The organism is Streptomyces sp. CNP082 (assembly GCF_059570535.1).
On record NZ_JCANSZ010000012.1, the window covers coordinates 56142 to 160532 of the forward strand.

Consider the following 104391-nt stretch of genomic DNA (forward strand, 5'->3'; position numbering starts at 1 on the left):
CGCCGGCCGTTGACCAGCCGTTGGCCCGGATGTTAGACAGCGGTGTCGATATACGCAATGCACGTTGCGCAGTACGCAACCTACCTGCTGGAGGGCTTCATGGCGTCCCTCGCCGAGCTGGCGGACGAACGTATCGACCACCGCTTCAAGGGTCTGCCGCCCGACGCGGCCGGCCTGACCGCCGGCGAGCTGGCCGCCGAGCGCCGGTCGCTGTTCACCGGCGGCTTCACCACCCCGGTGCTCGCGCTCTCCGCCCCCGCGCTGGCGCACAACCTCGGCGCACTCGCCCGCTTCGCCACCGCCCACGGCCTGGCCTTCGCGCCGCACGGCAAGACGACGATGGCCCCGCAGCTCTTCGCCCGCCAGGTGGACCACGGCGCCTGGGGCATCACCGTCGCCGTCCCCCACCAGGCGCGGGTGGCGCGGACGTTCGGCGTCCGGCGGATCTTCCTCGCCAACGAGCTGGTCGACGCCGCCGCGCTGCGCTGGCTCGCCGCCGAGCTGGCCGCCGACCCGGACTTCCGGCTCGTCTGCTACGCCGACTCGGTGCGCGGCGTCGAGCTGATGGACGCGGCGCTGCGGGCGGCCGGGGCCACCCGCCCCGTGGAGGTCACCGTCGAGCTGGGCGCGGGCCCGAACGCGCGCACCGGGGCCCGTACGGAGGCCGAGTGCCGCGCGGTCGCCGACGCGGCGGCGCGGGCCGGGACGCTGCGGCTGGTCGGGGTCGCCGGGTACGAGGCGGAGGCGCCGGGCGCGGACGCCGCGGTGGTACGGGGCTGGATGCGGCGGCTGCTGGATCTCGCGGCGGAGTTCGACGCCGCGGGGCTCTTCGCCGACGCCGAGGAGATCGTGGTCAGCGCCGGGGGCAGCGCGTGGTTCGACGCCGTCGCCGACGGCTTCGCGGCGGCGCCCGAGCTGTCGCGGCCGATGCTCAAGCTGCTGCGCTCGGGGGCGTACATCAGCCACGACGACGGGCACTACCGCCGGGTGACGCCGTTCAACCGGGTGCCCGGCGAGGGGTCGCTGACGCCGGCGTTCCGGCTGTGGACGCAGGTGGTCTCGCGGCCGGAGCCGGGGCAGGCGTTCGTCAACGCCGGCAAGCGGGACGCCGCGTACGACCTGGACCTGCCGGTGCCGGTGGCGGTGCGGGGGCTCGACGCGGCCGGCGGGGCGGGCCCGGAGCGGGCGGCGACGGGGATCACGGTCCGCCAGCTCTCGGACCAGCACGCCTGGCTGGACGTGGCGGAGGGCGCGCAGTTGGAGGTCGGCGACTGGGTGGCGCTGGCGCTGTCGCACCCGTGCACGATCTTCGACAAGTGGCAGCTCATCCCGCTGGTCGAGGCGGACGGTACGGTCACGGAGTACGTACGGACCTTCTTCTGAGCGGACCTTCTCACCTGGCATCGGAGGCGGCTGGCATGGAGCTGGTGATCCGCGGCGCCCTCGTCGTCGACGGCTCGGGCGCGCCCGGCTACCGCGCCGACGTCGGGCTCGCCGGCGGCCGGATCGCGGCGATCGCGCCCCGGCTCACCGGCCGGACCGTACTCGACGCCGGCGGTCTCGTCCTCGCCCCCGGCTTCATCGACATGCACGCCCACTCCGACCTCGCCCTGCTGCGCGACCCCGCCCACACCGCCAAGGCCGCGCAGGGCGTGACGCTGGAGGTCATCGGCCAGGACGGGCTGTCGTACGCGCCCGTGGACGACCACGTCCTCGGCGAGCTGCGCCGCCAGATCGCCGGCTGGAACGGCGGCGGGCCCGGCGAGTCCGGCGACAACACCGTGGCCTTCGACTGGCGCACGGTCGGCGAGTACCTCGACCGCCTCGACCGCGGCCCCGACGGTGACGGGCTGGCCGTCAACGCCGCGTACCTCGTGCCGCAGGGCACGGTGCGGGCGCTGGCACTGGGCTGGGCGGACCGGCCGGCGACGGAGGCCGAGCTGGCGCACATGAAGCGGCTCGTCGCCGAGGGGCTCGAACAGGGCGCGGTCGGGATGTCGTCGGGGCTGACGTACACGCCGGGGATGTACGCGCCGACCGCCGAGCTGACGGAGCTGTGCCGCGTCGTCGCCGCGTACGGCGGCTACTACTGCCCGCACCACCGCTCGTACGGCGCCGGCGCGCTCGGCGCGTACGCCGAGATGCTCGGCCTGGCCCGGGACGCCGGCTGCGCGCTGCACCTCGCGCACGCCACCATGAACTTCGACGTCAACGCCGGCCGCGCCGCCGAGCTGACCGCCCTGCTGGACCGGGCGCTCGCCGAGGGCCTGGACGTCTCCCTGGACACGTACCCCTACCTGGCCGGCGCCACCACGCTGGCCGCGCTGCTGCCGAGCTGGGCGGCGGCCGGCGGCCCTGACGCGACGCTCGCGCGGCTGCGGGACGCGGACACGGCGGCGCGGATACGGCACACGCTGGACGTCGAGGGTTCCGACGGCTCGCACGGGGTGCCGATGGACTGGTCGACGATCGAGGTCTCGGGCGTGGGCGACCCGGCGCTCGCACACTGGATCGGTCGCCGGCTGCCGGACTTCGACGCCGCCCGCGGGCTGCTGCTCGACGACCGGCTGGCGACGACGATCCTGCAGCACGTCGGGCACGAGGAGAACGTCCGGGCGATCATGGCCCACCCCGCGCACACCGGCGGCAGCGACGGCATCCTGCACGGCGCGAAGCCGCACCCGCGGGCGTACGGCACCTTCCCGCACTACCTCGGGCGGTACGTGCGCGAGCTGGAGGTGCTGGGCCTGGAGGAGTGCGTCCACCACCTCACCGCCCGGCCCGCGGCCCGGCTGCGGCTGCCGGACCGGGGGCTGGTGCGGGAGGGCTACGTGGCGGACCTGGTGCTGTTCGACCCGGCGACGGTGGCGGCGGGGGCGACGTACGACGAGCCGCGGCGGGGTCCGGCGGGGGTGCCGTACGTGCTGGTGGGCGGGGAGTTCGTCATGCGGGAGGGGCGGCGGACGGGGGCGGTGCCGGGGCGGACGGTTCGGCGGCGCGGTTGAGGGCGATAGCTGCGATCTCCGAGACGTAGTTCAGCAGCGTGTCTTCGTTGTTGAAGATCGGGGCCCGCAACGCGGTCGCAGCGTCCAGGCGCTCGGGGGTAATCCGGCTGGAGAGAAAGACCGCGGGACCGTCGTACGTCCCGGAGGTACGCCAGTGCCGAAGGGCGTCGAGGCCGGCGGACTGGTCCGAGCCGCGGGTGATGTCGGAGATCAGCACCTCGAACCGGCCGACGGCCATCTCCCGCTCGGCCTCCTCCCGGTGGCGCACGACGGCGACCCTGGCGCCGAGGAGGCGCATGGTGCGAACGAGGTGCGTGTTGTTCTCAGGATGGTCGTCGACCCACAGGATCCGCATGCCCTCCAGCACCTGCGAGAACGACGGCGAGCCCGCTCCGGTGTCCCACGGGTGCGCCGGTGGGACGGAGCCGGAGTAGCCGGGCTGGGACGGGGCTGCAGGCAGGGACTGGCCCGGCAGGGACTGGATCGGCACCGGATACGGCTGCCCGCCCTGGGGCGGCGCGGAGGGCACCGGGAACGGCAGCTGCCGGCCGTAGGGCTCCTCGCTTCCGTACGGCGCCGAGCCCACCCCGTACGGGGCCGCCACCGGCGGCTCCGCGAAGGGCGGCCCCTCCGCCGCCGCCGGTGCCCCCTCGCGCAGCAGCACCAGCAGCCGCTCCGCGTCCGGCACCCGCAGCAACTCCTCCAGCAGGGACGTGAACCCCGGGTCGTCGGCGTGCTCGGGGAAGCCCACCGGCAGCCGCCGCTCCATCTGCGCCAGCGCCTGCGCGGCCTGCCCCGGCCCCGGCCCCGGCGCGGCCAGCTCGTACTGACCGAAGAACGCGCCGACCTCCTCCTCGGAGGCGGGCTCCCCCGAGGCCGGCGCCTCCGGCGACAGCAGCGTGCGGCGCACCCGGCGGTACATCGTGAACTCCTGCACCACGTCCTCGCCGGAGGCGCCCGAGGCGCCCGTCATCATCCGGTAGAACTCCGGATAGAAGTACTGCAGCAGCAGCGTCCTGATGACCGCCTCGGGCGGGAAACCGGACCACACCGGGTTCAGCGTGGCCTCCAGCACGAAGCCGTTCACCAGCCGCTTGATCCGCCGCGGATTCCGCCCCGACCGCTCCACCAGCAGCTTCTTCAGCTCCTCGTCGAGCAGGCCCGCGATGCCTGCGGTGCGCGCGCACCACTCGACGTAGCGGGCAACGCCCTCACTGTCCGCGACGGGGATGCGGTAGCTGGTCTGAAAAATCTTCTCCATGAACGCCGACCCGGCCGGCGACAGGTCGCGCAGCAGCCCGCTGGGGCCGAGCGCCGAGCGGTCGCAGCCGACGACGAAGACGAGGCCCGGCACGTCGAGGCAGACCTTCAGCGCCTCGCAGACGGCGAGGACCGTCTCCTCGGAGCAGCGGTCGAGGTCGTCGATGAAGACCACCAGCAGCCGCCGCGGCCGGTTCTCGGCCCACTCGCGGGCCATACGGTCGATCTCCTCGCGCATCCCGTTGCGCGCCTCGGGGCCCGCGTCCCAGCTCGTCCACAGCTCGTCGACAAGCCCCGCCGCGCCGAGCGCGCCGCCGAGCGCGGTGGTGACGGCACGTAAGCCGCGCGCCACCGTACGTCCCCGGGAGATCCGCGACAGCGCGCGCTTGAGGGTGCGCCGCTCGAAGCGGACGAGCACCGACTTGACCAGCCCTTCGAGGGCGTCGGCGCCGGTGGAGGTCCAGGCGTTGTACCAGACCGTCTCCACGTCGGGCACGGCCCGCAGCCTGGCGTCCACCAGCCGCATCAGGCTGGACTTGCCCATCCCCCAGCCGGCGTCGACGGCGAGGGTGAACGGCGTCGAGGCACGGGAGGCGTGCAGGAGCCGGGCGAGCATGGCCGCGGCCGGGCCGGTGCCGAGGACGTCGTCGCCGGGGGCGGCCACGGGCTCGTCGTTGACGAGCGCGAGGGTGCCGGGGCTCAGCGAGGCGAACGTCCGTGTGCCGGTGGGAGGTTGGGCCGCCATCCGGGCATTGTGGCAGGTACGGGCCGGGGCCGGAGGAGGGTCGGGCGTGTGACCGGGCTCGCACCGAGGGGGGCGGTTATCCGGAGGCGGTGCCCGGGGCCGGCCCGTACAGTGGCCGCATGCAGGTGATCCAGTCAACAAAGCTCGCCAACGTCTGCTACGACATCCGGGGTCCGGTGCTCGAGGAGGCGACGCGGCGCGAGGCTGCCGGTCACCAGATCCTCAAGCTCAACATCGGCAACCCGGCCCCGTTCGGCTTCGAGTGCCCGCCGGAGATCCTGGAGGACCTGCTCCGCACGGCCGGCGCGGCCCACGGGTACGGCGACTCCAAGGGCATCCTGCCCGCCCGCCGCGCCGTGATGCAGCACTACCAGACCAAGGGCATCGACCTCGGCGTCGAGGACGTCTTCCTCGGCAACGGCGTCTCCGAGCTGATCCAGATGTCCATGCAGGCCCTCCTCAACGACGGCGACGAGGTCCTGATCCCCGCCCCGGACTACCCGCTGTGGACGGCCTCGGTCTCCCTGGCCGGCGGCACGCCGGTGCACTACATGTGCGACGAGCAGGCCGACTGGATGCCCGACCTCGACGACATCGAGCGCCGCATCACCGACCGCACCCGCGCCCTGGTCGTCATCAACCCGAACAACCCCACCGGCGCCGTCTACGGCCCGGAGGTGATGCGCGGCCTGACCGACATCGCCCGCCGCCACGGCCTGGTGCTGTGCTCCGACGAGATCTACGACAAGATCCTCTACGACGACGCCGCCCACGCCCCCACCGCGACCTACGCCCCGGACCTGCTGGTCCTCACCTTCAACGGCCTCTCCAAGGCGTACCGCGTGGCCGGCTACCGCAGCGGCTGGCTGGCCGTCTGCGGCCCGAAGGAGGACGCCCGCAGCTATCTGGAGGGCCTGACGATCCTGGCGAACATGCGCCTGTGCGCGAACGTGCCCGCCCAGCACATCGTCGCCACCGCCCTCGGCGGCCGTCAGTCGATCAAGGACCTGATCCTCCCGGGCGGCCGTCTCCTCGTCCAGCGCGACACCGCCTACGAGATGCTCACCCAGATCCCGGGCGTCACCTGCGTCAAACCCAAGGGCGCCCTGTACGCCTTCCCCCGCCTGGACCCGAAGGTCCACAAGATCGAGGACGACGCCCGCTTCGTCCTCGACCTCCTCCGCGCGGAGAACATCCTCGTGGTCCAGGGCACCGGCTTCAACTGGCCCCGCCCGGACCACTTCCGCATCGTCACCCTCCTCGAAAAGGACGGCCTGGCGGACGCGATCACCCGCATCGGCACCTTCCTGGACGGCTACCGCCAGCGCTAGGTCCGCCGCACGCGCACAAGCCCCCGGACAGGACGGCGCCCGTCCGGCCTGCCGGGTGTTCTCATCCGACTCCGGATCCCGGCTCACGACGAGCCCCTTCGCGGCCGGTGCACTATCTTCCTTCCGGTCGTCCCAGGACGTGCGGTACCAGCCCTTGCAGGACTCCAGCAGGGCCGCCAGCGCGGCGCCGACCTGGCAGCCCACCGCCTCCGGGCCCCCGGGCTGCGACACCGTCCAGCGGGTACGCAGCCCTCCGCCTCTGCACGCCTTACGGCGCGTGATCGTGCTGATGATCTGCCCCTGCGGGTCCAGCACCAGGTACGTCGCACGGCCGCCCGGTGCCGACTGCGTGACCACGCGGGCCACCTGCCGGCCACGGTGCTCGTCGGCCCACAGCAGGAAGGAACGGGCCCCGGGTGAGCACCCCGATACCGGCGAGCATCAGCAGGCCGCCGATGCCGGCGAGCAGCGCCGGTCTTCTCCGTGACGTGACGGCTGGCAACGTGATTCCCCCGAGTCCGTGCGGCCACTGCCGTGATTCTTGCATGGACATGAACACGGATGGCCGAGGGAGGTGCTGTCCTCGTGCCGCTCTAGGCGACGTTCGTCCAGCCGGCCGTCAGACGGAACCCAGGTCCACGGTGACGGAGAAGGGCACGGCAGTCTTGATCGCGCCCGTGAACATCTCGCCGTCCCTGTATGCCTTGGTGGCAGGGTCGAGAACGTAGGTGTAGACGAGCGGAACGCCGGTAGCGGCCTGTTCGATGCGCCAGTAGAACGGGATCCCGGCCTTGGCGTACTGGTTCACCTTCACGATCCGGTCGGTGGTTTCGGAGCCAGGCGACACGACCTCGACGACCAGGAGCACATGCTCGGGGCGCGTGGGCGTGACGTCGATGGTTTCCGCCCGGTAGACGATCACATCCGGGCGGCGGTTGGTGAGCGGAACATCCTGCAGGCGCACGTCGAAGTCCGTGTCGGCGTTCCAGTCGGGGCCTGCGGCGGCGTCCAGGGCGTTGGCCAGGATCCGGGGCAGCCGGTTGTGCCGCTTGGACGCACTCGGGCTCACGACGACCATCCCGTCCACGATCTCGATGCCGGCACACTGCTCCTCGGACCAGGAGTCGTACTGCTCTGCGCTGATCTGCGTGTGCATCCACGCGGGGGCGACCATCTCCGCGCTCATGGCGTACCTCCCTCGATCGAGGATGACCGTCAGGTCCGGTGCTGCTCGGCCCAGCGTACTGTCCCTCCCGGTCAGGACGCTGAGTACGAGCAGAGCTGTGGCGGCGTGAGAGGCTGGTTCGCATGAACCGGTTGGCTGGTGCGACCTCGCCCTATCTGCTTCAGCACGCCGACAACCCCGTCGACTGGTGGCCCTGGAGCGACGAGGCGTTCGAGGAGGCGAAGGAGCGCGACGTACCCGTACTGTTGTCAGTCGGCTACGCCTCCTGCCACTGGTGCCACGTGATGGCCCGGGAGTCCTTCGCCGACGAGGCCACCGCCGCGGAGCTGAACGCGGGGTTCGTCAGCATCAAGGTCGACCGTGAGGAGCGGCCGGACGTCGACGCCGTGTACATGGAGGCGGTGCAGGCCGCCACCGGCCAGGGCGGGTGGCCGATGACGGTGTTCCTCACGCCCGACGCGGAGCCGTTCTACTTCGGGACGTACTTCCCGCCCCGGCCGCGGGGCGGGATGCCGTCGTTCCGGCAGGTGCTGCGCGGGGTCGCGGCGGCGTGGGCGGACCGGCGCGGGGAGGTCGCCGAGGTGGCGGCGCGGGTGGCGGCGGACCTCGCGGGGCGGACGTTGAGCGGTGCCGGGGACGGGGCGCCGGGGGCGGCGGAGCTGCACGCGGCGCTGCTGGAGCTGTCGAAGGAGTTCGACGCGGTACGGGGCGGGTTCGGCGGTGCGCCGAAGTTCCCGCCGGCGATGGTGCTGGAGTTCCTGCTGCGCCACCACGCCCGTACCGGCTCGGCGGCGGCGCTGGAGATGGTGCAGGCCACCTGCGAGGCGATGGCCCGCGGCGGGATCTACGACCAGCTCGGCGGCGGCTTCGCCCGCTACTCGGTGGACGCCGGGTGGGTCGTCCCGCACTTCGAGAAGATGCTCTACGACAACGCCCTGCTGGCCCGCGTCTACGCCCATCTGTGGCGCGCGACCGGCAGCGAGCAGGCGCGGCGGGTGGCGCTGGAGACCGCGGACTTCCTGGTGCGCGAACTGCGCACCGAGGAGGGCGGCTTCGCCTCCGCGCTCGACGCCGACAGCGACCGGCCGGACGGCGGCGGGCACGCCGAGGGCGCGTACTACGTGTGGACGCCCGGCGAGCTGCGCGACGTCCTCGGCGCGGACGACGCGGCGCTGGCCGGGGCGTACTACGGCGTGCCCGAGGCGCCGGAGGCGGCGACCTTCGAGGAGGGCGCCTCGGTGCTGCAACTGCCGGACACGGGGACGCCGTTCGACAGCGAGCTGATCGCCTCCGTACGGGAGCGGCTGACGGCGGCGCGGGCGGCACGGCCGCGGCCGTTCCGCGACGACAAGGTGGTCACCGCGTGGAACGGGCTGGCCATCGCCGCCCTCGCCGAGATCGGCGCGTACTTCGACCGGCCCGACCTCGTCGACGCCGCGACGGCCGCGGCGGACCTGCTGGTACGGGTGCACATGGCGGACGGCACCGGCGGGCCCGGCACGGCGGGGCGGCTGGTGCGCACCTCGCGCGGCGGGGTCGCCGGCGACAGCGCCGGGGTGCTGGAGGACTACGCCGACGTGGCGGAGGGCTTCCTCACGCTCACCGCCGTCACCGGCGAGGGCACGTGGCTGCACCTCGCCGGGCTGCTCCTCGGCACCGTCCTCGACCGGTTCCGGGGCGAGGGCGGCACGCTGTACGACACCGCCGACGACGCCGAACGGCTCATCCGGCGCCCCCAGGACCCGACGGACAACCCGACGCCGTCCGGCTGGACGGCGTCCGCCGCGGCGCTGCTGTCCTACGCCGCGTACACCGGCAGCGAACGGCACCGCGGGGCCGGCGAGCAGGCCCTCGGCATCGTGGCGCGGCTGGGCCCGCGGGCGCCCCGCTTCGTGGGCTGGGGTCTCGCGGCGGCGGAGGCGGCGCTGGACGGCCCCCGCGAGGTCGCCGTCGTCGGCCCCGAGGACGACCCCCGCCGCGCGGAACTCCACCGCACGGCCCTCCTGACCCCCGCCCCGGGCGCGGCGGTCGCGGTGGGCCCGCCGTCCGGTGCGCCTTCCGGTACGCCCCAGCCCGGCCCCGCGGTGTCCCGTGACCCGGACACCGTCCCCCTCCTCGCCGGCCGCCCCCTCGTCGACGGCGCCCCCGCCGCGTACGTCTGCCGCCACTTCGTCTGCGCCGCCCCGGTGACCCGGCCGGAAGAGCTGCGCGCCCGGATGACCCCTGCCGCACCCTCACCGGGCTGACGCGCCGTACGCGCCGTACGCCGTACGCACCGGATGCCGTCACGCGCCGGACGGAGTGCCCTCCCCCGACCCGCGACGTACGCCCGCGCCCCGCGCGACCGAAGCCGCCGGGAAGGCCGCCGTGCCGCTCATCGTGCCGTGCGGGGCGGAGGCGGAGGCGCCGCGGCCCGTCTTCCCCTCCTTCCAGGAGGGCTCGGGTCCGCCCTTCTCCTCCCGCCCGGCGTCGGGCAGGTGCACGGCGGTGACGACCGCGGTGAGCAGTGCGGCCATGCCGCACAGGAGCAGCGCCTGGCCCATGCCGTGCACGTACGCGGCGTCGGCCGACGCGGCGAGCCCGGGGTCGCCCAGCCGCTCGGCGACGGCGTGCGCCGCGGCCACGGACTCCCGCGCCTGCTCCGCCGCGGCCCCCGGCACCCCCTCGGCGTCCAGCCGGTCGGTGAACACCCCGTTCAGCAGGCTGCCCAGCAGGGCCACCCCGATGGCGCCGCCGACCTGCCGCACCGTGGTCAGCAGCCCCGTGCCGCGGCCCGCCCGGCTCGCGGGCAGCGCGCCGAGGGCGGCGTCCACGGTCGGCACGAGCGTGCACCCGAGGCCGAAGCCGGTGACCGTCAGCCACACCGCCGTGAAGCCGTACCCGCCGGTGACGTCCGTACGGCTGCCGAACAGCATCGCGAACGCGAAGACCGCCATCCCGGCGCTGACCACGACCTGCGAGCCGAACCGGGCCGTCAGCCGCGGCGCCGCCCGCGCCGTCACCAGCAGCCCCGCCGTCAGCGGCAGCAGCCGCAGCCCCGTGCCGAACGGGTCGTTGCCCAGGACCGCCTGCAGATACGGCGGCAGTACGAACAGCAGGCCCGCCGTGACGCAGGTGGCGAGCAGGGCCACGATCGCGTTCCACCGGAAGGCGCGGTTGCCGAGCAGTTCCAGGTCCAGCATCGGCCGGGCGGCGCGCCGTTCCCGCAGCACCAGCCGGCCGAGCAGCACCGCGGAGCCGGCCAGCGCCCCGGCCACCAGCGGATCGCCCCAGCCCCGCGTCGGCCCCTCGATGACGCCGAGGACCAGCGCGCCGAGCCCGAGGACGCTGAGCACCGTGCTGACCGGGTCGACGCGCGGCGCCGAGGGGTCGCGGGTCTCGGGGAGCAGCAGCAGCGCCGCCGCGATGCCGAGGGCCACCAGCGGGACGTTCAGCAGGAAGACGGCGCCCCACCAGAAGTGGTCGAGCAGCCAGCCGCCCAGCAGCGGCCCCGCCGGCATGCCGATCGCCATGCCGGCGGTCACCGCGCCGACGGCCTTCGCGCGCTCGCCGTCCGCGAAGAGCGCGGGGATGGCGGAGAGTGCCATCGGCATGATCAGCGCCCCGCCCAGGCCCATCACCGTACGCGCGGCGATCACCCCGGCCGGGCTGGCGGCGAACGGCCCGAGGAGGCTGCCGGCCAGGAAGATCACCAGCCCGGCCACCAGCATCCGGCGCCGCCCGAACCGGTCCCCGAGCAGCCCCGCGGGGAGCATGCAGGCGGCCAGGACCACCGCGTACGCATCCACGATCCACTGCAACTCGCCCGTGTCGGCGCCGATGTCCGCCGCCATGGCGGGCAGCGCGACATTGAGGATCGTCAGGTCGAACCCGAGCACGAGCACGGAGACGACGAGTCCGCCGAGAGCCCACCAACGCATCCTGGAGGCCACTTTCAAAAAGTAGCAACTTCCACAATTGCACGCCAGACCCGGGACGGCACCGCCGGCACCCTCCCGCGGGAAGCCGGGGAACCGCGGGCACGGCAAAGGTCCGGCCCGCACGATGACGTGCGGGCCGGACCCGGGAATCCGTGGGGAATGCCTCCGCGTGGCGCCGCGAGTACCCTGCCGCGGCGGACCGGGAGTCAGACGATGACCGGGTCGATCTCGAAGCTCTGCATCGGGCCGAAGACGATCGTCGTCTTGGGGCTGATCTCCGTGAACTGGTTGCCCGTGATGCGGTTGTTGATGTTGGGCTCGATCTCGACGTCGACGTCGGTCTTCTTCCAGGTCTTGTTGATCTTGTTGATCTCCTTGTGGCTCTTCTTGGTGATCTCCGTGTTGGACCACTTGGAGCAGCACGGCTTGACGGGCTTCGAGTGCGAGTTGGCCTGGGCCGAAGCCGCGCCGGCACCGGCGATGCCGACAACGAGGGCGGCGGTGGCGAGGGAGCGGGCGAGCGTACGGATGCGCATCTTCTGCCTCCACGAGGAATGGGGATGGTAGTACCCACCGATAACAGCACCCCCGCGGCATTCCGCCCGGGAAGGCAAGGAGCCGACACGGGCGGATCACCCGGACAGCCGGGCCGCGGGGTGCGCACACCCCGTACAGCTCAGCCGTGCTGGTACGCCACGAGCGAGATCCCCACGTAGTGGACGGCGAACGCCGCCAGCGTGAACGAGTGGAAGACCTCGTGGAAGCCGAACCAACGCGGCGACGGGTTCGGCCGCTTGATCCCGTAGATCACCCCGCCCGCGCTGTACAGCACGCCGCCGACGACCACCAGCACGAGCACCGCAATACCACCCGCGCGCATGAAGTCCGGCAGGAAGAACACCGCCGCCCAGCCCATCGCGATATAGCACGGCGTGTACAACCACCGCGGCGCGCCCACCCACAGCACGCGGAACGCGATCCCGGCGAGCGCCGCCGCCCAGATGAACCAGAGCAGCGCCTGCTGCCTGCCGCCCTCCAGCAGCAGGATCGTGAACGGCGTGTACGTGCCGGCGATGATCAGGAAGATGTTGGCGTGGTCGAGCCGGCGCAGCACGGCCCGGGCCCGCGGACCCCAGTCGCCGCGGTGGTAGAGCGCGCTGACGCCGAAGAGGAGACAGGCCGTCAACGTGTAGACGGCGCAGGCCAGACGGCCGCGCGGACTCTCGGCAAGCGCCGTCAGCAGCACCCCCGCGAACAGGGCCGCCGGGAACATCACCGCGTGCAGCCAGCCGCGCAGCCGCGGCTTGAGCGCGGCGGCTGCGGCACTCGCGACCCGCTGCAACTCTCCCTCGCCCGTCGCACTCATGCGCCCATGCTACCGACGCGTCCGTAGGTGACGGCCGCTGGAGTGGCGCTGTTCACGCGGAGATCGGCTGGACACGACGTCTGAGCTACATCATCATCAAACGAGCGCACAGCCGACACCGGATGGGCTCATATGAGCGGCCACCGGGTCGGCGCCCCCAAGGGGTAACGGTCTTGAAAACCAGATAGATGTGACATCAGAGAAGTAACATCCCAAAACCCTCGACATCTGGAGCAAGCAGCACTCATGGCCACCCCGACCAAGCACGAAGGGCTCCTCTCCTGGGTCCAGGAGATCGCCGACCTCACCCAGCCCGACGAGATCGTGTGGTGCGACGGCTCCCAGGCGGAGTACGACCGCCTGTGCGCCGAGCTCGTCGCCAAGGGCACGTTCACGAAGCTCGACCCCGTCAAGCGGCCCGGTTCGTACCACGCCGCGTCCGACCCGACCGACGTCGCGCGGGTCGAGGACCGTACGTTCATCTGCTCCGAGCAGGAGCAGGACGCCGGCCCGACCAACAACTGGATGGACCCCGCCGAGATGCGCGAGGTCTTCACCGGCGCCTCCGGCGAGGGCGGCATCTTCCGCGGCGCCATGCGCGGGCGCACCATGTACGTCGTCCCCTTCTGCATGGGCCCGCTGGGCTCCCCGCTCGCCGCGCTCGGCGTCGAGATCACCGACTCCGCCTACGTCGCCACCGCCATGCGCACCATGACCCGCATGGGCCGCCCGGTCCTCGACGAGCTGGGCGAGGACGGCTTCTTCGTCAGGGCCGTCCACTCCGTCGGCGCGCCCCTGGAGCCCGGGCAGCAGGACGTGCCCTGGCCGTGCAGCTCGACGAAGTACATCTCGCACTTCCCCGAGACCCGCGAGATCTGGTCGTACGGATCCGGCTACGGCGGCAACGCCCTGCTGGGCAAGAAGTGCTACGCCCTGCGCATCGCCTCCGTCATGGCGCGCGACGAGGGGTGGCTGGCCGAGCACATGCTCATCCTCAAGCTCACCCCGCCGCGCGGGGAATCGACGTACATCGCCGCCGCGTTCCCGTCGGCCTGCGGCAAGACCAACCTCGCGATGCTGGAGCCGACCGTCCGCGGCTGGACCGTGGAGACCGTCGGCGACGACATCGCCTGGATGCGCTTCGGCGACGACGGCCGGCTCTACGCAATCAACCCCGAGGCCGGCTTCTTCGGCGTCGCGCCCGGCACCGGCGAGCGCACCAACGCCAACGCCATGAAGACCCTGTGGGGCAACTCCGTCTTCACCAACGTCGCCCTCACCGACGACGGCGACGTGTGGTGGGAGGGCATGACCGAGGAGCCGCCGGCGCACCTCACCGACTGGCTCGGCAACGACTGGACCCCGCAGTCCGGCACCCCCGCCGCCCACCCCAACGCCCGCTTCACCGTGCCGGCCGCGCAGTGCCCGACGATCGCGCCGGAGTGGGAGGACCCCAGGGGCGTGCCCATCTCGGCCATCCTCTTCGGTGGCCGCCGCGCCACGGCGGTGCCGCTGGTGACCGAGTCGTTCGACTGGCAGCACGGCGTTTTCCTCGGCGCCAACGTCGCCTCCGAGAAGACCGCAGCCGCCGAGGGCAAGGTCGGCGAGCTGCGCCGCGACCCGTTCGCCATGCTGCCCTTCTGCGGCTACAACATGGGCGACTACTTCGGCCACTGGCTGAAGACCGGCGCCTCCGCGGACCCCGCGAAGCTGCCGAAGATCTACTACGTCAACTGGTTCCGCAAGGACGCGGACGGGTCCTTCGTCTGGCCCGGGTTCGGCGAGAACAGCCGGGTGCTGAAGTGGATCGTCGAACGGCTCAACGGCGAGGCCGAGGGCGTCGAGACCCCGATCGGGGTACTGCCCGCAAAGAGCGCGCTGGACGTCGACGGGCTCGAACTCACTGACGAGCAGCTCGACTTCCTGCTCTCCGTGGACCCCGAGGTCTGGCGTGAGGAGGCCGCGCTGATCCCCGCGCACCTCGACACCTTCGGCGACCACACTCCGAAGGAGCTGTGGGACGAGTACCGCGCGCTGGTCGCCCGCCTGGGCTGACCTGGTACGCAGCCGTCGGGGCCGGCGGGTACGACAACGGCGTCGTACCCGCCGGCCCGCCCTATTTCCCGTACCCCAATTCCGCTCAAGGACCGGATGCGCGGTGTTATCAGCTCTCCATTCACCACGTCATCCGGCCGAGTTATCCACAGGGGATGCCGAATGCCCGGGAAACGCGGAAGACTTGGCAGTGGAACTGCACGGGCGAGCGACGGGTATGGGAGGGGAGCACATGCCGGGCACAGCGTCCCGACTGCGCGACAAGCATCGGGGGGAGGCAGAGCTTCTTCTCAGCCGCGCGGTCGAAGAGGAAGTGCGCCGCTCCGGTGGCCGGACCGACGGCGAGGTGCTGCTCGGCCGGGCGCGCGCGGCGCTGGACGACATGGCGGAGCGCGCCGCCGAGGAGTACGGCGCGTATGTGCGGGCGCTGGACGAGGCCGCCGCCGGCGGGCGTTCGCTCGCCGAGCGCTTCACCGCGCAGTCGATCGGGCCCGCCGTGACCGCGACGCTCACCGCCGCCGCCGTCGCCCTGCTCGTCTCCGCCGAGGAGGGCCTGGGCTCCACGGCCGCGCTGTGGACCGGGGTGGCCGCGGGCCTCGCCGGGCTGACCGGGGGCCTGATCCAGATCGGCCTGGCCCACTGGCTCTCGGGCAACACCCGCTCGGGCGCCGCCCGGCAGCCCGGGGGGCCCGAGCAGCTCCGGCTGCAGTGGCTGACGGCGCTGGAGCTCCGCGGCGTACGGCCCTTCTTCGACCAGCAGCGGATGATCTCGGCCGCCACCACCCGCACGCGCAGCCGCCCCGAGCCCGCCGCCGCCCGCCCCGGGCGGACCGCAGCCCCCGGCGGGGGCACGGACCGCGAGCCCCAGGCCCGCCGGAACCGCAGCCAGGAGGCGCGGCAGCGGGCCACCCTGGAGCAGTCCTACCGCCAGTTGCCCGAGGCCTCCCGGGTCTACGTCGGCCGCAAGGCCCAGCTCACCCAGATCGCCGGGTGGGTGCAGCAGGGCCGCGCCAGCACCGAGACCAAGCCGACCGTGGTCATCCTGCACGGCCCGCCGGGCGCGGGGCGCACCACGCTCGCGGTCCGCGCCGCGCACCAGCTGCGCGAGCAGTTCCGCGCGGCCGTGGTGGTGGACCTGCGCGGGCAGAGCATGGGCGAGGACCCGCTGCCCACCCGGGACGCGCTGCTGCACCTGCTCAACCGGCTCGGCGCCCCGCGCGATCAGCTCATGTTCCGCGAACGCCCGGCGCACGACGCGCAGTTGCGCCGGCTCATCGAGCTGTACCACCAGCATCTGACGTCGCTGCCGGTGTCCATAGTGCTGGACGACGCGGTCGACGCCGAGCAGGTCCGGCTGCTGGTGCCGGAGCGCTCGGAGGGCCTGGTGCTGGTGACCTCGCGGGAGCGGCTGGAGCTGCCCCCCGACCTCGACGCCTGGGTGCACCACATGCCGGTCGAGGGCCTGGAGCCGACCGCCGCCGAGGAGTTGCTGAGCGCCATGGCCCAGCGGAAGGAGGGCTCGGAGCGCTCCGCGGAGCCGTACGACGCGCAGTCCACCGACCGCATCGGAATGCTCTGCGGCGGGCTGCCGCTGGCGCTGCGCATCGCCGGGTCGGCGCTGGACGGGCGCAGCCTGGCCGGGCTCGCCGAGGCGCTGGACGCCTACGGGCCGGTGGAGCCGGTGGAGCGCGCCCTGTGGCTGCGCTACGGCGACCTGGCGGAGCCGACCCGGGCGCTGCTGCGCCGGCTGTCGCTGGTCGGCCGGGCGAGCCTGGGGGCGGCGGCCTCCGCCGCGCTGCTCGATGTCGGCGAGGAGGAGGCCGGCAAGCGGCTGACGGCGCTGGCCCGTGCCGGGCTGGTGGAGCACGTGCGCGGCTCCCGCTTCCGGATGCACGACCTGGTGCGCCGCTTCGCGTACGCCCGGCTGCTCGACGAGGAGGACCCCGAGGTGCGCGCCGCCGCGCACGAGCGGCTGATCCGCAGCTACGCGGAGCTGGCCGACTCGGTGATCCGGCTGGTCGACGGGCGCACGTCCACGCGCGCCGACCGGTTCGGCTCGCACGGCTTCACCTCGCTGGACTCCGCGCTGCGCTGGCTGGACGACGAGCAGAGCTTCATCACGGCCGCCCTGCGGCACGCCGAGGGCGTCGACCAGGCCGCCGTGCTGCATCTGCTGGGTGCCCTCGCGGACTACTGCCTGCTGCGCGGCGACCTGTACCGCCTCGGCGAGCTCAACGAGCTGACCAAGGCCGCCGACCAGGGTCTGCTGATGCGCTCGGTGCAGTGGCGTACGGGCGTCGCCGCCCGGCAGCTCGGCGAGCTGGACAAGGCCCGCTCGACGCTGTCCTCCGTCGTCGATCTCTACCGCGAGGCGCAGCACTCCGCCGGCGCCGCCCGCGCCCTGCGCGACCTGGGCATCACCCTGCAGCAGCAGGGCAGCCTGCGCGAGGCCGAGGCGAAGCTGCGCGAGGCCCTGCAGATGCAGCAGGGCGAGAACATGCGCGGCGACCGCGCCTGGACCCTGCACGCGCTCGCGGCCGTGCTGCGCGACCGCGCGCAGTTGGGCGACGCGCTGGAGCTGCTGGACGAGGCGCTCGCGCTGCACCAGGAGAGCGAGAGCGTGCACGGCCAGGCGTGGGCGCACTTCCAGCTCGGCCAGGTGCAACTGCGGATGGGCGACGTACCGGGGGCGGAGGAGCGGCTGGAGCAGGCCCTGGAGCAGTACGCGCGCACCCGCGACGGCCGCGGCGAGGCGTGGGCGATGACGCAGCTTGCCCGCGCCCGGCTGGTCGCCGCCGACCCGGCCACGGCGGTGACGCAGCTCAAGGCGGCCCTCGCCCGGCACCGGGAGAACGACGACGCGCGCGGCGAGGCGTGGACGCTGTACTACCTGGGCCAGGCCCAGGAGGGCGCCGGCAAGCGGGAGTCGGCGGTCCGGGCGCTGGAGCGGTCCCGCTCGATGTTCAGCCGCATGCGGGACGTGTACGGGCTGGCCTGCGCGCGGCACCACTCCGCGCGGGTCACCCGCGACCTGCGCGCCGAGCAGACCGGCACCCTGCGCAACAGCGGCTTCGCCCGGCAGTTGCTGCAGGACGCCCGGCAGGACTTCCGCCGGGTGGGCGTGGCCCACGGCGAGGCGTGGTCGTGCATCGAGCTGGCGGTGATCGACGCGGGCAACGGCCGCGCGGGGCAGGCGCTGGAGCTGGTGGACACGGCGATCGACCTGTTCGGCGGCATAGGCGACCGGCGCGGGGCCACGTGGGCCCGGTTCCTGCGCTGCACGCTGCTGCCGTTCGCCTCGCCGGGCGGCTCGGTGGTGGGCGCGGCGGTGGCGCAGCAGGAGCTGTCAGAGCTGCTGGACGAGCTGCGTACGGCGACCACGGGCCGCCGCGGGGTCGTCGACCCGGCGCTGGAGGACTACGCGGAGACGTTCCAGCTCGTGCTGGAGCGCGGCGTGGAGCCCGAGACGGGCTGGCAGGCGTGGCGCCTGGGCATGGTCCCCAGCCGCCATGCCAGGGAGGTCATGGGCGTCCCCCTGGACGGCGCGGCGCCCACGGGAAACGGCGCCCTGACGGGCTAGCCGGCAGCCCACCGCGCCGGTACGGACCTGGTCCGTACCGGCCGCCCGGCCGCACCCGGGGGCAGGAGCGTACCCGTCGGCGGGGGCGGACCAGTCGGTTGGGCGTCGGCGGGGGCGTACCCGTCGGCTGGGCGTCGGCAGGGGCGTACCCGTCCGTTGGGCGTCGGCAGGGGCGTACCCGTCCGTTGGGCGTCGGCTGACGCCTACTCGGCGGCAGGGGCGTACCCGTCCGTTGGTCGTACCCGTCAGTGGGGTCCTGCTCGTCGGCCGGGGTCGTGCCCGGCCGCTGCCCGGCCGCTGCCGGCCGTCGTCAGCGGCGGCGGCCGACCGGCTGCCTGTCGGCCGCCGGCCTGTCCGCCGGGCTGTCCACGGGCGCCGGGGTGCGCGGTGACTCGCCGCGCGGGCTGTCGTCGCGCGGGGCCCCGCCGCGGGGCGCGCGGGGGGCGGACCCCCGCGGCGCATCGCCGCGGGGCGCGTCGTCACGCGGGTCGCCCCCGTCCCCCGGGCCCTGGTCTCCCGGGCCCTCGCCGTCCGGGCGCCTGCCGCCCGGCCCTGCGTCGCCGCGGTCGGTCTTCTCCTTGAAGTCGACCCGGCCCAGGTGCCGGTTCATGCTCTTCAGCAGGAACCACACCGCGGCGCCGAGAAGCGCGAAGACGATGAAGCCGAGGACGCCCGGCGTGACCTTGTTCTTGTCCAGCTCCTCGGCGAGCGGGACGAGGTCGGCAGCCAATGTGGTGTTCACACGGTCAATTGTCGCGGATGCCGGCGAAGAGGTCGTCCTCGGGGAGGGAAGTATCCACGAGCGACTTCGCCAGCTCGTACTCCTCGGTGGGCCAGACCTCCTGCTGGACCTCCATCGGGATCCTGAAGAACGGCCCGTCGGGGTCGATCTGCGTCGCGTGCGCCATCAGCGCCTTGTCGCGGATCCCGAAGAAGTCGGAGCACGGCACGTACGTCGTGATCGTGCGCTCCTTGCGCTCGAACTCCTTCCACCGCTCCAGCCACTCCCCGTACGGCGACTCCAGACCGCGCGAGAGCATCGCCTCGTGCAGCGCGACGGTCCGCGGGCGGTTGAAGCCCTGGTTGTAGTAGACCTTCAGCGGCTGCCAGGGCTCGCCCGCGTCCGGGTAGCGCGCGGGGTCGCCGGCGGCCGCGAAGGCGGCCATCGTGATCTTGTGGGTCATGATGTGGTCGGGGTGCGGGTACCCGCCGTTCTCGTCGTAGGTCGTGATGACCTGCGGCTTGAACTCGCGGATCAGCCGGACGAGCGGCTCCGCCGCCTCCTCGACCTCCTTGAGGGCGAAGCAGCCCTCGGGCAGCGGCGGCAGCGGGTCCCCCTCCGGCAGCCCGGAGTCGACGAACCCCAGCCACGCCTGCTTCACGCCGAGGATCTCCCGCGCCTCGGCCATCTCCTTGCGCCGTACTTCGTGCATGTTCTTCTCGATGAAGGCGTCGCCCTGGAGCTTCGGGTTCAGGATCGACCCCCGCTCGCCTCCCGTGCAAGTGGCGACCAGGACCTCCACCCCCTCCGAGACGTACTTGGCCATGGTGGCCGCACCCTTGCTCGACTCGTCGTCGGGGTGCGCGTGGACGGCCATCAGCCGCAGGTCATCGCTCACAGATTCAATCCTCGGTAACAGGTCGTCTAGGCCGGCTTCTATAGTGACTGAGAGGACTGACAATTCATTCCGCCGTCAGCCTCAGCCAGCCGATCCGCCGGGAGGGACGATCATGGCCGATGCGCCCCGAACGCTGCCCGAGGGCCGCTACGGCCGCTCGGCCGAGGCCCGTGCCGACCGGCGGCTGAAGATCCTCGGCGCCGTGCTCGGCACGGCCCTGCTCGGCTTCGTGGCCTGGGGCGCTGTCGACGCGACGGCCGGTTCGAAGGCGTCCGGGGAGCTGATCCGCTTCCAGGTGGTCTCCGACACCGAGGTCCAGGTCCACCTCGAGGTCCGCAAGAAGACCGACGTCGACGCCGTCTGCACGCTGCGTTCGCTGGCAGCGGACAAGTCCGAGGTCGGCGTCCGCGACGTACGCGTCGACGAGCCGAAGACCCGCGTCGACACCGTGGTGTCGATCCGGACCACCGAGCGGGGCACCAACGCCGAGCTCATCGGCTGCCAGGCGGCCGACGAGCGATAACATTCGCCGTCCCGCTGCCGGAATTGTTACGATCGTGGTTTCGCCCCACCCACGAAGGCGCAATTCTTCTGGGTAGGGCGATTGCTGCATCACAGACGCATGAGAAGTTCCCCCAGCACCAGAACCATCACCGACAAGGAGCACCTGTGACCCAGACCAGCGACAACGTCACCTGGCTGACCCAGGAGGCGTATGACCAGCTCAAGGCCGAGCTGGAGCACCTGTCGGGCACCGCACGCAGCGACATCGCCAAGAAGATCGAGGCGGCTCGCGAGGAGGGCGACCTGCGGGAGAACGGCGGGTATCACGCGGCCAAGGAGGAGCAGGGCAAGCAGGAGCTGCGTGTGCGCCAGCTCCAGCAACTGCTCGAGAACGCGAAGGTCGGCGAGGCGCCGCCGGACGACGGCGTCGTCGAGCCCGGGATGGTCGTCACGATCGCCTTCGACGGCGACGAGAGCGACACCCTCACCTTCCTGATGGCCTCCCGTGAGTACGCGAGCGGTGACGTCGAGACGTACTCGCCGCAGTCGCCGCTGGGCCGGGGAGTCAACGGCAAGAAGGTCGGCGAGGAGGCGAGCTACGAACTGCCGAACGGCAAGACGGCGATGGTGACGATCCTCAACGCCAAGCCCTACGCAGCCTGACCGCGCGTCGACGCAGCAGCCCATCGCGAAGCCCCCGGCGGGAACCGAGGTTCCCGCCGGGGGCTTCGACGTACGCCGCCGGGTGCGTTACCCGGCGGAGCCGGCGCACTACCCGGCGGAGTTGCGGTACTTCCGCACCGCCAGCGTGCGGAAGATCGCGATGATGACGACCGAGTAGATCAGCGAGGCCAGCACCGGGTGCTGCATCGGCCAGGCGTCGGACTGGACGACGCCCGGGTTCCCGAACAGCTCGCGGCACGCCTGCACGGTCGCGCTGAAGGGGTTCCAGTCGGCGATGTTCCCGAGCCAGGGCGTCATCCTGCTGGAGTCCACGAAGGCGTTCGAGACGAACGTCACCGGGAACAGCCAGACCAGCCCGCCGGACGTGGCCGCCTCGGGCGTACGCACCGACAGCCCGATGAGCGCGCCGACCCAGGTGAAGGCGTACCCGAGCAGGAGCAGCAGGCCGAACGCGGCCAGCGCCTTGGGCAGGCCCTCGTGGAACCGCCAGCTGACCAGCGCGGCGACGATGGCCAGCACCACCAGCGTCAGCGCCGTCTGCACCAGGTCGGCCAGGGTACGGCCGGTGAGGACCGCGCCGCGGGCCATCGGCAGCGACCGGAAGCGGTCGATGAGCCCCTTGTGCATGTCCTCCGCTATGCCGGCGCCGGCGCCGGCGGTGGCGAAGGTGACGGTCTGGGCGAAGATGCCGGCCATCAGGAACTCGCGGTAGACCTCGGAGTCCGTGGTGCCGCCGACGTTCATGGAGCCGCCGAACACGTACGAGAACAGCACCACGAACATGATCGGCTGGATCAGGCCGAAGATGACGACTTCCGGGATCCGGGACATGCGCAGCAGGTTGCGCTTGGCGACGACCAGCGAGTCGCGGGCGGACTGGCCGACGCTCCCGAAGGCGGGCGGCCCGGCGGGCGCGGGGCGCACCGGGGCGGTCGAGGCGGTCACTTGGCGGTCTCCTTCACGGCCTGGCCGGCGGACTCTCCGTCGCCGTCCTCGCTTGCGGTCCCGTTCCCGTTCCCGTTCTCGGCCTCGGCGGCGTGGCCGGTGAGCGAGATGAACACGTCGTCCAGCGTGGGGCGGCGCAGTCCGATGTCGTCGATGGCGATGCCGCGCTCGTCCAGGTCCCGGATGACGTCGGCGAGCAGCCGGGCGCCGCCGCTGACGGGCACGGTGAGCTTACGGGTGTGGTCCTCGACAGCGACCTCGCCGTGGCCGAGGGCGCCGAGCACCTCGCTGGCGGCGAAGATCTGGTCGCGCTGGTGCACGACGACCTCGACGCGCTCGCCGCCGGTCCTGGCCTTGAGCTCGTCGGAGGTGCCGCGCGCGATGACGCGGCCGTGGTCGATGACGCAGATGTCGTGGGCCAGGTGGTCGGCCTCTTCCAGGTACTGCGTGGTGAGCAGCAGCGTCGTGCCGCCCTTGACGAGTTCCTGGATGACGTCCCAGAGCTGCTGCCGGTTGCGCGGGTCGAGGCCGGTGGTCGGCTCGTCCATGAACATCACGGGCGGCTCGACGACGAGCGCGGCGGCCAGGTCGAGCCGCCGGCGCATGCCGCCGGAGTACGTCTTGGCGGTGCGGTCCGCGGCGTCGGCGAGGTTGAACCGCTCCAGCAGCACGGCGGCGCGTGCCTTCGCGTCGCGCGCACTCAACTGGTAGAGCTGGCCGACCATCTGGAGGTTCTCCCGGCCGGTCAGATACTCGTCGACCGCGGCGAACTGGCCGGACAGGCCGATGGACCTGCGCACCTCGTTGGGGTGCTTGAGGACGTCGATCCCCGCGACCTCGGCGCGGCCGGAGTCGGGCCGCAGCAGTGTGGTCAGCACGCGCACGGCGGTGGTCTTGCCGGCCCCGTTGGGGCCGAGCAGGCCGAGTACGGAGCCTTCGGGGACGTCGAGATCGACGCCGTCCAGTGCCCGCACATCGCCGAAGTGCTTGACCAGCCCTTCGGCGTGGATGGCGCCTGGCATAGAGATCTCCCCAGGTTGGATGGAAGTCGGTGGTGGACGGATGCGCTGGCGGCACTGCCCGGCAGATGCCGGGCACGAGCGGACGGTCGAGCAACAGCAGGAGAATAGAACACGCGATATATCGCGTCAAGTCGCGAGTGGCACAGTCGCGTGGGTGCGGTCGGATGGCGGGGTGTACGCGCGTGGTTGTGTACGGGCCGGACCCGCGGCGCCGCGGCGCGCGCCCGGTGCGTCGTGCGCGGGGGCGCTGCGTGGCGCGTGGTGCCCGTGGTGCGTGGTGCCCGCGGTGGGCACAGCGGGCGCGTCGTGCAGCGCACCGCACTCGTCGTGCGCGTCGTACTCGTCGTGCTTGTCGTGTATCAGGCAGTCACCGTGTACCCGGCTTTCCGGAGCGCCTCGAGCACCCGGTCGGTGTGCTCCCGCCCCTTCGTCTCAAGCTGCAGCTCGACTTCGGCCTCCGTGAGCCCCAGGTGCGGGTCCGTCCGCACATGGCTCACGTCGAGGACGTTAGCGTCCGCCTCTGACAACACCCCCAGGAGCGTCGCCAGCACCCCCGGCCGGTCCTTCACGCGCAGCCGCAGCGAGAGGTACCTCCCCGCCGCCGCCATGCCGTGCCGCAGAATGCGCTGGACGAGCAGCGGATCGACGTTCCCGCCGGAGAGCACCGCCACCACGGGGCCGCTTCCGAAGGCGCCCGGGTCGGACAGCAGCGCGGCGACCGGAGCCGCTCCGGCCGGCTCGACGACCAGCTTCGCCCGCTCAAGGCACAGCAGTACCGCGGCGGACAACGCGTCCTCGGAGACCGTACGCACCTCGTCCACGTACTCGCCAATGATTTTGAACGGGACGTCGCCGGGCTTGCCCACCTGGATGCCGTCCGCCATCGTCCCGAACGACTCCAGCGCCACCGGCCGCCCCGCCGCGAGCGACGGCGGATACGCCGCCGCGTCCTCGGCCTGCACCCCGACGATCCGCACGTCGGGCCGCACCGCCTTCACCGCCACCGCGATCCCGGCCGCCAGGCCGCCACCGCCGATCCCCACCACGATCGTCGACACCTCCGGGCACTGCTCCAGCACCTCGAGACCGACCGTGCCCTGGCCCGCCACCACATCGGGGTGGTCGAAGGGGTGGATGAGGACGGCACCCGTCGCCTCGGCGTACGACTCCGCCGCCTCCAGCGTCTCGTCGACGACCTGCCCGTGCAGCCGTACGTCCGCGCCGTAGTCCAGCGTCGCGGCCACCTTCGGCAGCGGGGCGCCGACCGGCATGAAGACCGTGGAGCGCACGCCCAGCAGCGACGCGGCCAGCGCCACGCCCTGCGCGTGGTTGCCGGCGCTGGCGGCGACCACGCCGCGGGCGCGCTGCTCCTCGCTCAGTCCGGCGATGCGCACGTATGCGCCGCGGAGTTTGAACGAACCGGTGCGCTGCAGGTTCTCGCATTTCAGGTGGACCGGCGCGCCCACCAGCCGGGAGAGGAACCTGCTGCCTTCCAGCGCGGTGACCCGCGAGATGCCGGCGAGGATGTCCTGTGCGTGGCGTACGTCGTCGAGACTGACGGCCCCGGCCGCGGCTGCGCTCATGGCCACAGTCTCGCACGCTGAGACGACGGCGGGTTTTCCACAGGGGGTTTTCCACAGGCGCTACGGCAAACGGCGGGGCGGCGTAATCTGTCGCTCAGTTCGAATGCGAGTGTCCATCCCCTGTCCAACGGACCGACCAATCCCCCTGTCCGCTGTCCCACCCCCCATTCCCTGACTCCCCTGACTCCCCTGATCCCCCTGACCCCCTGCCTCCACCTGCCATCCGCAGCCGTGTCCGCATCGGCGGCCAGATCCGCAGCCAGTGAACGTCCTCACGAAGTGAGCACCGTCCATGCCCTCGCCTCCTTCGCCCACCGACACCCCCGCAGTGCCCGACCTGCTGAACGACCTGCAGCATCAGTTGGCCGTCTTCGCCCGCCGAGCCGAGCAGACGCGCCTCGCCGGCACCGGGCAGGTGCGCAACTCGATGGACCGCGCCGCCTATCTGCTTCTCAACCGCCTTGAGCAGCACGGCCCCACGGGCGTCAAGGCCCTCGCCGCCGGCATGGGCATCGACTCCTCGACCGTGACCCGGCAGGTCGCGCCGCTCGTCGACGCCGGCCTGGTCAAGCGGGCCACACACCCCGAGGACGGCCGCGCCGTCGTGCTGGAGCTGACCCCGGTCGGCAGAGCGCGGCTGCACGAGGTGCAGGACTCGCGGCAGGAGCTGGTCGCCCGGCTGACCTCCGACTGGACACCGGCAGAGCGGTCCACGTTCTGCACCCTGCTCACCCGGTTCAACGCCTCGGTCTCGCAGGCCAACTCCGGGCAGCAGGACGGCCGGCAGCCCGGCGGGCTGGCCGGCGAGGGGGGCGGGGAAGGGGGCGGCCCGCGGGCCGGGGACGGCTAGCACGTCAGGTGGTTCCAGAGTCTTGACCCCGGCGCCCGCCTGCCGTCCTATTAGACCGAGGGCGGTGAAGGGAGGAGCGCTGTGCGTGAGCGGCGCTCGGCGCAACGGCGCCGCCGTGCCCTGGAGTTCGAGACCTTCTGCGCGGGCGCGGCCGGCCGGCTGCTGCATGTCGCCCAACTGCTCACCGCCGAGCCGCCGGACGCCGCCCCGCAGGCCGAACGGCTGCTGACCCGGGCCCTGGCCCGTACGTACGCGCACTGGGACCGGCTGCGCGGCGAGGATCCGTACGAGACGGCCCGGCGGCACCTCGTCTCCCGCTACGCACAGTCCGCCTGGCGCTACCGCCGCGCGTCCGGCGGCCTGCTCGACCGGCTGTCGCCGCAGGAGCGGCTGGTGCTCGTGCTGCGGATGGCCGAAGGCGTCGCCGAGGAGCAGACGGCAGCCGCACTCGGGCTGCCGCCCGAGCGGGTCCACCAGATACTGCTGCGGGCCAGCGCCGCCATGCTCAGCCGGCACACGCCGGCCCCGGAGCGTACGCGACGGGAGGTGGCGACGTCATGATCTCCATCACCGCCCGCAAGGAGCAGGCCGTACGCGAACTCCTCGACGGCCCGCACCCCGCCGTGCCGCCGCAGCTCGCGGACCTGGCAGCCGCGCGCGGCCGGCGGCTGCTGCGCCGCCGGACGCTGCTGCGGTCGGGGGTGTGGCTGCTGCTCGTCGCGGCGCTGGTGGCGCTGACGGTGTGGGCCGCGGTGAGCGGCGCGTGGGTGGACGACCCGGCGCAGACGACGCCGGACTTCGACGGCTGGTGAGACCGCCGGGCCGGCCCGCGGGCGGCACGGCCCCGCGGTCGGGACGGCCCGGCTCCTCCCGCGCCTCAGCCGCCCAGCGCCTGCGTGAGATCCGCCAGCAGGTCGTCCGCCGACTCGATCCCGACCGACAGCCGCACCAGGTCGTCCGGCACCTCCAGCGGCGACCCCGCCGCCGAGGCGTGCGTCATCCGCCCCGGGTGCTCGATCAGCGACTCGACCCCGCCCAGCGACTCCCCGAGGATGAACAGCCGCGCCCGGTTGCAGACCTCGACCGCCGCCTCCTCGCCGCCCTCGACGCGGAACGACACCATGCCGCCGAAGTCCCGCATCTGCTTCGCGGCCGTCTCGTGCCCGGGGTGCTCCGCCAGCCCCGGGTAGTACACGTGTGTCACCCGCGGGTGCCGCTCCAGCATGTGCGCGACGCGCGCCGCGTTGGCGCTGTGCCGGTCCATCCGTACCGCCAGCGTCTTGATGCCGCGCAGCACCAGCCAGGCGTCGAACGGCCCGGCCACCGCGCCCATCGCGTTCTGGTGGAACGCCAGTTGCTCGCCCAGCTCGCGGTCGGCCACGACGAGCGCGCCGCCGACGACGTCCGAGTGCCCGCCCATGTACTTCGTCGTGGAGTGCACGACGACGTCGGCGCCGAGCGCCAGCGGCTGCTGGAGGTAGGGGCTGGCGAAGGTGTTGTCGACGACGAGCAGCGCGCCGGCCTCGTGCGCGACGGCGGCGGAGGCGGCGATGTCGGTGATGCCGAGCAGCGGGTTGCTGGGCGTCTCCACCCACACCGCCTTCGTACGGTCGGTCAGCACGGCCCGTACCGCCGCCGGGTCGGCGGTGTGCGCGACCGAGAACTCCACTCCCCAGCGCGCCGCGACCTTCGCGAACAGCCGGAAGGAGCCGCCGTACGCGTCATCCGGGATGACCACGTGGTCGCCGGGGCTGAGCACGGTGCGCAGCAGGCAGTCCTCGGCGGCCAGGCCGGAGGCGTACGCGAGGCCGCGGGCCCCGCCCTCCAGCGCGGCGAGGTTCTGCTCCAGGGCGGTGCGGGTGGGGTTCGCGGAACGGCTGTACTCGTAGCCTTGACGCAGGCCCCCCACGCCGTCCTGCTTGTACGTGGACACCTGGTGAATCGGCGGTACGACCGCGCCCGTCGCCGGGTCGGGCTCCTGGCCCGCGTGGATGGCGACGGTCTCGAAGCTGGGCTGGCTCATGCGGCCCGAGGATAGGCCCTGGAGGGGGGCCGTTGCGCACGGCCGTCTGGTTTGCTGGAGGGGAGGACCCGTACGTGTACCAGCCCGGACCGCACCCTCTTTGAGAAGCCAGGACATATTAAATGGAACTGTTGTTCGCACTCCTCGCCATCGCCCTGATCGCGTGGGTCGCCGTGCCCCTGCTGCGGCGTGCCCGGGGCGGCCGGGAGGTGCTCCAGTCGAACGCGCGGGCCGTCGACCCGGCCGGCGGCTACGGCTTCACCCCCGTGGACGAGCTCGACGTCCGCCTCCCCGGCCCCGACCCGCAGCTCGCCGAGGTCCTGCAGGAGCTCCAGCAGGACCGGGACTGGCAGGCCGCCTCCCGGCTGCTCGCGCTCACCGACGACGAGTGGGAGCTGCGCTGGCAGCGGGTGCAGACCCTGGCGGGCGCGGCGGCCTTCGAGCTGGCGCAGGCCCCGGGCGAGGGCGGCGCGTGGCTGCGCACCTGGCGGGCGGAGCGGCCCAAGGACGTGGGCGGGGCCGAGGTGCACGCGGAGTTCCTGGTACGGCAGGCGTGGATGGCCGGGTCGGCGGCGGAGGACTTCCCGGTGATCCTGGAGGAGGCGAAGAAGGTCTGCGCGGAGGCGGCGATGCTGGCGCCGGGCAGCCCCATGCCGTACATCATCGAGCTGGCCATCGCCCGGGGCCTGCACTACCGCGAGGCGGACTTCGAGGAGCTGTGGCACACCGTCGAGCAGCGCGCGGGCGACCACATGGGCGCGCATCTGGCGGCGCTGCAGTACGCGTGCGAGAAGTGGCACGGCTCCAGGGAGGCGGCGTACGACTTCGCGCAGCGCGCGGCGGGCTCGGCGGGCCCGGGCACGCTGCTGCCGGCGCTGCCGCTGTTCGCGGTCTGGGAGCACCTCCCGGAGGCGAACCTGGTGCGCGGGCTGTACGAGGGCGAGGTCGTCAGGCAGGCGATCGAGGGCGCGCAGTACGCGGTGCACCACGCCCCGGCGGACCACCCGATGCTCCCGCACGTACGGCACCTGCTGGCGTGCTTCCTGGTGCGGGCGGAGCGGTACGAGGAGGCGCTGGAGCAGATGCGGCACGTGGACGGGTACGTGGGCGCGCTCCCGTGGTCGCTGAGCGAGCAGCCGGCGGCGGAGTACGCGGCGTACCGGGCGCTGGCGGTGGCGGGGTACGAGGGCGGCAGGGGTGCGGCGTTGAAGTGAGGACAGGAATGTCACAGGCCCGCGATACGTTCTTTCGGATGCGCAGCAGCACCAGCAGAGGAGGCCGGAGATGTTCCTGAACCGCCACAAGAACCAGCTCGTCACCAAGGACGAGGCCCTCCCCGGCCGCCCCGCGCCCGCGTACTCCGTCCCGGACCTGCACACGGTCCTGGGCACGCCCCTGCAGGGCCCGTACCCGGACGGCCTGGAGACCGCGGACTTCGCACTGGGCTGTTTCTGGGGCGCGGAGCGCCGCTTCTGGCAGACCCCGGGCGTGTGGACGACCCTCGTCGGCTACCAGGGCGGGCACACCACGCACCCGACATACGAGGAGGTCTGCACCGGCCGCACGGGCCACACGGAGGCCGTCCGCGTGGTGTACGACCCGGCGGTCGTGTCCTACGACGAGCTGCTCAAGCTCTTCTGGGAGTCCCACGACCCCACGCAGGGCTTCCGCCAGGGCAACGACATCGGCACGCAGTACCGCTCGGCGATCTACACCCACACCCCCGCCCAGAACACGGCGGCCACCGCCTCCCGCGCGTCGTACCAGCAGGTCCTCGCGGCCTCGGGCTACGGCGACATCACCACCGAAATCCTCCCGTCAGCCAGCCGCCCCTTCTACCCGGCGGAGGGCTACCACCAGCAGTACCTGTCAGACGCCAAGAACCCGAACGGCTACTGCGGCGTGGGCGGCACGGGGGTGTCCTGCCCCATCGGCATAGCCCCTGCGGGAAGCTGAGCTGCTCCTCCCTCACTCGTTCGAGCGGCGGTATCGGGCCTGGGCCCGATACCCTGCCGCGAGGGATCAGAATCGCGCCCATGGGAGCAGCAATGACCACCTCCACTGCCGGGCAGCCGCTCATCCCCCAGCCGCCCGCGACTGTCACCGCCCTGCGGCAAGCAGTCAGTCAGATCGCACCCGCGGCGTTGCCGGCCTTCACCCGCGAACTGGACCAGGCGGCAGACCAGGCCCGGCAGGGCTCCGAGCTGGGACCGCTCCAGCGGTTCATCGCCCAGTGGGCCGTCTACGTCCACATCCAGCGCCATCCCGACATGGCCGCACAGTTGCGCTACTGGGAGGACACCGCCCAAGGGAACGACATCGCCCAAGCCCGGCGAGCAGTCTCCGAGATCGGCAAGCTCCTGGACACGGCACACGCAGCCCTTGACATCCCGATCCAGTGAGCGCGGTGTGGCGTTGGGGGTACGACCCGGACCGCGTCCACGTAGCGGGCGGCATCCCGGCGCACGTCGTGGCAGAGGTGGAGCGCTTGGCCGGAGACCTGGTCGAGTTGGCCGACACGGGGGTCGACATCACCGAGTTGGGAAGCGGCCCCCGGCCAGGCAGCCTGCGGCGGATGGACGCGGCAGGCGGCTGGTTCTATTTTCTGCCGGTACCCCGAGATCACTTGGTCGCCGTTGTCCGTATCGTTCCCCCATTCGACGCCCTGTAGGGGCTACCGGCGCAGACTTCTCCAGCACAGGGATCACATGGCATGACGCACTCATCGGCACGGGGGTGTCCTGCCCCATCGGCACAGCCCCTGCGGGAAGCTGAGCTGCTCCTCCCTCACTCGTTCGAGCGGCGGTATCGGGCCTGGGCCCGATACCCCGCCTCGCTGCCGGCCTTCACCCGCGAACTGGACCAAGCGGCCGACCAGGCCCGGCAGGGGTCATAAGCGGGGCCGCCCCGGCGGTTCATCGCCCAGTGGGCCGTGTAGGTCCACATCCAGCATCTATCGCGACCTGGCGAAGGAGCTGCGCCGGTGGGAGGCGCCCGGGATCGAACGGGGGAGCCGCTCCTTGTCTCCGGGGAATGCACCCCAATGGCCCCAATCCTGACCCGCTGACGAGCACTTCACCAACACCTTGATTAGCGTTGCCGCTAGACGGAGGGTCCGTCATGAATGAACTCGGAGGAGATTCGTCACAACCAGAGTGAACATGACGAACTCTCCCGATATTGCCGCGGACCTTCGGATGCCTTTTCTTCTCTGTTCATTCTCATAAACACGGAGGCAGCCATGCGCTTCGCTCGCCGGCACTTCACATTCCTCGCTCTTTCGGTTGTCGGCGGCTCTGCCGGACTCGCTGTCCTCGTATCTGCGTCGGCCGATGCGGCACCGCAGAAGACGGCTGCGACCGCGGCAACCCACCCCGATGACGGCTCTTCGGCGAAAAGCCGCACCATCCGCGTGGAGGCCCGGCTGCAAGTCGGTGAAGAGCTGGATCTGGGTGCAACGGGCCGCAGCGTAGGCGACCAGTTCATCTTCAGCGGGAATCTGGTGTCGGCCGAGGGGACAGGAGAACGCCCTGTCGGGCGCTTCGGCGGGTTCTGCGTCATCACCGACCTCGAACGCAACGCGGGACAGTGTTCGTCAACCGCGGTGCTGCCGGAAGGACAGATCACCGTTCAGGGGGAGCAAGCCGGAATTCCGGCACCGAGCCCGGTCGTCAACGCGATCACCGGAGGCACCGGAGAGTTCCGTAAGGCGCGCGGCCAGGTGGCACAGCGGGTGTTGACGCCGTCAACCTGGAAACTCACATTCGAAGTTTCCGATGTTCAGGATCACCGGACCGGGGACGGTCACGATCCGTCCGAGGTGCCGATGCCTATGACTTCGCCCCTCCCCGGCAAATAGCTGCATCAGTCGGTATCGACGCCGCCGGGGATGCAGTGGCGAGAGCACCGGTTTCCACCCCCACCGCGGTATATCTGCCAACCGGTCGCGCGGTCCAAGAAGTCGGGGACAGAAGCAGCTGCGCGACCCGCACCCGTCACCACACATGGAGACGTCATGCTCAAGCACTCCCGCACACTCATCAGCTGGGGCGTCGCCCTGGCCACCGTCTCGGCCGCCACTGTCACGATCGGCGCAACCACCACCGGCGGCCCACCGGCCCCGCCGCCGGCCGACCGGCAAACCCATCAGACGGCCGGGCAGGGAAAGGAACCGCAGACCGAGCCCCTGGCGGCAGAGCAACGGCGGATCGCCACATCGGTCCTGGACCGGGACTTCAGGTTCACACTCACCGCTCTGAGGTCGCAGACCGATCCGCTTGCGGCATCCGTGCGCCTCCAGGTCTTCACCTTCCAGGACGGCGCCTGGAGAGAATCGGACCGTGCCCTGGTCGGCGAGGCGGACGCCTGGTTCTGGTTCCCGCTGACCGGCCGCCACGCGGTGTGCGAGTTCTCCACCGCAGGCACGGAGCCCGCACCGGTTGCCGTCAGCCTGCTGATCACGCCATCGATCGGCTGCTCACCGACCGAGAACTTCCAGATCGCGAACGGGCAGATCATCCCCGCCTGACAGCGGTCTCCTGCCCCCCGCCGGCGCCCACCGTGGCTGGACGACTTTCTGTCGGATGGTTCCCCCTGCCTGCTGCCGGTGGGCGCGCTGTCGTCGGTCGCCGGCACGCCCGGGGCGTCTGCACGCACCAGACCCGCAGTCGCGAATGGTTCAGCCCCAGCGGTCTTCGTTGATGAAACGGCTGAGGGCCCGCCAGGAGTTGGGGCCCATCACGCCGTCGATGGGTCCGGTGTAACAGCCCACCACCACCGCCCAGGTAGTCCAGCGGGTTGACGCGAGTGCCAGCAGGGGTGATCAGGTGCCAGTGGACGTGAGGTCCGGTGGAGTTCCCGGAGCCTGCCGCTCCGGCCGCACCGCCGGAGAGTCCGACGGTGCCGCCCTTGTGTCCGCCGATGCCGTTGTACGGGATGTTCCTGACGACGCCGGCGCCGGCGGCCGGGAGTCTGGTGCCGACGCTCATGGCGTAGTCGATTCCGCCCAGGGAGCCTCGGTCGATGTGGTCCTGCCAACTGCCGGTCATCGGGTAGCCGCTGAACGGGCAGCCCCGTTGGGCGGGGGTGACGCTGCCCAACGGGGCTCGGCCGGCCCGGGGGCGGGCTCATCGCGCCGGGCCGGAACACGCGGAATGCGTGTGGCGCTTCGGGGTCAGCCGAAGTTCACGTCGCTGCACATCAGGTATGCCTGGTCCAGGTGTGATGCCTGCCAGATCGTGAAGACGATGTGGTGTCCGGAGTAGCCGGACGTCTGGACGGGGAACGTGATGTCGTTCGCCGGCGGGTAGCTGCCGGTCTCGGTGATGAAGTCGAGGTCGTTCCAGCCGAGTTCCTGGGTCTTGGGGTCGAACCCCTGCTTGCTCACGTAGACCCGGAAGAAGTCGGCGCCGTGGGATGCCTGGTCGTACAGGTGGATCGAGAAGTTGTCGCTGACGTCAGTCGTCTTCCAGGCACCCGCCCGGTTCAGGCTCTCGAAGTTCGGGTGGTTGTTGCTGCAGAGCTTCCCGTTGGGGATCCGCGCCTCGAACTGGCCGCCGAGCCCGTCCTGGAGCATGCTCATCCAGTTCCACATGGTGTTGGGGTTGGCCTGGTACGCCTGCCAGCACATGGGGTCCTCTTGCGCCATGTCCGGGTTCAGGTGGTCGTCTCCCCACTCATCCCAGCAGTGATAGGCGCGGGTTGCCGGGTCGACGACGGTGCCGTGCGCCTGGGCGGGGCTGCTCCAGCCCAGGGCGGCGACGACCATCGCGACCAGCAGGACGACTGCCTGGAGAGGTCGGCGGGAGCGCCTGCCGGATGGGGTTGGCTTGTGCATGGGGGGTCTCCATTCCGGTTGAAGGACAGAGATGGGAGCGCTCCCACGATACCTCGCCTGAGTGAGATGTCCATGACGAAGACAGAAGCCGCGGCCCGCGGATCAGACGGCCGCGCCGGCTGCCGGACAGCGTCCGGAGGGGCCGGCAGAAGGCGGCGGTGTACGGTGCCGCGCCGCCGCCGGCGCACGCCCTACGTGCGGTCCGGCGGGAGGGGGCGGATTCCCTCCCGTACCGCTCGGTGGATCGTCCGGGACAGGCCGGCCGCGTCGTGGGTGAAGCCCGTGAGGAGGAGGCGTTTGCCGTTGCGGACCCTTATGCGGCAGTGGACGTCCCAGCCCATCGCCGCGCTGAGGGCGTTGTTCTGGCCGTTGTCGGAGACCTTGCGGATGCTCTCCCACGGGATCACCCGGGACTCCCCGGTCCTGCGGTAGACGAGGCCGCCCTCGCGGACCGTGTAGACCTCGCCGTGGCGGCTGGTGTAGCGCAGGCCGTTGGTGACGCCCGACCACAGGCACAGCAGCGCGACGCCCACCACCAGGCCGGCGAAGGTGCCGCTGGACGCCTCCTCGAAGGTCTGGATGACGACCGGGACGGCCACGGCCGCCGCGGCCACCCCGATCACTAACGAGATGATCCCGGTCCGCCCGTGGCGTCCCACGTCGGTCTGATGGCGCGCCACGAAGGCGCCGAGTTCCTGCTCGCCCGGCACGGCCATGAGTCTCCCCCCTCGATCCCCCATGTCGTGCGCAGCATTCTCGTGAGATACGGGACGTGCCACAACCCGGCCGGCGGCCCCGGGCGAGCGCCGCGTCAGGTGGTGGTGAGGAGTTCGAGGGTGTCGATGACCCGGTGGGAGAAGCCCCACTCGTTGTCGTACCAGGCGACTACCTTGATGTGGCGGCCGTCGACGCGGGTGAGGGCCGAGTCGAAGACGGCCGAGGCCGGGTTGCCGGTGATGTCGGAGGAGACGAGGGGGTCTTCGGTGTATTCGAGGACGCCGGCGAGGCGGCCTTCGGCCGCCGTGCGGTAGGCGGCGAGGACGTCCTCGCGGGTCACGTCGCGGGCGACCGTGGTGTTGAGTTCGACGAGCGAGCCGACCGGGACGGGTACGCGGATCGAGTCGCCGGACAGCTTGCCGTCCAGGCCGGGGAGTACGAGGCCGATGGCCTTGGCCGCGCCCGTGGTGGTGGGGGCGATGTTGACGGCGGCGGCGCGGGCGCGGCGGGCGTCGCGGTGGGGGCCGTCCTGCAGGTTCTGCTCCTGGGTGTAGGCGTGCACCGTGGTCATGAAGCCGTGCTCGATGCCGGCGAGTTCGTCCAGGACGGCGGCCAGCGGGGCGAGCGCGTTGGTGGTGCAGGAGGCGTTCGAGACGATGGTGTGGGCCTGCGGGTCGTACGCCTCGGTGTTCACGCCGGGGGCGAGGGTGACGTCCGCGCCGGCCGAGGGGGCGCTGACGAGGACCTTGCGCGCGCCCGCGTCCAGGTGTGCGCGGGCGGCGCTCGCCGCGGTGAAGCGGCCGGTGGCTTCGAGGACGACGTCCACCCCGAGTTCCTTCCACGGCAGCTTCGCCGGCTCCCGCTCGGCGAGCACCTTGATACGGCGGCCGTCCACGACGAGGGTGTCGCCGTCCGCCGTGACGGGGCGGCCGAGGCGGCCGGCGGTGGTGTCGTAGGCGAGGAGCCGCGCGAGGGCGGCCGGCTCGGCGAGGTCGTTGACGGCGACGACGTCGAGGCTGCTGTCGCGTTCCAGCAGCGCGCGCAGCACGTTGCGGCCGATGCGGCCGAATCCGTTGATGGCGATACGGGTCATGGCGTCCTGCCTTCCGGGTCCTGGGGTTTCGTGCCGCTTTCCGGTGCGTTACCAGCAGGTTCGCCCGTCGTACGGCCCGGTGACAGCGGCCTGAGTGCCACACTCCGCAAGGATCTCGCCAACGCCCGGGCGGACCGGCCCGCCCGCCTGTCCGCCTACTCGCCTCTCGCGAACGTGCGCCGGTACTCGCTCGGCGTCGTACCCAGGATCTGCTGGAAGTGCAGCCGCAGGTTCGCGCCCGTGCCGAGGCCGACGTGGTCCGCGATCTGCTCGACGCTCTGCTGCGAGCGCTCCAGCAGCTCGCGCGCCACGTCGATCCGCGCCCGCATGATCCACTGCATCGGCGTGTACCCCGTGTCGTCCACGAAGCGCCGCGAAAACGTGCGCGTCGACACGCCCGCGTGCCGGGCCAGCGCCTCCAGGGTCAGCGGCTCGCCGAGCCGGTGCAGCGCCCACTCCCGGGTCGCGGCGAACCGCTCGCCGAGCGGTTCCGGCACGCTGCGCGGCACGTACTGCGCCTGGCCGCCGCTGCGGTACGGGGCCGCCACCAGGCGCCGGGCGGCGTGGTTGGACGCGGCGACGCCGAGGTCGCCGCGCAGGATGTGCAGGCACAGGTCGATGCCGGAGGCGGCGCCCGCGGAGGTCAGGACGCTGCCCTCGTCGACGAAGAGCACGTTCTCGTCGACCCGTACGGCCGGATGCTTCGCAGCGAGCGCCCGCGTGTAGTGCCAGTGGGTGGTGGCGCGGCGGCCGTCGAGGAGGCCGGTGGCGGCGAGGGCGAAGGCGCCGGTGGAGATGGCGGCGAGGCGGGCGCCGCGGCGGTGGGCGGCGATCAGGGCCTCGGTGACGGCGGGCGGCGGGTCCTCGCGGTCCGGGAAGCGGTAGCCGGGTACGAAGACGATGTCGGCCCAGGTGAGCGCGGACAGGCCGTGGGCGACGTGGTACGAGAGCCCGTCGCCGCCGGCCACAAGACCCGGCGCGGCGCCGCACACGCGCACCTCGTACGGCATGCTCCGGCGGGTGCTGAACACCTGCGCGGGGATGCCGGCGTCGAGGGGTTTGGCGCCTTCGAGGACGAGGACGGCGGCGCGGCGGAGGCGGGAGGCGGACACGGGGACACGGTACGCAGGCCGGGGCCGGTGTGGTGCGCGGCGGGTTCCGGGGCGGGCTCTGCGCGGCGTCTCGGTCGCGCGGGAGGGCGCTGCTCCGGCCGCGCGCGAGGCGGCGTCTCAGTCGCGCGGGAAGTACGTGCCCGGCGGTGCCCCCACCGTGCGGTGGAACGCCGCCACGAACGCGCTCGGCGAGGCGTAGCCGACGTGGCGGGCCGCGGTGGCCACCGTCGCGCCGGAGGCGAGCAGCGGCAGCGATGCCTGGAGCCGCAGGTGCGTACGCCAGCGGCCGAACGGCAGGCCCGTCTCGGCGACGAACAGGCGCGCCAGCGTGCGGGGCGCCGCGCCGGCGTACGGGGACCACTGGGCGAGCGTACGGGCGTCGGCGGGGCTGGCGCGCAGCGCCTCGGCGACGGCGCGGGGGCGGGGGTCGCGGGGCATGGGCGCCAGGACGGCCGTCGCGGCGACGGGGGTGAGCTGGTCGAGGAGCACGGCCTCGGCGCGGGCGCGGGCGGGCGGGGCGGGGGCGTCGTCGGCGAGGTGGTCGAACAGGGCCCGCAGCAGCGGGGTCACCGCGACCACGGTCGGCTCCGGCCACCCCGGGGCGACGGCACCGGGGGCGACCGCGTCCGGCCCCGGCGCCGTCTCCGGCACAGGCACAGGCACAGGCACAGGCCCCGGCCCCGGCCCCGGCACCGGCACCGGCACCGGCACCGGCACCGGCTGCTGGACGTACAGCGCACGCGGCTCCGTCGTGCCCGCCGTGCCCGTGGCGTGCCTCAGCCCCGGTGGGATCCACAGCGCCGTCGTCGTCGGCAGCACCCAGGTGCGGTCCAGCGCCCGCACCATCAGCACCCCGCTCCGCGCCCACGCCAACTGCGGCTTCGGGTGGCGGTGCCGGCCGATCCACCCGCCGCCGCCCGCGGTCGCGAAGCCCGCCACGAGCACCGCCCCGCCCCCTCCCCCGCCCCCGGAGCCGGCGGCGGAAGCGCAGTCGGAGGGGGAAGCGGAACCGGAAGAGGAAGCCGGTGCGTGGCCGTTCAGCGACATGGCTGGCCAGACTAGCGCGGCGGCCACCGCCCTACCCCGCCCCTCGGCCCGGCGAAGCGGAAGCGCACGAACAGCCCGCCGCCGGGTAGGAATCGGGCATGCGCCCCGTGGACTACGACGACCGCCTCCACCGCTCCTACGCCGCCGGCCGCGCCCTCTCCGACGCCCAGCGCACCACCTGGGCCCGCGCCTTCGCCGCCCGCCTCCCCGCCGACCGGCCGCTGCGCGGGCTGGACCTCGGCTCCGGCACCGGCCGGTTCACGCCGCTGCTCGCCGCGGAGTTCGGCGGCCCGGTCACGGGCGTCGAGCCGTCGGTGCGGATGCGGGAGCAGGCGGTCGCGGACGCCGCGCACCCGCGGGTCACGTACGTCCAGGGGCGGGCGGAGGCGCTGCCGCTGCCGGACGAGTCGGTCGACTTCGCGCTGAGCTTCCTCGTGTGGCACCACGTACGGGACAAGCCCGCAGGCGCCCGTGAGCTGCACCGCGTCCTGCGGCCCGGCGGCACCCTGCTGCTGCGTACCGAACTCACCGACTCGCTGCCCGACTTGTGGTATCTCGACGCCTTCCCGCGCGGATACGACGTCCTCGCCGGGCTCTACGAGCCGCTGTCGGCGGTGCGCGGTACGTTCGAGGCGGCGGGGTGGGAGCTGGGGGCGGTGGGGGAGGTCGGGCTGCCGGCGCCCGGCACCTGGGCGCAGGCGCTGGCCCGGTTGCGTACCAGGGCGTTCTCCATCTTCGAGCACATGCCGGAGGCCGACATCGAGGCCGGCTTCGCCGAGCTGGAGCGCAGGGTGGCCGCGGCCCCGCAGGCGCCCGCGCCGGTGGCGCCCGGGACGGTGGTCACCTTCCGGCGCGCGTGAGGGCCCGCCGGGGAGCCCCGTTCACCAGACCCCCACCTCGCTGTTCGGCCTGATCTGCGCCACCACCGGCACCGCCTCGCCCACCGCCTCGACCGCCGCCGCCGTCCACGGCCCGGCCGCGGCGAGCACCACGTGCTCGATCCCGTACTTCGCGAACGACTCGCACCGCTCCGCCACCGAATCCGCCGGCTCCCCCGGCTCCATCCGGGTGGTGACCGTCTTCTCCACTTCCCAGTACGGCCGGCCCGCCGTCTCGCAGTGGTCCGCGAGCACGTCCAGCTCGCGGCGCAGCGTCTCGCCGCCGTCCGGTACGTCGAAGAAGTTGCACGCGTCCGCGTAGAGCGCCGCCAGCCGCAGCATCGGCCCGTCGCCGATGCCGCCGACGAGTACCGCCGGCCGCGGGCGCTGCACCGGCGGCGGGCTGCACACGGGGTAGTCCAGCGTGAAGTGCCGCCCGTCGAAGGCGCCGGTGTCGCCCGCCCACATCTGCTGCGCCAGCCGCAGCGTCTCCTCCATCCGCTCGACGCGCTCGACCGCGGGCGGCAGGGTCAGGCCCATGGCGTACGCCTCGTCCTCGCGGTAGCCGGCCCCGAGGCCGAGCCAGGCGCGTCCGCCGGAGAGCACGTCGAGGGTGGTGACGGCCTTGACGAGCAGGGCGGGCGGGCGGTAGGTGACGCCGGTGACCATGGTGCCGATACGGATGTTCTCGGTACGCGCGGCCAGGTACCCGAGCGTGGTGTACGCCTCCAGCACCGGCTCGTCCGGCGTGCACGTGGGGTCGGCCTGCAGCAGGTGATCACCGACCCAGACGGTGTCCACGCCCGCCTCGTCCGCCACGCCGACGACCTCGGCGAGCGCGGGCGCGAGGGCCGTGGGGCCGCCGGGCCAGGAGAAGCCGGTGACGTTGATGCTGATACGCATGGTGGGCGGCCTCCTCGTCGCTTCCCACCAGTCTGCCCGCGGCGGCGCGTGCCGGTCGTCCGTCCACAGGAGTCAACTTCCTTACTCCCAGGGGAGTAACGGGCGGTCAGACGGTCTTCCCGGGCGGCAGCGACCCGCCGTGGCGGGAGCCGGGACGGTACGCGGAAGGGGGCCGCGGCGACTGCGTACCGTGGTGCCATGAGCACTGCCAAGTTGACGCCCGCCCGGCGCCGGGCCGTGGCCGGGGCCGACGCCGCGACCGGGCTGGTGCGCGCGCGCGAGCGCGTGCTGGAGGGGCTGGTGGACGGCGGTTTCGCGGTACGGCATCCGCGCCCGCCGCACCGCCACTACCTCACCCCCGCCGGGCGCGAGCTGCGCGACCGGCTGCTGGCCGACGCCGCGGCCGAGCGCGCCGAAGCGGCCGGTGCCGAGGCGGCTGAGGCGGCCGGCGCGGAAGCGGCGGGCGGCCGGGGCCCGGCGGAGCCGGGCGTGTTCGCGGCCCGTACCGGCGGCGAGCCCGCCCCGCCCGACGCCGCCGCGCGCGCACGCGAGGTGCGCAGCGCCTGGGAGGGCCTCGCCGAGCTGCGCCGGATCACCAACGCCGACGGGGCCACCGGCGTGCCGTGCGCGTGGGAGCGTACGCACCTGGAGTCCGCCGTCGCCCTCGCGCTGGAAGCCGCCGGGCTGCCCCCGGCCGCCCCCGAGACCGGCGGCTACGTCGTCACCCCCGCCGAGCACCAGCCGGAGGCGGTACGGGTCGGCTGGCGGCCCGGGCCCGCGCTGCGGGAGCTGGTACGGGCGGCGGGGGCGCTGGAGGCCGGGGGGTGGCAGGTCTCCGAACACCCGGAGCGCGACGGCGGGATGTACCTGCTGGCGTCCCCGCGCCGCCGCTGACGGGCCCGTTCCGTACGCCGTCACCCCCCGCCGTACGCACCGGGCGCGCGGAGGCGCGTACGGGCACCGCCGCGCCCGTACACGCCCTCCCCCGGCACCCCCGCGGCCCTGGCCCAGCGGCCCAGCGGCCCTGCGGCGCTACGCCGCCTCCCGCTCGGTGACCTTCAGCCGGCCCTTCTTGATCACCGCCAGCCGCGGTGCCCGCCTGGCGATCGCGCTGTCGTGCGTGACCAGCACGTACGTCAACCCGAGGTCCTTCCACAGCCCTTCGAGCAGCGCCACGATGTCGTCCCGGGTGTCCTCGTCGAGGTTCCCGGTCGGCTCGTCGGCCAGCAGCACCTTCGGCTGCTTCACCAGCGCCCGCGCGATGGCCACGCGCTGCTGCTGGCCGCCGGACAGCTCGCCGGGCAGGTGCGTCCGCCGCTCGGCGAGCCCCACGGACTCCAGCGCCTCCGCCGCGCGCTTGGCGCGCTCGGTCGCCTTCACACCCAGCGGCACGAGCGCGGTCTCGACGTTCTCCTGGGCGCTGAGGGTGGGGATGAGGTTGAAGCTCTGGAAGACGAAGCCGATGGTCGCGGCCCGTACCCGCGTCAGCGCGGCCTCGCTGAGGCCGCCGAGGTCGGTGCCGTCGAGGCTGAGGGTGCCGGAGGTGGCGCGGTCGAGGCCACCGAGCAGTTGCAGCAGCGTCGACTTGCCGCCGCCGGTGGGGCCGCGGACGACGAGCTGGTCGCCGTCGGCGATGGTGAGGTCGACGCCGGCGAGGGCGTCGATGGCCTCCTTGCCGCGCTGGTAGCGCTTGGTGACGCGGGTGAGTTCGTACATCCTGTCAACTCCCGGGTGCCGCAGGTGAGGTGGTCGGAGGGGCTAGGAGGAACGGGCGAGGAGGAAGGGGCTATTCGACGCGCCGCAGCGCGTCCGCCGGCCGCAGCCGCGCCGCCCGCCAGCCGCCGAAGAGGCCGGCGATCAGCCCGCCCGCGACCGCGAGCGCGACGGCCAGCGCGATCACTGGCAGCGTCACGGGCGCCTGCAGCCCGACCTCCACGCTGGAGGTGGCGGCGTCCAGCATCTTCTGCGGCCCGCGCAGCACGGCGCCCTCGGGCGCCTCGGCGTTGGGGCCTACCGAGGCGTCGAGCGTCGGGGCGACGGCCGTGACGACGTACGCGCCGGCGACCCCGAGCGCGATGCCGAGCACGCCGCCGAGGATCCCGTTGACGAACGCCTCGCCTATCACCTGCCGGACGACGCGCCCGCTGCGCCAGCCGAGCGCCTTGAGCGTGCCGAACTCCCGCACCCGCCGGCCCACGGCCGACATGGTGAGCAGCCCGGCGAGCAGGAAGGCGGCGACCAGCACGACGACGGAGAGCCACTTGCCGATGCCGGTGGCGAGGTCGGAGGCGGTGGAGAGGTTGCCGGAGACCTGTTCGGCGAGGTCGGAGGCGGAGGTGACGCTGGCGCCGGCCACGTTCTCGTCGATGGCGTCCTTGACCGCGGGGATGTCCTCGGAGCTGTCGGCCTTGACGTAGATGGTGGAGACCTTGCCCGCCAGGTCGGCGTCGGACAGCTTCTGGGCCTGCTTCAGCGGGATATAGACGTTCGCGGTGGCGGCGCCGGTGTCGGCGGTGGCGATGCCGACGACCTCGAACTTCTCGCCCTTGATGGTGACGTCGTCGCCCACCTTGAGACCCTCGTCCTTGGCGTACGCGCTGTCGACGACGGCCTTGAGTGCGTCGGTGTCGTCCGCGCCGAAGGTCTCGCCGTCGCTGATCCTCGACGACGACAGCGGGCCGACGTCCTGCCGGGAGACGTCGAGGCCGGTGACGCTGAAGGAGTCGACGTCGATGTCGGCGCCGCCGCCCTCGATCCGCGGGCCGCCCCCGCCGCCCCCGCCGCCGCCCTGTTCGGGAACTGCCTGGTCGACGGGGCCGCCGCCCTCGATCCTCCCCTGCTGGAAGTCGCCCTTGAACTCGACGTCTTCGAGCGCCAGCGCGCCCACCGCCGCCTCGACGCCGTCCTGGGCCGCGACCTCGCCGACGACGGAGTCGTCGAGGTGCTGGAAGCCGCCGAGCGGCATCAGCCGGTCGTCGGACTTGGTGGCGTCCTCGCCGTCCTCGCCCGGCCCGATGCGGAAGCTCTGCGGGCCGGGGCCGCTCTCGTCCGCCTCCTTGCTGACGGTGAGGTCGGTGCCCACGCCGTAGAGGGAGTGCAGGACCTCGTCCTGGGCATCACGCATGCCGGTGGCCACGGACGAGACGGTGATGACGAGGCCGATGCCGAGCGCGAGGCCGAGGGCGACGACCAGTGCGGCCTTTCTGCGCCGGCGCAACTCGCGCCGCAGGTAGGTGAGGAACATGCGGCGAAGTTATGGCGCGAGGTTGGGGAAAGGCTGAGGCCACCGTGAGAGTGCCATGAGAAAGGGCCGGGCCCCGCCGTACGTACGCCGTACGGTCCAGGTCCCGGCCCTGCGACGGCCACGTGACGCCGCTACGGCGCCCGGCTGCGCGGCGGCCGGCGGCGAGCGGCGCTCACGCCCGCCGCGCGCGTCCGCACGCCGGGGCGCACGGGGCATCAGCCCCGTGCGCCCGGGTGTTCGCGGCGGCTGGCGCCCGGGTCAGAGCGCGCTGCCCTGCTGCCAGGTGGCCCAGTCCATGTTCCAGCCGTTGAGGCCGTTGTCCGGGGCGATGGTCTCGTCGGGCGAGTTCTTGACGATCACGACGTCACCGATGAGCGACTGGTCGTAGAACCAGGCGCCGTCCGTCCCCGGGTCGTCCGCGCCCTGCTTGTCGAAGAGGCCGACGCAGCCGTGGCTGGTGTTGGCGGCGCCGAAGACGCTCTGGCCGCCCCAGTAGTTGCCGTGGATGAACGTGCCGGAGGTGGACAGCCGCATGGCGTGCGGCACGTCCGGGATGTCGTACTCGCTCTTGCCCTTGTCGTCGGTGAAGCCGACCGTCGAGCCGTCCATCCGGGTCTCCTTGTGCTTCTCGGAGATCACCATCTCGCCGTTGTACGTGGGGTTCTCGGGCGAACCCGCGGAGATGGGGATGGTCTTGAGTTCCTTGCCGTCGCGCACGACCGTCATCGTCATGGCCTTGACGTCCACGGTGGTGACCTGCGAGCGGCCCACGGTGAAGCTCATCTCGCGGTCCTGCACGCCGTAGACCCCGGGGGACGCCTCGACGCCGTCGAGGTTCATGTCCATCGTGACGGTGGAGCCCGCCTCCCAGTACTCCTCGGGGCGGAAGTCGAGCCGGGTGTCGTTGAACCAGTGGCCGACGACCTCCTGGCCGCTGCTCGACTCGACCTCGATCTTGGACTGGACGGCCGCCTTGTCCTCTACCGGCTTGTCGAAGTTGAGCGACACCGGCATGCCGACGCCGACCTCGGTGCCGTCCTCCGGGGTGAAGTAGCCGATCACGCTGTTCTCGGTGGAGACCGTGGAGAAGTTCGCGTTGGACGTGGACACCTGGCCGTCGGCGTCCTCGGCCTTGGCCGTGATCCGGTACTCCGTGCCGCGCTCCAGCGCCGCGTCCGGCTGCCAGGACAGGCCGTCGTCCGCGATGGTCCCGGCGACCGGGTCGGTGCTGCCCGCCGCGGTCAGCACGACCTCGGTGAGCTTGCCCTCCTTGACCGTGACCTTCGTGTCGGAGTTGATGCCGACGTTCTCCGTACCGTCCTTGGGCGCTATGGCTATTCGGGCGTCCGGCACGTTCTTCGTCTGCTCCGAGGAGGACTCCTTCTTGTCCCCGGAGTCGTCCGCTTCGCTGTCGCCGCCGCACGCGGTCAGCCCCAGCACGGCACTCATCGCCAGCGCGGCCAGCGCCACCCCGCGCCGCCCCTTGCCGTACACCCTCACGTCGTAACTCCCCTTCACCGCGAAGGGCACGAATGCCCCGTCTCACGGAGGAGGACGCCCTGTCCCCACCGGTCCGTTCCAGACTGCCACCCACTGTGGCACACGCCACGGACACTCCAGACCCGCGGCCGGGCGCACCCCCTCACGCCCGGCCGGGACGAGACGGATCGGCGCAGGTCAGCGCGGAGTCGATCAGATCGCGACGAATCACGACAGGGGCCCTGTGACGGATTCCACTGCCGCAACGAGCCGGCCGGAGCGTAGGAACCCCTCCGCGGCGGCCAGATCCGGCGACAGGAAACGGTCCTCGCCAGGACCCGCGACGCCCGCGTCGCGCACGGCGCGCAGCACGGCCCGGGTGGCGGGGGCCGGCGTGAGTCCGGCGCGCAACTCGACGGCGCGGGTGGCCGCGTACATCTCGATGGCCAGCACCTTCGTCAGGTGGTCGACCGCGGTGCGCAGCTTGCGGGCCGCGGACCAGCCCATCGAGACGTGGTCCTCCTGCATCGCCGAGGACGGGATGGAGTCGGCCGACGCCGGCACGGCCAGCCGCTTCAACTCGCTGACCAGCGCGGCCTGGGTGTACTGGGCGATCATGAGGCCCGAGTCCACGCCCGGGTCGCCGGCCAGGAAGGCGGGCAGGCCGTGACTGCGGTTCTTGTCCAGCAGCCGGTCGGTGCGGCGCTCGGCGATGGAGCCGAGGTCGGCGGCGGCAACGGCGAGGAAGTCCAGGACGTACGCGACGGGGGCGCCGTGGAAGTTGCCGTTGGACTCGATACGGTCCCCGATCACCACCGGGTTGTCGACGGCGGCGGCCAGCTCGCGGTCCGCGACCGTACGGGCGTGGGCGAGCGTGTCCCGGCCGGCGCCGGCGACCTGCGGCGCGCAGCGTACGGAGTACGCGTCCTGCACCCGGGGCGCGGCGGGCACGCCGTCGTGGCCGCTCTGGTGGTGGCCGGTGAGGCCGGAGCCCTCAAGCACCTTGCGCATGTTGGCGGCGCTGGCGGCCTGGCCGGGGTGGGGGCGTACGGCGTGCAGCCCGGGCGCGAGCACCCGGTCGGTGCCGAGCAGGGCCTCCAGCGTCAGCGCGGCGGTGACGTCGGCGGCGGTGAGCAGCGCGCCGAGGTCGGCGCAGGCCATGAGCAGCATGCCGAGCATCCCGTCGGTGCCGTTGAGCAGCGCGAGGCCCTCCTTCTCGCGCAGCGTGACGGGCGCGAGGCCGTGCGTCGCGAGCAGGCCGGCGGCGGGGTGCACGACGCCGTCGGGCCCTTCGGCGTCGCCCTCGCCCATGAGCGCCAGCGCGCAGTGCGAGAGCGGGGCGAGGTCGCCGGAGCAGCCGAGGGAGCCGTACTCGTGCACGACCGGGGTGATGCCGGCGTTGAGCATCCCGGCCATCGCCTGCGCGACCTCGGGCCGTACGCCGGTGTGGCCGGAGGCCAGCGTCTTCAGGCGCAGGAACATCAGCGCCCGTACGACCTCGCGCTCCACCCGCGGGCCCATGCCGGCCGCGTGCGAGCGGACGATGTTGCGCTGGAGCTGCACGCGCAGGTCGGGGGCGATGTGCCGGACGGCGAGCGCGCCGAAGCCGGTGGAGACGCCGTACACGGGGTCGGGCTTGGCGGCGAGGTCGTCCACGACGCGGCGGGCGGCGGCGAGCGCGTCGAGGGCGCGGGCGGACAGCTCGACGGGGGCGCCGCGGCGGGCGACGGCGAGGACGTCGTCCGCGCTGGTGCCGGCGGGCTCCAGGACGACGGGCGCGGGACGGGGGTGCATATCCATATTCAGAAACCTTACGAAGTGAATCCCAAGCTGTCACGGGCGCTGCACGGGCGCCGCACGGACACCCCACAGGCCCCATCCAGCACGTCCAACCGATCAGAAAACACAGTTGGTCAGCCCTGGCGCGGCGCCGCGCCACGCACTACGTTAGCGAGCGTTAACGTCACGAGCCGCCGGAGGCCGGAACATGGGCGAGGGCATCGCCGTCCGCACACACGAACACGTCGCCGAGCTGGTCCTGGACCGGCCGGAGGCCATGAACGCCGTCTCCACCGAGCTGGCCCGCGCGCTCACCGAGACCACCGCGCGCCTGGCCGCGGACGCCTCCGTACGGGCCGTGGTCCTCACCTCCAGCCACGAGCGGGCGTTCTGCGTCGGCGCGGACCTCAAGGAGCGCAACGGCTTCACCGACGCCGACATGCACCGCCACCGCCCCGTGTCGCGCGGCGCGTACACGGGGGTGCTGGAGCTGCCGGTGCCGGCCATCGCGGCGGTGCACGGCTTCGCCCTCGGCGGTGGGTACGAGCTGGCGCTGTCCTGCGACTTCATCGTCGCCGACGAGACGGCCGTGGTCGGGCTGCCGGAGGTGTCGGTGGGGGTCGTGCCGGGCGGCGGCGGGACGCAGTTGCTGCCGCGCCGGGTGGGCTCCGCCCGCGCGGCGGAGCTGATCTTCACCGCGCGCCGGGTGGAGGCGGCGGAGGCCCATGCGCTGGGCCTGGTCGACCGGCTGGTACCGGCGGGCGAGGCCCGTACGACGGCGCTGGAGCTGGCGCGGCGGATTGCGGGCAACTCGCCGGTGGGGGTACGGGCCGCGAAGCGGGCGCTGCGGCTGGGCTTCGGGCAGGAGCTGCGGGCGGGGCTGGAGATCGAGGACGCGGCGTGGCACCGGACGGCGCTGTCGGCGGACCGGAAGGAGGGTGTGGCCGCGTTCAACGAGAAGCGGAAGCCAAAGTGGCCGGGGGCGTGACCGGGGGGCGTAAGGGGCCCGGGAGACCGTCCTGTCCATAGTGGCCAATGGGCCTAAATCCTGCAAATGGGGATCGATTGCCTACTCTGGAGCCGTGACGGGCAACGGCCGGCTCCCGGACGAACCGCTGCGCACCGTGGTCGAGCTGGCGCGGGCGCTGGCGGACGCCGTCACGCCGCGCGACACCGTGCGCGCGGCAGCGGCGGGCGCCAGGCGCGCGCTCGACGGGTCGTTCGCGGCGGTGTCCGTCTGGGAGCGGGAGCGCGGGCGGCTGCGGGTGCTCGTCAACGACGGCGAGCGGGCCCCCGGCGAGGAGGAGTTCCCGCCGGACGAGTCGTACCCCCTGCACGACTTCCCCGACCTGGCCACCCACGGCGGCCCCTGGACGGCGACGGCGGACTCCCCGGGGCGGCGGGGGGAGGCGCTGCGGCGGCGGGGGCGGGGCAGTTGCCTGGTGGTGCCGCTGCTGATGCACGGGCGGGCCTGGGGTGAGCTGTATGTCGCCCGCCCGCGCGGCGCCGCGGCCTTCACGGCGTACGACACGGCCGTCGCGGCGGCGGTGAGCGCGGTGGTCGCGGCGGGGCTCGCGCAGTCGGAGCGGCTGGAGGAGGCGCGGCGGCTGGCGTTCACGGACCCGCTGACGGGGCTGGCCAACCGCCGGGCGCTGGATCTGCGGCTGGACGAGGCGGTGGAGCAGCACCGGGCGGAGGGCACCGTGGTCAGCCTGGTCGTCTGCGACGTCAACGGCCTCAAGGAGGTCAACGACTCGCTCGGCCACGCGGTCGGCGACCGCCTGCTGGAACGATTCGGCACGCTGCTGTCGCTGCACGGAGCGGGGCTGCCGGACACCTTGGCCGCCCGGCTGGGCGGCGACGAGTTCTGCCTGCTGTCGGCCGGCCCGCCGGCGGACGACGTGGTCCGCACGGCGACGGAGCTGTGCGCGCGGGCGGCGGACCTGGACCCGGGCCAGGGGGTCGCGTGCGGGGTGGCGTCCACGGGGGACCCGATCGGCCCGGTGCTGTCGGGCCGCCGGCTGCTGCGGCTGGCGGACGCGGCGCAGTACGCGGCGAAGGCGGCGGGGTCGCAGGGGCCGGTGGTGGCGGGGCGGGACCGGGAGGTGACGCGCCTGGCGGACCACCCGCCGCGGGGGCGGAGCCGGCGGGCGTTCAGGGGAAGGCAGACGGGGAGCAGGCGGTAGGGCGGGGGCGTGGCGCAGCTCGTCCAGCGCCATCTCGGCGTCGCCGGTCACCTCGGCCGCCGTCCGCGCATCAGACATGACCACTCCTCTCTGTAGCGAAGCCCCGAGCAGGCACACGAGCGCGTGAGTCTCGTGGCACAGCGGCAGGAGTCGCTGCTCCGGAAGCGCCCGCCGCTGGTCGTCGTCGTGCTGGACGAGAGCTGCCTGCGCCGCCCGATCGGCGAACCGGCCGTCTGGAACGCCCAGTTGGCCCGGCTGGTGGGGTTCGCGGAGCTGCCGAACACCATGCTCCAGGTCGCCCCGTTCACCATGGGGGCGCGCCGGCCGTTCAATCTGCCGGTCTACATCCTGACGATGCCGGACCGCGGGTTGGTGGCGTACGCCGAGTCCGCCCAGCAGGGGCATCTCGTGCGGGACAACTCCTGCGTCGTGCCCTTGCTGACGGCCTGCCATCAGTTGCAGGCCGAAGCGCCTTCCCAAGCGGAGTCCGCAGCCGTGATCGACCAGCTCCGAAAGGGCACCCCGTGACGACTGAATCCCCCTCCCCCCGCTGGCACAAGTCCTCCTACAGCGACAACGGCGGAGCCTGCATCGAGGTCGCCGCCAACGTCGCCGCTACCCGCGGCATCGTCCCCGTCCGCGACTCCAAAGACCCGAGCGGCCCGGTCCTGGACTTCACCGCCGACGCGTTCTCGTCCTTCGTGGCGGGCGTGAAGACCGGCGAGTTCCGTACCGACTGACCGCCCGGCCACGCTCGTCGCAGCGTAACGGGTTCCCCGAGCCCCTGCCCCGGGAGACCGGCCCCCGCCACGTGGCGGGGGCCGCGGTCACGTGGCGCGACCGGGTGCGGGTGCTACCCGCGGTGCCGGCGTCGGCGCCGGTCGGCGGGTGGGCGTTCCGGGTGCGCTTTGCCGTGACGAACCGGGGCAACCCGCCCGCGAAACCGGCTCAAATCGCCCACAGGGATCGAGTTTCGCCCGGTCGTGTGCACGTTCCCACCCAACCTCGCGGCGGGACCGAGCAGACTCAGGCGGCCGGCAGCTCCCGCCCCAGCCGCGCCAGCGGCGACACCGCCATCACCGCCGGCGACACCAGCATCCCCGCCGCCGTCACCACCAGGCTCGTCCGCAGGCCCCACCCCTGCGCCAGCCAGCCGCCCAGCAGCGAGCCCACCGGCGTCAGGCCCATTCCCGTGAACGTGATCGTCGCCGCCGCCCGGCCCTGCATCCCCGCCGGGGTGGCCGCCTGCCGGACCGCCATGACCGTGACGTTCACCAACTGCCCGGCCGCGCCGAACACGAAGCCGATCGCGACCAGCACGCCCACCGTCGCCGCGGACGACCCGCTCAGCGCCGGTACGCACAGGAACACCCCGTCGGCCACCGCCGCCGCCGACACCAGTACCGCCCCGTAGCCGTACCGCCGCGGCAGCCGGGAGGCCAGCAGCGCCCCCGCCAGCGCGCCCGGCCCCGGCGCCGCGAGGACGAGCCCCACGACCGTGCCCGACAGGCCCAACTCCCGCGGCAGGTACAGCAGGTAGACGGTCATCACCGCCGCCAGCGAGAGCTGGAACGCGGCCGACGCCAGGCACACGGTCCGCAGCACGGCGTTTGCCGCCACGAAGCGCAGGCCCTCGTGGATGCGCCGCCAGACCCGCGCCGGGCGCTCGGGGCGCTCCGGCCGCTCCGGGCGCTCCAGGTGCTCCGGCCGCTCCGGGAGCCGTTCCCTCCTGCGTATTCGGCGGATCGACAGGAACGAGAGCGCGAAGCACACCGCGCCCGCCCCGACCGCCACCGCCGCCGACAGCAGCGACACCAGCGCACCGCCCAGCGCCGGGCCGCCGATCTGCGCCGCTGACCGGCTGCCCTCCAGCGCGCTGTTGCCCTGCACCAACTGGCCGCGCTCCACCAGCCGTACGAGAGACGCCTGGTAGGCGACATCGAAGAACACCGACAGCGCCCCCACGGCGAAGACGACCACGAACAGCGCCGGCAGCCCGAGCCACCCCGCCGCCCCGGCCACCGCCGCCGCGAAAGCCCGCCCGTCAGCCCATACGCACTTCGCGGTGACAAAGCCGGGGTAACCCACCCGCAAAACCGGGACAAATCACCCGCAGGGGCCGACTTTCGCCCAACGGCGCACACACGACCGCCCCTGCCCGCCGTCACCCCCGCCGTCAGCCCCGCCGTCAGCCCCGGCGGCTCAGCAGCCAGGGCTCCACCACGCCCAGCCCCCGCACCGGCCGCTGCCACATCGGCTGCAGCGTGAAGCGGTACGACGGCACCTCCCCCGTGCCGCCCTCCGCCGCCGCCTTCTCCGCCGCGGTGGCCGCCGCCTCGGACTCGGGGGCGTCGCCGTCCCGTATCAGCTCGGCGGCGAAGTCGCCGTGCACCAGCACCGTGTCCTTCGGCGCGATCGACGTCAGCCGCGACGCCAGGTTCACCGTCGTGCCGAACACGTCGCCCATCCGCGTGGTGACCGTGCCGAACGCGATGCCCACCCGCAGCTCCGGCATCGTCTCGTCGTGGGCCAGGGTCTCGATCAGCCGCACCCCGATCTCCGCCGCCGTGCCCGCGTCGTCCGCGGAGAACAGCACCTCGTCGCCCAGGGTCTTGATGAGCCGGCCGCCGTGGGCGACGACCAGGTCGGCGGCGGTCGTCTCGAACGCCTCGACCAGCTCGCCCAGCTCCTCCTCCTCAAGACGCCGGGTCAGCCGGGTGAAGCCCACCAGGTCGGCGAAGCCCACCGCGAGGCGGCGGTCGACCATCTCGTCGTCGTCCTGCGCCTGGACGACCCGGCCGGTGGCCGCGGCGAGCTGACGGCGCCAGACGTAGACGAGGAACTCCTCCAGCTCCGGCAGCAGCAGCTCGACCAGCGGGTAGGCGATCTCCGTACGGGACATGCCCTCCTGCGGCTCGGTGAGCCCTTCGAGGAACGAGTCGATCTGCCAGTCCGCGAGCCGGGCCGTGGTCTGCCCGGTGGAGCGCGCCACCTGCACCGCCATGCTCTCGCTCAGCAGCCCGGCCTCCACCAGGCCCGCGAGCCGCCGCAGAGCGAGGACGTCGGCCTCGGTGAGCGCCTTGGCCTGGCCGATGTCGGCGAAGCCCATCGCGCGCCAGAAGCGGGCCGCCAGCTCCATCGGCACGCCCGCCGCGCGCGCGGCCTGGAAGGGGGTGTAGCGGCGGTCGGAGCCCAGGATGAGCTGCTCGATACGGAGCGCGATCGGGTCTTCTTCACCCTCCGGCCCTTCCGGACCTTCCGCCCCCTCCGGATTCTCCGATCGCTCCGGACTTTCCGGACTCTCCGGTCTCCCCAGCCCCTCCGGGGCTTCTGCACCCCCGACGCCCGCCGCATCCGCCGCGCCCGCCGAGCCGTCCGGACCCGCCGGGTCCCTCCGCTCCTCCGCACCAGAGGAGCCCGCAACCTCACTCACCGGCTGCCCCCTCCCCCCGTCCGTTCCGGCCACCGCTCTTGCGGTCTCAACGATACGGGAAGTGTGGCCCAGCTCACTCCGCCTCGGCCGCGGGCCGCAGGTGCACCACGTCCCCCGCGCTCACCGGCTCCGCCAGCCCCGCCGCCGTGGCCAGCACCAGCCGGCCGTCGCCGTCCACCGCGACGGCCTCCCCCGTCACCGACGTCCCGCCCGGCAGCTCCGCGCGGACCTGCCGGCCGAGTGTCGCGCAGCCCGCCGCGTACGTCTCCTGCAGCCGGGCGCCGGCCGGGTCGCCGCCGGCGGCACGCCAGCTTCCGTACCACCGCTCCAGCGACCGCAGCACCGCGCGCAGCAGCGGGTCCCGGTCGGTGACCTTCGCGCCGGCCAGCGCCAGCGAGCCGGCCTGGGGGACGGGCAGTTCACCGGCGCGCAGGGTGACGTTGATGCCGATGCCCAGGACCACTGACTCGCTCTCGGCGTCGGGGCGCTCCACGAGGATGCCGCCCGCCTTGCGCTCCTCGCCGCCGACGGTCACCAGCACGTCGTTCGGCCACTTCAGCGCCGTGTCCACGCCCGCGGCCCGCGGCAGCGCGGTCGCGACGGCGACGCCCGCGAGCAGCGGCAGCCAGCCCCACCGGCTGACGGGTACGCCCTCGGGGCGCAGCAGGACGGAGAAGAAGAGCCCGGATCTGGGCGGTGCCGACCACGGGCGGTCCAGCCGGCCCCGCCCCGCCGTCTGCTCCTCCGCGATGAGCACCGCCCCCTCGGGGGCGCCCTCGCGGGCGCGCACGGCGAGGTCGGCGTTCGTGGAGCCGGTGGCCTCGACGACGTCGAGCGACGTCCACAGCCCTCCGGGCCGTACGAGCGCCCGGCGCAGCGCGTCGGCGTTCAGCGGCGGACGGTCGAGGTCGGACCAGCGGCTTCCCCGATCTGCACTCATACCGCCACCCTACGGCCAGGCATCCGCCCCGCCGCCGCCCCCGCGCCCGGCCGGCGCCGGGAGCCCGGTGCCGGTGGCACCCCGGGTCCCGGGGGACCGGAGGACCGGCAGACCGGCAGTCCGGCAGTCCGGCAGTCCGGCCGACCAGCGGACGCCACGCCGCGGGTGTGGCCAACGCCGCACCCGTAGGGCCGCCGCGCGCCGATAGCCTACGTAGCGGTAAGTCCCGCCCTCCCCCGGGTCCCCGCCCGGGGGTGCCCCCGACGAGCAGGAGCTGCACCGCGATGGCCAAGGCGCCCGAGCCCCCCGCCGAGACGGCGGACAGCCACACGACCGCCGGCCGCCTCGCCGACCTCAGCCGGCGGATCGAGGAGGCCACGCACGCCGGGTCGGCGCGCGCGGTGGAGAAGCAGCACGCGAAGGGCAAGCTGACCGCGCGCGAACGGGTCGAGCTGCTGCTGGACGACGGGTCGTTCACGGAGCTGGACGAGTTCGCCCGGCACCGCTCGACGAACTTCGGCATCGAGGCCAACCGCCCGTACGGCGACGGTGTGGTCACCGGCTACGGGACGGTCGACGGCCGCCCCGTCGTGGTCTATTCACAGGACTTCACGGTCTTCGGCGGCTCCCTCGGCGAGGTCTACGGCGAGAAGATCGTCAAGGCGATGGACTTCGCCATGAAGACCGGCTGCCCCATCATCGGCATCAACGACGGCGGCGGCGCGCGCATCCAGGAGGGCGTCGTCGCGCTCGGGCTGTTCGCGGAGATCTTCCGCCGCAACGTCCACGGCTCCGGCGTCATCCCGCAGATCAGCGTCATCGTCGGCCCGTGCGCGGGCGGCGCGGTGTACTCCCCGGCCATCACGGACTTCACGGTCATGGTGGACGGCATCTCGCACATGTTCATCACGGGCCCCGACGTCATCAAGACCGTCACCGGCGAGGACGTCGGCTTCGAGGAGCTGGGCGGCGCCCGTACGCACAACACCACCTCGGGCGTCGCGCACCACATGGCGGGCGACGAGAAGGACGCGTTCGAGTACGTCAAGGCGCTGCTGTCGTACCTGCCGTCCAACAACCTCAGCGACCCGCCCGCCTTCCCCGAGGAGGGCGAGCTGTCGGTCACCGACGAGGACCGCGAGCTGGACACCCTCATCCCGGACTCGGCGAGCCAGCCGTACGACATGCACACCGCCATCGAACACGTGCTGGACGACCGCGAGTTCCTGGAGACCCAGGCGCTGTACGCGCCGAACATGGTCACCGGCTTCGGCCGCGTCGAGGGGCATCCGGTCGGCATCGTCGCCAACCAGCCGATGCAGTTCGCCGGCTGCCTGGACATCAAGGCCAGCGAGAAGGCCGCCCGCTTCGTGCGCACCTGCGACGCGTTCAACGTCCCGGTGCTCACCTTCGTCGACGTCCCCGGCTTCCTGCCGGGCACGGACCAGGAGTACGACGGGATCATCCGCCGCGGCGCCAAGCTGATCTACGCCTACGCCGAGGCCACCGTGCCGCTGATCACGGTGATCACGCGCAAGGCGTTCGGCGGCGCGTACGACGTCATGGGCTCCAAGCACCTCGGCGCCGACCTGAACCTGGCCTGGCCCACCGCGCAGATCGCCGTCATGGGCGCGCAGGGCGCGGTCAACATCCTCTACCGCCGCACGCTCGCCGCCATCGAGGACGGGCAGGAGCGGGAGAGCCGGCGCGCGGAGCTGATCCAGGAGTACGAAGACGCGCTGCTGAACCCGTATGCGGCGGCCGAACGCGGGTATGTAGACGCCGTGATCATGCCGTCGGAGACGCGGCGGCAGGTGGCGAAGGGCCTGCGGGTGCTGCGCACCAAGCGGGAGACGCTGCCGCCGAAGAAGCACGGGAACATCCCGCTGTAGAAAGCCAGGAGGGCCGATGTCCGACGAGATCAAGGTCGTCCGGGGCAACCCGACGGCAGAGGAGCTGGCGGCGGCGCTCGCGGTGGTCCAGGCGCGGGCGGCCTCGTCCGCGGCGGGGGCGCGGGGCGGGCCCGCCGGCGAGTGGGCGGACCCGGCCCGGCGGGTGCTGGCCCGGCGGACGCCGCAGCCGGGGCCGAAGGCGTGGCGTACGACGTACTGGCCGTCGTGACAGCCATCGTGACAGCCGTCGTCACCGACCGTTCCAGAAGGGGGTACGCGCCCGCGCGCCGCCGGTAAGTGAGTACCCGTACTCAGGCGCGCGGGGGCGCCGGTCCTGGACCATCGGAGGATGCTCTGGTCCGACCCTCCAGACGAGCCCGACGCGGAGTTGCGTGCGGCGGAACGGCGGCTGCGCCGCGCCGGTTGGCTGCTTGCGCTGGCGGCGGTGGTGTCGCTGGCCCTGGGGGCGGCGGGACCCGGCACGCTGCCGATGTGAGGCTCACGGGTGTCACCGCCGCCGCTTACGATGGCGCCCATGACCCGCCACCCCGCCCGCACGCTCGTGCTCGCGTCGCAGTCCCCCGCCCGGCTCGCCCTGCTCCGGCAGGCGGGGCTCGCGCCCGAGGTGCTCGTCAGCGGCGTCGACGAGGACGCTGTGACCGCCGCCACCCCGGCGGAGCTGGTCCTCGTGCTCGCCGAGGCGAAGGCCGGCGCCGTCGCCGCGCGGCCCGAGGCGGCGGGGGCGCTGGTCGTGGGCTGCGACTCGGTGCTGGAGTTGGACGGCAGGCCGCTGGGCAAGCCCGAGGACGCCGAGGACGCCACGGCGCGGTGGAAGGCGATGCGGGGCCGCTCCGGGGTGCTGCAGACGGGCCACTGCGTGATCGACACGGCCTCGGGCCGGCGGGCGGGCGCGACCGCCTCGACGGTGGTGCGGTTCGGCGAGCCGAGCGACGCCGAGATCGCCGCGTACGTCGCGACCGGCGAACCGCTCTACGTGGCCGGGGCGTTCACCATCGACGGCCGCTCGTCGGCGTTCATCGACGGCATCGACGGCGACCACGGCAACGTCGTGGGGATCTCGCTGCCGCTGCTGCGCCGGCTGCTCGCGGAGCTGGACGTGCAGATCACCGATCTCTGGGTGTAGCCGGACGGGCGACCCGAAAAGATTCGGTCTCGGCTTCGTATGGTTCCCACAAAAAGATGCACCGTCCATCTGCTCCGTGGGCGCGAGACCTTGGCCACATACCGGTTTCGCGCGCACGGCCCAGAATGCGGCGTACCTTGGGAACTCAGGGCTACGCGCCCGCGTGCGGCGGCGCGGATCACCCTCTGTGTGGGAAAGCTCACCTCCGTGAGCCCGCAGCGCAGAGGTGTCGCCATTACCTAAAATCTCGGTGTTCCGAGAAGGGAGCCAACGTGCGCAAGGTGCTCATCGCCAACCGCGGCGAAATCGCCGTCCGGGTCGCCCGCGCCTGCCGGGACGCGGGCATCGCGAGCGTGGCCGTCTACGCCGCGCCCGACCGGGACGCCCTCCACGTCCGCGTGGCCGACGAGGCGTTCGCGCTCGGTGGTGACACCCCGGCCACCAGCTACCTCGACATCGCCAAGGTGCTGCAGGCCGCCCAGGACTCGGGCGCGGACGCCGTCCACCCCGGGTACGGATTCCTGTCGGAGAACGCCGACTTCGCCCAGGCCGTCCGCGACGCGGGCCTGACGTGGATCGGCCCGCCGCCGCAGGCGATCCGCGACCTCGGCGACAAGGTGTCCGCCAGGCACATCGCCCAGCGCGCCGGCGCACCGCTGGTCGCCGGCACGAAGGACCCGGTCGCGGGCGTCGAGGAGGTCACGGCGTTCGCGGAGGAGCACGGGCTGCCGATCGCCATCAAGGCCGCCTTCGGCGGCGGCGGTCGCGGGCTGAAGGTCGCCCGTACCCTCGAAGAGGTCCCCGAGCTGTACGAGTCGGCGGTGCGCGAGGCCATCGCCGCGTTCGGCCGCGGCGAGTGCTTCGTCGAGCGCTATCTCGACCGGCCGCGGCACGTGGAGACGCAGTGCCTCGCGGACAAGCACGGGAACGTGGTCGTGGTCTCCACCCGGGACTGCTCGCTGCAGCGCCGCCACCAGAAGCTGGTGGAGGAGGCGCCGGCGCCGTTCCTGTCCCCGAAGCAGAACGCCGAGCTGTACCGTGCGTCGAAGGCCATCCTGAAGGAGGCGCGCTACGAGGGCGCGGGCACCTGCGAGTTCCTCGTCGGCCAGGACGGCACGATCTCCTTCCTTGAGGTCAACACCCGCCTCCAGGTGGAGCACCCGGTGACCGAGGAGGTCACGGGCATCGACCTGGTGCGGGAGATGTTCCGCATCGCCGACGGCGAGGAACTGGGGTATGACGACCCGCCGGTGCGCGGGCACTCCATCGAGTTCCGCATCAACGGCGAGGACCCGGGGCGCAACTTCCTGCCGGCGCCCGGCACGGTGACGGCCTTCGAGCCGCCGGCCGGGCCCGGCGTGCGGCTGGACGCGGGCGTGGAGTCGGGCAGCGTGATCGGCCCGGCATGGGACTCGCTGCTGGCCAAGCTGATCGTCACGGGCGCCACCCGGCAGCAGGCGCTCCAGCGGGCGGCCCGCGCGCTGGACGAGTTCACGGTCTCCGGGATGGCGACGGCGCTGCCGTTCCACCGCGCGGTGGTGCGGGATCCGGCGTTCGCCCCGGCTTCCGCGGTGGAGCCGTTCAGCGTGCACACCCGGTGGATCGAGACGGAGTTCGCGGGCGGCATCGCGCCGTTCGCCGGCGGCGCGGACGCCGAGGCGGAGGAGGAGAGCCGCGAGACGCTGGTCGTCGAGGTCGGCGGCAAGCGCCTGGAGGTCTCGCTCCCGTCCTCGCTGGGCGCGGTCGCCTCGGCGGCGACCGGGCGGGCGAAGCCGAAGCGGCGGGCGGCGAAGAAGTCCGGCTCGGCGGTCTCGGGCGACGCGCTGGCCTCGCCCATGCAGGGCACGATCGTGAAGGTGGCGGTCGAGGAGGGCCAGCAGGTCGCGGAGGGCGACCTGGTGATCGTGCTGGAGGCGATGAAGATGGAGCAGCCCATCAACGCCCACCGCGCCGGCACGGTCAAGGACCTCGCGGCGGAGATCGGCGCGACGGTCTCCTCCGGCGGCGTGATCTGCGAGATCAAGGACTGACCGGCACGGGGCGGGCCCGCGGGGCCCGCCCCTGACGCGCCCTCACGACGCGGGCCGTACGTTCCGGGCCCCGGCCATCAGCAGCAGCGCGACCGCGGAGAACGCCGCCGCGGCGGTGAACGCGGCGCCCGTACCGTCGAAGAACGTGTGGCCCGAGGAATGCCGCAGGCCCGCGTCGAAGACCGAGACCAGCACGGACAGGCCCAGGCTGCCGCCGACGTACTGCATCGTCTGCAGCAGCCCGGAGGCCGACCCCGCGTCCTCGGGCTCGACGCCGCTGAGGATGAGGGTGGTGAGCTGCATCATGGTCAGCCCGACCCCGACGCCCATGAGCACCAGCGGGCCCAGCAGCCCGTCGGCGTAGCCGGCGGAGGCGTCGAGGCGGGTGAGCCACAGGATGCCGGCGGTGTTGAGCGCCAGGCCGGTCAGCGCGGTGCGCTTCGGCCCGAACCTGGCCTGGGCGCGCGGCGCGAGGCGCGAGGCGGCGAAGAGCGGCAGGGTGAGCGCCAGGAACGCCAGGCCCGCGCGGAACGGGCTGTAGTCGAGGTGCTGCTGCAGATACTGCGTCGTGAAGTAGAAGACGCCGAACATCCCGGCGGGGATCATCAGCATCGTCGCGTACGCGACCGACCGGTTGCGGTCGGTGAAGAGCCGCAGCACCACCAGCGGCCGGCGGACGCGGAGTTCGACGGCCAGGAAGCTGCCGAGCAGCGCCGCGGCGGCGGCGAAGGCGCCGAGCGCGAGGGAGTCGCTCCAGCCCTGCTCGGCGGTGCGGATGAAGGCGTAGACGAGCGAGGTCATGCCCAGGGTGCCGAGCAGCGCGCCGGGGACGTCGAACGGGCCGCGCTGGCGCGGGGTTTCGTCGAGGTGGCGCGGCGCGAGCCAGGCGATGGCCAGGCCCACGGGAAGGTTGATCAGGAAGACCCAGTGCCAGGACGCGATGTCCGTGAGCGCCCCGCCGAGGACCAGGCCGAGCGCCGAGCCGGCGCCGCTGATGGAGGCGAAGACGGCGAGCGCGCGGGCGCGCTGGCGGCCTTCGGGGAAGGTCGTGGCGATCAGCGCGAGGGTGCTGGGTGCGGCGAGGGCGGCCGAGACGCCCTGCGCGGTACGGGCGAGGAGCAGCCAGCCGCCGCCGGGCGCGAGGCCGGCGAGCAGGGAGGCGGCGGTGAAGGCGAGCACACCGGTGACGAGCGCGCGGCGGCGGCCTATACGGTCGCCTATGCGGCTGCCCAGGAGCAGCAGGCCGCCGAAGGCGAGGGTGTAGAGGTTGAGGATCCAGGACATCCGGGTCGGGGAGAAGCCGAGGTCGAGCGCGATGTCGGGAAGTGCGACGTTCACCACCGTGGCGTCGACCAGGAACATGAGCTGGGTGGCGACGATCGCGGTGAGCGCGAGCCCCGGGCGGGCGCGGACGGGACCTCGGGCGGCCCGGCCGTGGACGTCCTGGCCCGTGGCGGTGCTCAGGGATGTGGACACAGAGGTGCCTCCGGTAGCAGAATGAAATGGAGGGTGACTCCGCTTCACTATACGGAGGCTGCCTCCGTTTTCGCAATGGCATTCTGGGCTGCGGCGGGGACGACGAAGGGTGGTGCCCATGGCAACGGCGCAGGGCCGGCCGATGCGCGCGGACGCGCGCCGTAACTACGAACGCCTGCTCACCGAGGCCGCGGCGGCCTTCGCCGCGCGCGGTGCGGACGCCTCGCTGGAGGAGATCGCGCGTCGCGCGGGCGTCGGCATCGGCACTCTGTACCGGCACTTCCCGGACCGCTTCGCGCTCATGGGTGAGGTGTTCCAGACGCAGGTCGACGAGCTGGACGCCGCGGCACGAGCGCTGGCCGCTGAGCCCGGCGGGACGCCGATGGACACGCTGACGGCGTGGCTGCGGCGGTATCTGGACGCGTCCTCCACGATCCGCGGGGTCGCGGCGACGCTCATGGACGAGGGCCTGATGCTGGACTGCAAGAAGCGGCTGCACGGAACCGTCGAGCTGCTGGCCGCCCGCGCCCGGGAGTCCGGCGAGCTGCGCGCGGACGTCGACGCCGTGGACATCCTGCGGCTGGCGAGCGCCGTCGCCTACGCGGCGGAGAAGGCGTCGGTGAAGACCCCGGAGGACACCGGGGTGGCCGACCGCCTGCTGGGCCTGATCCTGGACGGCCTGCGCACGCGTCACGCCTGACGGCGGCGGCCCGGCGCGGGGTTACGCGCCGCGGGCCGGCGCCCGGCGCGCCCGCGGCGGAACCGGGAGCCGGGCAGCGAGACGGGGCCGCAAGACCCGGCAGCGAGACCGGGAAGCGAGACCCCGTATCGCACGCGGCATCCCGCCGCTGGACCGAGACGGCACCGGCCCCGCGACGCTCCCGGGCAAGCAGGTCCGCGAGGGCCACCGCCCCCACCGTCACCCCGGCGACGCCGGGGGCCCCGGGCCCCGCGACGCTCCCCGGGCGAGCGGGTCCGCGGGGGCCACCGCCCCCGCCGTGCCCCCTACCGCCGTCGGGGGGCCAGGTCCGCGACCCGGCCCTGGTCCGGCAGCGCCGCCGCGGTGCGCATCGTCGACGCCGCGGCCTGCGGCGTCCGGCGCTGGCCCGGCAGCGGCACGCTCTCCTCGCCGCGCCGCCGTTCACCTCCGTGCCGGGTGTGCCGACGCGCAGCCGGCGGACTGCTGTCACCGCCCACCGGCTGCTCCGGGCCCGCCACCGCGATCTGCACCCCCTGGTCCGCCAGGGCCTGCAGCTCGGTGGCCGCGCGCTCGTCGGCCGGCGGCGGGTCATCCGTGACCAGCCGCGTGATCACGTCGGTGGGCACCGTCTGGAACATGGTGTCCGTGCCGAGCTTGGAGTGGTCCGTGAGCACCACGACCTCCGCCGCGGCCTGCACCAGCGCCCGGTCGACGCTCGCCGAGAGCATGTTGGACGTGGACAGCCCGCGCTCGGCGGTCAGCCCGCTGCCGGAGAGGAACGCGCGTGAGACGCGCAGCCCTTGGAGCGACTGCTCGGCGCCGCTGCCCACCAGCGCGTAGTTGCTGCCGCGCAGCGTGCCGCCGGTCATGACGACCTCGACCCGGTTCGCGTGCGCCAGCGCCTGGGCGACGAGCAGGGAGTTGGTCACGACGGTCAGGCCGGGGATGCGCGCGAGCCGGCGGGCCAGCTCCTGCGTCGTCGTGCCGGCACCGACGACGATGGCCTCGCCCTCCTCGACGAATCCGGCGGCCAGGTCGGCGATCGCGGTCTTCTCCGCGGTCGCGAGATGTGATTTCTGCGGGAAGCCGGACTCGCGGGTGAAGCCGCCCGGAAGGACCGCCCCCCCGTGCCTTCGGTCCAGCAGCCCTTCTGCTTCCAGGGCGCGTACGTCTCGGCGCACGGTCACCTCGGAGGTCTGTACGACTCGGGCAAGCTCTCGGAGGGATACGGCCCCATTGGCCCGTACCATTTCCAGGATCAACTGACGACGTTCTGCAGCGAACACGAAACCGACAGTAACGCCAAAGACCGGGTTCTTTCAGCCGCTTCCACCGATGAGAAGAAAGTGCTCCTTGGCGACAGCCGAAGGTGGTATGGGCGCCCGGTTCGTCCCGGACTGCCCGGGACCTAGTCTCCGCCGATCGGCTTGCTGGCCTGGAGCTGGCGCGCGACCTCCGCGATCGAACCCGACAGCGAGGGATAGACGGTGAACGCCTTCGCGACCTGTTCGACGGTCAGATTGTTGTCTATGGCGATCGAGATGGGGTGGATCAGCTCGCTGGCCCGCGGCGCGACCACCACGCCGCCCACCACGATCCCGGTGCCGGGGCGGCAGAGCAGCTTCACGAAGCCGTCCCGTACCCCCTGCATCTTGGCCCGCGGGTTGCGCAGCAGCGGCAGTTTCTGCACCCGCGCCTCAATGCGCCCCTCGTCCACGTCCGACTGCTGGTAACCGACCGTGGCGATCTCGGGATCCGTGAACACATTGGCGGAGACGGTCTTCAGCCGCAGCGGCGCCACGGTCTCGCCGAGGAAGTGGTACATCGCGATCCGGCCCTGCATCGCCGCCACCGAGGCGAGCGCGAACACGCCCGTGCAGTCCCCCGCGGCGTAGACGCCAGGGGCGCTCGTCCGCGACACCTTGTCCGTCACGATGTGCCCGGAGTCCGTCAGCCGCACCCCGGCCTCCTCCAGGCCGATGCCCCGGGTGTTGGGCACCGCGCCGACCGCCATCAGGCAGTGCGTGCCGGTGATCACCCGGCCGTCGTTGAGCGTCACCTCGACCCGGTCGCCGACGCGCTTGGCGCCCTGCGCGCGCGAGCGGCTCATCACGTTCATGCCGCGGCGCCGGAAGACGTCCTCCAGCACCGCCGCCGCGTCCGGGTCCTCGCCCGGCAGCACCCGGTCCCGGCTGGAGACCAGCGTGACCCGCGAGCCCAGCGCCTGGTACGCGCCCGCGAACTCCGCGCCGGTGACGCCTGAGCCGACGACGATCAGCTCCTCGGGCAGCTCGTCGAGGTCGTAGACCTGCTTCCAGTTCAGGATCCGCTCGCCGTCGGGCTGCGCGTCGGGCAGCTCGCGCGGGCTGCCGCCGGTGGCGATCAGCACCGCGTCGGCGACCAGCTCGGCCGGCTCCCCCGCGGCGGCCCCGGTCACGTGCACCGTGCGCGAGCCGTCCGGGGCCTGCTGCGGCGAGACGCCCGCCCGGCCGCGTACGACCCGGCCGCCGGCCCGCGTCACGCTCGCGGCGATGTCCTCGGACTGGGCCAGCGCCAGCCGCTTCACCCGGGTGTTGACCTTGCCCAGGTCCACGCCGACGACGCGGGCGGCCTGCTTGTCCGGCGGGGTGTCGTCCGCGACGATGATGCCCAGCTCCTCGTACGAGGAGTCGAAGGTGGTCATCACCTCCGCGGTGGCGATCAGCGTCTTCGACGGAACGCAGTCGGTGAGCACCGACGCGCCGCCCAGGCCGTCGCAGTCGACGACCGTCACCTCCGCGCCGAGCTGCGTGGCGACGAGCGCCGCCTCGTACCCTCCGGGGCCACCACCGATGATCACGATCCGAGTCACGTGCCCCATTGTCCCTCGCCGTCCCCGGCAGCTCCCGCGCGGGGCCGCGGGTGCCGCTGTGGGGGGCCGCTTCTACGCGCGTAGGGGGTAACGGGCTAGGCTCGTCGCGTGAACGCATCCACTCCGCACGCCGCCCCCGACGCGGCGGCCGCAGCCGACCGTCTCCGCGAGCTCACCGGGGCCGAATCCCACGACGTCGCCCTCGTGATGGGCTCCGGCTGGGTGCCCGCGGCGGACGCGCTGGGCACGCCAGAGCACGAGCTGCGCGTCACCGACCTGCCCGGTTTCCCGCCGCCCACGGTGGCCGGCCACGCCGGGCGGATCCGCTCGTACCGGCTGGGCGGCAGACGGGCGCTGGTCTTCCTCGGCCGTACGCACCTCTACGAGGGCCTCGGCGTCGCCGCCGTCGCACACGGCGTGCGCACGGCCGCGGCGGCGGGCTGCAAGACGGTGGTGCTCACCAACGGCTGCGGCGGGCTGCGCGAGGGCATGCGTCCCGGCCAGCCGGTGCTGATCGGCGACCACATCAACCTCACCGCCACCTCCCCGGTCGAAGGCGCCCGCTTCGTCGATCTGACGGATCTGTACGCGCCGCGGCTGCGGGCCCTGTGCAAGCAGGTGGACCCCAGCCTGGAGGAGGGCATCTACGCCCAGTTGCCGGGCCCGCACTACGAGACGCCGGCCGAGATCGAGATGCTCCGCCGCCTCGGCGCCGACCTGGTTGGCATGTCGACGGTCCTGGAGGCCATCGCGGCCCGCGAGGCGGGCGCCGAGGTGCTGGGGATCTCGCTGGTCACGAATCTGGCGGCGGGCATGACGGGCGAGCCGCTGAGCCACGAGGAGGTGCTCCAGGCGGGGCGCGACTCGGCGGCGCGGATGGGCGGGCTGCTGGCCGAGGTGCTGCGCCGGGTGTGACGGCCGGGTTGATGACCGGGCCGTACGCGCCGGGGCGTACGCCGCGACGGGCGGGGAAGGAACGGGCCGTGACCCACGGGCCTGGACACATGAGCCGGGACACATGAGCCGGGACGGCAGGCCGGGACACATCAGCCGTGACGGCGGGCCGGGAACCGAGAGAGGACCACAGTGACTGAGGACGACAACCGGTGACCGCGGACGCCGCCGGGCTCGCCGCCCGCGCCAGGACGTGGCTGGCCGAGGACCCCGACCCCGACACCCGGGCCGAGCTGGCCGCCCTGCTGCGGGCGGACGACACCGCCGCCCTCGCGGACCGCTTCGCCGGCACGCTCCAGTTCGGCACCGCCGGGCTCCGCGGTGAGCTGGGCGCGGGGCCGATGCGGATGAACCGCGCCGTCGTCATCCGCGCCGCCGCGGGGCTGGCCGCGTACCTGAACGAGCAGGGCGCGGGCGGCGGGCTGGTGGTCGTCGGCTACGACGCCCGGCACAAGAGCCACGCCTTCGCCGAGGACACCGCCGCCGTCATGACCGGTGCCGGCTTCCGGGCCGCCGTCCTGCCCCGCCCGCTGCCGACGCCGGTGCTGGCCTTCGCGATCCGCCACCTCGGCGCGGTCGCCGGGGTCACCGTCACGGCCAGCCACAACCCGCCGCGCGACAACGGCTACAAGGTCTACCTGGGCGGTGGTTCGCAGATCGTCCCGCCCGCGGACGCCGCGATCGCCGCGGCCATCGCGGTGGTGGGCCCGCTCGCGGACGTGCCCCGCCCGGAGGGCGGCTGGGAAGTGCTGGGCGAGGAGGTCGTCGAGGCGTACCTCGACCGGGCCGCCACGGTCGTCACGGCGGGCGGTGCCCGGGACGTCCGTACGGTGCACACCGCGCTGCACGGCGTCGGCGGCGCCACCCTCGCCGCCGCCTTCACCCGTGCCGGCTTCCCGGCCCCGGTGCCGGTAGCGGCGCAGGCGGAGCCGGACCCGGACTTCCCCACCGTCGCGTTCCCCAACCCGGAGGAGCCGGGGGCGATGGACCTGGCGTTCGCCACGGCCGGCGGGGCGGACGGGGTCGACGTGATCATCGCCAACGACCCGGACGCGGACCGCTGCGCGGTGGCCGTACCGGACGCAGGCTCAGGCCAGGGCTGGCGGATGCTGCGCGGCGACGAGGTCGGCGCCCTGCTGGCCGCGCACCTCGTACGCAAGGGAGCCACCGGCACCTTCGCCGCGTCCATCGTCTCCTCCTCCCTCATGGGCCGGATCGCCCGGGCGGCGGGCCTGCGGTACGAGGAGACGCTGACCGGCTTCAAGTGGCTGGCCCGCGTCGAGGACCTGCGCTACGCCTACGAAGAGGCCCTCGGCTACTGCGTCGACCCCGCCGGCGTCCGCGACAAGGACGGCATCACCGCCGCCCTGCTCGTCGCCGAACTGGCCGCCGGGCTGAAGGCGTCGGGCCGCACCCTGCAGGACCTGCTGGACGACATCGCGGTGGAGCACGGCCTCCACGCCACGGACCAGCTCTCCGTCCGCGTAGCGGAACTGGACGTCATCGCGGCGGCGATGCGGCGCCTGCGCGACTCCCCGCCGGTGTCGGCGGCGGGCCTGCGGGTGACGCAGGCGGAAGACCTCGCGGCGGGCACCGCGGCCCTCCCCCCGACGGACGGCCTGCGCTACACCCTGGCGGGCGACCCGGCGCGGGGCGTGCAGGCGGCCCGGGTGATCGTCCGCCCGAGCGGCACGGAACCGAAGCTGAAGTGCTACCTGGAGGTGGTGGTCCCGGTCCCGGACGGCCGTCCCGGTCTGCCGGCGGCCCGGGCGACGGCGGCGGAGGCACTGGCGGCGCTGAAGGCGGACCTGTCGGCGGCGGCGGGGCTCTGATCGGCGGTGACCGGCGGCGGCCGGGCTTCGGCCGGACTCTGACCCGCGGCAGCCGGCCCTGACCCGGTCCCGGGCCGTAACGGAACGGTCCGATTCCGCACAGTCCCGGACCTTACGCGCTCAGCATCGGTCACGACGGTGAGCACGCCGTCTTCCCCGGTCCAACTGCGGGGAAACACGCGCCGGGGCGGTGCGGCCCCACTAGGCTGCCTGCCTGGCCCCCGCACCCCCCAACGGGTCGATCCTACCGAGGAGTTGACTGGTGCCTCCCGCCACGCCCTTCGACCACGGTTCACCCGGCCCGGCCACCGCGCCGCCGGCGGGCTGCCCGGCCCACGACGACCTGGTGCGGCTCGGGGGGCCCGAGGCGGCCGACTCGCAGCGGCTGCACAAGGAGCTGCGGGAGAAGTACGGCGCCGTGGCGCCGGTGCTGCTGCCGGGCGACCTGCCGGCGTGGCTGGTCCTCGGGTACCAGGAGAACCTGCGGGTGGCGCGCAGCCCGGCGACGTTCACCCGGGACTCCAGGCTCTGGAAGCACGCGGACCAGCTCACCCCCGACCACCCGCTGACGCCGATCGTCGGGTGGCAGCCGCTGACCGTGTTCACCGACGGGCAGGACCACAAGCGGCTGCGCTCGGCCGTCACCGAGAGCCTGGGCAGCGTCAACAAACGCGGCATCCGCAGCGACATCACGCGCTTCGCCAACCGCCTCGTCGACGAGTTCGCGCACCGCGGCGAGGCCGATCTGGTGGGGCAGTTCGCCCACCACCTGCCGCTGCTGGTCGTCACCAAGCTCTTCGGGATGCCGGAGGAGTTCAGCCCGCGCCTGATCGAGTCGGCCTGGCAGAGCATCGGCGGCGGGGATTCCGCGGGGGCGGCCAACGACTACCTGACGGACACGCTCGACCAGCTCGTGGCGCGCAAGAAGGCCGCTCCCGGCAACGACATCACCACCCGGCTCCTCGACCACCCCTCCGACCTCACCGACATAGAGGTGCGCGAGCACCTGCGGCTCATCCTCATCGCCTCCAACGCCACCACCGTCAGCCTCATCGGCCACGTCCTGCTGAAGGTCCTGACCGACAAGCACTTCCGCGGCAACCTCAGCGGCGCCCAGATGACGCTGCCCAGCGCACTGGACCAGGTCCTGTGGGACAACCCGCCCATGGAGCGGTGCCCGCACCGGGTGACGACCGGCGCGGTCGAGGTGGGCGAGACGGAGATCCCCGCGGGCGACCTGCTGGTGCTGGGCCTGGCCGCGGCCAACTTCGACCCGTACGTACGCCCCGACCTGTCCGCCCCGGTGCACGGCAACAGCGCCCATCTGGCCTTCAGCGCGGGGCCGCACGAGTGCCCGGGGCAGGACTTCGCGCGTGCCATCACGGAGACCGGGATCGAGACGCTGCTGACCCGGCTGCCCCAACTGGAGCTGTCCGTCGATCTGGAGGACCTGACCTACCGCAGGGACTGGACGAGCAGCCTGCTGGAGTCGCTGCCCGTGACGTTCCCCCTGCCGCGCCGGAGCACCGCGCCGGCCCACGGCGCGGCCCGTACCGAAGCCGTCCCCTCCTCCCCCGCCCCACGGCCGGAGTCCACGAGTACGGAGACGGACACTCCTGCACCGGCACCCGCCGGGGAGCCCGCCGGCCAGCAGCCCGCCGCGCCTTCTCCCGCCGCCCCCGGCACCGCCGCCCCGGCCACCACCGGCACCACCGGCACCGCCCCGGCCGGGCGCGGGCTGCGGGCGCGGCTGCGCTCCTGGCTGTCCCGTATCCGCGGCTGACCAGGCAACGCACGGGCGATCCACGGCGCCTGACCGCCCCGACCCGCCCCCTGCCGGGCGGCTCGGGACACTCACGCGTGCGCGCCTCCCCGGCCCCGAAGATCGCGAGTACGCCCACGGAGGGAGCCGGCTCGCCCTATTGTGCGTACAACGAATACACGTCTGGGTAGTCATTACCAGTCGCCGCCCGGGTCCTGCCGCGACCGACGGTGCGCGTCCCCGGACAGCCGAGGACAGCCGAGGAAGGGAGGGCCCGGTGAGGGCAGACCCAGGACTACGGGCCATCCCGCGGGCGCCGGGATGGCTGCCGCTCGTCGGCCATCTCCGGCCCCTGATGCGCGATCCCCTGGGCTTCATCTCGTCGCTCCGCGACACCGCCGACATCGTGCGCGTCGAACTCGGCCGGCAGCCCATGGTCTTCGTCACCAGCGCCGAACTCGTACACGACATCTACGTGAAGCACGCGCGGGCCTTCGCCAAGGGCCGGCTCTTCGACCGCATGGCCCCCCTCGTCGGCGGCGGCTTAGCGTCCGCCGACGGCGAGACCCACCTGCGGCACCGCAGGCTCATCCAGCCGGCCTTCCACCGCCAGCGCCTCGCCGCCTACGGCGACGTCATCGCCCGGCGCGCCCGCGACCTCGCCGACTCCCTCCAGCCGGACCGGGAAATAGCCGTCGAACAGGTCATGAGCGACTACGCGATCGGCACCCTCGCCGAGACCATGTTCGCGTCCGACCTGGGCGGGCCGGCGATCCGCGCGGTGCGGCACGACATCCCCGTGGTCCTGGACACGATGCTCACCAGGGCACTGCTGCCCCCGGCCCTGGACCGGCTGCCGATCCCCGCCAACCGCCGCTTCCTGGCCGCCGCCGAACGGCTCCGGCACGTCATCGACGACGTCGTCACCGCCACCCGGCAGGCCGACGACACCCACACCGACCTGCTGTCGATGCTGCTGGCCGCCCGCGACGAGGAAACCGGCGCCGGGCTCAGCGACGCGGAGGTACGCGACGAGCTGGCGACGATGCTCTTCGCCGGCACCGAGACGGTCGCCTCCACGTTCGCGTGGACGTTCCACGAACTCGCCCGGCACCCCGAGGCGGAACAGCGCCTCCTCGACGAGATCAACGCGGTGGTCGGCAGCGGCCCGGTCACCTTCCCGCACGTACGCGACCTGACCTACACCCGGGCCGTGCTGGACGAGGTGATCCGGCTGCACGGCGTCGTCCTCCTGGCCCGCCGCACCGCCCGCGCCGTCCGCCTGGGCGACGCCGAACTCCCGCCCCGTACCGAGGTCGCCTTCAGCCTCTACGCGGTCAACCGCGACCCGCGCGTGTACGAGGACGCAGACGCCTTCCGCCCCGAACGGTGGCTGACGGACGACCGGCCGGCGGCCTCCGAGCCCGTACGGCAGGCGTTCACCCCCTTCGGCGCGGGCACCCGCATGTGCATCGGCGACGCCTTCGCCCGCGCGGAGATCGCCCTCACCCTCGCCACCGTCCTGCCCCGCTGGCAACTGAGATCGCGTCCCGGCTACGCGGTCGAGGAGGCCACCGCCGCGATGGCCCGCCCGAAGCACGTGCCCATGACCGTGCACCCCCGTTCCCCGGTGCCCCGGCGGCAGTCCGCCGCTTGATGCACGACGAGAAGTCCGTCCGAGAAGCGTCGAAGCGCCGGCCGGACGGCTCCGCACCATGCAGATCCCCCCATCGGACAACCAAGGTGACCCACATGGACCGCGAGCCGACGATACCCCCGCTGTACTCACCACTACCGCCCGCCATCCATCCACGCCACGAGGTGGTCAACAAGCAGACCGCACAGTGGGCCAACTCCTACCAGATCGGCTCACCGAAGCTGCGGGACCGGCTCGCCGACCACGATATCGGCACCTTCGCCGCGCGCATCCTCCCCGAGGGGCACGAGGAAGTCGTGCAGCTCACCGCGGACTTCATCGTCTGGCTCTTCGGCGTCGACGACGGCCACTGCGAGGAGGGCGCCCTGGGCACCCGGCCGCACGAGCTGCTCGCCGAGCTGTCCCGCATGCTGCGCGTGGCCGAGAACCCCGAAGTCCCCATGCTGCTGGACGACCCGCTCGCCGCGGGCCTGCGCGACCTGCGCCACCGGGTCGACGCGTACGCGACCCCCGGGCAGACCACGCGCTGGGTCGAAGCCCTGCGCCAGTACTTCACCTCGGTGGTCTGGGAGGCTGGCCACCGCCGCCGGGGCACGGTGCCCGACCTCAACGACTACACCCTCATGCGCCTGTACGACGGCGCCACCTCGGTCATCCTGCCGCTGCTGGAGATGGCGTACGGCTACGACCTCCACCCCGGCGAGCGCGACCGCACCCCGGTGCGGGCGGCGGCCGAGATGGCGTTCTTCGTGATCACCTGGGACAACGACCTGCTCTCCCACCACAAGGAGAGCAGGAGCGGCGCGTACTACCTCAACGTCCTGCGCGTACTGCGGGACCCGGCGCACGGCGGCCTCTCCCCGCACGAGGCGGTCACCACCGCCGTGGCCCAGCGCGACCGGGTGCTCTGCCTCTACCTGCGCCTGCGCCGGCAGCTCGCCGCGGAGGGCACCCCGCAACTGCGGCAGTACCTGCACAGCCTGGACGCCTTCATCCGCGGCGCGCAGGACTGGGGAATCACCTCGGTCCGCTACACCCGCCCCGACGACCCGGCAGGCCTGCCGACGACGTTCAGCGACGTCCCCACGGACGACGGCACGGCGCCGCTGGACATCCCGAGCGTGTCGTGGTGGTGGGACCTGCCGGTTCTGTCCCGCACCGACCGCGCCGCCTGAGCCGACGCCGCCTGAGCTACCGACCGCGACCCGGCTGCCGGGGGGCTGCCGCCTTTGCCGCAGGCTTCACCCGATCCCAGGCGTCCGCCCATTCCCGGAGCCGGTTCTCCGGGACGTTCCCGCAGTAGCGGACGAAGTTCAGCAGCAGTTCCTTGGCGGGCATCCGTCCGCGCAGAACAGCGCCGACGGTGCTCTTGGGCAGCAGGCTCACCTTGTTCTTGACGTCGATGTACGCCCGTTCCTCCAGTTCGCGCAGCGTGGGGTTGCCGTTCTCCCGGCATATGTCCTTCATCGCGTGGACGAGCTGCCACGGCTCGGTGATGAACGGGGGCCGCGGCACGGCGACACGCGGTGCTCCTGTGGCGGAGGCTTTGAACTGGTCGGCCCTGGCCCACCGCCGCTTCGCTTCGCGCTCGTCGCCCCCGCACACGCGCGTGAACGCCTGTACGGTCCGCCACTTCGGCACCGTCTCGCCCTGCGCCGCCCGATGCAGAGTCGAACGGGAGACCATCAGGCCCCTCTCGACAGCGGTCTGCGCCATCCGGTCCCAGCTCATCCCCGACCGCCGGCGCAGTGACTCCAGCCACTGCGCCAGCGTCTGAACGGGAGTGGGCTGGGCCGGGGCGCCGGGGTCGGCAGCGCGGAGCAGGACGGGGCGGGACGGTCACCGGGGTCCGGTGCGGGGGCCCGGTACGGGGCAGGCTGGCGGGACGTCCCGCGCTGGTCACCGGGGGTCCTCCGGTGCGGGAGCCCGGGGCGGGGGTGCGTCCGGCCTCCGAGAACCCAGCCGCCGAGGACGGCGCCCGGCGAACGCCACCGTGACAAACTCGCGGCAACCCGCCCCCAAAACCGGGTCAAATCGCCCACGTGGCCCGAGTTTTGCCCAACGAGACGCACCCCACCACCCCAAGAGCCGGGTGCCGGCGCGGCAAAGGCCGACCGGAAGTCCGTGGCGCGGCCCCCGTCGGCCTTCAAGTCCCCGCTTCGGGGCTGGTGGTGCTGGATCGGCGCCGTTGACGTCGTAGCCCGGTGTGCTTCTGGGTGCTGGCGGTCGTTCGAGGTGGGCCCCGTGCTCAAAACCCACGTCGACCCAGCTCGCACCAACGCAGCCCCGCCCCGCACCAGGCCGCCACCCCGCACGGCCGGCGGCGTACGACCCGCGGGGCCCGCCCCGTACCGGGCTGCCGCCCCCGGCTGCCGTGGTCAACCGGCGTTGTCGGTGGGGCCGCATACCCTTGGGCGGGTGTGAGGGGGACGTGGGGGGCGGGGCTTCGGCCGCAGGGGGCGTTGAGCACGTCCCGGGCCCCGGGCCGCCCGACACCGCGCCCCCGGCCGGACCTTCGCCGGGCCCGCCCGGGAACGCGCCCCGGCCGGACCTTCGTCGGCCGGTTCATCCCGCACCCGGCCGCGGGCTTCGTTTTTCGGCGCCGTCCCCATCCCCCGGAGGACCCGACTCGGCAGCGTCAGGGCGGCGTGTCCTCCGGGAGGGACGCCTGATGCGGCAGGGCGCGTAGGGCGTTGGCGAGCTGGCGGGTCTGGGTGGGGTCGAGGGTGCCCAGGTGGATGGTGTAGGCGGTACGGCGGCAGGTGGGGCACGGGGCGGTGATCTCGATGTCGTCCAGCGGAAGACCGAGGCGTTCCGCCTGGTGCGCCAGGCTGCGTGCGGCGTCTTCGGCTTCCTGACGGGCGAGGTCGGGACGGACCAGCTCTTCCAGCGACATGGGCTTCCTGTCTGCGAGGCGGGTGTTCGGCGTGTCGGGCCTCGTCACGGGTGGATCCACGAGCGGCAGCGGACCCCCGTGCCGACGCCGCCGCGCGAGGCCGAGTGCAGCGATCCGCCGCCGCTGGCCGAGGTGGATGACGTTGTCGTCGACGGCCACCGTCGCGACGCTCACCCGCCGCGCGCCCGCCGCGGGCGGCAACGCGGCGCTTCCTTGCCTTCGTATGGGACCTACGTCGTCGGGGATGAGGCCCGTTCCCGGCTTCGGCGCCTGGACGGCGGCACGCACCGGGGTGCGGAACCACACGGTCTTGCCGTCCGCCCGGCACTCGTAACCCCAGTCGGTCACCATCGAGTTCAGGAGCCACAGGCCGCGTCCGCCCTCTGCGTCCCAGGCCGGGGTGACAAGCGCGGGTGCCTGGCGGGAGGTGTCGCATACGTGGACGTAGACCCACGCCTCGTCGGCCTGGACGGTGAGTCGGCAGGTTGCGTTCCCGGCGTGTTTGGCGACGTTGCTCAAGAGTTCCGAGACGCCGAGCCGGACGATCGCCACGGCATCGGCGTCGCCGCCCAGGTCCGCGGCAGCGGCGGCGGCCGTGTTGCGCCACTGCGGGATGGCACGCCCCTCGGCGGTCACGTTCCACGCGCGCACCGAGTGGCCTTCGGCGTTATCGGCGGTGACCTTCATGGGATACCTCCAGCGCTCACCTCGTGCAGGTATGGCTCAACTCGCGGCCCCGGCGCGGCAAGTCGAGCCGTGGGCCGGGACGCCATCTTTGTGATCAGCAGTAGCTGAACCTGTACTCTCTGCAACTTGGGCGGCAGCCTGGCACGACGGGAATGTTGCGCGCAAGACTTCTTCGTCGAAGGTTGACACGATCGAGTGATTGCTTGCTGCGGATGTTCCGATGCGCGGTAGCGTGCGGGCACAGGGAGGTAACCCATGACCGATGCCGAGCCCAACCTGCACCGACGTCGCCTCGGACTGCAGTTGCGAACGCTGCGGAAGACCGCCGGCCTGTCCCTTGCAGAGGCCGCGAGCAAGCTCGATCTGCCGGGAGCTCCGTCATTGAGCCGGATCGAGAACGGCAAGCAGCGCGTGGCGCCCACGGCCGTGCTCGCCTTCTTCAACGTCTACGAGGTCGCGGAGGACGACCGCCGCACGCACATCAGGGAGCTCGCGAAGCTTGCCAACAGCGGGAAGCGAAGCAATCTGTTCAACGAGTACCGGAGCACCATTCCCGACCCCTTCGCGGACTACATCCTGCTTGAGGAACTGGCGGTGAAGTGCGAGTCGTTCGCCAACTTCGTCCCCGGCCTTCTCCAGACAGAGGCGTATGCGACAGCGATCGTCGAGGGCAGTCGCGCATGGCAGCACCAGCGAGAGATCAACAACTTCGTCGCTCTGCGCATGGCACGACAGGCCGCCTTGAACCGCGAGAAGCCGCTCCACCTTTGGTGCGTCCTGGACGAGGGGGCGTTGATGCGGCGCGTCGGCGGCGACGCCGTGATGAAAGCCCAGCTTGAGCACCTGATCAACGTTTCGGAGGAGCACAAGCATGTGGACGTGCAGGTGCTCACGTTCGATCAGGGCGCCCACGCCGGCACCGATGGGGCGTTCTACCTCCTGCACTTCACGGCAGGCCCGCCCGTCGCGGCAGTTGAGCCGATGACAACCTCCCTGTACCTGGAGGAAGATGGCCACCTGGCACGGTACGAAAGCGGGTTCGACCACCTCAGGAGCGAAGCCCTCGACGTGCGGGCTTCTCGGGACTACATCGCCAAGGTACTCAAGGAGCGCTACGCATGATCATAAAACCTGACCTCACCAACGCCACCTGGGCAAAGAGCGCCATGAGCACCGGCGGCCAGAACTGCCTTGAGGTCGCCTTCGTCGACGGCGTCGTCGCCCTCCGCGACTCCAAAGACGTCGGCAACCCCGACGCCCAGATACTCATCCTCTCCGAAGCCGACTACCAAGCCTTCACCAGCGCCATCCAGAACGGCCAAAGCAACCTCCTGCTCCCCTGAGCAGGACAGCACACCGCCGCCCCTGCGCACCCCCGCGCTCGGCGAACATGTGCGCCAGCTCGCGCAGCTCGCGGATCGGCCGGGAGTGCCGACACGACACACTCCATGCCTCGTTGCGGCAGACTGTCTCGGGGGTCCCTCCCGCACTGTTCTGTACGGACCGTATCCAGGAGTCTCACTGTGAGTGCACAGCCTTTCGAAGCGCCGGACGACCCAGTAATTGCGATGCCGCCGGTCTCGGAGGCGGCGTTGCGGGCTGCGGTGCAGCGGCTGGATCCGCTGGCGGCCGTGGACTTCGAGCGGGAGTTCCACACTGCGTGGGAGCAGGCTTTGCAGGCCGACAGCACGGTCCCGATGCATACGTTCCTTCGCAAGTGGGCTGTGCATGTGGCAGTGCACCGGTACCCGGCGCGGTCGGCTCGGCTGCGGGAGTTGGAGCGGGTCGTGGGGTCGACCGAGTCGGAGAAAGAGGCGCGGGCCGCCGCGTCAGAGATCGGCGACCTGCTGGCTGCCGCGTCGGCGGAGGTTCTCGCCGCGTGAGCGATTGGCGCTGGGAGTACCTGTCGGGCGCCGAGGAGACGGTTGGCGGCCTGCCTGATGAGCAGCGCGCCGAGGTCGAGGTGATCGCACGGCGTCTTGCGGATTCGGCGGAGGTGAAGTACCTGGGTGATGCGCCGCCCGCTGAGGCGGGGCGCGCTCCGGTGCAGACGTTCGCCGAGGGCCGTTGGATGCTCTGGTTTCAGGAGTACCGGGTACGGCAGGCCGTCTACATCCTGGCCGTGCAGCGGCTGTAGCGGACCGTCAGCCCACCAGGATCGCGATCACCAGCGCCGCCGTCCCCGCCGCCACCGGCCCCAGGATCTCGTACGCCCAGTGCCACCCGCAGGGGCGCCTGAGAGCCTCAATCGCTGTAGTGGTAGCGGGCCTTGAGGATCTTCACTTCCTTGTCGTCGGCGCGATAGACGAGGCGGTGTTCGTCGTCGATCCGGCGGGACCAGTAGCCCGACAGGTCCGCCTTGAGAGGCTCGGGTTTGCCGATGCCTTCGAACGGAGTGCGCTGGATCTCCGCGATCAGGCGGGTGATCCTGCGGGCCTTCTTGCGGTCCGAGGCCAGCCAGAAGAGGAAGTCCTCCCACCCATCGGGGTCGAAGTGCACACTTCTCATGTGGCGCGCTACTCCTGTCCGCCGGCCATGCTGTCCAGTTCCTCGGTGCTGACGCTGACCGTGGTGGAACCCGCCTTGTCACGGGCGACGGCTTCCATCAGCCGCCGGGCGTTGGCCGGGGAGCGCAGCAGGTAGATGGTTTCCTGCCAGGCGTCGAAGTCGTCGGCCGACATCAGCACCGCGTCACCGCTGCGGGAGGTGATGCGTACGGGAGCGTGGTCATCGTTGACCCGCTCGATGAGCGGGAAGAGGGTCTTGCGGGCCTCGCTGGCGCTTATCGACATGAGGAACTCCCTTCGCATCGGTACCCAATGATTGTACCTGACTGGTACAGAAATCCGGTACCGCCAGCCCTCGTCAGCTCACCAGGATCGCGATCACCAGCGCCACCGTCCCCGCCGCCACCGGCCCCAGGATCTCGTACGCCCAGCGCACCGTCACCGGGCCCTGCGCCCCCTCGCGCTCGGCGTAGATGTGCGCCAGCTCGCGCAGCTCGCGGATCGACTTGTCGGCCGTCGGTGTCACGTCGGCCGTCTCCGGGTCCAGGTCGTTCGCGCCCGTGCCGCCGGGGCGGCGCATCGCCGGGTCGCTCAGGGCACGGCGGCTGGACGGGCTGAAGAGTCCGCCGCCACCGCCGGCTGCCATGCGGTCGCGGCGGCGGTTGGCCTTCTTGCGGGCGCGCAGCGAGACGGGGATGGCCCACATCTGGTACGTGGCGTCCTCGGTGACGACCTCGCTGGAGTAGCCCGCCCGGATCTCCTCGACCCGGCCCCACGGCACCACGATCGTGCGGAACGGGTTGCGCACCCGCAGCCGCTCCTCGCCCGCGTACACCACCGGGCGCAGCGTCAGCGCCACCACCATCGGCACCCCCGCGACCAGCGCGGCCACGGCGATCACCCGGGCCTGTCCGCTGCCGCGGACCAGGGCGTCCCCGCCGAGCCAGCCGCCGAGGGCGAGCAGCAGGACGCCGCCAGCGATGCCGGCGACGGAGCGGTAGGCGCGGTCGGCGTACTTCGGCCGGGTGTCCGGGGTGTCCTTGCTCATGCCGCCGATTGTGCCGGACGGTCCGGATTCCGACATCGCACGGGTGTTGCGGTCGCGCATCGATCCACCGGTACCGGAGGCGCACTCCCCGGGACGCTACGCGGGTAGATATGCTCGTCTGGTGACCATGCCCCGCATACCCACCGCAGCCGCGGGCCCGCCGGCGTCCCTCGCCGACGTGACGGCCTCCGACGGCGCGCTCCGCCGCTTCCTGCACGGTCTGCCCGGCGTCGACCCGGTCGGTCTGGAGGCCCGTGCCGCCGCCCTGGGCACCCGCTCCATCAAGACCACCGCCAAGGCGTACGCCCTGGACCTGGCGGTCTCGATGATCGACCTGACGACGTTGGAGGGCTCCGACACCCCCGGCAAGGTGCGCTCGCTGTGCGCCAAGGCCCGTACCCCCGACCCGACGGACCGGACGACTCCCCAGGTCGCGGCCGTTTGCGTGTATCCGGACCTGGCCGGCGCCGCCGCCGAGGCGCTGGCCGGCTCCGGGGTGAAGGTCGCCTCGGTGGCCACCGCCTTCCCCTCCGGGCGGGCGGCGCTGGAGGTGAAGCTCGCCGACACCCGCGCGGCACTGGCCGCGGGCGCGGACGAGATCGACATGGTCATCGACCGCGGCGCCTTCCTCGCCGGCCGCTATCTGGAGGTCTACGAGCAGATCCGCGCGGTGCGCGAGGCCGCGGCCGGGGCCCGGCTGAAGGTGATCTTCGAGACGGGCGAGCTGTCCACGTACGACAACATCCGGCGGGCGAGCTGGCTGGGCATGCTGGCCGGCGCCGACTTCATCAAGACCTCCACCGGCAAGGTCGGCGTGAACGCCACCCCGGCCAACACCCTGGTGCTGCTCGAAGCCGTACGGGACTTCCGCGCGGCCACCGGCGTGCAGGTCGGCGTGAAGCCCGCGGGCGGCATCCGCACGGCCAAGGACGCGGTGAAGTTCCTGGTGCTGGTCAACGAGACCGCCGGGGACGACTGGCTGGACAACCGCTGGTTCCGCTTCGGCGCCTCCAGCCTGCTGAACGACCTGCTCATGCAGCGGCAGAAGCTGCGCACCGGCCGTTACTCCGGCCCCGACTACGTGACCGTCGACTAGCAGGGGGACGGAGAATGACCGCTGATCACAAGCTCTTCGCGTACGCACCCGCGCCCGAGTCCCGCTCGATCGTCGACATCGCGCCCAGCTACGGCCTGTTCATCGACGGCGAGTTCACCGAGGCCGCCGACGGCAAGGTCTTCAAGTCCGTCGCCCCGGCGACCGAGGAGGTGCTCTCCGAAATCGCGCGGGCCGGCGAGGCGGACGTCGAACGGGCGGTCGCCGCCGCCCGCCGGGCGTTCACCTCCTGGTCGGCGCTGCCCGGCGCGGAGCGCGGCAAGTACCTGTTCCGTATCGCCCGCATCATCCAGGAACGCTCACGTGAGCTGGCGGTGCTGGAGACGCTGGACAACGGCAAGCCGATCCGCGAGACCCGGGACGCCGACCTGCCGCTGGTCGCCGCGCACTTCTTCTACTACGCCGGCTGGGCCGACAAGCTCGGTTACGCCGGCTACGGGCCAGAGCCGAAGCCGCTGGGCGTCGCCGGGCAGGTCATCCCGTGGAACTTCCCGCTGCTGATGCTGGCGTGGAAGATCGCCCCGGCGCTGGCCTGCGGCAACACCGTGGTGCTCAAGCCCGCCGAGACCACCCCGCTCTCCGCGCTGTTCTTCGCCGACATCTGCCGCCAGGCCGGGCTGCCGAAGGGCGTGGTCAACATCCTGACCGGCTACGGGGACGCCGGCGCGGCGCTCGTCGCGCACCCGGACGTCGACAAGATCGCGTTCACCGGGTCCACGGCCGTCGGCAAGGAGATCGCCCGCGCCGTCGCCGGCACCGGCAAGCGGCTCACGCTGGAGCTGGGCGGCAAGGGCGCCAACATCGTCTTCGACGACGCGCCGATCGACCAGGCCGTCGAGGGCATCGTCGGCGGCATCTTCTTCAACCAGGGCCAGGTGTGCTGCGCCGGCTCCCGGCTGCTGGTGCAGGAGTCGGTGGCCGACGAGGTGCTGGCGTCGCTGAAGCGGCGGCTGGCCACGCTGCGCCTCGGCGACCCGCTGGACAAGAACACCGACATCGGCGCCATCAACTCCGCCGAGCAGCTCGCCCGGATCACGGAGCTGGCGGAGGCCGGCGACGCGGAGGGCGCCGAGCGCTGGACGGCGCCGTGCGAACTGCCCGGCAGCGGCTACTGGTTCGCGCCGACGCTCTTCACCGGCGTGACCCAGGCGCACCGCATCGCGCGCGAGGAGATCTTCGGCCCGGTGCTGTCGGTGCTGACGTTCCGTACGCCCGCGGAGGCGGTCGCGAAGGCCAACAACACGCCCTACGGGCTGTCCGCCGGGGTGTGGACGGAGAAGGGCTCGCGGATCCTCGCGATGGCCGACAAGCTGCGCGCGGGCGTCGTGTGGGCGAACACGTTCAACAAGTTCGATCCGACCTCGCCGTTCGGCGGCTACAAGGAGTCGGGCTTCGGCCGCGAGGGCGGTCGCCACGGGCTGGAGGCTTACCTGCGATGACACAGGCGGATGCGAGGCTGTCGGTCCTCAAGACCTACAAGCTGTACGTGGGCGGGAAGTTCCCCCGCTCGGAGAGCGGGCGGGTGTACGAGGTGTCGGATGCGAAGGGCCGCTGGCTCGCCAACGCGCCCCGCTCCTCCCGCAAGGACGCCCGCGACGCGGTGGTCGCCGCCCGCAAGGCCGTCGCCGGCTGGTCGGGTGCCACGGCGTACAACCGCGGCCAGGTGCTCTACCGGGTGGCGGAGATGCTCCAGGGGCGGCGCGAGCAGTACGCCGCGGAGGTCGCCGACGCCGAGGGTCTGTCGAAGGCCAAGTCGGCGGCGCAGGTGGACGCGGCGATCGACCGCTGGGTCTGGTACGCGGGCTGGACCGACAAGGTCGCCCAGGTCACCGGCGGCGGAAACCCGGTCGCCGGGCCGTACTTCAACCTCTCCGCGCCGGAGCCGACGGGCGTCGTCGCGATCGTGGCGCCGCAGGAGTCGGCGCTGCTGGGGCTGGTGTCGGTGCTCGCGCCGGTGCTCGCCACGGGCAACACGGCGGTGGTCGTCGCCGCGGAGGAGCGCCCGCTGCCGGCGCTGTCGCTGGCGGAGGTGCTGGCCACGTCGGACGTGCCGGGGGGCGTCGTCAACATGCTCTCGGGGCGTACCGCCGAGATCGCGCCGACGCTGGCCGCGCACCAGGACGTCAACGCCATCGACCTGACGGGCGCGGACGCGGAGCTGGCGCGGGAGCTGGAGGTCGCGGCGGCGGACAATCTGAAGCGGGTCCTGCGCCCGCAGGCTGGTCCCGGGGGGACGGGCTGGACGGCCGACCCGGGCACGGGGCGGCTGACGGCGTTCCTGGAGACGAAGACGGTCTGGCACCCGACGGGAAGCTTGGGCGTAAGCGGCTCGGCGTATTGATCGGCGTATTGATCGGCGTACTGACAGGCGGGCTCAGCGGGCCAGCACGGTCCGGATGCCCGTCTCGACGGCCTCCATGTCACGCGGGCCGACCGGGCCCAGATCGGTGGTGAAGTAGCGGGCGGCGAAGGTGGCGTAGGCGTCGACGACGGCCACCCCCTTGACCGGCTCCGTCAGCGCGGTGGCCAGGATCGAGGGGGCGGCGCTGCCCGGCCCCTGCACCTCGACGCAGGTGGCGATTCCCAGGCGCTCGTTGACCAGGTCGTCGGAGACCACCAGGACGCGCCGGACGCCGCCGCCCTGCGTCAGTTCGAAGACGTGCCCGCGCTTCACCGCTGGGTCTCGGCGCTCATGAACGCGTCGCCCGACGCCCGGAGGAACGGGTCGGCCTGCTCACGGCGCGGCAGCTCTGCGAGAGCGTCCTCAAGCATCTGCCGCCTTATGGCGGCTGCGACCGTTGCGGAGGCGTTCGGCCCGGCCTTGAGGTAGGCAGCCACTTCGTCGGGGAGCGAGAAGGTCATGTTGATGGTCATGTTCGTCATCATACAGGGCGTCATGGTCCCGATACGGAGATCACAAGAGCCGGGGCCGGACGCACCCCCCGCGCGTCCGGCCCCGGCTCCTTCCCCCCGGTTCCCCCCTTTTCCCCCGAGCGCTGACGGGCCCCCCGGCCCCGTACCGTCTCGGTCTTGCCCCCCGCTCCCCCGATATCCCCCGGTTTTTCCCCTCCCGTGGCCCGGGGTCCCCCCGTCCCCGGTCATCGGCCCCTTCAGGCCACGAGCTCTTCGAAGGACTCCTCCCGGTCCCGCCCGAAGCTCAGCGCCTCGTCGTCGCGCAGCCGGCGCAGCGAGCGCCAGATGCTGCTCTTGACGGTCCCCACGCTGATCCCCAGCACGTCGGCGATCTCCGGGTCGGTCCTGCCCTCGTAGTAGCGCAGCACGAGCATCGTGCGCTGCATCTCCGGCAGCCGCGCCAGCGCCTGCCAGAGCACCGTGCGCAGCTCCGTGCCGCGCATGGCGTCCGACTCCCCCGGCGCCTCGGGGAGTTCCTCGGTCGGGTACTCCGCGAGCTTGCGCCGGCGCCAGGCGCTGATGTGCAGGTTCGTCATCGTACGGCGGAGGTATCCCCCCACGGCCGCCTTGTCGCTGATCCGGTCCCAGGCCCGGTAGGTGGAGAACAGTGCGCTCTGCAGCAGGTCCTCCGCCTCGAACCGGTCGCCGGTCAGGTGGTAGGCGGTGGCGTACAGAGAGGCGCGCCGCTCGGCTACGTAGGCGGTGAACGCCGCGGTGCTGTCAGCCTCCGCGGCGGCCCCCGTCCGCGCGCCGGCCGCTTCCCCCGGCACCTCTCCGTACGCCTTCCCCCCGGTGTCCCCCCCCTGGTCCGCGGCCGGCCCGGTCCCCCCGGTGCCCGAGCTGCCCGCGATCGCGACCATGTACGAGGGACGACGCCCGGCGCCGCGACCGCACCCCCGCGCGTTCGCGGCACCGGACTCCCCCGCACCGCGCGTGGCGCGGGCGGGAGTCATCCCCTCAGCGCTCCCCCCCTTGGCGTGCAGGCGTGTGTGAACCGCTGCGCTGGTGGTGCTGTCGTGCAGTGCGTTCATCTCACGCCCCCCGCCGGTGGAGTCTGCTTCGGTCGGCTTACCGTGCCGGGCTTGCCCGACGTCCAGAATCCTGTCGTCCCGACTTCATCGCGCTGTCCGCCGACTGTCACAGGCGTGCAACAGGGGGGCGCGGCCCCTTACTCAGACCCCTTGCACACACCTTGCACAACCCTCTTACACAGGCCCTTTCCACAGCCGTGATGGCAGCGAACTCGCCCCTTCCGGCGCGCCCTGCCAGAATGACCCGCGTGCCTTCTCTGTTGCTGATCGAGGACGACGACGCCATCCGCACCGCGCTGGAGATGTCCCTCTCCCGCCAGGGCCACCGCGTGACCACCGCGGCGACCGGTGAGGACGGGCTGAAGCTGCTGCGCGAGCAGCGGCCCGACCTGATCGTGCTGGATGTGATGCTGCCGGGCATCGACGGCTTCGAGGTGTGCCGGCGCATCCGCCGCACCGACCAGTTGCCGATCATCCTGCTGACCGCACGCAGCGACGACATCGACGTGGTGGTCGGGCTGGAGTCGGGCGCCGACGACTATGTGGTCAAGCCCGTGCAGGGGCGGGTGCTGGACGCCCGGATCCGCGCGGTGCTGCGCCGCGGCGAGCGGGAGACGACGGACTCCGCCACCTTCGGCAACGTCGTCATCGACCGCTCCGCGATGACGGTGACCAAGGACGGCGAGCATCTGCAACTGACCCCGACGGAGCTGCGGTTGCTGCTGGAGCTGAGCCGCCGGCCCGGCCAGGCGCTCTCCCGCCAGCAGTTGCTGCAGTTGGTCTGGGAGCACGACTACCTGGGCGACTCCCGCCTGGTCGACGCCTGCGTACAGCGGCTGCGCGCGAAGGTCGAGGACGTACCGTCCGCGCCGACCCTCATCAAAACCGTACGCGGCGTGGGCTACCGGCTGGATCCGCCCTCGTGAGCCCGGGCCCCTCCGACGCGCAGGGGCGGCAGGGGCTCGTACGCGGCTGGGCGGCGGGGCTGCTGCGCTGGATCAGCCTGCGACTGCGTCTGGTCATCGTGTTCGCGCTGGTGGCCCTGGTCTCGGCGGTGTCGGTCGCCGGCATCGCGTACTGGCTCAACCGGGACTCGGTCCTCACCCGCACCCAGGACGCGTCGCTGAAGGACTTCCGGGAGTCGCTGCAGGACGAGAGCGGCGAGCTGGACCTGCGCTCCGGCTGCACCGACCTCGCCAAGGCCGCGCGGCGGCTGTCGGGCACCACGCAGAACTTCGACGTGATATTGATCTCCGGCAGCGGTGGCAGCAGCGACGAGCCCGGCTGCGTGGAGCGCTCCGACGCCTCGTTCACCCTGCACGACGTGCCGAAGACCCTCAAGACGGCGGTCGGCCAGCGGCGTTCGGACGGCAAGTGGCCGTACCACCTGTACTGGCAGCGGGTGACGATGGACGGCACGCCGTATCTCGTCGGCGGCGCACGGGTGATCGGCACCGACTGGACCGGCTACATGTTCAAGTCCCTGGACTCCGAGCGCCGGGACCTCAACTCGCTGGCCTGGTCGCTGGGCATCGCCACCGGCCTGTCCCTGATCGGCTCCGCGCTGCTCGCGCAGGGCGCCGCGTCCACGGTGCTGCGGCCCGTGCAGCGGCTCGGGGACGCGGCGCGGCGGCTCGGCGAGGGCAAACTCGACACCCGGCTGCGGGTGACCGGCACCGACGAGCTGGCCGACCTGTCGCGGACGTTCAACCAGACCGCGGAGCGGCTGCAGCAGCGGGTGGAGGAGCTGAGCGAGCGGGAGAAGTCCAGCCGGCGGTTCGTGGCGGACATGTCGCACGAGCTGCGTACGCCGCTGACGGCGATGACCGCGGTGTCGGAGGTGCTGGAGGAGGAGCAGGAGAACCTGGACCCGATGATCGCGCCCGCGGTGCAGCTCGTGGTGCAGGAGACCCGGCGCCTCAACGACCTGGTGGAGAACCTGATGGAGGTGACCCGCTTCGACGCGGGCACCGCCCGGCTCGTACTCGACGACGTCGACGTCGCCGACCAGGTCACCGCCTGCATCGACGCCCGCGCCTGGCTGGACGCGGTGGAGCTGGACGCCGACCGCGGCATCGTCGCGCGCCTGGACCCGCGCCGCCTCGACGTGATCCTCGCCAACCTCATCGGCAACGCGCTCAAGCACGGCGGCTCCCCCGTGCGGGTGTCGGTGCACACCACGGCGGACGCGCCCACCGCCGGCGATCTGCTGATCGAGGTCAAGGACAACGGCCCCGGCATCCCGGCCGAGGTGCTGCCGCACGTCTTCGACCGGTTCTACAAGGCCGACACGGCACGGCCGCGCTCCGACGGCAGCGGCCTCGGACTGTCCATCGCGGTGGAGAACGCCCGCATCCACGGCGGTACGATCACCGCGGCCAACGACCCGGCGGGCGGGGCGGTGTTCACGCTGCGGCTGCCGCGGGACTCGTCGGCGGCGGCGAAGGCCCTGGAGCAGGAGGACGAGTGAGGGCGGCAGCCTCGAACCGGCCGGTCCGCGCGGCCCTGGCGGCTCTCGCCGCGGTCGCCGTCGCGGCGCTGGCCACCGGGTGCGGCATCCGGCCCACGTCCGTGCCCGTGGACGCCGGCAGCGCGCCGTCGCGGGCGGAGTGCGCGCCGGGCGGGCCGTCGCAGGCGTCGAGCCCGGCGGACGGCGAGACGCTGCGGACGGTGTATCTGGCGTGCGGTACGCGGCTGGCGGCGGTGCCCCGGGGCGTCCCCGACGACCTGGCCGGGCGGGAGCTGGCGGCGCACCTGCTGGCGGAGCTGAAGCGGGAGCCGGGCGAGGACGAGAAGCAGGCCGGCTACTCCACCGCCGTCACCGGGCTGCGGGTGACGGACGGGCACGCCGGGGATCCGGCGGGCACGGTGCGCCTCAGCCGGGATCCACAGGGGCTGGGGTCGCCGGCGCTGGCGCAGCTCGTGTGCACGTACGCGTGGGGCGAGGAGCGTACGGCGGTGCTGGCGGGCCCCGGCGAGGAGGATGTGCCGTACACGTACCGCTGCACCGACGACGCGCTGCGGACCCCGGAGAACACCGTCGGCGAGCCCGCGACCTGAGCCCTTCCGCTCCGCGGGGCCGGTACGCGGGCCGGGTGGGAAGCCTCCGCACCGGGCATCGCACTCGAGCGGCGGTTTGCGGGAACCGTACGGGCCGGTAGCCGCGTCATTGCCTGCGTGCAGCGCCATGCGACGGGCGGTACGGCCGCCCTGCGATTCCGGGTGGCCGGCGTTGTCCTCCTAGTCCTGCATCTGACCGCAGTCTGGTGGTTTACGCTCCGCCCCCATGCCGTGCCGTGGGTTGACGCGGCGAATCTGCGACCCCTCAGGACGATCCGGGCGGAGTTCTCCGACGACCCCTGGTCGGCGCTGCGGTACACCGTCGAGTCGCTGTTCGTGCTGGCCCCGGCCGGGGTGCTGTTCCCGCTGATACGCGGGCGGCTCCACGCCTCGGCGGCGGGGTCGTTCGCGCGGACCGTCTTCGCGGGGGCGATGCTGGCGCTGGCGGTCGAGCTGCTGAAGACGACGGTGCCGGGGCAGGTCGCAAACGTGGACACGATGCTGCTCTACATCCTGGGGATAGCGCTGGCGCATCTGGCGGTGGTCCCCGCCACCCGGGCGCGGCTGCGCCGGCGGATCCCCGACGGGCGCGCGGCGGGGGCGGCACACGCGGAGGAGGCGGCCGGAGCTGAGGGCGCTGAGGGGTCTGAGGGCGCTGAGGGGTCTGAGGGGGCGGCGCGTACGGAGGACGGGGCTCAGGGGACGACCCCGAGAATCACCAGGGTCGAGATCGCCCCGTAGGGCGAGGTTTCGTCCGGCTTGTGTGCCTACGGTGGAATCACCGGCCCACAGGACGCGGGCCGCGAACGCCGACCCGAGGAGTGACGCAGCCATGGCCATGCCGACGAGACCGCGCGAGGGCCGGATGATCGCCGGAGTGTGCGCGGGCCTGGCCCGGCGCTTCGACACGACCCCCAAGACGGTGCGGATCATCTTCCTGGTGTCCTGCCTGCTGCCGGGCCCGCAGTTCCTGCTCTACCTGGCGCTGTGGGTGCTGATGCCCAGCGAGGAGAAGGTGCACAGCCCGGCCTGGTGAGAACGGACTCCGACGACACGGACGACGGCATGACGCCGGGGCCAGCATCCGCTGTGGATGCCGGCCCCGGCGTCATGCGTGCGTACGGACGTCAGCCCGTCAGCCCGTCAGCCCGTCAGGCCGGGCAGGGCCGGCAGGCCGAGCAGGCCCGTCAGAGCCGTGAGCTGGCCGAGCTGATTGAGCTGGCCGAGGGCCGGCGGCTTGGCGGTTTCGTTCGTGCCGTTGTTGCTCCCCACGTTGGAGCCGGTGACGGACTCCAGCGGGGCGGTCAGCCCTCCGACCGGGTCGGGCACGGCGGGGGCGGGTGCGGCGGAGGCGGTGCCCGCTCCGGCGACGGCGAAGGCGGCGCCGAGCAGTGCGGTACCGACGATCTTGCGGGTCTTCATGGAATTCAGGTCCTCGTCCTTGCGGATATCGAGCGGCAGACGAAACGCTGCCAGCGGGATTCCGCCGTGGCAAAGACCGCCTCGCCGGCGGGGGAATTGGCCCGTACGGCCCCATCCGCGGATCGTACGACCATCCTCACACCCCGGGACTCACCCCGAATTAGCAGGTCAGGGTTGGTTTGAGCGGGTCAGCGAAAGAGCCATTCCGACTTCAGACGGGCGTATCCGGGCTTGATCACCTCGTTGATCATCGCCAGCCTTTCATCGAAAGGGATGAAAGCCGACTTCATGGCGTTGACAGTGAACCACTGCATGTCGTCGAGGGTGTAGTGGAACGTACGCACCAGCTCCTCGAATTCGCGGCTCATGCTCGTGCCGCTCATGAGCCGGTTGTCGGTGTTGACCGTGGCGCGGAAGTACAGCCGGCGCAGCAGCCCGATGGGGTGCTCGGCGTACGAAGCGGCGGCGCCGGTCTGCAGGTTGGACGTCGGGCACAGCTCCAGCGGAATCCGCTTGTCGCGCACGTACGCGGCCAGCCGGCCGAGCTTGACCGTGCCGTCCTCGGCGACGTGGATGTCGTCGATGATCCGTACGCCGTGGCCGAGCCGGTCGGCGCCGCACCACTGCAGCGCCTGCCAGATCGAGGGCAGGCCGAACGCCTCGCCGGCGTGGATGGTGAAGTGGTTGTTCTCGCGCTTCAGGTACTCGAAGGCGTCGAGGTGGCGGGTGGGCGGGAAGCCGGCCTCGGCCCCCGCGATGTCGAAGCCGACGACGCCGAGGTCGCGGTAGCGGTTGGCGAGTTCGGCGATCTCCAGCGAGCGGGCGGCGTGCCGCATGGCGGTGAGCAGCGCGCCGACGCGGATGCGGTACCCGGCCGCGTGCGCGCGCCGCTCGCCCTCCCGGAAGCCCTCGTTCACCGCCTCCACCACCTGCTCCAGGCTGAGCCCGCCCGCCAGGTGCTGCTCGGGGGCGTAGCGCACCTCGGCGTACACGACGCCGTCGGCGGCCAGGTCCTCGGCGCACTCGGCGGCGACCCGCACCAGCGCGTCGCGGGTCTGCATCACGCCGACGGTGTGGGCGAAGGTCTCCAGATAGCGCTCCAGCGACCCGGAGTCGGCGGCCTCCCGGAACCAGGCGCCGAGCTTTTCGGGGTCGCTCTCCGGCAGGCCGGAGTAGCCGGTCTCGCGGGCGATGTCGACGATGGTGGCGGGGCGCAGGCCGCCGTCGAGGTGGTCGTGGAGCAGCACCTTGGGCGCCCGCCGGATCCGCTCGGCATCCGGCACCGCCGCCGCCCGCTCCGCGCCTCTGCCGTTGTCGTCCGCCATGTGGCACCCCTCTCTCGTCACGATTTGCGCCATCCTACGCGCGTAGAGCGGTGCCCGGCGGCGGGCGCGGTGCCCGGCGGCGGGCGCCGGCCGCGGGTGGCGCGGCAACGCGGTACCCGGGTACGCGGGGCGAGGCGGGGGGCGGGGGCGGAGTCGGCGGGGGCCGGGGGGCGGAGACGGCGGGGGCGGAGTCGGCGGAGACGGGGACGGCGGAGACGGCGAGGGCGGAGACGGCGAGGGCGGGGACCGCCACCGACGCGAGCCGAAGGCGCCGCGCGTGGCGGTGACGACCGGGCTGCGGCGGGGGTGCAGGTGCATGAGGCCGGTTCGGACGGGGCGGCCCGCACCGGGGGCGGGGCGCGACCGCCGTGGCGGGCGGGGCGCCAGGCGCGCTGGGCGGGCGGGGCGCCAGGCGCGCTGGGCGCGCAGTGGCGCTGCGGGCTCGGCAGTGTGGTGGCGGACCGGGGGGAGTCGGGTGGGTTTGTACGGGGGCGGGGTCCGGGGGTGCCGGGGGCGTGCTCGCGGGGTGCGCGGGGCGGCGCCGGGGCAACTGCCCTGTCGGTGGGCCCGGTCGGTCCCCCCGGGAGGGGGCCGTGCAGACCACTGGGCAGGGGGGCCGGCATCTGAAATCGTGCTGCCATGGCACAGGAGACCAGCGTGACCCGCCCCGCCCGGCTCGGACGCGCCATCGGGGCGCCCTCCGCGCAGGCGGTGGTGCTGCTGCTGCCCGCGGGCGAGGAGGAGAGCAGCCGGCGGCCGTCGCGGCTCGCCGCCGCCTCCGTGTGGTCGCTGGCCCGCCGGCTCGGCCGCGCCGGTCGCGCCGAAGGTCTCGTCGCGCACACCGTGCACTACCGCTACCGGGGCTGGAACGGCGCGGCGGCGGACGCCGCGCAGGACGCGGAGTGGGCGCTGGAAGAGGTCGTACGGCGGTACGGGGACGTGCCCGTGGCGCTGGTCGGCACCGACGTCGGCGGCCGGGCCGCGCTGCGCGCCGCCGGGCACGAGGCGGTCGTCTCGGTGCTGGCGCTGGCGCCGTGGCTGCCGGACGTGCGGACGGCGGACGCCGAGCCCGTACGGCAGTTGAGCGGGCGCACGGTGCTGCTCGTCCACGGCACGGACGACGGGCGCACCGACCCGGACCTGTCGTACCGGCTGGCGGTACGGGCGAAGAAGGCCAACCGCGACGTGTGCCGCTTCGAGGTGCACTCCGACGGGCACGGGCTGCACCAGCACCGGCCCGAAGTCCTCGCCCTGGCCTCCGACTTCGTCAGGGGCTCGCTCTTCGGCCGGCCGTACAGCAGGCCGCTCACCGACGCCCTCGCGGCGCCCCCGCCGATCGGCCTGCGGATGCCGCTCGCGGCGGGCTTCGCCCCGGCGTAGGGACAGTTGCGGCGGACCGCGGCCGGCCGCGGTCGCGGGCCGGTGCGTTGTCGGAGGAGCGGCCTACCCTGGGGTGGGTGTGCGGGGATGTGCGGGTGTGCGGCTGTACGGCTGTACGTGGGAAGCGCCGCCGGTGCCCAAGAGCCCGGGGGCACCCGCGGAACCCCGGGGGCCCGCAGAACCCCGGGACACCCGCAGGACACCGGGACACCCGCAGAACCCCGCCCCTCACCCCGCCAGCAACTGCCCCCGCCGGCCCAGCAGGAACCGCCGGAACGCCCCCACCGGGGCCGTCTCCTGCTGGCCCGCAACCCACGCCACCCCGATCTCCCGCACCGCCCGCGGGGCCGTGACGCCCAGTTCCACCACCCCCGGCCGCGGCACCGCCGGGGGCGGCAGCAGGGCGACGCCGAGGCCCGCCGCCACCAGGCCGCGGATCGTCTCCGCCTCCTCCCCCTCGAACGCGATCCGCGGCGCGAACCCCGCCTGCGCGCACAGCTCCTCCGTCATCCGCCGCATCCCGTAGCCCGCCTCCATCGTCACGAACGGGTCCTCCGCCACCTCCGCGAGCCGGATCCGGCGCCGCCCGGCGAGCCGGTGGTCGTCCGGTACGACGAGCCGGAGGCGCTGCTCGTCGAGGCGCCGCGCCACCAGGTCCGGCGCGTCCGGCACCGGGGAGGTCAGGCACAGGTCCAACTCGCCCGCGCGCAGCCGCTGCAGCATCCACTCGCCGTAGTTCTGCACCAGCGCGAAGCGCACCCGCGGGTGGTCCCTGCGGAACTCCCGCAGCAGCCCCGGCACGGTCTCCGAGCCGAGCGTGTGCAGGAAGCCGAAGGCCACCTTGCCCGCCTCGGGGTGCGCGTCGGCGCGTACGGCCTCGGCTCCGCGGGCGACCTCGGCCAGCGCGCGGTCCGCGTACGCGAGGAAGTCGCGGCCCGCGGTCGTCAGCGAGAGCGTACGGCCGCGGCGGGCGAAGAGCGCGACGCCCAGGTCGGCTTCGAGCCGCACCATCGCGCGGCTCAGCGTCGGCTGCGGGACGCCGAGCGCGCGGGCGGCGCGGGTGACGTGCTCCTCGCGCGCGACGGCGGCGAACTGCGCGAGCCGGGGCGCGAGCACCGCCCCCCACTCCCCCGGCTCGCCCGCCGAAATGTCTTCCTGATGACGGGACCGTGACAGCGACCCCCGTGACCTCTGCTCATTCACCACAGCATCGATTATCGCTGTTTTCCGCATTGGACGCATGAGCACGGGAGCCGTACGTTCCTTGTCATGCCCTCTGATACCGGGGCGCTTACGCCGCAGGTGAGCGCCCTTGCCCAGCACGCCCCCGGCGAGCCCGGCTACCGCCGCGTGCTCCTCGGCCTGTTCGCCGCCGGCGCCGCCACCTTCAGCCTGCTGTTCTCCACCCAGGCCCTGCTGCCCGACCTCTCCGCCGACCTCGGCGTCAGCCCCGGCGCGGCCAGTTGGACCGTCTCCGCCACCACCGCCGCCCTCGCACTGGCCGTGCTGCCGCTGAGCGCCGTCTCCGAGCGGTTCGGCCGGCAGAAGACGATGGCGTGGTCGCTGGCGGCGGCCGTGCTGCTGGGGCTTGCGATGCCGTTCGCGCCCGACCTGGGTGCGCTCGTCGCGCTGCGTACGCTCCAGGGCGCGGCGATCGCCGGGATCCCGGCGTCGGCGCTCGCGTTCATCGCCGAGGAGGTACGGGCCCGGGCGGTGATCGGCGCCGTGGGGCTCTTCGTCGCGGGCAACAGCATCGGCGGCATGGCGGGGCGCATCCTCACCGGCTGGACGGCGGACGCCTGGGGCTGGCGCGCGGCGCTGGCCACCGTCGCCGTGCTCTCGCTGCTCTGCGCGGTCGCGTTCGGCGTACTGCTGCCGCGCGCCCGGCACTTCACCGCCGCCCCGCTGGCGCCGCGGGCGCTCGCGCGGACCGTACGCGGTCATCTCGCCGACGGGCTGATGCGCCGGCTGTACACGATCGGGCTGCTGTTCATGACCGTCTTCGGCGCGGTCTACACGATGATCGGCTACCGGCTGGCCGGCCCGCCGTTCGGCCTGTCCGCGGGCCTCATCGGCTCGGTCTTCGTCATCTACCTCGTCGGCACCGGCTCCTCCGCCGCCGCCGGCCGGCTCGTCGCCCGCCTCGGCCGCCGCGGCACCCTGTACGCCGCCGCCGGCACCACCGCCGCCGGCCTGCTGCTGACGGTCAGCGACGCGCTGGCCGTGGTGCTGGCCGGGCTCGTGCTGCTCACCGCGGGCTTCTTCGCCGGGCACGCGGTCGCCTCGGCCTCCGTCAGCCGCACGGCGACGACCGGCAGGGCGCAGGCGTCGGCGCTCTACCAGGTCGCGTACTACGCGGGGAACAGCGCGGGCGCCACCGCCGGCGCGATCGCCTTCCACGCGGTCGGCTGGAACGGAGTGGTCGTCCTCGGCATCATCGCCCTCACCGGTGTCACGGGCATCACCATTCACGCCACACTCCTGGCCACCGCCGAGGCCCGCACGGCAGCGTCCGGCCGGGCCGTGCCGGAACCCGCTGCGACGGTCCGGTCACAGGCCCGCGCAAGCCGCCCCGTATCCCGCGAAGCGACAGGTCAGCCGACAATTGCCGACCGCGCCCGCGCCGCCGAAAGCACCGGCGCGGAGACGATCCGGTAACGGGTTCGTTGCCTGAGGTTCAGCTCTGTCTACGCGCGTTACGATGCCCCCGAAGCAGCGCCGGAAAGAGGCGCTTCGCAAGACGAAGGGGAAGTCCTCTTGCGCCGGGTAACCAAGATCGCCGCCGCGGGTGTGGCAACCGCGGCCCTCGCTTTCACCAGTGCTGCGTGCAGCAGCGAAGACAGCGGCAGCAGCAACAAGGGCGTCGGCCTCGCATTCGACGTCGGCGGTCGCAGCGACGCCTCCTTCAACGAGTCTGCCGCCCGCGGGTACGACAAGGCCAAGAAGGACTTCGACCTCGGCGGCAAGGAGCTGACCGCCCGCGAGGGCGAGACCGAGGCCGACCGCGAACAGCGTCTCACCTCGCTGGCCGAGGCGGGCTACAACCCGGTGATCGGGGTCGGCTTCGCGTACGGCAAGTCGGTCAACAAGGTCGCCCAGGACTTCCCCGACACCACCTTCGCCGTGATCGACGAGGCGTCGCAGGCGAAGAACGTGGCCGGCGTCACCTTCGCCGAGCACGAGGGCTCGTACCTCGCGGGCGTGGCCGCCGCGCTGAAGACCAAGTCCGGCAAGGTCGGCTTCATCGGCGGCGTGCACAACAACCTGATCAAGAAGTTCGAGGCCGGCTTCGTCCAGGGCGTCAAGGACACCAAGCCCGACGTCAAGATCGACGTGAAGTACCTCTACGAGAGCGACATCAAGGGCTTCCAGGACCCGCTGCGCGGCAAGAGCAGCGCCGAGGGCATGCTCGACTCCGGCTCGGACGTCATCTACAGCGCCGCGGGCCTGTCCGGCACGGGCTCGATCGAGGCCGTGGCCGCGCAGGACGGCGCCTGGGCGATCGGCGTGGACTCCGACCAGTATCAGGACAAGGCGCTGGCGGACTACAAGGACTCGATCCTGACGTCGGTGGTCAAGAACGTGGACGTGGCCGTCTACGACGTGATCAAGAGCGTCCAGGACGAGAAGCCGATCACCGGCGACACCGCCTTCGCGCTCAAGGACGACGGCGTGAGCCTCGCCACCTCCGGCGGGTTCATCGACGACATCCAGGGCGAGATCGACGCCGCCAAGAAGAAGATCGCCGACGGCGAGATCACGGTCAACGACACTCCCTGAGCACGGTACGTGTCCCGGGGTCCGGTGGACGGCGCCAGCCGGCCGTCCACCGGACCCCGTACCTCTGCCTCCGGACTACGCGCGTAGCGTGATATGCCGTAACTCGCGTCACGTAACTCGCGTCTTCCGTACGGCGCTTCGGTACGTCCGCCGCCCCGTATCCACCGCCTCGACGAGGAGTGCGCCATCCACACCCCCAGCAGCAGCTCCACTGCGCCCGACCCGCCCGCGGGGACGGCCGCCGTCGAGCTCCACGGCATCACGAAACGCTTCCCCGGCGTCGTCGCCAACCACGACATCGACATCACCGCGCGCCGCGGCACCGTGCACGCCCTCGTCGGCGAGAACGGCGCGGGCAAGTCCACCCTGATGAAGATCCTCTACGGCATGCAGAAGCCGGACGAGGGCACGATCACGCTCGACGGCGAGCAGGTCACGTTCCACAGCCCGGCCGACGCCATCGCGCGCGGAATCGGCATGGTGCACCAGCACTTCATGCTCGCCGACAACCTCACCGTGCTGGAGAACACCGTCCTGGGCAGCGAGAAGCTGCACGGCATCGGCGACCGGGCGCGCGCGAGGATCATGGAGCTGTCCGAGGCGTACGGCCTGGGCATCCGCCCCGACGTGCTGGTCGAGGACCTCGGCGTCGCCGACCGGCAGCGGGTGGAGATCCTCAAGGTCCTCTACCGCGGCGCCCGTACGCTCATCCTCGACGAGCCCACCGCGGTCCTCGTCCCGCAGGAGGTCGACGCGCTCTTCGACAACCTGCGCGGGCTGAAGGCCGAGGGCCTGACGGTGCTGTTCATCTCGCACAAGCTCGGTGAAGTCCTCGCCGTCGCCGACGACATCACCGTCATCCGGCGCGGCACCACCGTCGCCTCGGTCAAGCCCGCCGACGTCACCCCCAAGCAGCTCGCCGAGCTGATGGTGGGCACCGAGCTGCCCACGCCAGAGACCCGCGAGTCCACGGTCACCGACGTGGCGATGCTGCACGTCAGCGAGCTGCACCTGAGTGCCGTCGATGCCGACGGCGTGCTGCGCGAGGTGCTGGACCACATCTCCTTCACCATCCACAAAGGCGAGGTGCTGGGCATCGCCGGCGTGGAGGGCAACGGCCAGTCCGAGCTGGTCGAGGCCATCATGGGGCTGCGCGACCCGGACGGCGGCAGCATCGTCCTGGACGGCAAGGACATCAGCCACGCCGCCACCCGCAAGCGCCGCGAGGGCGGCATCGGCTACATCCCCGAGGACCGCCAGCGGCACGGCCTGCTGCTGGAGGCCCCGCTGTGGGAGAACCGCATCCTCGGCCACACCACGGAACGCCCCAACAGCCGCGGCGTGCTCATCGACGCCGCCGGGGCCCGCCGGGACACCAAGCGGATCGTCGAGGAGTACGACGTCCGCACCCCGGGCATCGACGTGACCGTCGCCTCGCTCTCCGGCGGCAACCAGCAGAAGCTGATCGTCGGCCGGGAGATGAGCCACCGGCCGAAGCTGCTCATCGCCGCCCACCCCACGCGCGGCGTGGACGTGGGCGCGCAGGCGGAGATCTGGGAGCAGATCCGCGAGGCCCGCCGCGAGGGGCTGGCGGTGCTGCTGATCTCCGCGGACCTGGACGAGCTGATCGGCCTCTCCGACACGCTGCGGGTGATGTACCGCGGGCGGCTGGTCGCCGACGCCGACCCGGCCGCGATCACGCCGGAGGAGCTGGGCAGCGCCATGACGGGCGCGGCGAGCGGCCACCTGGAGGACGACGCGGCGGCGCAGGACGCGCCCCCGCGCAAGACCGCGGGCGGCGGCCCCGCTGCGGACCCGGCTGCGAACCCGGCTGCGGACCACGGCACGGAAGCCTCCACCGACGACGGGCAGGACGGAGGCCGTACCCGATGAAACGCCTCGACAGGGACAAGCTGATCACGGCGGTCGGCGCCCCGGTACTGGCGATCTTCGCCGCGCTGGTGCTCACCTCGCTGATCATCCTGATCTCCGGGAAGGACCCGTTCCGGGCCTACCAGGTCATGATCGAGTTCGGGACGACCGACCGCAGCGCCGTCTACATCGTCAACAAGTCGACGATGTTCTTCCTCTCCGCGCTGGCCGTGGCCATCGGCTTCCGGATGAACCTCTTCAACATCGGCGTCGACGGCCAGTACCGCATCGCGGCCTTCTTCGCCGCCGCCGTCGGGGGCGCGCTGTCGCTGCCCGGCATCATCCAGATCCCGCTGATCATCCTGGTCGCCATGGGCGTCGGCGCGATCTGGGCGGGCATCGCGGGCGTGCTGCGCACCACCCGCGGCGTCAGCGAGGTCATCACGACGATCATGCTCAACTCGATCGCCGGCGCCGTCATCGGCTACTACCTCACCGCGGGCCGCCTCGGCGAGAAGGACGGGAACCTCACCCACACCCCCGATCTCCCGTCCTCCAGCCGCATCTTCATGTTCGAGACCTCGGTCGGGGACATCAACGGCTTCGTCATCTTCGCCGTCCTCGCCGGCGTACTGTACTGGTTCATCCTCAACCGCACCCGCTTCGGCTTCGACCTGCGCAGCGTCGGCCAGTCCGAGACGGCCGCCGCCGCGAGCGGCGTGGACGTCAAGCGCATGATCGTCACCAGCATGGTGCTCTCCGGCGCCGTCGCCGGCCTGGTCGGGATGCCGACGCTGCTGGGCGAGTCGTACAACTACGGCACCGACTTCCCGCTCGGCGTCGGCTTCACCGGCATCGCCATCGCCCTCCTCGGCCGTAACCACCCCGTGGGCATCGCGATCGGCGCGCTGCTGTGGGCCTTCCTGGAGCGCACCGGCACGCAGCTTGAGTTCGAGGGCTACGACCAGAAGATCGTCGAGGTCATCAAGGGCATCATCGTGCTCTGCGTCGTCATCGCCTACGAGGTAGTCCGCCGCTGGGCGCTGCGGGACCAGCAGCGCCGCGTCGGCGAGGAGCTGGCCCAGGCACGTACCAACGACAAGGCGGAGGTGGGCGCGTGAGTACGGTGACCAGGACGGGCGCCGCCACGCCCGCGAAGCAACCGTCCGCAAACGGCGGCAAGCGGCGGCTCGGGCTGCCGCAGGTGCTCCTGCTCGTCGCCGGCGGCCTGCTGCTGCTCTCCGCGGTACGCGCGCTCACCGACACCACCAACCTCACCGCCTCCGCGCAGATCGGCGGCGCGCTCGCGCTCGCCGTGCCGATCGGCCTGGCCGGTCTCGGCGGGCTGTGGGCGGAGCGGTCCGGCGTGATCAACATCGGCCTCGAAGGCATGATGATCCTCGGCACGTTCTTCGCCGGCTGGATCGGCTGGCAGCACGGGCCGTGGGCGGGCGCGCTCGCCGGTGTGATCGGCGGCGCGCTGGGCGGCCTGGTGCACGCGATGGCCACGGTCACGTTCGGCGTCGACCACATCGTCTCCGGTGTGGCGATCAACATCCTTGCGCTGGGCGCCACCCAGTACATGGCGAAGCTCTTCTTCGCGGACGGCGACGCGCTGGCGGCGGGCGGCACGGACAAGCAGTCGCCGCAAGTCGACGACATGCACACGTTCTCCGTACCCGGGCTCACCGACTGGCTCGGGGACCTGGAGGACGAACACTGGTTCTTCCTCTCCGACACCGCGGGCATCCTGCGCGGGCTCACCGACGACGTGTCGTACCTGATCCTGGTCGCGGCGGCGCTCTTCGTGCTCACGTACTTCATCCTGTGGCGCTCGGCGTTCGGGCTGCGGCTGCGGTCCTGCGGCGAGAACCCGGTGGCCGCCGAGTCGCTGGGCGTGAACGTCTACCTGTACAAGTACGCGGCCCTGACCGTCTCCGGCGCGCTCGCCGGGCTCGGCGGCGCGTTCCTCGTCACGTTCACCCACATCTACCTGGAGGGCCAGACGGGCGGCCGGGGCTACATCGGCCTGGCGTCGATGATCTTCGGCAACTGGCGGCCGGGCGGCACCGCGCTGGCGGCCGGGCTGTTCGGCTTCACCGACAGCCTCCAGTTGCGCGGCGGCGGCGAGGCGGTGCACGCGCTGTTCCTGCTGCTGGCCGTGCTGCTCGCGGTGTACGCGGTGTGGAAGTACGTACGCGGCGGCGCCCGGGCGGCGATAGCGGCGGGCGTCGCGGCGGTGCTCCTCGGCGTGCTGTACGCGGCGACGGACACGGTGCCGCGCGAGGTCGTGGAGGCCACGCCGTACGTCACCACGCTGGTGGTGCTGGCGGTGTTCGCGCAGCGGCTGCGGGTACCGAAGTGGATCGGCAAACGCTACCGAAGGGGAGAGAGCACGTGACGGACGCGGCTGGCAGCGCCGGGGACGACGGGCGCTGGGAGGCGCTGCGGCGGGCGGCCCGGGACGCGATGTCCCGGGCGTACGCCCCGTACTCCCGGTACCGGGTGGGCGCCGCGGCGCTGGTGGACGACGGCCGTACGGTCGTCGGCTGCAATGTGGAGAACGCCTCGTACGGCGTCACCCTGTGCGCGGAATGCGGCCTCGTATCCGCGCTGCACGCCAGCGGCGGCGGCCGGCTCACCCACTTCACCTGCGTCAACGGCGACGGGCAGCTCATCCTGCCGTGCGGGCGCTGCCGCCAGTTGCTCAGCGAGCACGGCGGCCCCCGGCTGCTGCTCGACACCCCGGCGGGCATCCGGCCGCTGGCCGAGCTGCTGCCCGACGCGTTCGGCCCGTTCGAGCTGAGCAGGTCCCAGACCGGAGGATCGCAGAACTAATGGACGCCATCTCCGTCATCCGCGCCAAGCGCGACCGCGAGCGGCTCACCGACGAGCAGATCGACTGGGTCGTGGCCGCGTACACCCGCGGCGAGGTCGCGGACGAGCAGATGTCCGCGCTGGCCATGGCGATACTGCTCAACGGCATGGACCGCGACGAGATCGCCCGCTGGACCGCGGCGATGATCGCCTCCGGCGAGCGGATGGACTTCACCTCCCTGCCGCGCCCGACCGCCGACAAGCACTCGACGGGCGGCATCGGCGACAAGATCACGCTGCCGCTGGCGCCGCTGGTCGCCGCCTGCGGGGCGGCGGTGCCGCAGTTGTCGGGCCGCGGCCTCGGCCACACCGGCGGCACGCTGGACAAGCTGGAGTCCGTCCCGGGCTGGCGGGCCTCGCTGTCGAACGACGAGATGATGGCGATCCTGCGCGACGTCGGCGCCGTGATCTGCGCCCCGGGCACGGGCCTGGCGCCGGCCGACCGCAAGCTGTACGCGCTGCGGGACGTGACGGGGACGGTGGAGTCGATCCCGCTCATCGCGTCCTCGATCATGTCGAAGAAGATCGCCGAGGGTACGGGCGCGCTGGTGCTGGACGTGAAGGTCGGCTCCGGCGCATTCATGAAGGACCTGGACAAGGCGCGGGAACTGGCGGCGACGATGGTCGGCCTCGGCAACGACCACGGGCTGCGCACCGTGGCGCTGCTCACCGACATGTCCACGCCGCTGGGCCTGACGGCGGGCAACGCGCTGGAGGTCCGCGAGTCGCTGGAGGTCCTGGCCGGCGGCGGCCCGGCGGACGTGGTGGAGCTGACACTCGCGCTGGCCGCCGAGATGCTGACGGCGGCCGGCCTGCCGGACGCGGACCCGGCGGCGGCGCTGGCGGACGGCTCGGCGATGGACGTCTGGCGCCGCATGATCGCCGCCCAGGGCGGCGACCCGTCGGCCCCGCTCCCCACGGCCCGCGAGACCCACACGGTGGAGGCCGCGGCGGCGGGCGTGCTCACGCGCCTGGACGCGTACGCGGTGGGCCTGGCGGCCTGGCGCCTGGGCGCGGGCCGCGCCCGCAAGGAGGACCCGGTCCAGGCGGCGGCGGGCGTGGAACTCCACGCGAAGCCGGGCACACCGGTGACGGCGGGCCAGCCGCTGCTGACGCTGCACACGGACACCCCGGAACGGATCCCGGAGGCGCTGGCGGCGCTGGAGGGGTCGTACGACGTGGCACCGCCGGGGGCGGCGGTGAAGCGGGGACCGCTGATCCTGGACCGGCTGGACTGAGCGGGGGGCGGGGGCGCGGGGGCGTCAACACGACCGGGAGTCGTTCGCTCGTTCGAGCGAGATAAACCGATATGCCGATGGAATCGCCGGATCGGCGACTAGCGTCCCTTTCGTGGTCAACTCCCCACACGAGACGCACCACCGGGCCTTCCAGCAGATCCCGGGGTTATTCACCAGCGCCTTCAGGCTGCTGGACCTCCCGTTGCCGGGCGACGCCGTGGTGACGGCGATCGACAGCGACGTCACGGAGGTACGGCCGGTAGAGCGCCACGTGGACACGCTGCTGCGGCTGGAGTTCCCCGACGGGAATACCTACTTCCTGCTGGTCGAAGCCCAGACGAAGCCGGACGAGGACAAGCCGGACAGTTGGGCGTACTACCTCAGCTACGTCCGCAACAGATACGGCCACCATCCGATCCTCCTCGTCGTCTGCCGCGACCGCCGAACCGCCCTGTGGGCCTCCAGCCCCTTCCGTATCGGCCACCCGTCCCACCCGAACCTCACGCTCACCCCGCTGGTGCTGGGCCCGCACAACGTCCCGAAGATCACCGACTACGAACGCGCGGCGGAGGACGTGCCGTTCGCGGTCTTCTCCGCCATTACGCACAGCAATGACCCGGATGCGGGTGCCATACTGGCAGTGCTGGCGGAAGCCCTGCAGAAGACCGACGACGACACCCGCACGATCTGCGTCGAACTGGCGGCCAGTGGTCTGGAGAAGACCCCGGCCGGGAAGATCTGGAGGAACTTCGTGGAGACCGGCTTGTTTTCCTTCCGTAGCTACGTCGCCGAAGGACTACGCGAAGAGGGCCAAGAAAAGGGGCGCGCTGAGGGGCGCGAAGAAGGACGAGCGGAGGGGCAGGCGGTGAGCGTGCTCCGGGTGCTGGCGGCCCGCGGCATCCCCGTGGATGACTCCACACGCGAACGCATCGCCGACTGCACCGACTTGGCCATGCTCGACACTTGGCTCGACAAGGCCATCACCGCCACGAGCGTCGAAGAGCTCTTCACCGACCCGCCGCAGGACTGATCGCGTGGAGCACGGCATGTTTTTTCTCCGCGGCTTCGTCGCCGAGAGCCTACGCGAGCAAGGCCGTGTCACGACGGAAGTGTCACGTTGAGTATGACCCCGCACAGGCAGGCACGTGAGCGCGTCACCCTGACTCTCCCTCCGGACCTCCTCGCCGCGGCCAAGGCAGCAACACACGGCAATCTCTCCGCCTACGTGGAACGCGCCGTAAGAGCCCAGGTCCTGCGCGACGCGGCCGATGCCGTGAGCCGGTGGCGCGGGGACGCCAGCGGTGCCGTCGAAGACATCACGGAGGCGTTCGGCGAGGACATCGCGTAGACATGGACCTCCACGGCTGAGCCGCGGTCCGCGGCCCCGGCGCCCGCGGCAGGCGGGTGGCGGGGCCGGCGGGCCCAGGTCCTAGAACCGCCGCGTGATCAGCGCCCGCTTGACCTCCTGGATCGCCTTCGTGACCTCGATCCCCCGGGGGCAGGCGTCCGTGCAGTTGAACGTCGTGCGGCAGCGCCACACCCCGTCCTTGTCGTTCAGGATCTCCAGGCGCTGCTCCCCCGCCTCGTCCCTGCTGTCGAAGATGAAGCGGTGCGCGTTCACGATCGCCGCCGGGCCGAAGTACTGGCCGTCGTTCCAGAACACCGGGCACGAGCTCGTGCACGCCGCGCACAGGATGCACTTCGTCGTGTCGTCGAACCGCTCCCGGTCCGCCGCCGACTGCAGGCGCTCGCGCGTCGGCTCGTTGCCGTGGGTCACCAGGAACGGCATCACGTCGCGGTACGCCTGGAAGAACGGCTCCATGTCGACGATCAGGTCCTTCTGCACCGTCAGGCCCTTGATCGGCTCCACGGTGATCGGCTTCTCCGGCGAGATGTCCTTGATCAGCGTCTTGCACGCCAGCCGGTTGCGGCCGTTGATGCGCATCGCGTCGGAGCCGCAGATGCCGTGGGCGCAGGAGCGGCGGAAGGTCAGGGACCCGTCCATGTCCCACTTGATCTTGTGGAGCGCGTCGAGGACCCGCTCCTTCGGGTCGATCTCGACCTGGAAGTCCTCCCAGTACGACTCCGCCGCCGTCTCCGGGTTGAACCTGCGGATGCGGAACGTCGCGGTGATGTACGGGGACTCTGCCGGCCGGGCAGCCTCGGCCTCGGCCTTGTCCATGACGGGGGTTGCCATCAGTACTTACGCTCCATCGGCTGGTAGCGGGTCTGCACGACCGGCTTGTAGTCGAGCCGGACGGTCTCCGCGCCGTCGTCGCCGACCTCGCGGTACGCCATGGTGTGGCGCATGAAGTTGACGTCGTCGCGGTTCGGGTAGTCCTCGCGGTAGTGGCCGCCCCGGGACTCCTTGCGGGCGAGCGCGGAGATCGCCATGACCTCGGCCAGGTCGAGCAGGTTGCCCAGCTCGATCGCCTCCAGCAGGTCGGTGTTGAAACGCCGGCCCTTGTCCTGGATGCTGACGTTCCGGTACCGCTCGCGCAGCTCCGCGAGCTTCTCGACCGCCTCCTTGATGGTCTGCTCCGTGCGGAAGACCATCACGTTCTTGTCCATCGTCTCCTGCAGCTCGCGCCGCAGCTCGGCGACCCGCTCCTGGCCCGCCGAGTCGCGCAGCCGCTCCACCTCGCCGACCACGAACGCCGCCGGGTCCTCCGGCAGTTCGGCGTGGTCCGCCGTCGCGGCGTACTCCGCCGCGGCGATGCCCGCGCGGCGGCCGAAGACGTTGATGTCGAGCAGCGAGTTGGTGCCCAGCCGGTTGGCGCCGTGTACGGAGACGCAGGCCACCTCGCCGGCCGCGTACAGCCCGGGGACGACCGTGGTGTTGTCCGCCAGCACCTCGCCGCGCACGTTGGTGGGGATGCCGCCCATCGCGTAGTGCGCGGTCGGCTGGATCGGGATCGGGTCGGTGTACGGCTCGATCCCCAGGTACGTGCGCGCGAACTCGGTGATGTCCGGCAGCTTGGCGTCGAGTTGCTCCGGCGGCAGGTGCGTGAGGTCCAGGAAGACGTGGTCGCCCTCGGGGCCGCAGCCGCGCCCCTCGCGGATCTCGGTGTAGATCGCGCGGGAGACGACGTCGCGCGAGGCGAGGTCCTTCATGACGGGCGCGTACTTCTCCATGAAGCGCTCGCCGTCCTTGTTGCGCAGGATGCCACCCTCGCCGCGCGCGCCCTCGGTGAGGAGGATGCCCATCCGCCAGATGCCGGTCGGGTGGAACTGGAAGAACTCCATGTCCTCCAGCGGCAGCCCGCGCCGGAACACCGACGCCTGCCCGTCGCCGGTCAGGGTGTGGGCGTTGGAGGTGACCTTGAAGAACTTGCCGTTGCCGCCCGAGGCGTAGATGACGGCCTTGGCCTGGAAGACGTGGATCTCGCCGGTCGCCAGCTCGTACGCGACCACGCCCGCCGACCGCTTGATCCCGTCGGTCTCGGTGATGAGCTGGTCGAGGACGTAGAACTCGTTGAAGAACTCCACGCCCTCCTTCACGCAGTTCTGGTAGAGCGTCTGGAGGATCATGTGGCCGGTGCGGTCCGCCGCGTAGCACGCGCGGCGCACCGGCGCCTCGCCGTGGTTGCGCGAGTGGCCGCCGAAGCGGCGCTGGTCGATCCGGCCCTGCGGGGTGCGGTTGAAGGGCAGGCCCATCTTCTCCAGGTCGAGGACCGCGTCGATGGCCTCCTTCGCCAGGATCTCGGCGGCGTCCTGGTCGACCAGGTAGTCACCGCCCTTGATGGTGTCGAAGGTGTGCCACTCCCAGTTGTCCTCCTCGACGTTCGCGAGGGCGGCGGCCATGCCGCCCTGGGCGGCGCCGGTGTGGGAGCGCGTCGGGTACAGCTTGGTCAGGACGGCGGTGCGGCTGCGCTTCGTCGCCTCGATGGCGGCGCGCATGCCGGCGCCGCCCGCGCCGACGATCACGGTGTCGTACTTGTGGATCTGCATGAGGGGAACCTCTTCGCCGCGTCAGCGGATGTTCGGGTCGAAGGTGAAGATCACCAACGTGCCCAGGAGGACGGTGAAGACCGTGGCGGAGTACAGCAGCATCTTCAGCCAGAAACGGGTGCCGTCGCGCTCGGCGTAGTCGTTGATGACCGTGCGCAGCCCGTTGGCGCCGTGCAGCATCGCGAGCCAGAGCATGACCAGATCCCAGCCCTGCCAGAACGGGGAAGCCCAGCGGCCGGCGACGAAGGCGAAGCTGATCTTGCTGACGCCGCCGTCCAGCACCAGCTGGATCAGCAGGTGGCCGACGACCAGGACCGCGAGCACGACCCCCGACAGCCGCATGAACAGCCAGCCGTACAGCTCGACGTTGGTGCGAATACGGGGCGTGGACGCGGTGGCGCGGGGCGTGCGGGCGCGGGGGGCCTCGATGAGCGGGGCGGGGTTGTCGGCGGAGTACGCGGCGGTGGAGCCGGTCAGTTCGACGTCGGTGGTGGCCATGTTCCTCAGCTCCCGAACAGCTCGCGCGCGGAGTGGCCGAGCACCGGATAGATCGCTCCGGCCATCAGCACCGCCCAGATCCCGACCACGGTCCACAGCATCGGCTTCTGCAGCCGGGTGCCCTTCGACCAGAAGTCGACGGCGATGACGCGCAGGCCGTTGAGCGCGTGGAAGAGGACGGCGGCGACGAGCCCGTACTCCAGCAGCGCCACGATCGGCGTCTTGTACGTGGCCACCACCTCGTCGTACGCCTCGGGGGACACCCGCACCAGCGACGTGTCGAGGACGTGGACGAACAGGAAGAAGAAGATGAGGACGCCGGTGACGCGGTGCGCCACCCAGGACCACATGCCTTCCCGGCCGCGGTAGAGCGTTCCAGCCGGCACGGAAAAACCCTCCGGAAACTGATCGGGGGCCGGCCGTCAGGGCTCGGGCAGTGCACTGTCGGTCATGACCCGGCCGGGTACGGTCCACCGGCCTTCGCCATCGTAGCGACGGTGCGTCGGCACACCGGTCATGGGGGCTCAGGTGTGATCAATCAGGCACGCGCGTGGCCTAACGGCGCAGGCAGGAGGGGCGATCCGGGCGATTGCGCCCCTTTATCCACCCAAGACACCCCTGCTTTCCCACGTCGGCGCCAGGAGCACTCCCCGCCGCGCCGCCCGAACACGACACCCCCCGACGATCGACGGTCGGATCCCATGAGGCTTCGCGGCGATCACCGCTTCCTCCTGAAGTCGCTTCGGCTGTGCAGGCGTACGCGACCCACTAGATCTAGACAAAGAGTCCCCAACCGTTGACGGGGAGTGATCTATGAGTCATCGTACGAGCAACTATTCACATTCGCGGTGGAATGTGCAGTATGGGAGGGGTTGACCGATGCTGCGTTTCATCGGGCTGCGGGGCGCTCTGGCAGGGATCACCTTATTGGCGCTTCTTGCCAGTGGGCTGCGCATGGCAGAGCCAGTCGCGTCGGCGGCTACGACAGGTCAGCACAGTGCAGCCGAAGTAACGAACTCCATGACAGCGCGCATGTCGGAGCCGTTGGATCCAGAGCAGCCGATGACGCTGAAGGAGCGTCGGGCGCAGGTGGCCGAGTTGCGGGCGCCGGATAAGCGGGGCGCCTCCATCGAATTGCCAGGTGAAACGCTTAACGGACCATCGAGGAACCCTGATCTGGGGCCAGGCGAGGCATCCCGCGACGAGACCAGGCCACTGGCCGTCAGCCCCGTTTCGAACATGCGGGTAGCCCCGCATAATTGGTTCGGCTTCGATGTCGAGTGGGGGGACCTCAAGTGGGACAACCCCGTAGGAATTGAGTCCTTTCACCACGCCCTTTACCGAGCCTCGGACGATCAGTTGATCAAGCAGTGGTGCCACTCGGATCCGGAAGGGGAGCGAGACTGGTACCCCACCAGCCAGTGGGCAGTCGACGACCCGACCATTCTGGAACTGGGTGTCGAGTATTACGCGAAGATCGCGGTGTCGGCCGACCCGGGCACCTATTCAGATCCGCGCGGTTGGGGCTGCGCCACCGGGTGGAGTGAAGAAGTCAGGTCCCCGAATATCGCAGCACAGGGGCCTCCACTGCGCATCGCTGCCGATGAGAAAATCGGCTGCGTCTGCTCCGACACGAGCGGGCGTCAGCAATTCCAGGGTTATCTGGGGGATCCCGTTAACACCGGCACCGGGGCACTCAATGAATCGGTCGTGGATGCCACGGTGGCGGCTCCAGGAGTCCCGTTCGAACTGCGACGTACATATGCATCGGACAATGGCCGTGAAGGCATGTTCGGTAAGGGCTGGACGTCTGTCTACGACGTGGGACTTCAGGTTTCAGAAAGTGAAGTTACCTATGTCGCCGACAATGGGTCACGCCTGATTTTTACGAAAGATGCCGCTAGTGTCTCGTGATCCGGTTCGTGTCAGTTCGAGTTGTTGTTGACAAGCTTCTTCACGCTGGTCGCGACGAGCCGGACCTTCGCGAGGATCTCGCCGGTCGTTGCGGTCCAGGTGAATGGTTTCGGGTTCTGGTTCCAGGAGTCGATGTAGTCGCGGATCTGTTTGACCAGGACGTTGACGCTGGAAAACGTGCCGCGACGGATCGACTGCCGGGTGATGACCCCGAACCAGATCTCGATCTGGTTCAGCCAGGAAGAGCCGACAGGG

General features: G+C 72.4%; 97 protein-coding genes and 2 pseudogenes. 56 read left to right on the forward strand and 43 right to left on the reverse strand.

Annotated elements, in window-relative coordinates:
• The first annotated feature begins 57 nt into the window (after positions 1-57).
• Entirely contained in the window at positions 58-1383 is a 1326-nt protein-coding gene (locus B124_RS13030; protein WP_496502944.1) for an alanine racemase, read from the forward strand.
• 35 nt (positions 1384-1418) lie between these two features.
• Positions 1419-3005 (forward strand): N-acyl-D-amino-acid deacylase family protein, encoded by a 1587-nt coding sequence (locus B124_RS13035; protein WP_496502945.1) that lies wholly within the window; start codon positions 1419-1421, stop codon positions 3003-3005.
• Here B124_RS13035 and B124_RS13040 read toward each other — a convergent pair.
• Positions 2944-5010, reverse strand: a complete 2067-nt coding sequence (locus B124_RS13040) for a P-loop NTPase fold protein (RefSeq protein WP_496502946.1) — start codon at positions 5008-5010, stop codon at positions 2944-2946. The two genes, B124_RS13035 and B124_RS13040, sit on opposite strands and share 62 nt — an antisense overlap.
• A gap of 119 nt (positions 5011-5129) precedes the next feature.
• Between B124_RS13040 and B124_RS13045 the strand changes: the two genes are divergently transcribed.
• Positions 5130-6341, forward strand: coding sequence for a pyridoxal phosphate-dependent aminotransferase (locus B124_RS13045; RefSeq protein ID WP_496502947.1), 1212 nt, complete (start codon positions 5130-5132; stop codon positions 6339-6341).
• Positions 6342-6960: 619 nt separating this feature from the next.
• On the opposite strand, the gene B124_RS13050 is transcribed toward B124_RS13045, so the two are convergent.
• Positions 6961-7527 carry a Uma2 family endonuclease gene (locus B124_RS13050; protein WP_496502948.1) on the reverse strand — a complete coding sequence of 189 codons (567 nt, stop codon included), beginning with the start codon at positions 7525-7527 and terminating at the stop codon, positions 6961-6963.
• Positions 7528-7649: 122 nt separating this feature from the next.
• Here B124_RS13050 and B124_RS13055 point away from each other — a divergent pair, with 122 nt between their 5' ends.
• Positions 7650-9773 carry a thioredoxin domain-containing protein gene (locus B124_RS13055; RefSeq protein WP_496502949.1) on the forward strand — a complete coding sequence of 708 codons (2124 nt, stop codon included), beginning with the start codon at positions 7650-7652 and terminating at the stop codon, positions 9771-9773.
• 39 nt (positions 9774-9812) lie between these two features.
• Here B124_RS13055 and B124_RS13060 read toward each other — a convergent pair whose 3' ends face one another.
• From B124_RS13060 to trhA, 3 genes are all read right to left on the reverse strand, one after another.
• Positions 9813-11447 (reverse strand): MFS transporter, encoded by a 1635-nt coding sequence (locus tag B124_RS13060; protein ID WP_496502950.1) that lies wholly within the window; start codon positions 11445-11447, stop codon positions 9813-9815.
• Between the two features lie 206 nt (positions 11448-11653).
• The gene (locus tag B124_RS13065) at positions 11654-11983 is read right to left on the reverse strand and encodes a hypothetical protein (RefSeq protein ID WP_496502951.1); all 330 of its coding nucleotides are present in this window, start codon (positions 11981-11983) and stop codon (positions 11654-11656) included.
• A gap of 140 nt (positions 11984-12123) precedes the next feature.
• Positions 12124-12813, reverse strand: coding sequence for a PAQR family membrane homeostasis protein TrhA (gene trhA, locus B124_RS13070; RefSeq protein WP_496502952.1), 690 nt, complete (start codon positions 12811-12813; stop codon positions 12124-12126).
• Between the two features lie 246 nt (positions 12814-13059).
• Here trhA and B124_RS13075 point away from each other — a divergent pair, with 246 nt between their 5' ends.
• Together B124_RS13075 and B124_RS13080 are read left to right on the forward strand one after the other, a co-directional pair.
• The gene (locus B124_RS13075; protein ID WP_496502953.1) at positions 13060-14868 is read left to right on the forward strand and encodes a phosphoenolpyruvate carboxykinase (GTP); all 1809 of its coding nucleotides are present in this window, start codon (positions 13060-13062) and stop codon (positions 14866-14868) included.
• Between the two features lie 313 nt (positions 14869-15181).
• Complete coding sequence (locus tag B124_RS13080; protein WP_496503035.1) at positions 15182-18448, forward strand: tetratricopeptide repeat protein; 3267 nt, start codon at positions 15182-15184, stop codon at positions 18446-18448.
• A gap of 310 nt (positions 18449-18758) precedes the next feature.
• Here B124_RS13080 and B124_RS13085 read toward each other — a convergent pair whose 3' ends face one another.
• Both B124_RS13085 and mca read right to left on the reverse strand, forming a co-directional pair.
• Positions 18759-19190 (reverse strand): hypothetical protein, encoded by a 432-nt coding sequence (locus B124_RS13085; RefSeq protein ID WP_496502954.1) that lies wholly within the window; start codon positions 19188-19190, stop codon positions 18759-18761.
• Between the two features lie 4 nt (positions 19191-19194).
• Entirely contained in the window at positions 19195-20067 is an 873-nt protein-coding gene (gene mca / locus B124_RS13090) for a mycothiol conjugate amidase Mca (protein ID WP_496502955.1), read from the reverse strand.
• A 112-nt stretch (positions 20068-20179) separates the two neighbouring features.
• On the opposite strand from mca, the gene B124_RS13095 reads away from it, so the two are divergent.
• Positions 20180-20590, forward strand: coding sequence for a DUF4307 domain-containing protein (locus tag B124_RS13095; RefSeq protein WP_496502956.1), 411 nt, complete (start codon positions 20180-20182; stop codon positions 20588-20590).
• Between the two features lie 146 nt (positions 20591-20736).
• Positions 20737-21234, forward strand: coding sequence for a transcription elongation factor GreA (gene greA / locus B124_RS13100; RefSeq protein WP_496502957.1), 498 nt, complete (start codon positions 20737-20739; stop codon positions 21232-21234).
• 108 nt (positions 21235-21342) lie between these two features.
• On the opposite strand, the gene B124_RS13105 is transcribed toward greA, so the two are convergent.
• The 3 genes from B124_RS13105 to ilvA all read right to left on the reverse strand — a co-directional run bounded on the left by B124_RS13105 (position 21343) and on the right by ilvA (position 24805).
• On the reverse strand, positions 21343-22200 hold the full coding sequence (locus tag B124_RS13105; RefSeq protein ID WP_496502958.1) for an ABC transporter permease: 858 nt from the start codon (positions 22198-22200) through the stop codon (positions 21343-21345).
• Positions 22197-23222 (reverse strand): ATP-binding cassette domain-containing protein, encoded by a 1026-nt coding sequence (locus B124_RS13110; RefSeq protein WP_496502959.1) that lies wholly within the window; start codon positions 23220-23222, stop codon positions 22197-22199. The genes B124_RS13105 and B124_RS13110 overlap by 4 nt, the downstream gene beginning before the upstream one ends.
• Before the next feature lie 359 nt (positions 23223-23581).
• A complete protein-coding gene (ilvA, locus tag B124_RS13115) occupies positions 23582-24805 on the reverse strand; it encodes a threonine ammonia-lyase (protein WP_496502960.1) in 1224 nt (407 codons plus the stop codon).
• A gap of 292 nt (positions 24806-25097) precedes the next feature.
• Here ilvA and B124_RS13120 point away from each other — a divergent pair, with 292 nt between their 5' ends.
• The 3 genes from B124_RS13120 (at position 25098) to B124_RS13130 (ending at position 26467) form a co-directional block, all read left to right on the forward strand.
• Entirely contained in the window at positions 25098-25655 is a 558-nt protein-coding gene (locus B124_RS13120; protein ID WP_496502961.1) for a MarR family winged helix-turn-helix transcriptional regulator, read from the forward strand.
• Between the two features lie 81 nt (positions 25656-25736).
• Positions 25737-26216, forward strand: a complete 480-nt coding sequence (locus tag B124_RS13125) for a sigma factor-like helix-turn-helix DNA-binding protein (protein ID WP_496502962.1) — start codon at positions 25737-25739, stop codon at positions 26214-26216.
• Positions 26213-26467 carry a hypothetical protein gene (locus B124_RS13130; RefSeq protein WP_496502963.1) on the forward strand — a complete coding sequence of 85 codons (255 nt, stop codon included), beginning with the start codon at positions 26213-26215 and terminating at the stop codon, positions 26465-26467. Before B124_RS13125 ends, B124_RS13130 begins: the two co-directional genes overlap by 4 nt.
• 65 nt (positions 26468-26532) lie before the next feature.
• Here the strand turns inward: B124_RS13130 and B124_RS13135 are convergent, their stop codons facing one another.
• Positions 26533-27678: a cystathionine gamma-synthase gene (locus B124_RS13135; RefSeq protein ID WP_496502964.1), complete on the reverse strand. Its 1146-nt coding sequence runs from the start codon at positions 27676-27678 to the stop codon at positions 26533-26535.
• A gap of 122 nt (positions 27679-27800) precedes the next feature.
• On the opposite strand from B124_RS13135, the gene B124_RS13140 reads away from it, so the two are divergent.
• From B124_RS13140 to B124_RS13160, 5 genes are all read left to right on the forward strand, one after another.
• Positions 27801-28892 (forward strand): hypothetical protein, encoded by a 1092-nt coding sequence (locus B124_RS13140; protein WP_496502965.1) that lies wholly within the window; start codon positions 27801-27803, stop codon positions 28890-28892.
• 70 nt (positions 28893-28962) lie between these two features.
• Positions 28963-29634, forward strand: coding sequence for a peptide-methionine (S)-S-oxide reductase MsrA (msrA, locus tag B124_RS13145; RefSeq protein WP_496502966.1), 672 nt, complete (start codon positions 28963-28965; stop codon positions 29632-29634).
• Between the two features lie 92 nt (positions 29635-29726).
• Positions 29727-30080, forward strand: coding sequence for a DUF6247 family protein (locus B124_RS13150; protein WP_496502967.1), 354 nt, complete (start codon positions 29727-29729; stop codon positions 30078-30080).
• A 722-nt stretch (positions 30081-30802) separates the two neighbouring features.
• Positions 30803-31537: an allene oxide cyclase barrel-like domain-containing protein gene (locus B124_RS13155; protein ID WP_496502968.1), complete on the forward strand. Its 735-nt coding sequence runs from the start codon at positions 30803-30805 to the stop codon at positions 31535-31537.
• Between the two features lie 156 nt (positions 31538-31693).
• Positions 31694-32206: a hypothetical protein gene (locus tag B124_RS13160; RefSeq protein ID WP_496502969.1), complete on the forward strand. Its 513-nt coding sequence runs from the start codon at positions 31694-31696 to the stop codon at positions 32204-32206.
• Between the two features lie 645 nt (positions 32207-32851).
• Here the strand turns inward: B124_RS13160 and B124_RS13165 are convergent.
• From B124_RS13165 to B124_RS13185, 5 genes are all read right to left on the reverse strand, one after another.
• Positions 32852-33514, reverse strand: a complete 663-nt coding sequence (locus B124_RS13165) for a lytic polysaccharide monooxygenase auxiliary activity family 9 protein (RefSeq protein ID WP_496502970.1) — start codon at positions 33512-33514, stop codon at positions 32852-32854.
• A gap of 191 nt (positions 33515-33705) precedes the next feature.
• Positions 33706-34230 (reverse strand): hypothetical protein, encoded by a 525-nt coding sequence (locus B124_RS13170; RefSeq protein WP_496502971.1) that lies wholly within the window; start codon positions 34228-34230, stop codon positions 33706-33708.
• Between the two features lie 95 nt (positions 34231-34325).
• A complete protein-coding gene (gap, locus tag B124_RS13175; RefSeq protein WP_496502972.1) occupies positions 34326-35324 on the reverse strand; it encodes a type I glyceraldehyde-3-phosphate dehydrogenase in 999 nt (332 codons plus the stop codon).
• A gap of 155 nt (positions 35325-35479) precedes the next feature.
• Complete coding sequence (locus B124_RS13180) at positions 35480-36436, reverse strand: GlxA family transcriptional regulator (RefSeq protein WP_496502973.1); 957 nt, start codon at positions 36434-36436, stop codon at positions 35480-35482.
• Positions 36437-36553: 117 nt separating this feature from the next.
• Entirely contained in the window at positions 36554-37282 is a 729-nt protein-coding gene (locus tag B124_RS13185; RefSeq protein WP_496503036.1) for an AraC family transcriptional regulator, read from the reverse strand.
• Positions 37283-37581: 299 nt separating this feature from the next.
• On the opposite strand from B124_RS13185, the gene B124_RS13190 reads away from it, so the two are divergent.
• Positions 37582-38343: a class I SAM-dependent methyltransferase gene (locus B124_RS13190; protein WP_496502974.1), complete on the forward strand. Its 762-nt coding sequence runs from the start codon at positions 37582-37584 to the stop codon at positions 38341-38343.
• 21 nt (positions 38344-38364) lie between these two features.
• Here B124_RS13190 and B124_RS13195 read toward each other — a convergent pair whose 3' ends face one another.
• Positions 38365-39264 carry a TIGR03560 family F420-dependent LLM class oxidoreductase gene (locus tag B124_RS13195; protein WP_496502975.1) on the reverse strand — a complete coding sequence of 300 codons (900 nt, stop codon included), beginning with the start codon at positions 39262-39264 and terminating at the stop codon, positions 38365-38367.
• Between the two features lie 198 nt (positions 39265-39462).
• Between B124_RS13195 and B124_RS13200 the strand changes: the two genes are divergently transcribed.
• The gene (locus B124_RS13200) at positions 39463-40158 is read left to right on the forward strand and encodes a hypothetical protein (RefSeq protein ID WP_496502976.1); all 696 of its coding nucleotides are present in this window, start codon (positions 39463-39465) and stop codon (positions 40156-40158) included.
• A gap of 138 nt (positions 40159-40296) precedes the next feature.
• Here the strand turns inward: B124_RS13200 and B124_RS13205 are convergent, their stop codons facing one another.
• The 4 genes from B124_RS13205 to hutH all read right to left on the reverse strand — a co-directional run bounded on the left by B124_RS13205 (position 40297) and on the right by hutH (position 45787).
• On the reverse strand, positions 40297-40980 hold the full coding sequence (locus tag B124_RS13205; protein ID WP_496502977.1) for an ABC transporter ATP-binding protein: 684 nt from the start codon (positions 40978-40980) through the stop codon (positions 40297-40299).
• A 70-nt stretch (positions 40981-41050) separates the two neighbouring features.
• Positions 41051-42508 carry an ABC transporter permease gene (locus tag B124_RS13210; protein WP_496502978.1) on the reverse strand — a complete coding sequence of 486 codons (1458 nt, stop codon included), beginning with the start codon at positions 42506-42508 and terminating at the stop codon, positions 41051-41053.
• 258 nt (positions 42509-42766) lie between these two features.
• Positions 42767-44038 (reverse strand): L,D-transpeptidase, encoded by a 1272-nt coding sequence (locus B124_RS13215; protein WP_496502979.1) that lies wholly within the window; start codon positions 44036-44038, stop codon positions 42767-42769.
• A 177-nt stretch (positions 44039-44215) separates the two neighbouring features.
• Positions 44216-45787: a histidine ammonia-lyase gene (gene hutH, locus B124_RS13220; protein ID WP_496502980.1), complete on the reverse strand. Its 1572-nt coding sequence runs from the start codon at positions 45785-45787 to the stop codon at positions 44216-44218.
• Between the two features lie 187 nt (positions 45788-45974).
• Between hutH and B124_RS13225 the strand changes: the two genes are divergently transcribed.
• From B124_RS13225 to B124_RS13240, 4 genes and pseudogenes are all read left to right on the forward strand, one after another.
• A complete protein-coding gene (locus B124_RS13225) occupies positions 45975-46754 on the forward strand; it encodes an enoyl-CoA hydratase/isomerase family protein (RefSeq protein ID WP_496502981.1) in 780 nt (259 codons plus the stop codon).
• Between the two features lie 94 nt (positions 46755-46848).
• A complete protein-coding gene (locus B124_RS13230) occupies positions 46849-47952 on the forward strand; it encodes a GGDEF domain-containing protein (RefSeq protein WP_496502982.1) in 1104 nt (367 codons plus the stop codon).
• Between the two features lie 105 nt (positions 47953-48057).
• Positions 48058-48480 (forward strand): annotated as a pseudogene (locus tag B124_RS13235) (DUF5753 domain-containing protein); the annotation flags it as partial.
• The gene (locus B124_RS13240) at positions 48477-48692 is read left to right on the forward strand and encodes a DUF397 domain-containing protein (RefSeq protein ID WP_496502983.1); all 216 of its coding nucleotides are present in this window, start codon (positions 48477-48479) and stop codon (positions 48690-48692) included. The pseudogene B124_RS13235 and the gene B124_RS13240, both read left to right, overlap by 4 nt.
• Positions 48693-48978: 286 nt before the next feature.
• On the opposite strand, the gene B124_RS13245 is transcribed toward B124_RS13240, so the two are convergent.
• The 3 genes from B124_RS13245 to B124_RS13255 all read right to left on the reverse strand — a co-directional run bounded on the left by B124_RS13245 (position 48979) and on the right by B124_RS13255 (position 52325).
• Positions 48979-49974, reverse strand: coding sequence for an MFS transporter (locus tag B124_RS13245; RefSeq protein WP_496502984.1), 996 nt, complete (start codon positions 49972-49974; stop codon positions 48979-48981).
• 166 nt (positions 49975-50140) lie between these two features.
• On the reverse strand, positions 50141-51385 hold the full coding sequence (locus B124_RS13250; RefSeq protein WP_496502985.1) for an adenylate/guanylate cyclase domain-containing protein: 1245 nt from the start codon (positions 51383-51385) through the stop codon (positions 50141-50143).
• A gap of 73 nt (positions 51386-51458) precedes the next feature.
• A complete protein-coding gene (locus B124_RS13255) occupies positions 51459-52325 on the reverse strand; it encodes a biotin--[acetyl-CoA-carboxylase] ligase (RefSeq protein WP_496502986.1) in 867 nt (288 codons plus the stop codon).
• A 284-nt stretch (positions 52326-52609) separates the two neighbouring features.
• On the opposite strand from B124_RS13255, the gene B124_RS13260 reads away from it, so the two are divergent.
• From B124_RS13260 to B124_RS13280, 5 genes are all read left to right on the forward strand, one after another.
• Entirely contained in the window at positions 52610-54217 is a 1608-nt protein-coding gene (locus B124_RS13260; protein ID WP_496502987.1) for an acyl-CoA carboxylase subunit beta, read from the forward strand.
• A 16-nt stretch (positions 54218-54233) separates the two neighbouring features.
• Complete coding sequence (locus tag B124_RS13265) at positions 54234-54446, forward strand: acyl-CoA carboxylase epsilon subunit (protein WP_496502988.1); 213 nt, start codon at positions 54234-54236, stop codon at positions 54444-54446.
• 120 nt (positions 54447-54566) lie between these two features.
• Positions 54567-54713 carry a morphogenic membrane protein MmpB gene (gene mmpB / locus B124_RS13270; protein WP_496502989.1) on the forward strand — a complete coding sequence of 49 codons (147 nt, stop codon included), beginning with the start codon at positions 54567-54569 and terminating at the stop codon, positions 54711-54713.
• Between the two features lie 39 nt (positions 54714-54752).
• A complete protein-coding gene (locus B124_RS13275) occupies positions 54753-55361 on the forward strand; it encodes a Maf family protein (protein WP_496502990.1) in 609 nt (202 codons plus the stop codon).
• A gap of 272 nt (positions 55362-55633) precedes the next feature.
• Positions 55634-57391, forward strand: a complete 1758-nt coding sequence (locus tag B124_RS13280; RefSeq protein WP_496502991.1) for an acetyl/propionyl/methylcrotonyl-CoA carboxylase subunit alpha — start codon at positions 55634-55636, stop codon at positions 57389-57391.
• Positions 57392-57433: 42 nt separating this feature from the next.
• Here B124_RS13280 and B124_RS13285 read toward each other — a convergent pair whose 3' ends face one another.
• Entirely contained in the window at positions 57434-58867 is a 1434-nt protein-coding gene (locus tag B124_RS13285; RefSeq protein WP_496502992.1) for an MFS transporter, read from the reverse strand.
• A gap of 118 nt (positions 58868-58985) precedes the next feature.
• Between B124_RS13285 and B124_RS13290 the strand changes: the two genes are divergently transcribed.
• Positions 58986-59567 carry a TetR/AcrR family transcriptional regulator gene (locus B124_RS13290; protein WP_496502993.1) on the forward strand — a complete coding sequence of 194 codons (582 nt, stop codon included), beginning with the start codon at positions 58986-58988 and terminating at the stop codon, positions 59565-59567.
• A 305-nt stretch (positions 59568-59872) separates the two neighbouring features.
• On the opposite strand, the gene B124_RS13295 is transcribed toward B124_RS13290, so the two are convergent.
• Together B124_RS13295 and B124_RS13300 are read right to left on the reverse strand one after the other, a co-directional pair.
• Complete coding sequence (locus tag B124_RS13295) at positions 59873-60817, reverse strand: DeoR/GlpR family DNA-binding transcription regulator (protein WP_496503037.1); 945 nt, start codon at positions 60815-60817, stop codon at positions 59873-59875.
• A gap of 158 nt (positions 60818-60975) precedes the next feature.
• A complete protein-coding gene (locus B124_RS13300; protein ID WP_496502994.1) occupies positions 60976-62427 on the reverse strand; it encodes an NAD(P)H-quinone dehydrogenase in 1452 nt (483 codons plus the stop codon).
• A gap of 99 nt (positions 62428-62526) precedes the next feature.
• Here B124_RS13300 and B124_RS13305 point away from each other — a divergent pair, with 99 nt between their 5' ends.
• The 5 genes from B124_RS13305 (at position 62527) to B124_RS13325 (ending at position 69798) form a co-directional block, all read left to right on the forward strand.
• Positions 62527-63333: a purine-nucleoside phosphorylase gene (locus B124_RS13305; protein ID WP_496502995.1), complete on the forward strand. Its 807-nt coding sequence runs from the start codon at positions 62527-62529 to the stop codon at positions 63331-63333.
• Positions 63334-63524: 191 nt separating this feature from the next.
• Complete coding sequence (locus tag B124_RS13310) at positions 63525-65204, forward strand: phospho-sugar mutase (RefSeq protein WP_496502996.1); 1680 nt, start codon at positions 63525-63527, stop codon at positions 65202-65204.
• A 262-nt stretch (positions 65205-65466) separates the two neighbouring features.
• Positions 65467-66987 carry a cytochrome P450 gene (locus B124_RS13315; protein WP_496502997.1) on the forward strand — a complete coding sequence of 507 codons (1521 nt, stop codon included), beginning with the start codon at positions 65467-65469 and terminating at the stop codon, positions 66985-66987.
• A gap of 334 nt (positions 66988-67321) precedes the next feature.
• Entirely contained in the window at positions 67322-68623 is a 1302-nt protein-coding gene (locus tag B124_RS13320; protein WP_496503038.1) for a cytochrome P450, read from the forward strand.
• Between the two features lie 95 nt (positions 68624-68718).
• Entirely contained in the window at positions 68719-69798 is a 1080-nt protein-coding gene (locus tag B124_RS13325) for a selina-4(15),7(11)-diene synthase (RefSeq protein WP_496502998.1), read from the forward strand.
• A gap of 16 nt (positions 69799-69814) precedes the next feature.
• On the opposite strand, the gene B124_RS13330 is transcribed toward B124_RS13325, so the two are convergent.
• Positions 69815-70447, reverse strand: a complete 633-nt coding sequence (locus B124_RS13330) for a helix-turn-helix domain-containing protein (protein WP_496503039.1) — start codon at positions 70445-70447, stop codon at positions 69815-69817.
• Positions 70448-71261: 814 nt separating this feature from the next.
• Positions 71262-72206 (reverse strand): ATP-binding protein, encoded by a 945-nt coding sequence (locus B124_RS13335; protein ID WP_496502999.1) that lies wholly within the window; start codon positions 72204-72206, stop codon positions 71262-71264.
• A gap of 255 nt (positions 72207-72461) precedes the next feature.
• Here B124_RS13335 and B124_RS13340 point away from each other — a divergent pair, with 255 nt between their 5' ends.
• From B124_RS13340 to B124_RS13355, 4 genes are all read left to right on the forward strand, one after another.
• Positions 72462-73328: a helix-turn-helix domain-containing protein gene (locus tag B124_RS13340; protein ID WP_496503000.1), complete on the forward strand. Its 867-nt coding sequence runs from the start codon at positions 72462-72464 to the stop codon at positions 73326-73328.
• Complete coding sequence (locus tag B124_RS13345) at positions 73325-73549, forward strand: DUF397 domain-containing protein (protein WP_496503001.1); 225 nt, start codon at positions 73325-73327, stop codon at positions 73547-73549. The genes B124_RS13340 and B124_RS13345 overlap by 4 nt, the downstream gene beginning before the upstream one ends.
• A 180-nt stretch (positions 73550-73729) precedes the next feature.
• On the forward strand, positions 73730-74089 hold the full coding sequence (locus B124_RS13350; protein WP_496503002.1) for a hypothetical protein: 360 nt from the start codon (positions 73730-73732) through the stop codon (positions 74087-74089).
• Positions 74086-74343 carry a hypothetical protein gene (locus tag B124_RS13355; RefSeq protein WP_496503003.1) on the forward strand — a complete coding sequence of 86 codons (258 nt, stop codon included), beginning with the start codon at positions 74086-74088 and terminating at the stop codon, positions 74341-74343. Before B124_RS13350 ends, B124_RS13355 begins: the two co-directional genes overlap by 4 nt.
• A 107-nt stretch (positions 74344-74450) precedes the next feature.
• On the opposite strand, the gene B124_RS13360 is transcribed toward B124_RS13355, so the two are convergent.
• The 3 genes from B124_RS13360 to B124_RS13370 form a co-directional block, all read right to left on the reverse strand.
• Entirely contained in the window at positions 74451-74714 is a 264-nt protein-coding gene (locus tag B124_RS13360; RefSeq protein ID WP_496503004.1) for a Txe/YoeB family addiction module toxin, read from the reverse strand.
• 8 nt (positions 74715-74722) lie between these two features.
• Positions 74723-74998 (reverse strand): type II toxin-antitoxin system Phd/YefM family antitoxin, encoded by a 276-nt coding sequence (locus B124_RS13365; protein ID WP_496503005.1) that lies wholly within the window; start codon positions 74996-74998, stop codon positions 74723-74725.
• A gap of 73 nt (positions 74999-75071) precedes the next feature.
• Positions 75072-75761, reverse strand: coding sequence for a PH domain-containing protein (locus B124_RS13370; protein ID WP_496503006.1), 690 nt, complete (start codon positions 75759-75761; stop codon positions 75072-75074).
• Between the two features lie 127 nt (positions 75762-75888).
• Between B124_RS13370 and deoC the strand changes: the two genes are divergently transcribed.
• From deoC to B124_RS13385, 3 genes are read left to right on the forward strand one after another with little or no spacing between them, the layout of a single operon-like run.
• Positions 75889-76857, forward strand: coding sequence for a deoxyribose-phosphate aldolase (deoC, locus tag B124_RS13375; protein ID WP_496503040.1), 969 nt, complete (start codon positions 75889-75891; stop codon positions 76855-76857).
• A gap of 14 nt (positions 76858-76871) precedes the next feature.
• Positions 76872-78314: an aldehyde dehydrogenase family protein gene (locus B124_RS13380; RefSeq protein WP_496503007.1), complete on the forward strand. Its 1443-nt coding sequence runs from the start codon at positions 76872-76874 to the stop codon at positions 78312-78314.
• Positions 78311-79216, forward strand: a complete 906-nt coding sequence (locus B124_RS13385; RefSeq protein WP_496503008.1) for an aldehyde dehydrogenase family protein — start codon at positions 78311-78313, stop codon at positions 79214-79216. Before B124_RS13380 ends, B124_RS13385 begins: the two co-directional genes overlap by 4 nt.
• A gap of 33 nt (positions 79217-79249) precedes the next feature.
• Here B124_RS13385 and B124_RS13390 read toward each other — a convergent pair whose 3' ends face one another.
• The 3 genes from B124_RS13390 to B124_RS13400 all read right to left on the reverse strand — a co-directional run bounded on the left by B124_RS13390 (position 79250) and on the right by B124_RS13400 (position 80819).
• Positions 79250-79549, reverse strand: coding sequence for a type II toxin-antitoxin system PemK/MazF family toxin (locus B124_RS13390; protein ID WP_496503009.1), 300 nt, complete (start codon positions 79547-79549; stop codon positions 79250-79252).
• Entirely contained in the window at positions 79546-79749 is a 204-nt protein-coding gene (locus B124_RS13395) for a hypothetical protein (RefSeq protein WP_496503010.1), read from the reverse strand. Before B124_RS13395 ends, B124_RS13390 begins: the two co-directional genes overlap by 4 nt.
• A 236-nt stretch (positions 79750-79985) precedes the next feature.
• Positions 79986-80819: a SigE family RNA polymerase sigma factor gene (locus tag B124_RS13400; protein ID WP_496503011.1), complete on the reverse strand. Its 834-nt coding sequence runs from the start codon at positions 80817-80819 to the stop codon at positions 79986-79988.
• Between the two features lie 248 nt (positions 80820-81067).
• Between B124_RS13400 and B124_RS13405 the strand changes: the two genes are divergently transcribed.
• From B124_RS13405 to B124_RS13425, 5 genes are all read left to right on the forward strand, one after another.
• Entirely contained in the window at positions 81068-81745 is a 678-nt protein-coding gene (locus B124_RS13405) for a response regulator (protein WP_027771656.1), read from the forward strand.
• Entirely contained in the window at positions 81742-83289 is a 1548-nt protein-coding gene (locus B124_RS13410; RefSeq protein ID WP_496503012.1) for an ATP-binding protein, read from the forward strand. The genes B124_RS13405 and B124_RS13410 overlap by 4 nt, the downstream gene beginning before the upstream one ends.
• Positions 83286-83879 (forward strand): hypothetical protein, encoded by a 594-nt coding sequence (locus tag B124_RS13415; RefSeq protein WP_496503013.1) that lies wholly within the window; start codon positions 83286-83288, stop codon positions 83877-83879. Before B124_RS13410 ends, B124_RS13415 begins: the two co-directional genes overlap by 4 nt.
• Positions 83880-84041: 162 nt before the next feature.
• Positions 84042-84620, forward strand: a complete 579-nt coding sequence (locus B124_RS13420) for a VanZ family protein (protein WP_496503041.1) — start codon at positions 84042-84044, stop codon at positions 84618-84620.
• 91 nt (positions 84621-84711) lie between these two features.
• Positions 84712-84915 (forward strand): PspC domain-containing protein, encoded by a 204-nt coding sequence (locus B124_RS13425; protein WP_496503014.1) that lies wholly within the window; start codon positions 84712-84714, stop codon positions 84913-84915.
• 107 nt (positions 84916-85022) lie between these two features.
• Here the strand turns inward: B124_RS13425 and B124_RS13430 are convergent, their stop codons facing one another.
• Both B124_RS13430 and B124_RS13435 read right to left on the reverse strand, forming a co-directional pair.
• The gene (locus tag B124_RS13430) at positions 85023-85301 is read right to left on the reverse strand and encodes a hypothetical protein (RefSeq protein ID WP_496503015.1); all 279 of its coding nucleotides are present in this window, start codon (positions 85299-85301) and stop codon (positions 85023-85025) included.
• A 188-nt stretch (positions 85302-85489) separates the two neighbouring features.
• Positions 85490-86626, reverse strand: coding sequence for an adenosine deaminase (locus tag B124_RS13435; protein ID WP_496503016.1), 1137 nt, complete (start codon positions 86624-86626; stop codon positions 85490-85492).
• 639 nt (positions 86627-87265) lie between these two features.
• Between B124_RS13435 and B124_RS13440 the strand changes: the two genes are divergently transcribed.
• Positions 87266-88006, forward strand: coding sequence for an alpha/beta hydrolase (locus tag B124_RS13440; protein WP_496503017.1), 741 nt, complete (start codon positions 87266-87268; stop codon positions 88004-88006).
• Between the two features lie 228 nt (positions 88007-88234).
• Here B124_RS13440 and B124_RS13445 read toward each other — a convergent pair whose 3' ends face one another.
• Entirely contained in the window at positions 88235-89122 is an 888-nt protein-coding gene (locus B124_RS13445) for a LysR family transcriptional regulator (protein WP_496503018.1), read from the reverse strand.
• Between the two features lie 153 nt (positions 89123-89275).
• On the opposite strand from B124_RS13445, the gene B124_RS13450 reads away from it, so the two are divergent.
• The 9 genes from B124_RS13450 (at position 89276) to B124_RS13490 (ending at position 99121) form a co-directional block, all read left to right on the forward strand.
• Complete coding sequence (locus B124_RS13450; RefSeq protein ID WP_496503019.1) at positions 89276-90664, forward strand: MFS transporter; 1389 nt, start codon at positions 89276-89278, stop codon at positions 90662-90664.
• A 99-nt stretch (positions 90665-90763) separates the two neighbouring features.
• Positions 90764-91786, forward strand: coding sequence for a BMP family lipoprotein (locus B124_RS13455; protein ID WP_496503020.1), 1023 nt, complete (start codon positions 90764-90766; stop codon positions 91784-91786).
• A 159-nt stretch (positions 91787-91945) separates the two neighbouring features.
• Positions 91946-93679 carry an ABC transporter ATP-binding protein gene (locus B124_RS13460; RefSeq protein ID WP_496503042.1) on the forward strand — a complete coding sequence of 578 codons (1734 nt, stop codon included), beginning with the start codon at positions 91946-91948 and terminating at the stop codon, positions 93677-93679.
• Positions 93676-94779 carry an ABC transporter permease gene (locus tag B124_RS13465; protein ID WP_496503021.1) on the forward strand — a complete coding sequence of 368 codons (1104 nt, stop codon included), beginning with the start codon at positions 93676-93678 and terminating at the stop codon, positions 94777-94779. The genes B124_RS13460 and B124_RS13465 overlap by 4 nt, the downstream gene beginning before the upstream one ends.
• Positions 94776-96059, forward strand: a complete 1284-nt coding sequence (locus tag B124_RS13470) for an ABC transporter permease (protein WP_496503022.1) — start codon at positions 94776-94778, stop codon at positions 96057-96059. Before B124_RS13465 ends, B124_RS13470 begins: the two co-directional genes overlap by 4 nt.
• The gene (locus tag B124_RS13475) at positions 96056-96496 is read left to right on the forward strand and encodes a cytidine deaminase (protein ID WP_496503023.1); all 441 of its coding nucleotides are present in this window, start codon (positions 96056-96058) and stop codon (positions 96494-96496) included. Before B124_RS13470 ends, B124_RS13475 begins: the two co-directional genes overlap by 4 nt.
• On the forward strand, positions 96496-97773 hold the full coding sequence (locus tag B124_RS13480) for a thymidine phosphorylase (protein ID WP_496503024.1): 1278 nt from the start codon (positions 96496-96498) through the stop codon (positions 97771-97773). The genes B124_RS13475 and B124_RS13480 overlap by 1 nt, the downstream gene beginning before the upstream one ends.
• A gap of 112 nt (positions 97774-97885) precedes the next feature.
• Positions 97886-98803 (forward strand): RpnC/YadD family protein, encoded by a 918-nt coding sequence (locus tag B124_RS13485; RefSeq protein ID WP_496503025.1) that lies wholly within the window; start codon positions 97886-97888, stop codon positions 98801-98803.
• Positions 98804-98896: 93 nt separating this feature from the next.
• The gene (locus B124_RS13490) at positions 98897-99121 is read left to right on the forward strand and encodes a type II toxin-antitoxin system CcdA family antitoxin (protein ID WP_496503026.1); all 225 of its coding nucleotides are present in this window, start codon (positions 98897-98899) and stop codon (positions 99119-99121) included.
• An 81-nt stretch (positions 99122-99202) separates the two neighbouring features.
• Here B124_RS13490 and B124_RS13495 read toward each other — a convergent pair whose 3' ends face one another.
• The 4 genes from B124_RS13495 to sdhC are packed head-to-tail and all read right to left on the reverse strand — an operon-like array spanning position 99203 to position 102608.
• Positions 99203-99970: a succinate dehydrogenase iron-sulfur subunit gene (locus tag B124_RS13495; RefSeq protein ID WP_496503027.1), complete on the reverse strand. Its 768-nt coding sequence runs from the start codon at positions 99968-99970 to the stop codon at positions 99203-99205.
• Positions 99970-101724: a succinate dehydrogenase flavoprotein subunit gene (gene sdhA / locus B124_RS13500; RefSeq protein ID WP_496503028.1), complete on the reverse strand. Its 1755-nt coding sequence runs from the start codon at positions 101722-101724 to the stop codon at positions 99970-99972. Before sdhA ends, B124_RS13495 begins: the two co-directional genes overlap by 1 nt.
• A gap of 21 nt (positions 101725-101745) precedes the next feature.
• Entirely contained in the window at positions 101746-102222 is a 477-nt protein-coding gene (locus B124_RS13505; RefSeq protein WP_496503029.1) for a succinate dehydrogenase hydrophobic membrane anchor subunit, read from the reverse strand.
• A 5-nt stretch (positions 102223-102227) separates the two neighbouring features.
• Positions 102228-102608, reverse strand: a complete 381-nt coding sequence (sdhC, locus tag B124_RS13510; RefSeq protein ID WP_496503030.1) for a succinate dehydrogenase, cytochrome b556 subunit — start codon at positions 102606-102608, stop codon at positions 102228-102230.
• A gap of 493 nt (positions 102609-103101) precedes the next feature.
• Between sdhC and B124_RS13515 the strand changes: the two genes are divergently transcribed.
• A complete protein-coding gene (locus tag B124_RS13515; protein WP_496503031.1) occupies positions 103102-104136 on the forward strand; it encodes a DUF6531 domain-containing protein in 1035 nt (344 codons plus the stop codon).
• 11 nt (positions 104137-104147) lie between these two features.
• Here B124_RS13515 and B124_RS13520 read toward each other — a convergent pair.
• Positions 104148-104391: pseudogene (locus tag B124_RS13520) on the reverse strand (IS630 family transposase); the annotation flags it as partial.

Bases quoted from the DNA above. Each gene is read 5' to 3' on its own strand.
- B124_RS13030 (WP_496502944.1), top strand. From the start codon at position 58: ATGCACGTTGCGCAGTACGCAACCTACCTGCTGGAGGGCTTCATGGCG.
- B124_RS13035 (WP_496502945.1), top strand. From the start codon at position 1,419: ATGGAGCTGGTGATCCGCGGCGCCCTCGTCGTCGACGGCTCGGGCGCG.
- B124_RS13040 (WP_496502946.1), bottom strand. From the start codon at position 5,010: ATGGCGGCCCAACCTCCCACCGGCACACGGACGTTCGCCTCGCTGAGC.
- B124_RS13045 (WP_496502947.1), top strand. From the start codon at position 5,130: ATGCAGGTGATCCAGTCAACAAAGCTCGCCAACGTCTGCTACGACATC.
- B124_RS13050 (WP_496502948.1), bottom strand. From the start codon at position 7,527: ATGAGCGCGGAGATGGTCGCCCCCGCGTGGATGCACACGCAGATCAGC.
- B124_RS13055 (WP_496502949.1), top strand. From the start codon at position 7,650: ATGAACCGGTTGGCTGGTGCGACCTCGCCCTATCTGCTTCAGCACGCC.
- B124_RS13060 (WP_496502950.1), bottom strand. From the start codon at position 11,447: ATGCGTTGGTGGGCTCTCGGCGGACTCGTCGTCTCCGTGCTCGTGCTC.
- B124_RS13065 (WP_496502951.1), bottom strand. From the start codon at position 11,983: ATGCGCATCCGTACGCTCGCCCGCTCCCTCGCCACCGCCGCCCTCGTT.
- trhA (WP_496502952.1), bottom strand. From the start codon at position 12,813: ATGAGTGCGACGGGCGAGGGAGAGTTGCAGCGGGTCGCGAGTGCCGCA.
- B124_RS13075 (WP_496502953.1), top strand. From the start codon at position 13,060: ATGGCCACCCCGACCAAGCACGAAGGGCTCCTCTCCTGGGTCCAGGAG.
- B124_RS13095 (WP_496502956.1), top strand. From the start codon at position 20,180: ATGGCCGATGCGCCCCGAACGCTGCCCGAGGGCCGCTACGGCCGCTCG.
- B124_RS13110 (WP_496502959.1), bottom strand. From the start codon at position 23,222: ATGCCAGGCGCCATCCACGCCGAAGGGCTGGTCAAGCACTTCGGCGAT.
- ilvA (WP_496502960.1), bottom strand. From the start codon at position 24,805: ATGAGCGCAGCCGCGGCCGGGGCCGTCAGTCTCGACGACGTACGCCAC.
- B124_RS13120 (WP_496502961.1), top strand. From the start codon at position 25,098: ATGCCCTCGCCTCCTTCGCCCACCGACACCCCCGCAGTGCCCGACCTG.
- B124_RS13130 (WP_496502963.1), top strand. From the start codon at position 26,213: ATGATCTCCATCACCGCCCGCAAGGAGCAGGCCGTACGCGAACTCCTC.
- B124_RS13135 (WP_496502964.1), bottom strand. From the start codon at position 27,678: ATGAGCCAGCCCAGCTTCGAGACCGTCGCCATCCACGCGGGCCAGGAG.
- B124_RS13140 (WP_496502965.1), top strand. From the start codon at position 27,801: ATGGAACTGTTGTTCGCACTCCTCGCCATCGCCCTGATCGCGTGGGTC.
- msrA (WP_496502966.1), top strand. From the start codon at position 28,963: ATGTTCCTGAACCGCCACAAGAACCAGCTCGTCACCAAGGACGAGGCC.
- B124_RS13150 (WP_496502967.1), top strand. From the start codon at position 29,727: ATGACCACCTCCACTGCCGGGCAGCCGCTCATCCCCCAGCCGCCCGCG.
- B124_RS13155 (WP_496502968.1), top strand. From the start codon at position 30,803: ATGAACTCGGAGGAGATTCGTCACAACCAGAGTGAACATGACGAACTC.
- B124_RS13160 (WP_496502969.1), top strand. From the start codon at position 31,694: ATGCTCAAGCACTCCCGCACACTCATCAGCTGGGGCGTCGCCCTGGCC.
- B124_RS13165 (WP_496502970.1), bottom strand. From the start codon at position 33,514: ATGCACAAGCCAACCCCATCCGGCAGGCGCTCCCGCCGACCTCTCCAG.
- B124_RS13170 (WP_496502971.1), bottom strand. From the start codon at position 34,230: ATGGCCGTGCCGGGCGAGCAGGAACTCGGCGCCTTCGTGGCGCGCCAT.
- gap (WP_496502972.1), bottom strand. From the start codon at position 35,324: ATGACCCGTATCGCCATCAACGGATTCGGCCGCATCGGCCGCAACGTG.
- B124_RS13185 (WP_496503036.1), bottom strand. From the start codon at position 37,282: ATGGTGCGGGCGCTGGACCGCACCTGGGTGCTGCCGACGACGACGGCG.
- B124_RS13190 (WP_496502974.1), top strand. From the start codon at position 37,582: ATGCGCCCCGTGGACTACGACGACCGCCTCCACCGCTCCTACGCCGCC.
- B124_RS13195 (WP_496502975.1), bottom strand. From the start codon at position 39,264: ATGCGTATCAGCATCAACGTCACCGGCTTCTCCTGGCCCGGCGGCCCC.
- B124_RS13200 (WP_496502976.1), top strand. From the start codon at position 39,463: ATGAGCACTGCCAAGTTGACGCCCGCCCGGCGCCGGGCCGTGGCCGGG.
- B124_RS13205 (WP_496502977.1), bottom strand. From the start codon at position 40,980: ATGTACGAACTCACCCGCGTCACCAAGCGCTACCAGCGCGGCAAGGAG.
- B124_RS13210 (WP_496502978.1), bottom strand. From the start codon at position 42,508: ATGTTCCTCACCTACCTGCGGCGCGAGTTGCGCCGGCGCAGAAAGGCC.
- hutH (WP_496502980.1), bottom strand. From the start codon at position 45,787: ATGGATATGCACCCCCGTCCCGCGCCCGTCGTCCTGGAGCCCGCCGGC.
- B124_RS13225 (WP_496502981.1), top strand. From the start codon at position 45,975: ATGGGCGAGGGCATCGCCGTCCGCACACACGAACACGTCGCCGAGCTG.
- B124_RS13255 (WP_496502986.1), bottom strand. From the start codon at position 52,325: ATGAGTGCAGATCGGGGAAGCCGCTGGTCCGACCTCGACCGTCCGCCG.
- B124_RS13260 (WP_496502987.1), top strand. From the start codon at position 52,610: ATGGCCAAGGCGCCCGAGCCCCCCGCCGAGACGGCGGACAGCCACACG.
- B124_RS13265 (WP_496502988.1), top strand. From the start codon at position 54,234: ATGTCCGACGAGATCAAGGTCGTCCGGGGCAACCCGACGGCAGAGGAG.
- mmpB (WP_496502989.1), top strand. From the start codon at position 54,567: ATGCTCTGGTCCGACCCTCCAGACGAGCCCGACGCGGAGTTGCGTGCG.
- B124_RS13275 (WP_496502990.1), top strand. From the start codon at position 54,753: ATGACCCGCCACCCCGCCCGCACGCTCGTGCTCGCGTCGCAGTCCCCC.
- B124_RS13290 (WP_496502993.1), top strand. From the start codon at position 58,986: ATGGCAACGGCGCAGGGCCGGCCGATGCGCGCGGACGCGCGCCGTAAC.
- B124_RS13295 (WP_496503037.1), bottom strand. From the start codon at position 60,817: ATGGTACGGGCCAATGGGGCCGTATCCCTCCGAGAGCTTGCCCGAGTC.
- B124_RS13300 (WP_496502994.1), bottom strand. From the start codon at position 62,427: ATGGGGCACGTGACTCGGATCGTGATCATCGGTGGTGGCCCCGGAGGG.
- B124_RS13320 (WP_496503038.1), top strand. From the start codon at position 67,322: ATGCGCGATCCCCTGGGCTTCATCTCGTCGCTCCGCGACACCGCCGAC.
- B124_RS13325 (WP_496502998.1), top strand. From the start codon at position 68,719: ATGGACCGCGAGCCGACGATACCCCCGCTGTACTCACCACTACCGCCC.
- B124_RS13335 (WP_496502999.1), bottom strand. From the start codon at position 72,206: ATGAAGGTCACCGCCGATAACGCCGAAGGCCACTCGGTGCGCGCGTGG.
- B124_RS13340 (WP_496503000.1), top strand. From the start codon at position 72,462: ATGACCGATGCCGAGCCCAACCTGCACCGACGTCGCCTCGGACTGCAG.
- B124_RS13345 (WP_496503001.1), top strand. From the start codon at position 73,325: ATGATCATAAAACCTGACCTCACCAACGCCACCTGGGCAAAGAGCGCC.
- B124_RS13360 (WP_496503004.1), bottom strand. From the start codon at position 74,714: ATGAGAAGTGTGCACTTCGACCCCGATGGGTGGGAGGACTTCCTCTTC.
- B124_RS13365 (WP_496503005.1), bottom strand. From the start codon at position 74,998: ATGTCGATAAGCGCCAGCGAGGCCCGCAAGACCCTCTTCCCGCTCATC.
- B124_RS13370 (WP_496503006.1), bottom strand. From the start codon at position 75,761: ATGAGCAAGGACACCCCGGACACCCGGCCGAAGTACGCCGACCGCGCC.
- deoC (WP_496503040.1), top strand. From the start codon at position 75,889: ATGCCCCGCATACCCACCGCAGCCGCGGGCCCGCCGGCGTCCCTCGCC.
- B124_RS13380 (WP_496503007.1), top strand. From the start codon at position 76,872: ATGACCGCTGATCACAAGCTCTTCGCGTACGCACCCGCGCCCGAGTCC.
- B124_RS13385 (WP_496503008.1), top strand. From the start codon at position 78,311: ATGACACAGGCGGATGCGAGGCTGTCGGTCCTCAAGACCTACAAGCTG.
- B124_RS13395 (WP_496503010.1), bottom strand. From the start codon at position 79,749: ATGACCATCAACATGACCTTCTCGCTCCCCGACGAAGTGGCTGCCTAC.
- B124_RS13400 (WP_496503011.1), bottom strand. From the start codon at position 80,819: ATGAACGCACTGCACGACAGCACCACCAGCGCAGCGGTTCACACACGC.
- B124_RS13425 (WP_496503014.1), top strand. From the start codon at position 84,712: ATGGCCATGCCGACGAGACCGCGCGAGGGCCGGATGATCGCCGGAGTG.
- B124_RS13430 (WP_496503015.1), bottom strand. From the start codon at position 85,301: ATGAAGACCCGCAAGATCGTCGGTACCGCACTGCTCGGCGCCGCCTTC.
- B124_RS13435 (WP_496503016.1), bottom strand. From the start codon at position 86,626: ATGGCGGACGACAACGGCAGAGGCGCGGAGCGGGCGGCGGCGGTGCCG.
- B124_RS13440 (WP_496503017.1), top strand. From the start codon at position 87,266: ATGGCACAGGAGACCAGCGTGACCCGCCCCGCCCGGCTCGGACGCGCC.
- B124_RS13450 (WP_496503019.1), top strand. From the start codon at position 89,276: ATGCCCTCTGATACCGGGGCGCTTACGCCGCAGGTGAGCGCCCTTGCC.
- B124_RS13465 (WP_496503021.1), top strand. From the start codon at position 93,676: ATGAAACGCCTCGACAGGGACAAGCTGATCACGGCGGTCGGCGCCCCG.
- B124_RS13480 (WP_496503024.1), top strand. From the start codon at position 96,496: ATGGACGCCATCTCCGTCATCCGCGCCAAGCGCGACCGCGAGCGGCTC.
- B124_RS13490 (WP_496503026.1), top strand. From the start codon at position 98,897: ATGACCCCGCACAGGCAGGCACGTGAGCGCGTCACCCTGACTCTCCCT.
- B124_RS13495 (WP_496503027.1), bottom strand. From the start codon at position 99,970: ATGGCAACCCCCGTCATGGACAAGGCCGAGGCCGAGGCTGCCCGGCCG.
- sdhA (WP_496503028.1), bottom strand. From the start codon at position 101,724: ATGCAGATCCACAAGTACGACACCGTGATCGTCGGCGCGGGCGGCGCC.
- B124_RS13505 (WP_496503029.1), bottom strand. From the start codon at position 102,222: ATGGCCACCACCGACGTCGAACTGACCGGCTCCACCGCCGCGTACTCC.
- B124_RS13515 (WP_496503031.1), top strand. From the start codon at position 103,102: ATGCTGCGTTTCATCGGGCTGCGGGGCGCTCTGGCAGGGATCACCTTA.